Source organism: Kribbella sp. NPDC051770 (genome assembly GCF_040681455.1).
Lineage (GTDB): Bacteria > Actinomycetota > Actinomycetes > Propionibacteriales > Kribbellaceae > Kribbella.
In genome coordinates this window covers 54,670-166,970 of the sequence record NZ_JBFAYT010000015.1, presented here as the reverse complement: position 1 = coordinate 166,970, position 112,301 = coordinate 54,670, and the positions used below count along the sequence as shown (strand labels likewise).

Sequence of the window (112,301 nt, the reverse complement as noted above, 5' to 3'; positions counted from 1 at the left end):
GACGTCTCCTCGCCGCGGCGCTCGCCGTCGCGGCCGTCGCCACCGGTACGACGGCCGCGGTCGCGGCGCCCGCGCCGGTGACCACGACCAACGACATCTCCAAGCCGTTCGCCGACACCTTCGCCGACCCGTCGATCATCCAGGGCCGCGACGGCTACTGGTACGCCTACGCCACCTCCGACCCGCTGGTTTCCGGCGGCCCGTTCGGCCTGATGCACATGGCCCGGACCAAGGACTTCGGCTCCTGGGAGTACCTCGGGACCGTCTTCAGCGACCAGACCAAGCCGGCCTGGGCCGCGCCCGGCTCGTTCTTCTGGGCGCCGGACATCCGCTACTTCGGCGGCCGGTACGTCATGTACTTCACCGTGACCGACAGCGCCGCCAACCCCGGCGGTGACTACTCGATCGGTGTCGCCACCGCGCCGACCCCGAGCGGCCCGTGGACCTCCAGTGGTGGTCCGGTCGTGACGCCCAAGTCCGACGGCAACGGCGGCTGGTTCAACACCATCGACCCGGCGCTGCTCACCGCGGCCGACGGCAAGCGCTACCTGTACTACGGCGGTTTCTACGGCGGCATCTCGGTCACCGAGGTCACCGCCGACGGCCTGCACGCGGTCGGCGAACCCACCCAGGTCACCGTCGGCGACCGCTACGAGGGCTCGTACGTCGTCTACCGCGACGGCTGGTACTACCTGATGGCCTCGTCGATGAACTGCTGCGCGGGCCCGACCACCGGGTACTCCGTCTTCGCCGGCCGGTCCAAGTCGCCGAAGGGCCCGTTCCTCGACGCCGACGGCGCGAGCATGAACGAGTCCCGGGTCGGCGGCACCACCGTCCTCACCCAGAACGGCAACAAGTGGATCGGCCCCGGCCACCACGCGTTCTTCACCGACGCGGCCGGGCAGGACCACATCCTGTACCACGCGATCGACCGCGCGACGCCGTGGCTGACCGATCCGTTCGGCATCAACCGGCGGCCGATGCTGGTCGACCGGATCGACTGGATCGACGGCTGGCCGAGGACCCGCGCGGGTGCCGGTCCGTCGGACACGCCGCAGCCGGCACCGACGACGGGTTCGAGCGCGGGAATCACGGCTGCCGATCCGGCCTCCGGGTTGTGGCTGGCGACTCGTCGTACGGGTGACGCTCTGGGTGGGCCGACCGCGCAGATCCAGGGCGCGGCGACGACCAAGCAGTCCGCGCCGGGTGGTTCGGTGCGGGTCGACGCGGATGTCCGGCTCGGCAGCAGCTTCACGACGGTCGTCGGTGGCTCGGTCGTCGCGTCGGTGTCGGCGAGCAGGATCACCGTGGTCGCCGGCGGCAAGACCGCGAGCGCGGCGATCCCGGCCGACTTCGACCGGACGCAGTGGAACAAGCTGAGCGTGCAGGTCGCCGACGGTGTCGTGACCGTGCGGCTCAGCGACTCCGGCCTCGGTGACCTGTACGCCGAGGCGCGGCTCGCCGTACCGAAGCTGCAGGTCAAGGCCGCGCCGGTGAGCTGGCTGGGCTCGGCGGAGGTCGACAACCTGACCGTCAGGCCGGTCGCCAAGCCGGTGAAGGCGCTGGCGCCGCAGCCGAAGCCGGGCAAGCTGCTCGCCGGGGACGAGTTCACCGGCGCGCTCGGTTCGCAGTGGTCGTGGGTCCGCCCGGACAGCAACGCGGTGGTTGCTGATGGCAAGCTTTCCTGGCCGCTGCAGAACGCCGACCTGGTCGGCGGCGGCAACAACGCCGGACTGCTCTTCCATCAGACGCCGGCCACCGATCGGTGGATCGCCGAGACCAAGCTGCACCTCGACCTCGGCGAGGGCGACATCCGCAACTACCAGCAGGCCGGGATGATCGCCTACCGCAACGACGACGACTTCGCCCGGCTCGGCGACGTCTCGATCTGGCGCACCCGGCAGACGGAGTACGGGCGGGAGCTTGTCGCCCGGGCGTCCGACGGTGCGACCAGCTACGGCGGTGCGGCGATCGGACGGTCGGCGAAGGACCTGTGGATGCGGCTCGCGTTCCACCAGAACGCCGCGGGTGAGCACGTCTACCAGGCCGGGACGAGCGTCGACGGCAAGAAGTGGGTCTGGGGCGCGTCGTGGGTGCTCCCGGCCGGAGAGACGCCCAAGCTGGGACTGTTCGCGCACGGCGAGTTCACCGGGGCGAACCCGGCGCCGGTCGCGACGTTCGACTACCTGCGGTTCTTCGAGAGCAAGTGATGCTGCGCGGACCGGTCCTGTCGCTGCTGCTGCTTGTGGCGGCGGCGTGCGGCGGCTCCGGTCCGCCTTCGGAAGGAGCGAGTGTGGGTTTCAACAACCCCGTCTACGACAACAACTTCGCCGACCCGCAGGTGATCGCGGCCGGGGACACGTTCTACGCGTTCGCGACCAACGGGCCGCTGGGCAACATCCAGACGCTGAAGTCGGCGGACCTGGTCGAGTGGGAGCAGGTCGGCGACGCACTGCCCGAGCTGCCCGCCTGGACGTCGGCCGGGAAGGTGTGGGCGCCGGAAGTCGCCGTCCACGGACCCGATCGGTACGTCATGTACTACACGAGCTCGAACGACGCCGCCGGGCGGCAGTGCATCGGGGTGGCGGTCGCCTCTCGGCCCGAAGGTCCATATGTCGACAAATCGAGGAATCCCTTGGTTTGTCAGGCAGATGCTGGTGGCTCGATCGACGCCAGCCCGTTCACCGACGCGACCGGGCAGCGCTGGCTGTACTGGAAGAACGACGGCAACGCAGTCGGCGTCGACACCTGGATCTACGTCTCCAAGCTGTCGGCCGACGGCCTGGAGTTGGTCGGCGAGACGACCAAGCTGATCAAGCAGGACCTGCCCTGGGAGGGCAACCTGGTCGAGGCGCCGTACGTGGTCGAGCGGAACGGCAAGTTCCACCTGTTCTACTCCGCCAACGCGTACGACAAGGCCGAGTACGCCGTCGGCCACGCGGTCTGCACGACGCCCACCGGCCCGTGCGTGAAGTCCGGCGACCCGATCCTCACCACCTCGGACGCCGCCGCCGGCCCGGGCCACAACATGGTGCTGGAGAAGGACGGCCGCTACTGGTTCGTCTACCACGCGTGGGACCCGGCGCTGGTCGGCGTCGACCCGCCCGGGCGGACGATGTGGCTGTCGGAGCTGACCTGGGACGGCGACACCCCGAAGGTCCAGCCGCCGCTGAAGGACAACCCGTCACGGCCGTGAGGCAGCGAGCAGACCCGCGAGGAGCTTCAGGGCGGTGAGCAGGTCCTCGTCCGACGGGGTCGCGTAGCCGATCACGAGGCCTGGTGGGCCGGGGATGGTCCGTCGGTAGTCGCTGAGCGGTGCGACGGCGATGCCGGCGGCTCGGGCTTTCGCGGCGAGGGCGTCGTCGTCGACGTGGTCGGGCAGCAGCAGGGTGATGTGCAGCCCGGCGTCCTGCCCGACCACCCGCCCGTACGGCGCGAGCAGGCGGCAGGTGAGGTTGCGGCGGTCGGCGTACAGACGGCTGGAGCGGCGGACGAGGCGGTCGAGGTAGCCGTCGCGGAGCATCGCGAGCAGCGCGGCCTGCATCGGCCAGGCCGGCCAGTCGCTGGTGTGCTCGCGGTACGCCGTGATCCGGTCGGCCACGGCGGTGGAGGCGACCAGCCAGCCGAGGCGGAGCGACGGACTGAGCATCTTGGACAGCGTGCCGAGGTGCACGACCCGGTCGAGGTCGAGCTGGGCCAGCGCGGGCAGCGGCGCGACGTCGTACCGGAACTCGCTGTCGTAGTCGTCCTCGATCAGCGTGGCGCCGGTGCGGCGCGCCCAGCGGACCAGTTCGTTGCGTCGGGCAACGGGTAGCCGGCCGCCGAGCGGGTACTGGTGCGAGGGCGTGACGTACGCCGCGGCGACGTCGTCCGGAAGCTGCGCGACCTGCAGCCCGTCGGCGTCGACCGGGACGTCGACGATCTCGACGCGGTGCGCGTGCGCGGCGTTCGCGGCGCTGACGTAGCCGGGATCTTCCATCGCGATTCGGTCGCCGGCTGTGAGGGTGGTCGACAGCAGCAGGTGCAAGCCGTGCACGGTCCCGTTGGTGACCACGAGGTTCTCCGGCCCACAAGCGATTCCGCGGACCCGGCCGACGTGCTCGGCCAGTGCGGCACGCAGGTCGGGGAGTCCGGCAGCGTCTTCGTAGCCGCGCGGTGGTGACTGGCCCGAGACCTCCCGCCAGGCCCGTCGCCAGCCCGGGTCCGGCGTACGGGCGATGAACGGGATGCCGGGACGGAGAGTCAGTGGCTTCGGCCCAGCTGGGTCTCTGAGTCGTGATGGCTGGGCGCGGTGTGGTTCCGGCGGCAGCGGCGCCACGTCGGCGACGTACGTCCCCGAACCGGTGCGTCCCGCGATCCAGCCCTCCGCGTGCAACTGGTCGTACGCCGCCTGCGCGACCGCGCGCGAGACCTCGACCTCCCGCGCCAGGTCCCGCGTCGAGGGCAGTCGGTGCCCCGACTGCAACCGCCCGTCCCGGATCGCCGCGCGGATCTGCTCGGCGAGCTGCAGGTGCAGCGGGACGCCGGCGGCGCGATCGACGGTCAGCGGCAGCGAAGCCCTCACAATGGACTACTCGAATGACCGCGAAGTGGACCGGGCAGGCATGCCACTACTCTGCCACGCTCGAACCATGACCACGATTCCTTTGTCGCCGACCGACCGGACCCGGGTGCGCCGCTCGAAGGAACGCGCCGCCACCGACCGCCAGGCCCTGTACGACGTGCTCGCGGCGGGCATGTTCTGCCACCTCGGGGTCGTGCTCGACGGCGACCCGCTGGTGCTGCCGACGGCGTACGGGGTGGACCTCGACCGCGGACCCGACGGCACCCTGTACCTGCACGGCTCGGTCGCCGCCCGGAGCGTGGTCGCGGCGCCGGACCAGACCATCTGCGTGACGGTGACGCACGTCGACGGTCTCGTGCTCGCGCGCTCGGCGTTCCACCACTCGGTGAACTACCGGTCGGCCGTCGTGCTGGGGACTCCGCGGCTGGTCACCGACCCCGCCGAGAAGCTGCACGGGCTGACGGTGATCGTCGACCATCTCGTCCCCGGCCGCTCGCACGGCTCGCGGCTCCCGAACAAGAAGGAGCTGGCCAAGACGTCGGTGCTCGCGCTCGACCTGACCGAGGCCTCGGTGAAGACCCGGGCCGGTGGCGCGAACGACGAGCCCGAGGATCTCGACCTGCCGTACTGGACCGGCGTCGTCCCGCTGCGCGTGGTCGCCGACGAGCCGATCACCAACGACGACTGCGATCTGCTCGTCCCCGCGCACGTCCGGACCAGGGCCAGCCAGCTCGGCGCCCCCGCGGCGACCGGCTGGTGAGCCTCGGCGCCGCTACTGGTTGGTGAGCGCGTTCAGCTTCCGCTTCACCAGGCGGCTGGTGACCGGGCCGAGGCTGTCGAGCTCCGACAGCAGCGTCTCGGTCAGTACGGCGAGCTGCTCGAGCGACGCCAGCGCCCGGGTCGCGCCGTCGGGATCGACGCCGTCGAGCAGCTCGATCCCGACGAACCCGGCCGAGATCGACCGCGCCAGGCCGCCGAGATCGACGAGCGGGAGCAGCGGGCTGCCGGCCAGCACCCGGGCGAGCGTCTTCTCGACCTCGACCACCCACAGGTTCAGCGCGTCCGCGACCGCCGCACCGACCACCTCGTTGCCGCGCGCTCCGGCGAGCAGCTGCGCGAGCACGGCGACGTTGCCCTCGGAGTGCTCGGTCACGTGCACCTCGCGGCCGACGGCGAGCAGCTCCGCGAACGTCCCGGCCTGGTCGAACCGGTCCCGGTAGAGCGCGACCCGCTGCTCGGTGCTCTCCCGGCAGGCCGCCGCGATCAGGTCGTTGACGGTGCCGAAGTGGTAGAAGACCAGCGCCTGGTTCTGCCCGGCCTCGGTCGCGATCGTGCGCGCCGACGCTCCCGCGAACCCGCGCTCGCCGATCGTCCGCAGCGCGGCCGCGAGCAGGTCGGCTCGGGTGGTCTTCGCCATCGCAGTCCTCTCATGGCCTCGGCAGGTCCCGTTCTCCGCCGCCCATGCCGTCGAGCAGCAGCTGCAGCAGCGGCCGTACGACGGGCAGCCCGATCAGCCAGCCGGCGTACGCCCAGCCCGGCCCGCTGTGCTGGAAGGCCCGGGCGAGCGCACCCAGCCCGCTCGTGCGGGTGCCGTCCGGCCCGACGTACAGAGCGCGGCGGAGTGCAGCCACCGTATACGTCTCGGCGGGTTGGATGCTGAGGCCCTGTGGACAAGTCGACTCGATCAGGGTCCTGGCCTGGCTGCAGATCGTGCAGCTCTCGGCGAGGTAGAGCTCGCCCTGCGGCTGGTACGGCCTGCGCCTCGGGATCCACGGCCGCACTGCTCGGTCGTACGCCGCCCACCTGGGCTCGCGGGCGGCGAGCTGCGCGCGCTCGTGCGGGTCGGCGACGAACTGCGCGAAGCAGACCGCGCCGACGGTCGCCAGCGCGAGCGACCAGCTCTGCGTGCCGAGTGAGAGCAGCGCCAGCATGACGACGACCGAGGCCTGCATCGGGTTGGCCAGGTAGGCGTACGGCCCGGTGGTGACGAGCTTGCGCGGTGGATCCCACGGGTACGGCGTACCGCCGCTCGCGGCGAACTCGGTGACGGCGGCCAGCGCGGGGACTGCCGCGAGGGCCATCAGTTGGAGGACCAGCGAGGTGCGCCACAGCGGGCCGTCGACCAGGTGGTCCCACGAGCCGTCGCCTTCGCTCATCACCGCCGACGGAAGCAGCCAGAGCACCAGTCCGGTGAAGGCGAACAGCTGGAGGAGCAGGCGGCCAGTCAGGTGAGTGCGCTCGCTGGTCCACCGAGTCAGTAGCACCGCGGGAACCAGCACGGCGGCCAGCACCAGTGCTTCCCCGAGCAGCCAGTGCGGACCGAGCTGCACCAGCCCGTCGAGTCGCGGCATCACCAGCAGGTCGATCCACCCGCAGCCCAGCACCCACACCACCAGCCGCCCACCGACCAGAGCAGGCAGTGCACCCCAACACACCGCCCACCCGATCCACAGATCCAGCGGCATCCCCAGAAAGCTCCCCGCCACCTGCTCGAACGACCACCACCCGAGCCAAACAGCCAACCGGTTGGTTGCTCCCAGCGCGACGAAGGCGAACAGAAACCCGAGCAGAGCCGCTCCCGCGGCCGGCCCCGGCGCCCGCCTCGCGGCCTGCCCGGCCACCCGGCCCGCCGCTTGCCCGGCCTCCGCGCGCCGCCAGTCCCAGGTTTTCCACAGGGTGAGGACGAGCAGCGCGGGCACCCCGAGACAGAGCCAGCGAATGACCACCAGCTCAGTCATTGGCGGACTTAGCCAGCCCGAGGCTGTCCGCGAAGTGCGTGAGCCCCGCGCCCACCATCGCGTTCTCGATCGGCCCGAAGTACCAGCTCGGGTCCAGCCGCCGGGTGAACTCGACGGTCAGCCTGACCGTCGTCGTCCCGTCCGGTCGCGGCGACAGCTCGACCGTCGCGCCCTCCCAGTGCAACCACCGCTGCGTCTTCGACTGATCAGCCACCACCGCGAACTCCGTCCGGAAGCGATCGTGCGCGGTCACCCGGGTCGCGATCGGGTCGCCACCCAGCGAGAACGACCACTCGCTGCCGACCTGAAGACCCGACCCGGTCGCCACCTCCGGCGTCGGATAGCCGGTCAGCCTCAGCAAGAACGGCCGCGCCGCCGAGAAGTCCGGCCCTTTCGCCAGCCGGCTGTCGACCTGCCCCGGCGTCATCGCCACCACCCGCTCGACGCTCACCCGCTGCACCGGGTCCACCCGGTACGCCGTCCCCTCCAGCCCGGCGACCAGCAGCGGGAAGATCGCCAGCGCCGCCTGGTACCGGCGGCCGGCCTGCCGGATCCGCGCCTGCCGCACCACCTCGGCCACGAAGTGCGCCACGCCGTACACCAGCGGCGCCGCCATCAGCACGCACGCCGCTCCCTCGTGCAGGAACGCCGACGTGATCATCAGCGCGAACGTCACGACCCGGAAGGTCAGCCCGTGCAGGCTCTTCGCGGGCGGCAGCAGGGCGATCACGACGGCGATCGCGAGCGGTGCGCCGACGAACAGCGCGGCGGTGTCGAGGCGGCCGGTCCGGATCAGGGTCAGCGGGGCCAGGACGGCGGCCGCGCCGACGATCAGCAGGGCGGGGAGCCGCTTGGTCCAGGCGACCTGGGGCGGCGGTTGCTCGGGAGTGGTCATGAACGCAGCATAGACCAGGTTTTGAGCGAGTGCTCAAAACCTGGCCAAGCCGTCGGCACAGCGCGCAGGTCAGGCGGCTGTGCCCCGGTTGTAGAGACGCCGCGACCAGAGGTAGCCGCCGACCGTGATCGCGACGCACCAGACCCCGGCGAGCCAGCCGTCGGTCGCGCTGTACGGCGTACCGATCAGCAGGCCGCGCAGGGTCTCGATGATCGGCGTGTAGGGCTGGTACTCGGCGAACCAGCGCAGCCCGGCCGGCATCGAGTCGATCGGCACGAACGTGCTGCTCAGGAAGGGCAGGATCAGGCTGAACGGGAGGACGATGTTGCTGGCCGCCTCGGGCGTCTTCGAGGTCAGGCCGAGCGCGACCGACAGCCAGGTCAGGCCGATCGCCGTACCGGTGATCAGGGCGGTCGCGAGCAGCCACTCGCCGAACGTCGCCGTCGGGCGGAAGCCCATCAGCAGGCCGACGCCGATCAGCAGCGCGACGCTGACGAGCGTCTGCAGCAGGCTGCCGATCACGTGCCCGGTGAGCACGGCCGGGCGGAAGACCGCCATCGTCCGGAACCGGGCGACGATGCCCTCGGTCATGTCCGTACAGACCGCGACCGCGGTCGAGACGGTGCCGGAACCGATCGTGACCAGCAGCAGCCCGGGGACCAGGAAGTCGAGGTAGTCGAAGCCGTTGCCGCCGATCCCGGCCTGGAAGGTCTTGCCGAAGACCAGGCCGAACAGCAGCAGCATGATCACCGGGCTGACCAGCGTGCTCAGCGTCATCGAGGGGTAGCGCTGCTGGTGCCGCAGGTTGCGGCGCAGCATGGTGGCGGTGTCGGCCAGCGGGTGCAGGGTCGTGGCGCTCATCGGGTCGTCACTTTCTCGTCGGTGGGGTGGCCGGTGACGGCGAAGAAGACGTCGTCCAGGTCGGGGGTGTGCACGGTCAGTTCGTCGACCTCGAGCGAGGCGTCGCTGATCCGGTCGAGCAACGTGCGCAGGGACTGCACGCTGCCGTCGTTCGGGACCTGCAGGACCAGCGCGCTGTGGTCCGGTACGCCGGCCGGCAGCACGCGCGCGGCCAGGTCGAGCTCGTCGGGAGAGGTGAAGCGGAGCCGGACGTGGCCGCCGGGGACGAGCCGCTTCAGCTCCTCCGGCGTGCCCTGGGCGACCAGCTTGCCGTGGTCGAGCACGGCGATCCGGTCGGCCAGCTGGTCGGCCTCCTCCAGGTACTGCGTGGTGAGGAAGACCGTGACGCCGCCGGCGACCAGCTGCCGGATGATCTGCCACATGCTGTGCCGGCTGCGCGGGTCGAGCCCCGTGGTCGGCTCGTCCAGGAAGATGATCCGCGGGTCACCGACCAGCGTCATCGCCAGGTCGAGGCGGCGCTTCATGCCGCCGGAGTACGACATCGCGGTCTTCTGCCCGGCCTCGACCAGGTCGAACTGCTCGAGCAGCTCGGTCGCCCGGCGCCGCCCGGCGGCCTTGCCGAGGTGGTGCAGATCGGCCATCAGCCAGAGGTTCTCCTCGCCGGTGAGCAGCCCGTCGACCGCGGAGAACTGGCCGGTGACCCCGATCGCGGCCCGGACCGTGTCCGGCGCGCCGGCCAGCTCGACACCGCCGACCCGGACCTGGCCGGCGTCGGCGGTGATCAGCGTGGACAGGATGTTCACCACGGTGGTCTTGCCGGCGCCGTTCGGGCCGAGCAGCGAGAAAATGGTGCCTTCGGCAACGGTCAGGTCGATGCCGTCGAGCACGGTGTGGTCGCCGTAGGACTTGTGCAGCCCGCGGACCTCGATCGCTGGGTTCATGGTTCCTCGTTCGGTTTTTGGGCAGGCTCGCGCCGCCGAAGGGGTGGGGAGTCGGAAGGAGGGTGTGCGGATCAGACCGGACGGCCCGCGGCCGCCGGAGCAGGTGGTGCTGTGGAGTTGGTCAGTGCGGCGGGATCAGATGTCGAGGTCCTCGACGGCGGGCTGGTTCGCCGCCTCCTCGACCAGGACGTAGAGGTCCTCGGGGATCAGTTCGCGCAGCTCGGCGACGGTCTCCACGACGTACAGCGTCGCTTCGCCCTGCGCCATGCTCCAGGACGAGTCGAGCAGGCCGAGGGTCCCGATCCAGCTCCGCCAGCCGCCGTCCTCGGTGGCCGCGGGCTTGGTCGAGCCCTGCTTGTACTGGTCGCGCCGGTCGGCGTGCAGGACGAACTTGCCGGTCCGGCTGCGGTAGACCCGGAAGGCCTCGTAGCCGTCCTTGCTCGACCGGCCACCCTCGGCCAGCAGGACACCGGAGAACCGCTGCTTGCGGCCGGCGCCCCGGCCCACCCGCACGGTGATCTCGTCGTACCCCTTGAGCCGGCCCTCCTCCATCTCGACGTAGCGCCGCAGCGCGGTCGAGATCGCGGAGGACAGGTTCCCGGCGATCTCCTGGGCGCGCTTGTAGAGCGCGAGGTCGTCGTCGGACACGTAGATCGTCTTGTTCGGCATGTTGTCTCTCCTTCTACGTAGAACTATACATATGCCCTACGTAGGTGTCTACGTATATGTCTGCGTAGATTTCCGAGCACCCTGCGAGGATGCGTCCGTGGATGCTGCCGAGGACCGGTACGACGCCCTGACCGACGAGGTCGCCGCCCTGTACGACGCCGGCCGCGCCGCCGCCGCGCTCGCGCTGATGGACGCCGCCGAGGACCTGACGCCGTGGTCGGCCGAGCTCGCGCACCTGCGCGCCTGCCTGCTCGGCTCGCTCGATCGCCCGGACGAGGCGCTGGCCGTTCTCGAACGCGCTGTCGCGGACGGCGCTTGGTGGGAGGAGTCGATCCTCACCGAGGACGACGATCTCGCCGCACTCCAGCAGCGCCCGGAATTTCAGCAGCTCGTCACCACGAGCCGGCAGCGCCGTTCAGCAGATCCCACACCCCCACTGATCCAACTACCTGCTGGAGAATGTGTTCAGGTGGTCGTTGCCCTTCATGGGGCTGGCCAGCGGGCTGCTCATGCGGCGCGGGACTGGGCTCCGGTGCTCGACCTCGGGTGTGCGCTGGTCTGCGTCGAGTCGTCGCAGCTGATGTCCCCGATGTACCGCACCTGGCCCGACCCCGAGGCCGCCCGCGCCGACGTCGCTCGCGCGCTGACGCACCTGCCCGCCGAGCTCGAAGGCCTGCCGCTGATCGCCGCCGGGTTCTCCGCCGGCGGACGGGTCGCCGTCGACTGGGCGCTCACCGGCCTGCCCCAGCGCCCGGCCGGCGTCCTCGCGCTCGCTCCCGCGCTGCGCACCCTCCCGGCTGCCACCACCAACAAGTTGTCCCCGGCAATGATTTGGATCGGCGCCGACGACGACCTGCTCGACGTCGTCACCGACGCCCACCTCGACAGCTACGGCCTGACCGTCACCGTCCTGCCGAACCTCGCGCACACCTTCCCCGCCGACTTCGACCAGCAGTTGGCCGGCGTACTCAGCTGACCTTCGCCCGCCCGACCACCTGGTCGAAGCTGATGAAGCCGTACTGCCGGGAGTCGACGCTCGCCGCCGCGTTGTCACCGGCAACGGCCAGGTGCCCGGCCGGGACGATCGAACCCGCCGGATGCCCCGGTACGTCGAACGGCAGCCGTTCCCCCGGCACCGCGGCGACCCGCTTGATCATCCGCCGCCGGACCCGCTCCGGCGGCGCGGCCGCGAGCGGCCGGCGCTCGACGACCGCGTAGTCGCGGACGAACTGGTCGAGCAGCGTCGCCGCGTGCTCCTCGTCGGCGGCCGGCCCTTCGAAGACCACGACCTCCCCCGCCCGGATCCGGCCCGCCCGCACCTTGCGGGTCAGCACCTGGTCGTCCGGCCGGTACGTCGGCAGCATGCTCGGCCCGACCACCGTCACCCGCAGCCAGGTCCGGCGTACCCACACCAACGCAGCGGCCAGCAGCAGCACCAGCACCGCGGTCGCCGCGATCACGACGCCTCCTGCACGAGGTCCTGGTAGCCCTCCGCCTGCAGCGCGAACAGGTGTGCGTAGAGCCCCTGCCGGCGGATCAGCGTGGCATGGTCGCCCTGTTCGACGATCCGGCCGTCGTCCAGTACGACGAGGCGGTCCGCCGTACGGAGTGAACCGAGGCGGTGCGAGATCAGCAGGCTGGTCCGGTCGGCGCGGTGCTCGGCCAGTCCCTGGTGAACGGCCGCCTCGGCCTCGGCGTCGAGGCCCGAGCTCGGCTCGTCGAGGATCACCAGGTCGTGGTCGTCGCGGGCGTACGCGCGAGCGATCGCCAGTCGTTGCCACTGGCCACCGGACAGCGTCACTCCGGCGACCGGGTTGTCCGGATCGTCGCCCTGGAAGAAGACCCGGCTGAGCAACGTGCTGTAGCCGTCGGGCAGCGCGGCCACGAAGTCGTGCGCTCCGGCCCGGCGACCGGCTGCTTCGGCGGCGGCCGGGTCGGCGATCCGGTCCAGGTCGCCGATCCCGATGTTCTCGGCCGCGGTCAGGTCGTAGGTCATGTAGTCCTGGAACACCGCGCCGATCCGGCGGCGCAGCTCGACCGGGTCCAGCTGCCGCAGGTCGACGCCGTCCCACCGGACCGCGCCACGGACCGGGTCGTACATCCGGCAGAGCAGCTTGATCAGCGTGCTCTTGCCGGCTCCGTTGCGCCCGACCAGGCCGACGGTCTCGCCGACGGCGATCCGCAGGTCGACGCCGCTCAGCACCCACGGCTGGTCCGGGCCGTAGCGGAACCACACGTCGTCGAACTCGATCGTGCCGCGCAGCGCGGGCACCGGCAGCGGGTTCGCCGGGACCGGAAGGTCCGGCTCGCTGCCGACGACGTCCAGGTAGTTGCGGAACAGCAGCAGCTGGCGGTGTGCGTTGCCGACGTCGCGCAGCAGGCCGACCACGGCGGTCTGCACCCCGGCGATCGCGGCGATGAGCAGCGAGATGTCGCCGATCGAGATCCGGCCGGCGAGCACGGCCGACAGCGACCAGAGCAGCGCGGCGCCGGTGAAGAGCGTGGTCAGCAGGCCGGTACCGGTCTGGATCGCGGTGTCCCGCAGGTCCATCCTGGTCAGCCGCCGGTTGGCGTGCCGGCGCTCGGCCGACATCCGGTCGCGCAGGAAGGTCCCGATCCCGAACAGGCGGATCTCCTTGGCGGCCTGCACGTTGGTCAGCAGCTCACGGTAGAAGAACTCGCGCCGCTCGACCGGCCCGAGTCTCCCCTGCAGCGCGGCCCGGCGGCGGGCGACCGACAGCTCGGCCAGCAGCACCGGTACGGCGGACGCCAGCACCAGCACCGGCAGCCAGGGCGACAGGATGAGCAGCGAGCCGAGGAAGCCGATCGCGGTCAGCCCGGTCCGCGCCGTCGACAGGGTGGTGCCGACGACCACGCCCGGGGTCGCGCCGCCGTACTGCTGAGCGAGCCGGAGCTTGTCCAGGAAGGCCGGGTCCTCGAAGCGGACCATGCCGGTGAACCGCTCGGTGGCGCGGAAGAGCCGGTCCTGCGCGACCAGTCCGACCCGGCGTTCGGTCTCCTTCTGGACGAACATCGTCAGCACCGGCAGCAGCGCGACCAGGAGCCCGGAGCCGGCCAGCGCGAGACCGATCCGGACCACCTCGCCGGTCTGCGCGCCACCGGCGGTGAGCGTGTCGATCAGGTCCTTGGTCAGCCAGGCGGTGACCAGCGCGGGCAGCGCTCCGAGCAGCGCGACGACGACGTACCCGCAGGTCAGCAGGCGGCTGGTCTGCCAGGTCAGCCGCAGAGCCTGGCCGATCCCGCGCATCACAGCCCCACGAGGGCCGGGGTGAGGTCGAGGTCCTGCACCGAGGTGCCGGAGGTGAGCACCGTGCCGTCGGCGTCGAGGACCGCGAACGCCGGGTAGCCGGTGACCCCGAACGCGGCCGCCACCTCGGTGCCCGGGCGGTCCTGCAGGACGACGCGCGCGACCGGCGCGAGCATCCCGACCTCGGCCGACACGTCCTCGGTGTTGGTGACCACGGTGACCAGGACCCGGTCGCGGCCGCCCGCGAACCGCTGGGCGAACTGGATGAACTCCGGGCGCCGCTCCTCGCAGGACGAGCAACCGTTGGCCATGAAGCCGACCAGCGTCCGCCCACCGGTGAGCAGCGACTGGTCGACGCTCTCGCCGTCGGTGGTGACCGCGGTGAACGGCTGCGGGCGGTCGCCCGGCTGGGCCATCACCTTCACGGTGATCGGCTTCGGTGCGGAGGCCGGCTGAGCCGCCTGCTCGCGGAGGCGCCGGACGATCCCGACGGTCAGGGCCAGGTTCAGGGTGCTGAGCAGTCCGGCCAGGACGGCGACAGCGAGTGCGACGGACATCTGGGATACCTCCTGCGAGCTAGACGGTCGAGCGGAAGAGTTCTGCGATCTGGTCGGTCAGCACCACCACCGCGGCAGCGACCAGCCCGGTCAGGGCAGCGGCCGCGAGGATTCCCGGCACGACCGGGCCCGGGTCCGCGGCCAGACCGGTCAGCAGGCCGGCGATCGCGAAGAGCAGCAGGACGCCGTTGCGGATCAGGTGGGCGGGCCCGACCGGGGTCGTGGACTTGCCGAAGCACTGGCAGGTGACCGCGCGCTGACGGCGTACGGTGCCGGCGATCGCCACGGTGAAGGCAGCGAGCAGCGCGGTCGCCAGCGCGAACCCGGCCGGAGCCGACGCCGGTACGGCGACCAGGCCCACGATCGCGGCCTCGGCGAGCACGACGCCAGGGCCGGCCAGGCGGGCCGGAGCCCACGGCGCGAGCTGCGGGATCGCGGCGGCGAACTCGGCGTACGCACGGCGGTTGCGGACCTTGGACCAGAGCGAGACCGCGAACGCGGCCCCGAACAGGAACTGGCAGCAGAGCAGGACGTAGCGGGACACGGCAGCACCTTCCGGATGGCTACGATGCGGGCACCGGGTGCCGCGCCCTGTTCCGTAGGGCGCGGCACCCGGCCTTCACCGTGCGGTGATCAGCAGCCGCAGCCGCAGCACTCGAACTCGATGTGCTGGACGCCGTTGCACGAGATGATGTGCGCCCGGCGCCACCACCAGAACGAGCAGTCCGGGTCGCAGTAGCTGCGGACCTCGTAACAGGCCTGGGCCTGCGCCTCGGCGGTCACCTTCGGCACCACCAGTCCGACCAGCTTGTCGGTCAACACAGTCAGGTTTCGCATCTGCCGTCTCCTTCGGTCAGCGGTTCGTGGCGATCGCCACGGCGCCGAACCTAGGAGCCGGCCGCATCCGGCCGGCATGACTTCCGCATGGGGACCGGCCAAGGGTCACCTGGCGATCGTTGTCACCAGGGAGAAAAGGCTGGCGCTCGTCACCCTCCGTGGCGCAGAGTGGACACGTTGAGATCACCGGCGTCGGGGGACGTCTGCAACCGGTCGGATCCAAGGGGGGCACCTGGTGCGTTTCCGCATGCTCGGGCGAGTGGAAGTGGAAGCAGGAGGCCGCGTCGCGGAGGTCTCGTCGGCACCCGTCCGCGGCGTCCTGGCGGCGCTGATGCTGGCCGAGGGACGGGTCGTCCCGGTGCAGCAGCTGCTCGAGGCCTTGTGGGACCGGCCACCGCGCTCGGCGCAGAACAACCTCCGGCTGCACGTCACCCGCCTGCGGCGGCAGCTCGGCGCGATCTCCCCGAGCCTCCAGGACCGGCTCGTCACCGTACGGACCGACGGCGGCGCGGGCTACTGCCTGCGGGCCGAGCCGGAGGAGCTGGACCTGGCGGTCTTCCGCGGGCTCGCCGTACGAGGGGACGCGGAGCGGGCGGACGGCCGGTACGACGAAGCGGAGCGGACGTTGTCCACAGCGCTCGAGCTGTGGCGCGGGCCGGTCGGGCAGGACTGCACCGCCTCGGACCGGTTCCGGCGCCGGGTGGCGCCGCTGGACGAGCTGCGGCTGACGGTCTGTGAGCGGCGCGCCGAGGTGGGGTTGTTGCTCGGGCGGACCACCGAGGTGGTGCCGGACCTCAACGACGTGCTGCGGGCCGCGCCCTTCCGGGAGCGGGCGCACGCCAACCTGGTCCGGGCCCGCTACCTGGCCGGCGACGTCGCCGGGGCGCTGCGGACCTGGTCCCGGGCGGCGCGGGTGCTGCGTGAGGAGCTAGGCCTGGAGCCGTCCGACGAGCTCTTCGACCTGCAGCGCGCGATGCTCCGCCGGGACCGGGAAGCCGTCTTCCCCAGTTGTGGACAACATGGTGATCAAACCTCAACAATCCACAGATTTGGCTCTTTTTCGGCCTGAAACTGTGCACAACCCGGGGAAAACCTGGGGAGAAGTCCACCGAAAGCTGTGCACAGCTGGGGATACCGATGTGGATAACTTCGGGTCGGCCGGCTCAGATCCACTGTGTGGAGACGACGAACCCGACCGCGATCAGACCCATTCCGATCAGCAGGTTCCAGTTGCCCAGGTCGTTCATGAACGGGATGTCCTGACCCGCCACGTAGAAGACCACCAGCCAGATCAGCCCGAGCAGCCAGCAGCCGAGCATCAGCGGCGCGACCCACGGGCGGCTGGAGGTGCGGGGCTTCTTCGGAGTCTTCTGCGGCTTCTCCGCGGCCGACTTCTTCTTCTTTTCGCGACTGCTCGACTCGGGCACGACTTGGGCTCCTTGTAGCGGACACTAAGGTGAGTGGTGGTCCCTCGGTTCGCGAGGCTGCCACCAGCCACACCGACGGGTCTGGCCTCGGTTAGCGTAGTGCAGACGGGAGCATGGGGGTCACGTGAGCAGGTGGCGGCGTTTTTCGCTCTGGCGCGCGGGTGCGCCGGTGGCGCTGCTGTGCGCCGGGCTGCTGTTCGCGACCAGTGCCACCAACGCGCGGGGCACCGACCTCCGTCCCAGTCGCAACACTACGCTCGCGGGCCTCGTCGAGGAACAGAGCCGGCGCAGCGCCAGCCTGACCAAGCAGCACGCCGCGCTCAGCGGTGACATCGACAAGCTGCGCGCCCAGCAGGGCTCGTTCCCGCCCAAGCTGACCAAGCAGCTCGAGGAGCTGTCGGTCGCGGTCGGGACGACACCGGTGACCGGGCCCGGGCTGACCGTCACGCTGAAGGACGCGCCGCCCGAGGTGGTCAAGGACAACCCGGACGTCGACGCCGACTGGCTGGTGATCCACCAGCAGGACATCCAGGCCGTGGTGAACGCGCTCTGGGCCGGCGGCGCGGACGCGATCTCGATCCAGGACCACCGGGTGATCTCGACCACCGGGATCAAGTGCGTGGGGAACTCGGTCGTCCTGCACGGCGTGCCCTACCTGCCGCCGTACCGGATCACCGCGATCGGGGACCGGCGCGAGCTGCAGCAATCGCTGGACGACTCGAAGTACATCGAGAACCTGCAGGACTACGTGGTGAAGTTCCAGCTCGGGTACGAGGTGAAGAACCAGTCGAACGTCGCGATGCCGGCCTACGAGGGGACGCTGGACCTGCAGAGCGCGACGGTGCCCGGCTTCGCGAAGACGCCCACGGTCAGCCCGTCCAGCACCGGCCGCTGACTTCGCCCGTAAACTCTGGTCATGCCGCGCATCCTCGTCGTCGACAACTACGACTCCTTCGTCTACAACCTGGTGCAGTACCTGCAGCAGCTGCAGGCCGACACCACGGTCCTGCGCAACGACGAGGTGACCCCCGAGCAGGCCACGGCGTACGACGGTGTCCTGCTGTCGCCCGGCCCGGGCACGCCTGAGGAGGCCGGTGCCTGCGTCGACATCGTCAAGCAGGCCGGCGGCCAGGTCCCGATCTTCGGCGTCTGCCTCGGGCTGCAGGCGATCGGCGTCGCGTACGGCGGCGTCGTCGGCCGCGCCGACGAACTGCTGCACGGCAAGACCAGCCAGGTGTTCCACGAGGGCGCCGGCGTGCTGGCCGGGCTGCCGTCGCCGTTCACCGCGACCCGGTACCACTCGCTCGCGATCGCCCAGGACAGCGTCCCGGACGTCCTCCAGGTGACCGCCCGCACCGAGGCCGGCGTGATCATGGCCGCCCGGCACAAGGACCTCCCGGTCGAGGGCGTCCAGTTCCACCCCGAGTCCGTGCTCACCGAGGGCGGCCACCGGATGCTCGCCAACTGGCTGTCGATCTGCGGCGACCCGGACGCGGTCGCCCGCTCGGCAGGCATGGCACCGGTCGTCAGCTGACGAACAACAAAAGACCGCGGTACCCCGAACTCGGGGTACCGCGGTCTTTTCGTTCGTACTACGGAAGCCGGCCCGGGACCGCGCCTCCGCCACCGGGGAAGCCGATGGTCGGCGGCGGGGTGTCGGTCGGGTCCTCCGGGTCGGTCGGGTCACCGGTCGGGGTGTCCGTCGGGTCGCCGGTCGGCTGCTGCGGCCCGGCGATCCGGATGATCACCTTGGACCCCTTGTCGACCTTCGTGCCCGGCGCGACGCTCTGCGACACGACCGTGCCCTCCGGCTGGTTCGAGCCGGGCGGAGCGTTCTCGTAGCCGACCTGCAGGCCCGCGGCCTTCAGCGCGTTCGCCGCGTCGTCCTGGTTCTGCTTGGTGACGTCCGGGACGGTCACCTTCACCGAGCCGCTGGACACGGTCAGCGTGAAGGTCTGCCCGCTCGGGTACTTACCCTCCGCGTTCGGGTCGAGCCCCAGCACGGTGCCCTTCGCGGACTCGTCGTCGACGGTGTTGACCTTCTCGGCGACCTTGAAGTTGCCCGGCGAGTCCTGGAGCAGCTCGCGGGCCTCGCTCATGGTCTTGCCGATCACGTTCGGCACCGCGAACGACGTCGGTCCACTGGACACCACCACCGAAACCGTCGAGCCCTTGTCCGCCATCGTCGACGCGGTCGGGTTCTGGCTGATGATCTGGCCCTTCGGAACGGTCGGGTTCGCGGCACCGGTCGACGTCAGCTTCAGCTCCTGCGCCGCGAGGGTCGCCGTCGCCTGCTGCACGTTCTGCCCGACCACGTTGGCCACCGCGACCTGGGTGACGTCCGGCGTACCGCCGCCGTTGATGTCCTTGTTCCCGTTGTTGATCAGCACGTAGACCAGCACCGCGACCGCGACGATCGCGAGCCCGAGCAGGAAGTACGCGAGCCCGCGGTTGCGCCGGGCCCGCGCCGCCTCGGCCTCGTCCATCCCGTCGTCCGGCGGGAGCAGGTCGTCGGACTGGGTCTGCCGGTACGCCTGGGTGGCCGCAGCCGGCGCGACCGCCGTCGGGGCCATCGCGCGGGTCTCGGCGACCGCGGCCATCGGCGCGGTCACCTGCTGCCCGGCGAGCACCCGGTGAATGTCCTGCCGCATCTCGGCGGCGCTCTGGTAGCGCTCCTCGCGCGGCTTGGCCAGCGCCTTGAGCACGACCGCGTCGACCTCCGGCGGGATGTCGGGGTCGAACGACGACGGCGGGACCGGCTGCTCCCGGACGTGCTGGTAGGCCACCGAGACCGGGGACTCGCCGACGAACGGCGGCCGGCCGGTGAGCAGTTCGTAGAGCAGGCAGCCGGTGGAGTACAGGTCGGAGCGGGCGTCCACGGTCTCGCCGCGGGCCTGCTCGGGCGACAGGTACTGCGCCGTACCGATGACAGCCGCGGTCTGGGTCATGTCCGAGGTGGTGTCGGCGACCGCGCGGGCGATCCCGAAGTCCATCACCTTGACCTGGCCCTGCGGGGTCAGCATCACGTTGCCGGGCTTGATGTCGCGGTGCACGATGCCGGCCCGGTGGCTGTAGTCGAGCGCCTCGAGCACACCGGAGGTGATCTCCAGGGCCCGCTCCGGCATGATCTTGCGGCCCTCGCGGATCAGGTCGCGCAGCGTCTTGCCGGTGACCAGTTCCATCACGATGTACGGGATGGTGATCCCGGAGCCGTTCGGGTCCGGTTCCTCACCGGTGTCGTAGACCGACACGATGGTGGGGTGGTTCAGCGAGGCCGCCGACTGCGCCTCGCGCCGGAACCTGGCCTGGAAGGTGGAGTCACTGGCCAGGTCCACCCGGAGCCGCTTGATCGCGACAGCTCGGCCGAGCCGGTTGTCGACGCCCCTGCGGACGTCGGCCATGCCTCCCCGTCCCAGCGGTTCGCCTTCCTCGTAGCGCCCGCCGACGAGACGTGCCTGCGATGTCATCGCTCTGCCTTCCAACCTGCGCGGATCCTGCCTGGCCACAACACGTACATTTCGCCCACCGTAGCCAACGCCACGAGCGAGCCCCCGCTGGTTCGACTCACCGTCACGGAATCATTCCGCATCGTCGTCATCGGCCGAGCACCGCCTCCATCACGTCCTTGGCGATCGGGGCGGCGAGCTTGCCGCCGGCGATGTCGTCGCGCGGGACGTTGGCGTCCTCGATCATCACCGCGACCGCGACCTGCGGGTCGTTGGCCGGGGCGAAGGCGGTGAACCAGGCGAACGGCGGGCGGTCCTTGGCGGTCTGCGCCGTACCGGTCTTGCCGGCCACCTGGACGCCGCTGATCTGGCCCGGTTTGCCGGTGCCGTTCTGGACGACGTCGATCATCATCTGGGTCAGCTGGCCCGCGACCTCCGGCGTGACCGCCTGGTGCAGCGACTCCGGCTTGGTCTCCGAGACGGTCTTCAGGTCCGCGGTCCGGACGCTCTGCACCAGGTACGGCTTCATCACGTCGCCCTGGTTGGCGATCCCGGCGGCGACCATCGCCATCTGCAGCGGGGTGGCCTGGACGTCGAACTGGCCGATCGCGGACTGCGCGGTCTGCGGCGGGTTCGGGTCGGCCGGGAACTGGCTGGCGACCGCGCCCAGCTCGGGCAGCTGCCGCTCGCCGAAGCCGAACTTCTCGGCCTGCTCGCGGAGCGCGTCGGCGCCGAGGTCGAGACCGACCGAGCCGAACGCGGTGTTGCAGGACAGCCGCAGCGCCACCGTCAGCGTCGCGTTGTCGCTGCCGCCGCAGTTGCGCCGGTTCTCGTTCACCAGCGGCACCGTGGTCTGCGGGAGCTCCAGCTGGGCCGGCGAACGGACCTGCGACTGCGGGTTGTACTTGCCGCTGGACAGCGCCGCCGCGGCGGTCACCAGCTTGAACGTCGAGCCCGGCGGGTACAGCTCGCGGGCCGCCCGGTTCGACATCGGCTTGTTCTCGTCCTCGGTGAACTTCTTCCACGACGCCCCGACCTTGTCCAGGTCGTGCGCGGCCAGCTCGTTCGGGTCGTACGACGGCCGCGAGACCAGCGCCAGGATCTTGCCGGTCTTCGGCTCGATCGCGACCGCGGCGCCCTTCTTCCCGGCCAGTCCCTTGTACGCCGCCAGCTGCGCCTTGGCGTTCAGCGTCAGCGCCACCGCCGCGCCCTGCTGCTTGCGGTTGGTGATCACGTCGACCACCCGGCGGAAGGCCAGCGACGGGTCGGAGCCGTTCAACTGGGAGTTCTGGGTCAGCTCGATGGCGAGCCGGCCGTACAGGAACGAGTAGTAGCCGGTGACCGGCGCGTACTCCGGGCCGGCGGCGTACGTGCGCTGGAAGTCGAAGCGGTCGTTGGACGGCTTGGACTCCGCGATCGGGGTGTTGCCGATCAGGATCGGGCCGCGGTCGATCGAGAACTGCGCGTCCCGGACCCGCCGGTTGTCGTTGCGCCCGTTGATCTCGCTGGCCCGGAACGCCTGCAGGTACGTCGAGTTCGCCATCAGCGCGAGCATCAGGACGATCGCGGCCACGGCGAGCCGCCGGATTGCTGAGTTCACTGCTTCTGCACCGCCATCGCGATCGTCTCGTCGGACACCGGTGCCGCGGGGGTCTGCGGCCGGCGGGCCTGGTCGCTGATCCGCAGCAGCAGCGCGATGATCGCCCAGTTGGCGATCAGCGCGGTCCCACCGAGCGCCATGAACGGGGTCGCCAGACCGGTCAGCGGGATCAGCCCGGTGACCCCGCCGACGATCACGAACACCTGCAGCGCGAACGACATCGCCAGACCGGTGGCCAGCAGCTTGCCGAAGATGTCCCGGCAGCCGAGCGCGGTCCGCAGGCCGCGCTCGATGATCAGCGTGTAGACCAGGATGATCGCGATCAGCCCGGTCAGGCCGAGCTCCTCGCCGAACGAGGAGATGATGAAGTCGCTCTGGCCGTAGAAGCGCAGCGGCTGGATCTCCGGCCGGCCCTGGCCGAGGCCGCGGCCGAGCAGCCCGCCCCAGGCCTGGCCCATCAGCGCGGTCGAGACCTGGCCGCCGACCTCGTGGAACGGGTCGAGCCAGTCCGAGACCCGCTTCTGCACGTGGCCGAAGGTCTGCGAGGCGAAGAACGCGCCGGCGGCGAACAGCAGGCCACCGATGATCAGCCAGCCGGCCCGCTCGGTGGCGACGTACAGCAGGAACAGGAACAGGCCGAAGAACAGCAGCGAGGAGCCGAGGTCCTTCTCGAAGATCAGGACGCCGAGGCTGACGCCCCAGGCGATCAGGATCGGGCCGAGGTCGCGGGCCCGGGGCAGGTCGAGCCCGAGGAACCGGTGCCCGGCCAGGGTCAGCACGTCGCGTTTGACCACCAGGTACCCGGCGAAGAAGACGACCAGGCAGAGTTTCGCGAACTCACCGGGCTGGAACGACATCCCGGCCAGCCGGATCCAGATCTTCGCGCCGTTGATGTCGGCGCCCAGGCCGGGGATCAGCGGCAGCACCAGCAGCACCAGACCGACCAGGCCGGCGGTGTAGGTGAACGCCTGCAGGCGCCGGTGGTCGCGGACCAGCAGGATCACGACCAGGAACAGGATGATGCCGACCGCGGTCCAGGTGATCTGCTGCGGCGCGGCCGGGCCGCGCGGCTTGGTGCCGGCGGCTTCGGCGGCGGCCTGCAGGCCGAGGTCGACGCGGTGGATCATCGCGACGCCGAGCCCGTTCAGCAGCACGGCGCAGGGCAGGATCACCGGGTCGGCGTACGGCGCGCGGTAGCGCAGGGCCATGTGCGCGATCAGCGCAAGCAGACCGATCCCGGCGGCGTAGTACCCGGTGCTGGCCGGGACCTTGTTCTGCACGGTCAGGCCGATGTTCACGTACGCCGCGACCGACACCGCGATCGCGATGATCAGCAGCATCAGCTCCACCCCGCGGCGGGTCCGCGGGATGATCTGGATGACCGAGGTGGACGCGATACTCATCGGACCCCGTCGCAGTCGCCGGGGCCGGCCGTCCCGTCACCGGGTGTGGCCGGGGTCGTGGGCGGCGTGCTGGCGGGCGGCTTCGGCGGCGTCGTGACCGGCTTGCCGGTGGCCGGCGGGGTGCTCGGCTTGACCGGGGGCTTCTGCTGGGCCGCGCACTCGTCGGCGGCGCGCTGCAGCTCCTCGACGATCTTCTGCGCGGCGGTCAGGTCGTCGGCCTGGATGTTGCCCTCGACCTGCTCGCGGTTGTACGTCGGCAGCTTGTCGACCTGCAGCGTCTTCTGCTCGTAGACGCGGGTCAGCGTGAGCCCGGGGATCTGCTCGTCGACGCCCTTGAAGATCGCGACGTAGTCGCCGTCGGTGCCGACGTAGTACTGCTTCTGGGTCCAGCTGTAGGCGAACCAGCCGCCGCCGAGGATGATCGCGAGCACGACCACCGCGACGCCGAGGCGGCGCAGCCAGAGGAAGCGCTTCGGCGGGCGCGGCGCGTACCGGAGCTCCTCGGGGTCGACGTGACCGCCGGCTCCGCCTCCTCCTCCGCCGCTGCCCTCGCCACCGGCCGCCGTGGTGCGGACGACCATGGTCTGCTCGCCGGAGCCGCCCTGGGCCAGCTCGGCCGCGGCGCCGACCAGCTGCGCGCGGTCGCCGCTGGCCGGGTCGGTCTCCACCACGTCGGCGACGACGCAGGTGACGTTGTCGTTCGAGCCCGCCTCGAGCGCGTGCGTGATCAGGTCGACGACCACGGAGTCCGGCGTACCGTCGGCCATCGAGGCCGCGATCACGTCGTCGCTCACGTAGTCCGGCAGGCCGTCGCTGCACAGCAGCAGCCGGTCACCGGCCTGGACGTCGAGGATCTGCAGGTCCGGGTCGGAGTCGGGGCGGCCGTCCAGCACCCGGAGGATCAGGTTCCGGTGCGGGTGGGTGAAGGCCTCCTCCTGGGAGATCCGGCCCTCGTCGACCAGCGACTGGACGAACGTGTGGTCGTGGCTGAGCTGCTGCAGCCGGCCGTCGCGCATCCGGTAGGCGCGCGAGTCGCCGAGGTGGGCCAGGCCGAGCTGCCGCCCGTCGAACATCAGCGCGGTCACGGTGGAACCCATGCCCTCGCGCTCCGGGTCCTCCTCGACCAGCTCGGAGAGCCGCTCGTTGGCGCGGTGCACGGCACCGGCCAGCGCCTCGATCATGTCCTCGCCGGAGATCGTCGTGGTGTCCAGCCGGCGGATCACCTGGACGGCGGCCGCGCTGGCCACCTCACCGGCCGCGGCGCCACCCATCCCGTCCGCGAGCAGCAGCAAGTTCGGGCCGGCGTACGCGGAGTCCTCGTTGTTGCGGCGGACCCGTCCGACGTCGGACAGTGCGGCGTAGTCGAGCGACAAGGTCATGGAATCGGGCCTACTTCGCGATGTTCAACGTCGTCCGGCCGATCCGGATCGAACCGCCGATCTCGGCGGGGACCGGCCGAGTCACGCGCTGGCCGTCCAGGTAGGTGCCGTTGGTGGAGCCGAGGTCCTCGACCCACCACTGGCCCTCGGACAGGAACAGCCGCGAGTGCCGGGTCGAGGAGTAGTCGTCGTCCAGGCGGATCTGGCAGTCCGAGCCGCGGCCGATCACCACCTGGTCCTCGTGCAGGGTCGCACCGACCCCGGCCTGCGGCCCGTCGGCGATCGTCACCGAACCGGGCAGGCCCTTCTTCTTCTTGTTCGGCTTGGCCGGTTTCGGGGTCCGGCCGGGGGCCGGCGCGGCCGGGGCCAGCGCGCGGCTGTCCACCTTGGCGCCGAACAGGTCCGAGCGGATCACGGACAGCACCGCCAGGACGAACATCCAGAGCAGGGCCAGGAACCCCAGTTTGATCAGGGTCAGCGTCAGTTCCGACATGGAAGTCCGGTCACCACCCGCTGCTCGGCGGCTGGGCGATCGGCTCGTCCGCCAGGCGCAGCGTCATCGTCGTGTTCCCGATCCGTACCGTCGATCCGTCGACCAGCTCGGCCTCGGCCGCGCGGCGGCCGTTGACCAGCGTGCCGTTGGTGGAGCCCAGGTCGACCAGCACCACCCGGACCCCGCCCGGGCCTTCCGGCATCAGCCGGATCTCGGCGTGCCGGCGCGACACCCCGGGGTCGTTGATCTGGATGTCGGCGTCGGTGCCGCGGCCGAGCACGACGCCGGGCGGGTTCACCGGGCGGCGGCGGCCGTTCACCTCCAGCATCACCTGCGGGTGCCCGCGCCGGATCGGCGCCGGCTCCGGGGGCGGCGGGGGTGCGCTCTGCATCACGGTCTGTCCGGCGTACGGATCGTCGTACTCCTGCGGGGGCGGGGGCGGCTGGGGCCGGGAGCGCTGCTGCGTCCCGACCGTCTGGCTGACGACGCGGAACTTGCCGGTCGGCAGGTCGTCCTGCTGGGTCAACTCGATCTCGATCGGTCCGGAGAAGGTGTAGCGCTGGATGTCCGCGTGGTCGCGGAGCTCGTTGGCGAGCTCGTGGTTCAGGGTGCGGCCGTAGGCGTTCAGCCGCTCGAAGTCCTCCGGGCCGAGCTCGACGGTGAAGTGGTTCGGCACCAGCCGGCGGTCCCGGGACAGGATCCGGGCGGTGTTGTCGATCTCACGCTTGAGCGCGGCGGCCAGCTCGATCGGCTCCACGTCCCCCTTGAAAGCGCGCGCGAAGACACCGCTCACGATGCCCTCCAGGCGTCGTTCGAAGCGCTGCAGCGGTCGCACGCGTCCTCCTCCAAGTCGGTCCTCGACTGGTCCCTGCTTCGGCACCAACCATCGGGCTTGCCGTTCGGCGCCCTCGGCAGGCTCGCCGTACGCGGTGTTCCCCGGACGGCCGGGGAGCACACCTGGTACGACGATCGATCGTATCGGGAGGTTCGACCCAACCCGCAATGCAAGAGTCCGTCAGATTGCATGCTAGTGTTTTCCCTCGGTTGGGGATGGCGCTTCGAGAGGCCGGAAACAGCCAGCGCGCGGGTGGCGGAATAGGCAGACGCGCACGGTTCAGGTCCGTGTGCCCGAAAGGGCGTGGGGGTTCAACTCCCCCCTCGCGCACAAGCAGTATCGAAGTCCCGGTCTCACCCGACCGGGACTTTTTGTTTGCCCAGATTTACCGTTCCGGGCCGCGAGACCTGTGTCACAGGGCCCGGCGCCGGAGATACCTTCTGCCATGGACGCACTCGAGCTGACCGGGCTGACCAAGACCTTCGGGGACCAGCGGGCCGTCGACGAGCTGGCGCTGACCGTGCCGAGTGGGTCGTTCTTCGGGATGCTCGGGCCGAACGGCGCCGGCAAGACCACCTCGCTGTCGATGGCGGTCGGGCTGCTGCGGCCGGACAGCGGGACGGCGCGGATCTTCGGGGTCGACGTCTGGGCGGACCCGGTGCGGGCTAAAGCCCTGGTCGGCGTACTGCCGGACGGGCTCGGGATGCCGGAGCGGCTGACCGGGCGTGAGGTGCTGACGTACCTCGGGCTGCTGCGCGGGCTGGAGCGGGCCGAGGTGGAGGCCCGGACGCAGGAGCTGCTGGAGGTCCTCGAGCTCGACCAAGAGGACGACAAGCAGGTGATCGGCTACTCCACCGGCATGCGGAAGAAGCTCGGGCTGGCGGTCGCGCTGCTGCACGCGCCGCGGCTGCTGGTGCTCGACGAGCCGTTCGAGGCGGTCGACCCGGTCTCGGCCGCGACCATCCGGACGATCCTGAACAGGTTCATCGCCGGCGGCGGTTCGGTGGTGATGTCGAGCCACGTGATGGCGCTGGTCGAGCAGCTCTGCGACCGGGTGGCGGTGGTCGCCGCCGGGAAGGTCGTTGCCTCCGGCACCGTTTCTGAGGTGCGCGCGGGCGGGTCGCTGGAGGACGCGTTCGTTGCCCTGGTCGGCGCGTCCACGCGCGGCGCGGAGGGGCTGTCGTGGCTCTCGGCCTGACCGTCGCGACCGGCGGCACGCTGGTCCGGATGCGGCTGGCCGCGCTGCGGCACTCGCTGCGCGACCAGAGCAAGGCGGGCTGGTTCGCCAGTGGCGTCTTCGTCGGTGTGGTCCTGGCGGGCGGGACGGTGTGGCTCGCGTCGCGCGGTGACCACGACGTCGTCGCTGTGGCGATCGCGGTCTGGATGCTGGGCTGGGTGATCGGTCCGCTGTTCGCGGGTGGCGGCGACGAGACGCTGAAGCCGGAGTACTTCACGATGCTGCCGCTGCCGCCCCGGGCCTTGTCCGGTGGGCTCCTGGCGGCGGCGATGGCCGGAGCGGCTCCGGTGGTGAGCCTGCTGGCTCTGCTCAGCCTGGTGGTGGTCGGCGCCCAGCTGTCGCTGGTCGCCGTACTGGTGTCGGTGCCGGCGCTGCTCCTGCAGTTGCTCTGCTTCGTGCTGGCCTCCCGCCTCGCTGTCGCTGTGTACGGCGTACTGCTGCAAGTCAGGTCGGGCGCCGTGCTCGCTGCCCTGGTCAACGCGTTCATCCTCGCCTTCACCGCCCAGGGCTGGGCGCTGATCGCGGCGTACATCACCACGGACGTGCAGGGCGCGATGGCCCAGGCAGCCCGGATCGCACCGTCCGGCTGGAGCCTGGTCGCTGTCGAGGCCGCCGGTCGCGGCGACTGGCTGCAGATGCTGCTGGCCCTCGCCGGCTTGGTGGCGCTGGCCGGAGCGATGTTCGTCGCCTGGTCAGCCCTCCTCGTACGCCGGACGACCGCGACCCGCGCAGGTGTCCGACCGCGGCGGCTGCTGACCGGCTCGGACGCCCGCAGCGCGGCCAACGCGAAGGAGCTCCGCACCTGGAGCCGCGACCTGCTCTACGGCCACCAGGTCGTCTTCGCGTTCGGGTACGGGCTCTTCTTCTGCCTGATGCCGATCGCCGTCGCCTGGAAGGGCATGCTCCCGTACGCCGGCGCCGCGACCGTGGTGATGGGCGGCGCGATGTTCGCCAACCTGTACGGCGCCGACGGTACGGCGTGCTGGTCGACGCTGATGGTCCCCGGCTCGGCCCGGCCGGACATCCGCGCCCGCCAGCGCGCGTTCCTGCTCGTCTTCGGTCCGCCGGCGCTGGTGATCACCGTGCTGTTCACCTGGTGGTCCGGCACCGACGCCTGGCCGATCGTGGTCAGCCTGCTGCCCGCGCTGCTCGGCGGTGCGGCCGGGCTGATCGTGCTGGCCTCGGTCTACGCCACCGTGCCGACCACCGACGCCCACAAGCGCTCCGGCAACCCGCTGAACACCGGCGGCAACGAGGGCGAGGCGATGGGCCTCGTCTACGTGATGCTCCTGCTGATCTCGCTGGCCGCCGCGCCCGCTCTGGTCGTCGCGCTGCTCGCCGGCTGGTGGGGCCTGCCGGTGGGCCTGGCGACCGGCGTACTGGCGTGGTGGTGGTTCGGCGAGCTCGCCGCTGCCCGGTTGGACGCACGCGGGCCGGAGCTCCTCACGCTGCTCCGGCACGGCCGCACGACGAGCGACCAGGCGAGCCCCTCGGCGCTGTCCGCGAAGATGGAGCTGCTGCCGAAGTGGCAGCGCTACCTGACCTTCTTCTGCCTCGGCTTCGGCGCGATCCCCCTGTTCCCGCAGGCGGTCGTCCCAGCGATCTTCAAGCTCACCGACAACCCCGCCCGGGTGTGGTTCCTCGCCCTGTACGCCCCGGGTCCGTGGCAATGGCCGGTCATCGTCGCGATGGCCCTCCTCGGGCTGGGCATGTACAGCTACGGCGCGGCGACGTACTACCGCGCCAGCAAGCTCACGCTGCCGCAGTCACCGGAAGAGGCGGTGCAGCCGGCCTACTGAGGTCGCGCGGTGCCGGGCCGGGCGGGGTTCGGCGTTCGGGGCCGAGTGGCGGGGGTCGCCGCGGTGCGGGGTGGTGTTGGCGCCCAGGAGCATCCAGGCGGCGAGGACGGCGGCGGCAACCAGGCCGAGGATTCCGGCGAAGTCGGTGACAGTCATGGCGATCTCTCTTCACGGGCTCGGGCGGGGAGCGACTGGCGGTACACCGGTAGTGACGGCGCGCTGAGCGGAACGTGATGGCACTCTCGTGCCACGAGTGCCAGGGCGTTCGGATGGCGCAGCAGTGCCGGATGCGGAGCGGGGGCTGCTCGCCACTGCGCCGTTCCGCCTGCTTAGGTGGAGCTTCGAGCACTGGAGGTGGGGCGGCATGGACGGTGCGTTGCTGGACGCCCGGGAGGAGCAGGCGTACCGGTTGCTGGTCGGGCTGTCGGTCGCGCGGGCTGCCGAGCTGGCGGAGGTCGCCGAGCTGCCGCAGCAGGAGGTCGACGAGCTGCTGCAGCGGCTGCAGGCGAAGGGACTGGTCGCTGTGCTGCCCGGCGATGACCCGGTGTTCCGGCCGCTGCCGCCGGACGTAGCGCTCGGTACGACGCTGCTGCGCCGCCAGGAGTCGCTGGAGTCGGCCCGGCAGACCGTGGCGTCGCTCAGCGAGGAGTTCCGCGCCAGCGCGAGCCGCCGGGACGCCCACCACCTGGTCGAGGTGATCGTCGGCGCGGACGCGCTGCGCGACCGCCTGCGTGACCTGCAGGAGTCGGCGCGGGAGGAGATCCTCTGGTTCTGCCGGGCCAACCCGCTGGCGATGCAGGGCGCGGAGAACACCGAGGAGTACGGCGCGCTGAGCCGCGGCGTCCGCTACCGGGCCATCTACGAGCGGGCGCTGCTGGAGACACCCGGCGAGCTGGACACCATCGCCGAGGGCGTCGGCTGGGGGGAGGAGGCCCGGACGCTGCCGACGCTGCCGGTCCGCCTGGCGATCGTGGACCGGGCGACCGCGATCTGCCCGCTGGTCCGCGACGACGAGGCGGCGATCGGTGAGCCGACCGCGGCGATCATCGGCCGCGGTCAGCTGCTGGACGCGCTGCTGGCGCTGTTCGAGAGCCACTGGGAGGCGGCGACGCCGGTCAAGCTGCAGCCGGACGAGGCGGAGGAGGGCGGCGAGGGGCTGGACGGCTCCGAGCGGTTCCTGCTGTCGCTGATGGTGGCCGGCGTACCGGACAAGTCGATCGCGTCGCAGCTGGGCATCAGCCGTCGTACGGTGCAGCGCCGGCTCGACCGGATGATGGACCTGGCCGGCGTCGACACCCGCACTGGGCTCGCCTACCAGGCGGCCCGGCGCAAGTGGTTGTAGTGCGGCCCGGGCCTGTCGCCCGGGCCGCACCGTGTCCTACTTGAGCCCGTAGGCCCGGATCACCGTCTGGGTGACCTTGTTGCCGGCGTTGTCCGCCGCGGAGACCCGCAGCGAGACGGTGCCCTTGCCCGCCGGGACGACGGCGACGTAGTGGCCGAAGGCACCGACGGCGATGATCCGCCGCCAGCTCTTGCCCTCGTCGAACGACACCTCCGCCTGCAGCGACGTCGACCGCGCTGCCGGAGCCCCGGCCTGCTGCTGCACGGTGAAGCCGACGACGTGCGTCCGGCCCGGCACCCGCCCGGTGAGGTCAGCCGGTACGTCGTACCCGACCTGCAGCAGCGGCAGCGCCGACGCCTTGTCTTCACCGGCCTTCTTCGACCGGAAGTCCCACGCGGTCTGGGTCTTCGTCGCCCAGTTCCACTCGCCCTCCGGGTCCTGCCGCTCGGTGCTGAGCTCCAGCCGGTACGCCGCGTCGCCGCTGGTCGTGGTGACGTCCTGCCACGCGTCCGGCAGCTCGGCCACGACAGCACCGTTCCGCTTCAGCACTGCGGAGGAGGAGGTCGTCTCGCCGAGCGTGTAGTGCCCGGCCGCGTCCACGAACGACGGCACCCGCAGCGAGAACCGGTCAGCGGTCCGGGTCGACACCAGGCCCGGTGCGGCGGCCGGACGGACCACCGGCTTGAACCAGCTCTCGCTCGACGTACCGGTCTTGTACGAGCGCGGCACCGAGGTCATACCGCCCTGCAGCGGGTTCATCGTGTCCCACGTGTAGAGGTGGTGCACCCGGTGCTGCCAGAGCGTGTCCCCGGAGCTCACCCACTCCTCGCGGACCTTCGGCGTCTCGACGAAGCGCTGCGAGTCGTTCCACGAGTAGTCCTGCCACGGGCGCCAGCCGAACCGCTGCTCCTTGGCCCAGCCGAAGCCGCCGTTGTCGGCGTACGACGTGTTGACGCGGGCGCTGTTCGCCGCGGTCACGTGGTAGTCGATCTTGGCCGGGATGCTGCCCTTCGACACCTGGAACACGTCGTACAGGTACGGGCTGGAGGTGGTCAGGGTCAGGTCGATCGTCGCGCGACCGGCCTTGGCCCGCTGGACCAGCTTCGCGCCGTCGGCGGCGGTGGTGACCATCGCCGGGATCGGCTCGCGGTCGCCGACCGGGCGCCAGACCGTCCACGCCGACCAGTCCGCCGGGCGGTACAGGATGACGCCGGCCGCACCGGCCTTCGCCGCCGCCGCGATCTGGTCCTGCTCACTGCCGTTGCCCCAGCCGTCCTCGCTCGACGGGATGACGGCGACCGCGCCCTTGACGCCCTTCAGATCGGGGCCGGGGGCAACGAGGCTGAACCGCTTCCTGCCCTCGTACGACGGCGACTGGTGCAGCAGGTTGATGTCCATCGGCCCGGAGATCCCCGGCACCGACGCCTGCACCAGCGGCGCGACCAGCTGCCAGCGCGAGGCGAACTCGTAGCTGCCGCCCTGGACCGGCTTGGTCGGCGTCACCAGCACCTGGCTGACCGTGCTGAAGTGCATCACGCCGTGGGTGATCTTGCGGCCGTTCGGGTACTCGCGGTGGACGTAGTAGCTGAGCACCGCCTGCTGCTCGGACGGCTTCGGGGTGTGGATGGTGATCGGCGCGGCCTTGCGGGCGTCGATGACGAGCTCGCGGTCGCCGGTGACCACCACGTTCGGGTCGGTGATCAGCGTGGCCTTCTCGACCTGCGCGTCCCGGGACTCGACCAGGCCGTGCACCAGGTAGGTGCCCTCCTCGACCTCGGCGGTGGCGACCTCTCCGTTGTCGAGCCAGCCGAGCACGTCGGAGCGGGCGTTGTCGCCGTACAGGGCGACCACCGGGACCGCGGTCGGCTGACCGTCGAGACCGATCCCGCGGAAGGTGACCTTGTGCTTCGGGCCCGACTTGAGCGCGCCGACCGCGGTCCGGACGCTGACGCCGTTCGCGCCGGTGGCGACGATCCAGCCGCTGAACAGGCCGCGGTCCAGCTTCGCCGGGTCGAGCGCCAGCTGTATGTCGGCGCTGCCGCCGGCCGGGACGGTCACCGTCGCCGGTACGCCGAATGCGTCGGTCTCCGGCTGGTGGCTGTCCAGGTTGTCGATGTCCGTGGCGAGGTTCAGCGTGATCGCCGCGGCGGTGTCGTTGCGGTAGGTGATGGTCCGCGTGGCGGCGCTGCCGCCGACCAGGGTCAGCCCGAAGTCGGCGATACCGGTCGCGTCGACCTTCTGGGTGACCGCGCGGGCGACGTCGACCCGGCCGGTGCCCTGGGCGTAGACGCTCAGGTCGGGCGTCGTCTTCGCCGTACTGGTCAGCGCGTCCTTGAGGCGCCCGGCCTTCCAGTCCGGGTGCTGCTGCGCGAGCAGCGCCGCGGCACCGGCGACGTGCGGCGTGGCCATCGACGTACCGGAGGCTGCGGTGTACAGGTCGTCGAGCGGCTGGCCCATCGCCGTACCGGCCGCGCGGGCCGCGACGATGTCGACACCCGGCGCGGTGATCTCGGGCTTCAGGCCGGAGTCGCCGACGCGGGGGCCGCGACTGGAGAAGTCCGCGAGCGCGTCGTTGCGGTCCACCGCGCCGACCGTCAGCGCGGCCGCGGCCGCACCCGGCGAGCCGACCGACTCGTCCGCGCCGTCGTTGCCCGCAGCGACGACGAACAGGGTGCCGGAGGCCGCGGTGATGTCGTTGACCGCCTGGCTGAGCGGGTCGGTGCCGTCGGTCGGGCCACCTCCCAGGCTCATGTTGACCACCTTGGCGCCCTCGGCGGCCGCCCACTCCATCCCGGCGATGATCCAGGACTCGTACCCCGAACCGTCGTCGCCGAGCACCTTGCCGACCAGCAGGTCGGCCTTCGGCGCGACACCCTTCCGGGTCCCGCCCGCACCCGCGCCGGTCCCGGCGATCGTCGCCGCGACGTGCGTCCCGTGGCCGAAGTGGTCCTCGGTGCCGGTCGGGCTGCCGGAGAAGTCCTCCGCCTTCTGCACCTTGCCGGACAGGTCCGGGTGGTTCGCGTCGACGCCGGTGTCGAGCACGGCGACCTCGACGCCGCTGCCCTCGAACCCGGCCTGCCAGGCGGCGGGGGCGCCGATCTGGGGAACGCTCTTGTCGAGGACCGGCTTCACCTTGCCGTCGAGCCAGATCTTGGCGACGCCCTCGTCGAGGGTGCGCGCGGTCTTCGTCGCGGGCTTCAGGGAGTTCCAGAAGGCGGGGAGCTCGGCCTTGCTCGCGGTGACGGCCGCGCCGCCGATCGACGGGAGGGCGCGGGCGTTCGACGTACCGGGGAGGGACTGGACGCGCGCGGTTGCGCCGTCGTACCGGACGATCAGGGGGAGGGACTGCGTGGACGCGTCGCCGAACCCGTCGGCGATCAGCTCGTCGACGTCGAACAGGTCGGCGTCGACCATGCCGGTCGACACGTACGGGACGACGTCGCTCGGCAGCACCCGCAGCCCGCCGTCGACCTCGACGGTGTGGAACGCGACCTGCTCGCGGCCCGCTGCCGGCTGCACCGTCGCCGCCTTCTTCCCGGCACCGGCGTCGGTCACCTCGACGACGTCACCGGTGATCAGCGTGACCTTCTGCGACTTCCCGGCCTGGGGTGTGGCGGCCGGTTGAGCGCCGGGCGGGCCTGGTGGTGCCGCGGTAGCGGTCAGGCTCGACGTGGCGGCCAGGGCGAGTGCGGCCGCGAGGATGGCGGCACGACGCTTGCTTGAGGACATGAGCGGACTCCTTCGGAGGCTAGGGGCAGGCACCTCGTGCTGAGGAGTCTGCGGTCCCGCGCCGCCTTTGTGCCCTGTCCATCCCTGCCCTCCGTGTGACATGGCGCATGGACGCCACCAACGTTGTAACGCAGCGTTCACAAGACCTGTCCGGCGCATGTGCTGTGCGCGACGCCGGGTGAGGTGCAGGATCAGCGCATGACGGCACAGATGGTCGCGCGGCGGTGGGCGTGGGTCGGGACGTTCGTGATCGGAGCGGCGCTCTACCTGGCCGTGCTGGCGGTGCTCACCGACACCAACAACCCGAACCTCTTCCCGACGCTGATCCTGCTCGGCGCGCTCGTGGTCCCGCTCACCTTCGTCACCTTCGCCGCCGGCCGCTCCGGACGCTGGCTGATCGACGGCCCCACCCTCGGCGGCTGCCTGCTCTTCGGCGGCGTCGTCGGCGTCGCCGTCGCCGGACTGCTCGAGTACGACGCGATGCGGCGCCTCGGCACCCTCCCGATGGTCGGCGTCGGCCTGATCGAGGAAGCCGCCAAACTCGTCGTCCCGGTGATCCTGGTGATCTTCTTCGGCACCCGCTACCGGCACTCCATCGGCAGCGGCATCATCATCGGCGTCGCCGTCGGCACCGGCTTCGCCGTCCTCGAAACCATGGGCTACGCCTTCGTCGCCCTCCTCCAGTCCGGCGGCAACGTCGGCGCCGCCGAACAAACCCTCTTCATCCGAGGCCTCCTCTCCCCCGCCGGCCACGCCGCCTGGACCGGGCTGACCTGCTGGGGCCTGTGGCGCTTCGTCGTCACCCCCACCGGCAAGCATCTGCTCGGCTTCCTCGGCATGTACGCCCTAGCCGTAGCCCTCCACTCCACCTGGGACGGCCTCGGCGGCCGCATCACGTACGCCGTCGTCGGCGCAATCTCCATCGGCCTACTCCTCCTGGGCCTCCGCCACGCCCGCAAACAAGACGCGCCGGCTTAGGTTTTCCCCCACGCGGGCTCCTCCGTTCGCTAGCGCTCACTACGGTGCCTGCTCCCACCCGCCCTGGGTTCGGTGCGCGTGCTTCGCCCGCTTCCTTTGGCGGGCTGACGCCCGCGTGCGCGCTACCGCGCGAGCGACCACTGGCCAACACCCCGCGTCGCGTGCCGCGCGGGCATCGAGTGGCTGGGCGGTGTCGCCCCGAGCCCGCGTCCGCGTGGGTGCCGCCGGACGAGCGGCACGTGCTGTGTCCGCTTCGTGTGGCGGGCCAGCCCGTGCGTGCGCGCTGCTGCGCCAGCAACTACTGGCGGGCTTCTGGCCCGTTCCGCGCAGGGCATCAGGTGTTGGGGTGGTGCCGCGCTCTAGCCGCGTGCCGTGCCAGGGCGTGCGATCAGGCCGACCAGCGGGCCCGTAGTACCCCGTCAGGGTCGATCAGGACGCCCTTCAACAGCGGGTTGTACTCGGGTTCGGTGAGGGGAATCGCGGCGGCCGCGACAGCTTCGGGCGGGTAGTGCTTCAGGGACGGGTCGTGCATCAGGACGCTCTGGATGACGCCCGCCGGGTTCTCCCACACGTACTCGACCGAGTCGTCGACGCTCGCGCGGACGGCTTCGAGGTCGGTGGAGAGGTCGGGCCAGACGGTCAGCCGGGCGCGGGGTGCGAGGTGGAGGTCGGTGACCGAAAAGTCTGCGGTCAGCCGGTGCCAGCGGGAGTGGTTCGTGAACGGGGACTCGCAGAGCAGGGCTGTTCCGTGCACCGCGATGAGCTCGGCGACCTGGGTCCAGAACGCGGCGTCGGCGGGCGGACCTGGTTCGTCGTCGACGTCCCAGGGGGAACTGTCGAGGCGAACCGGGAACAGGCCGAGCTGTACGGCGCTCGCGACGGCCGCGTCGCACGGGAGGTGGCTGCCGATGTACATGTACTGGTCCCAGCCGATGTGGACCGCGAACCGGCCGTCGGCCTCGAGGCGGCACCAGGCGCCGCTGTCTCGCAGCATGTCCCGGACCAGCTCGACGGCGACCGCGAGCGGTACGACGACGCCGTCGTGGTACTCGCTGAGAGACAGACCGGCCAGCTTTTCCCCGGCGATCAACCCGAGCTTCACCGGGCCGAAGGCGGCCGGCTCCCGGATGCTGAGTTCGGTGACTCCGCTCTCCTGGGCGAAGGCCTCGACTGCCACGAGGTACGCCGCCTCGCGCGGCCCGTGGTCGCTGGATTCGTTCTCCGGCCCGACGTACCGACCGTCGGACTTCCAGTCGCTCGGGTCGTACTTCGTCACCTTGTGGACGTACGGCAGCGGCACGCGGCGATGGTCTCAGACTTGGAGAATCTGGACATCTCGTTTGATGTGGACGTATTGTCCAAGCATGTCCACTCCCGAGATTAAAGCCGAGGTAGATCGCCTCGCGCCCATCGGCGAAGCCATCGCTCGGCTGTTGTCGCCGCATGCCGAAGTAGTCCTGCATGACCCCGCGACCGACCGCGTCGTGGCGATCTGGAACCCGTTGTCCGAGCGCCAGGTCGGGGCTCCCTCGTTGCTCGGGGAGCTGGACGAGATCGTCGAGAGCGGGCGGGACGTCTACGGGCCCTATCCGAAGTCGCTCGCCGACGGGCGGCGGCTGTCGAGTGTGAGTGCCGTCTTGCGCGGCGCCGACGGGAAGGCTGGGTTGGTGCTCTGCATCAACGTGGATCGGACGGCGTTCGAGGAGGCCGGGCGGATCTTGGCGGCGTTCGCGGCGCCGGTGAGTGGGCAGCCTCGGGTGTTGTTCGAGCGGGACTGGATGGAGACGTTGAACGACGTCGTCGGGGAGTTCGTTCGGGAGCGTGGGGTGACCGTCGAGCGGTGGGGGCGGGACGAGCGGGTCGAGGTGCTTGGGCGGCTGGAGGTGGCGGGGGTTTTGAGTCAGCGGCGGTCGGTGCCGGCGGTGGCTCGGGCGTTGAAGGTGAGTCGGTCGGCGCTGTACCAGCTGCTGGGTGAGGCCCGGAAGGAAGCGGGCGAGTGATGCTTCCGGACTTTCGGTTGGAGACGTACTTCTCGAGGTGGGAGTTCAGCGCCCGGTTTCATCTGACCGCGTCCGACGCGCAGTCGTTGCCGATGGATGAGTTGCTGGCGATGGCTGATGACGACGGGCGGAGGCGCTGGGAGGAATTGCAGCTCGGGTACACCGAGACGCGGGGCCTGCCGGCGTTGCGGGAAGAGATCGCCAGCACGTACGACGGGGTGTCGGCGGATGACGTGATGTCCTTCGCGGGCGCGGAGGAGGGGATCTACCTCGCGATGCGGGTGCTGCTCGAGCCCGGGGATCACGTGGTGGTGCTGACGCCGAACTACCAGGCCGCGGAGACGATTCCCCTTGATATCTGTGAGGTTTCGGGCGTCGCGCTGCGGGCCGAGGACGGGTGGGCGCTGGACGTCGATGCGATCGAGAAAGCCCTGAAGCCGAACACGCGGATGGTGTCGGTCAACTTTCCGAACAACCCGACGGGCGCCGTACCGGATCCGGAGAGCTGGAGAAGGCTGGTCGAGCTGTGTGACGAGCGTGGGATTCGGCTGTTCAGCGACGAGGTCTATCGCGGGCTGGAGCTCGGTCGCGAATCGTTGTCTCAGGCAACTGATTTGTCGCCCAAAGCGCTGTCGCTGAACGTGATGTCGAAGGCGTACGGTCTGCCGGGGCTGCGGATCGGGTGGATCGCCTGCCGCGACCGCAGCGTTCTCGACAAGCTGGAGCGCGCGAAGCACTACACCTCGATCTGCAACTCCGCGCCGAGCGAGGTCCTCGCGCTGATCGGCCTGCGCGCTCGCGATCGGCTGCTGGAGCGCAACCGCGGCATCGTCGCGCGCAACCTCCCGGTCTTCGCGGAGTTCTTCGGCCGGCACCCGGAGCTCTTCGAGTTCGAGGCGCCGCAGGGTGGCTGCGTCTGCTTCCCGAGGTACGCCGGTCCGGATGGCGTCGAAGCGATGTGCGCCGACCTGGTCGAGCAGGCGGGAGTGCTGTTGCTCCCGGCGAGCATCTACGCGTCGGAGCTGACCGAGACGCCCACCGACCGGTTCCGGGTCGGGCTCGGGCGGCTCGACCCCGAACCGGCGATCGATGCCTGGAGCAACTGGTTGGAGAAGCGATGAGGCTGGTCGGAATCGGCGAGATCCGGTCGGTGGTGACGCCGGAGCTGGTGTTCGGTGCGGTCCGGGAGGCGCTGATCGCGCACGCCGAGGGGCGGACGCAGGTGCCGAACCCGATGGTGCTCGACTTCCCGGGCGCGTCGGGTGACTGTCACGTGAAGGCCGGGTACGTCGACGGGTCGGCGCACTTCACGGTGAAGATCGCGAGCACGTTCGCGTCGGTGAACAACGGGCTGATGCTGGTGGTCGACGCGACCACGGGCGAGCCGGCCGCCGTACTCGCGGACGAAGGGCGGCTGACGGCGTGGCGGACGGCCGCGGCGGGTGCGCTGATCACGGACGCGATGGCGCCGGCGGATGTCGACGAGGTGCTGATCCTCGGCACCGGGGATCAGGCACGGCTGCAGGCGATCTGGCTCAGTCAGCTCCGGCCGCAGGTGACCTTCCGGATCTGGGGTCGGCGCCCGCAAGCAACCGACCGGTTGGTTGCCAAACTGAGTGCGAAGGGACTCACAGTCCGTCCAGCAACTGACATCGACACCGGGGCTCGCTGCGTGATCAGCACTACTCCCGCCACCTCCCCGCTTCCCCGAGAGCTCTTCCTCGACGCCGAGCACCTCACCGGCGTCGGCACCGACATGCCGGGCAAGGGCGAACTGCCGGTCGAGCTCTTCGCGGGAGCGACCGTCGTCACCGACCACCGCGGGCAGTGTCTCGACCACGGCGACTACGGCAACGCCGTACGGGCCGGAGTGATCGCCGCCGGCCTCGATCTGTCGGTCGGCGAAGTGCTGCGGGATGGGTTCACCCGCACGACCAGCAGGTCGATCGCCGACCTGACCGGCCTCGGAGTCCAGGACGCCGCGACGGCCTCCGCCGTACTCACCGCGTTCGGCAGGTAACAGCAAGCGGTTGCCGAAAAATTCAACTGGTCCGGTAAATCCCTGACCAGCGGCCGAACTGGTCTGTTGCGCAGTGCGCAACGCAGACTGCAGATAACGCTGTCAATTGCGCACATCGGCACAAAACCAGCGTAGTACACGCTCTCACGACTTAGTAACGGAACCTACTGAACTATTGACGCTCCTGGCCGAGTCGGCAATTCTCACTGCCACTGAACGACAGGTTCATACCAGTCAGCCGGGCCCGGTCCGGCTACTCCGCCAGAGGTGATCCGATGAAGTTCCGTTCCCTAGCCGTTGCCGCGGTCGCGGCGCTCTCACTGACCACGCTGGCCGCCTGTGGTGGCGGCTCCGACAGTGACAACGCCGCCGCCGACGGCCCGACCACGATCGACGTCTGGCTGATGAAGGGCAGCGTCTCCGACGACTTCCTCAAGCGTTTCACCGACGACTTCGCCGCGAAGCACCCGGACGTCAAGGCGAACGTCCAGATCCAGGAGTGGAACGGGATCGGGCCGAAGATCATCGGCGCGCTGGCCAGCAAGGACGCGCCGGACGTGATCGAGGTCGGCAACACCCAGGTCGCGCAGTACTCGGCCTCGGGCGGCGTCAAGGACCTGTCCGACAAGAAGTCCGACCTCAAGGGCGACGACTGGATCGAGGGCCTGGCCGGGCCGGGCAACTACGAGGGCAAGCAGTACGGCATCCCGTACTACGCCGCCAACCGCGTGGTCGTCTACCGCAAGGACCTGTTCCAGGCGGCCGGTGTCACCCCGCCGAAGACCCGCGAGGAGTGGCTGACCACCACGGCGAAGCTGAACACCGGCGGCAACCAGGGCATCTACCTGCCGGGCCAGAACTTCTACGTGCTGTCCGGCTTCATCTGGGACGAGGGCGGCGACCTGGCGGTCAAGGACGGCGACCAGTGGAAGGGCGCGCTGTCCACGCCCGAGGCGCTGAAGGGGATGGACTTCTACAAGCAGATCCAGGCGCTCGGCAAGGGCCCGAAGGACTCCGACGAGGCCAAGCCGACCCAGACCGACGTCTTCGCGCAGGGCAAGATCGCGCAGATGATCGCGGTCCCGGGCGCGGCCGAGCTGATCGCCCAGGCCAACCCGGCGCTGAAGGACAAGCTGGGTTTCTTCCCGATCCCGGGCAAGACCGCCGACAAGCCGGGCGCGGTCTTCACCGGCGGCTCGGACCTGATCATCCCGGAGGCCTCCGACGGGCAGGACGCGGCGTACACGTTCATCAAGGAACTCGCCGGTGAGCAGTGGCAGACCGACCTGGCCAAGACGATGAAGTACGTGCCGAACCGGACCGGGCTGGCCGGCTCGGTCGGGGCCGACGAGGGCGTCGCGGCGATGGCCGCCGGGGCCGCCAACGGCAAGGCGACCCCGAACTCGCCGAACTGGGCCGCGGTCGAGGCCAAGAACCCGATCAAGGAGTACCAGACCAAGGTGCTGACCGGTGGTGACCCGGCGGCCGCCGCGAAGGCGGCCGACGAGATCATCACCCAGGCCCTGAACACCAAGTAGCCGTGGCTGTCACCCACGTCGATCGCACGGCGGAAGACGCCCCCGCCGCCCGGACCGGTTCGCCGGCCCCCGGGCGGCGGGGGCGTTCCCTGCCGGGGCGTCTGCTGCCGTACCTGCTGGTCGCGCCGACCGTGCTCGGTACGGCGTACCTGCTGGTCTACCCGCTGATCCGCAACCTGATCATCTCGTTCCAGAAGTTCGGTATCGCCCAGCTGATCCGCGGCGGGGCCGACTTCGTCGGGTTCGACAACTACCAGCAGATCCTGTCCGACGGGATGTTCTGGTCGGTCGTCCTGCGCACCTTCGTCTTCACCGCGATCAACGTCTCGCTGATCATGGTGCTGGCGACGCTGATCGCCCTGCTGATCGGTGCGTTGGGCAAGCGAATGCGGCTGGCCGTGATGGGCGGTCTCGTGGTCGCCTGGGCGATCCCGGTGATCGCGGCGACGACCGTGTTCCAGTGGCTGTTCCAGTCCCAGCTCGGCGTCGTGAACTGGGTTCTGGTCGCGCTCGGCTTCGAGCAGTTCGACGGCTACGCCTGGTTCGCGAACGGCACCTCGACGTTCGCGATCATCGTCGTGCTGATCGTCTGGCAGTCGGTACCGTTCGCCGCCCTCACCCTGTACGCCGCGATGACGACGGTTCCGAAGGAGCTGTCGGAGTCGGCCCAGATCGACGGCGCCGGCGGGGTGAAGACGTTCACGCTGATCACCTTCCCGATCCTGCGGCCGATGTTCGGGCTGATCCTGTGCCTGGAGATCATCTGGGTCTTCAAGTGCTTCGTGCAGATCTGGGCGATCAGCCAGGGCGGCCCCGGCAACGCGACGCTGACGCTGCCGGTCTGGGCCTTCCAGGTCGCCCAGTCGCTGAACCGGTACGACCTCGGCGCCGCGATCTCGATGGTGACCGTGCTGATCCTGGCGGTCGCGCTGCTGGCCTACTTCCGGCAGATGTTCAAGGAGGAGGGGCAACTGTGAGGCCGCGGATCGGGCGGAAGATCTCGCTCAACGTGCTGGCGCTGATCGTGTTCGCCTTCTCGGTGTTCCCGGTCTACTGGATGGTGCTCACGGCGTTCAAGCCGACCAAGGACATCCAGGCCGAGACGCCGTCGTTCTTCCCGACCAACATCACCTTCACGCACTTCAGTACGGCGGTGAACGCCGACGGCTTCTGGCTGTTCTGGCGCAACAGCGCGCTGGTCGCCGTGTCGGCGGTGCTGATGGCGCTGGTGGTCGCGTGCCTGGCGGCGTACGCCGTGGCGCGGATGAAGTGGCGCGGCCGGCAGGCGTTCATCCTGATGGTGTTCATCGCGCAGATGACGCCGTGGGAAGCGCTGCTGATCCCGATGTACGTGATCGCCCGCGACACCGACATGCTCGACAAGCTGACCATGCTGACCCTGATCTACTTCATGGTCACGCTGCCGTTCACGATCGTGACGCTGCGCGGGTTCCTGAACGCGATCCCGGTCGAGCTCGAGGAAGCCGCCCAGGTCGACGGCTGCAACCAGTTCCAGGCGTTCCGGCGGGTGGTCTTCCCGCTGCTCGCGCCCGGGTTGCTGTCGACGTCGCTGTTCGGGTTCATCACCGCGTGGAACGAGTTCGCGTTCGCGAACCTGCTGATCATCAAGAACCAGGACCAGCGGACGCTGCCGGTGTGGCTGTCGTCGTTCAGCAACACGTTCGGCACCGACTGGGGCGCGACGATGGCGGCGGCGACGCTGTTCATGCTGCCGGTGCTGCTGATCTTCCTGGTGCTGCAGGGGCGGGTCACCGCGGGGGTTGCGGCGGGGGCGGTCAAGGGCTGACCGTACGGCCGGTACGCCTGCTGGCGTGCCGGCCGTCGCATCATCGGTAAGCGCGCTCGGAGACGTCCAACCGGACCTTGTCGGCGCCGAGCCAGACGCCGCTCAGGACGAACCACTCGTTGGGCACGTCATCGCGAAGCTCGCTGGAGCCGAGGTCGGGAAACTCGGCCGAGTACTCGCTCACGTGCATGCCCCGCTGCCGCAGCATTTCCTTCGCCGCACCGACCCGGAGCACGCCGAACTTGGCGCCCTCGAGCGGTTCGCCGGGGTCGGTGAGCGTACCGGAGTAGAGGGGATCCTCCCCTGGCCGCAGCGGGCGGCCGATCTCGAGCACTCCCTCACCCTTGAACGCCGTGTTCACGGAGATGGTGATGTTGCACGGTGCCGCGCCACCGATCGTGCAGCCCACCGGAGTCTCGCCGACGGTCACGAGGCGCACGTTCGATCCGTCGCTGAACGCGGCCGCGGCCTCCTTGCCGACCACGGAAGGGGTCGCGGGCTGCAACTTCAGCTCGAAGTTGATCCCGTGGTCCTTGAGCTCGCGGTTGAAGCGCTCGGTGTCGGCGTACAGGTCGATGACGGTGATCTTCAGGGTGTCGTTCTCGGTGGCGAAGGAGAGCGCCGGGCTGAGGGCCTCTGTGCGGTTGTCGTCGGAGCGCTCGTACGCCGTGACGGCGATCCCGCCGATCAGGCTCGCGGCGACGAGCGCGGGGACCAGGCGGCGGACGACGGGTCGGCGAGGGCGGAGCTTGACCGGAGCATCAGCCTCCTCCTGAGTTGTCCGCGCGAGCAACCCCTGCCAGGCGCCCTCGCGGTTGCGGGTGGCCTGCTGAACCTCTTCGGCGGTGACCGGGTCGAGGGCCCGGATCTTGTCCATGGTGTTCATGCCGATCCTCCTTCGTGAGCGGCGCCCAGCGGGGTGGCGAGGGCTGGTTCCGACCGGAGCAGGCGCTCGAAGCGGCGGCGGGCTCGGTGCAGCCGGATGCGGACGGCGTTGCGGGAGCAGTTGAGCGCCACGGCGACCTGGTCGACGTCGAGGCCCTCCCAGGCGATCAGTGCCAGGACTTCGCGGTCGCGGTCGGGGAGCTCGTTCCAGGCCGCCGCGGTGAGGGCCGTCGCCTCCGGAGAGGTGGACGAGGGCTGGGAGCGCGGTACGGCGCGGAGTTGCTCGGTCAGCGCCGTACGGCGGTCCTCCCGGCGGCGGTGGTTGGCGAGCGTGTTGCGGGCCACCGCGTACAACCACGGCAGCGCCTCCGAGCCCGCCGGTACGTCGTCGAGGCGGCGCCAGGCGACCAGGAAGGTCTCGGCGACCAGGTCGTCGACGTCGCCGCGGTTGGCGACTCTTCTGAGGTGGTAGGCGACCAGGGGGTCGTAGCAGTCCGAGAAGATGCGCTCGAACCGCTGCAACCGGTCGTCGTCCGGTGGACTGTTCTGCGTCATGACCCTCTTATGTCGGCCGAGGGCCCAGGATTTCAGTCCGGGAAGGTCAATCTGGTGGTGATCCGGTACCGATCGCCGCGGTAGACGGCCTGGGTGTACTCGATCACGGTCCGCTCGGCCGACCGCGTGGTGCGTTCGATCAGCAACGCCGGCGAGTGCAGCGGGACGTCGAGCTGGGCCGACTCCCGGTGGTCGGTGACGGTCGGCTCGGTGACCTGGACCGCGTCCTTCGGCGGTACGCCGTACCGGTCGCGGAGCAGGGCGTAGAACGAACCGGTCTCGAAGTCGCGGCCGGTGATGCCGGGGACGAGCGCGGCCGGGAGGTGGATGCGCTCGACGCACATCGGGATCGCGTCGACCAGGCGGAGGCGGACCACCGAGAGCAGCTCGGCGCCGGGCGAGACCTCGAGCCGGCGGCCCATCCGCGCGCCGGCGGGCTCGACCGCGAAGCTGATCAGCCGGCTCTGCCACGGGCTGCCTTCGGCGGGCGGGAGCGCGAAGTCGCCGGTCTCGGTCGGTTCGAGCTCCTGGTGGATCTTGCGGGCGCTGACGAACGTCCCGCGGCCGTGCTCGCGGACGACCAGTCCCTCGCGGGCGAGGTCGTCGAGGGCGGCGCGCAGCGTCGGCCGGGAGACGCCGAGCGACTCGCTCAGGCTGCGCTCCGACGGCAGCACCTGACCCGGTCCGCTGGAGTCGATCAGGGCCAGCAGCTGGTCGCGCGCTTCGGTCCGTCGCATCTCGAAACCTTACCAGTGGTCCGACCAGTGAGAGCGATACCACGGTTTATCCAAACTCTTGACTTAACCAGTTGAACCCGTCAGATTGCCAGGAGTGACCCAGTGGTCACACCCTCTCCGCCCCGAGAAAGGTGTTCACCATGGCTCGATCCCGCCTCACCGCCGCCGTCGCCGTCCTGGCGACCGTCGCGGCCGGCACCGCCGCCGTACCGGCGTCAGCCCGGACCGCGCCCGAGAAGGCCGCCGCCTGCGGTGCTTTCTTCGACGACTTCAGCTACAGCTCCCGCACCGACCCCGCGTTCACCGCCCACGACTGGAGCATCCGTACGTCGGCCGGCGGCCCCGGCGTCGGCGGCGCGACCTGGGCGGCGAGCAACATCAGCTTCCCGACCGTCGACGGCCAGAAGTCCCTGCAGCTCCGAGCGACCACGAACGGCACCGCGGGCGGTACGACGCACGCCCAGGTCCAGCAGAACCGGCAGCGCTTCTTCGAGGGCACTTACGCGACCCGCTTCAAGTTCAGCGACACCCCGGTCAGCGGCAACGACGGCGACACGGTGAACCAGACCTTCTACACGATCTCGCCGCTGCGCTACGACTGGGACCCGATCTACTCCGAGCTGGACATCTCCGAGTACCTGCCGAACGGTGGCTGGGGTGAGACCAGCGCGACCAACTTCTTCACCAGCTGGAACACCTACCAGGCCGACCCCTTCGACGGCTGGCGGGCGACCACCGCGCGGCGGCAGAGCCACGCCGGCTGGCACACGCTGGTCGCGACCGTCTCCGGCGGGCACGTGAAGTACTACGTCGACGGCGCGCTGGTCGCCGACCACACGACCGACGACGCGGGCCGGACGGTCTACCCGCGGCAGGCGATGACGCTGAACTACAACCAGTGGTTCATCGACCTGAACGGCCACTCCGGCGGCACCAGCGTCTGGGCGCAGTCGGCGGACTGGGTGTACTACGCGAAGAACGAGGTCCTGACGCCGTCGGCGGCGGCCGCGCGGGTGGCGTCGTACCGGTCGGCCGGGACGGCGCACGCGGACACGATCAGCTGCTGAAACAGTTAATGGTCAGTACGGTGAGACGGCCCCCGGTGACCCATGGACTTTCCGTCCCCGACTGAGTACGGTCCGTTACGGCGTCCGCACCACGCCACCACCTGAGGGAGGGCTCCGAGCCCGACCTCCCACCGGTCGGTGAGGTGCTGCCCGCCAGTAGCGCCTCACTGGTGGCTGGGCGAGCAGACCCCGGTAGCAGCCGGGGTCTGATGGGGGCCCGGACACCTAGGTGGGGCGGGTGCAGCGCGGTCGTCCGACCATCGCGCTTCCCCGCCCCACCGACTCAAAAGTCACCCCCAACGGTCCGCACCCACCCGTCGTCTAGCTTGGCGACAGGGAAACCGAAGGACGGTGCCGGTGGCTGACTGGAAGAGCACGTTCGACGAGCTGGTCGCGGTCCGCGGCCCGGCGCTGCGCGGTCACGCCTACCTGCTGACCGGGGACGCGGCGACCGCCGCCGACCTGGTCCAGGAGGCGCTGCTGCGGGTGTTCGGCCGGCTCCGCGTCGGTCACGACGTCGAGCAGCTCGAGGCCTACGTGCGCCGCACGATCCTCAACCTGTACGTCGACGACCGGCGGCGGGCGAAGAAGTGGCGCGAGACCAGGCACCTGCTGGTCGAGCCCGACTCCAGCACCGAGGACCACGCGACCACGCACGCGGTCCGGCACGCACTGTCCGACCTGTCACCCAAGCAGCGCGCCTGTGTGGTGCTGCGGTACTACGAGGACCTCACGGTCCCGGAGATCGCGGACCAGCTCGGATGCGCCGAGGGCACGGTGAAACGCCATCTAGCCGATGCGAGATCGAGGTTGGCCGCGCAGCTCGGCGTGACAGAGGAGAGTGTGCAATGACGTCGAAGGACCTGAAGGACCTTCTCGGCGCGGTGGCGGACGAGGGCCGGGAGACCGTCACGCTGGACGAGCAGGCGGTGGCCGGCCGGATCAAGGGCCGGCGCCGGCGCAACGCGCTGGTCGCGGCTGCGGCGAGCCTCGGCACGGCAGCGGTGATCGCGGTCGCGGCGGTGGCCGTCGTACCGAATCTCGGGGGAACCGCGGACACGCCCGTCGCGGGACCGGGGCAGGCCGGCGGCCTGGCGATCGGTGCGTGTGGTGGTGCTGTCGGTGGTGAGCCGCGGGCGGACCAACCGCTGGAGCTCAGTGCCGCCACCACGCTGAAGCCGATCAGCGGGACGACCGACCTCGCGGCCGTCGACGTCGTGGTGATCAACCACACCGACAAGATCCTGGAGCTGACCACCGGGCGGAGCGCCGCCCTCACGGTGGTCCAGCAGGGTGCGGTGGTCGCGACCCCGGCGCCGGTGCGCGACGTCGCGGTGCCGCTGACGCTGCTGCCGGGTGAGCGGCACATCATCACCTCGACGATCAGCCTGCGCCGTTGCGGTGAGGCAACGACGCAGGCCGGGGAGAAACTCGCGCCGGGCAGCTACCAGTTCTACGCGACCCAGCTGTTCAGCCCGACCGGCGGCGGCCAGCCGATCGAGGCCCAGGGCGGACCCTGGACGGTCGAGCTGAAGTGATCACTTGATCGCGATGTTCGCCTTGAAGACGGACCGGATCGTGGTCCACCGCTCGGCGTACTGGTCGTCGCCCGCGTGGGCGATGTGCATGCCCCGAATCTGCACGGTGCCGTTCACGTACTGGAACAGCGGTGCGCCGGAGTCACCGCCCTGGCCGTCCGGACCGCGGTAGACGATCAGTTCGACCGTGCAGCCGGCCTCGTCGCAGAACTGCCCGTGCAGGCTGGTGACGACCTGCGAGCACTGCTCGTACGTCGTCTGCCCGCTGCGGCAGTAGGCGGCTCCGACCGCGGGGTCGGAGGCGCCGCTGACCAGGATCGTGGTCCCGGCCGCGCCGCCGCGGTAGATCACCGAGCCGTACGTCCCGCCGCCGACCGCTTCGAAGTCGTAGTACGGGAAGCTCGGCCGGCTCCGGACGGTGCCCCACAGCTGCTCGCCACCGGTCGAGAAGACCCGCTGGCCGAGTGCGAAGCAGTGCCCGGCGGTGACCATGTAGCGGGCCGTCGAGGTGATCGTGAACCCGCTGGTGCAGACCGACGAGCCGTTGGTGATCGACGCGCCACCGCGGTGCGGTGCCGGGTCGCTCTGCCGGGAGTCCCGGCTGACGTCGCCCTGCTTGGTCTGCAGCACCGACCCGTACTTCGCCAGCAGCGGCTGCATCGTCGCGGCCGGCGCGTCCGTCGTCACCGACATGGCGTCGCGCTGCGCGTCGTAGTGGAAGGCGTAGCTGTACTTCTTCGCGTCGGCCTTCCACTGCCGGCTCTCCAGCACGGTCCGGATCGAGGTCAGCTCCGCCTTCGTGGTGCGGCTCGGCTGGACCGTCGTGTCGGCCCCGGCGACCCGCACCGACCGGGCCGCCTGGGCCTTGGCCGTGCGCGGCGTCCGGACGACGTACTTGCCCGTCGCCTGGTCGTAGTACACGCCCAGGCCGCCGGTCCTCGTCGCGTAGTCGTCGACCTGGCTGAACTTCTTCTCCTGGGCCGTCTGCGGCCCCTCGGGTGCCTCGGCGGCTGCTGCCTCCTTCTGTGCCCGGGCGGCCGCCAGCGCGGCCCCCTCTGCCGAAGGTGCCGCGACGCCGGTGACGTCGAGTGGCTGGGCCACCGACGGCTGGACGGTGAGCGCGAGCCCACCGGCACCGACCGACACCGCGGCGATCGCCATCGACAGCGATCTCCTCTTCAAGCGCATGCGTTACTCCCCAGACTCGGGTGCTGAACCCCTGCAGTCTGCCGAACTCCGGGGCCGCTCGCCGCTCGAAGGCAACATCCTGCAATGTCGCGGTCACCCTACGGCCTCACAGGTTTCCGCGGCGCGACGTTCGGCGGCGGCTGTGACGGGGCAGACTGACCTGCGACGCCGTTCCACACCGCCCCGTGGGAGACCCGCCGTGACAGTGATCCGCAAAGCCCGTCCGGTCGTGCTGATCGGCGTACTGCTCGCCCTGATCGGCTTCGGGATCAGCCCGGCGCCGGCCGCGACCAGTGCCACGCTGACCGTCGCCGCCGCCATCCAGCAGCAGAACGGGGCCACCGGCACCGTCTCCGGGTACGTCGCCGGTCAGCCGACCGCCACGAACACGGTGGTGCGCAGCAACTTCCCGAACGACTACGCGCTCGCTCTGGCCGACGCGGCCGGGCAGACCGCGACGTCGTCGATGCTGTACGTGCAGATCCCGAGCGGCTTCCGTTCGGCGTACGGGCTGAAGACGAACCCGGGGCTGGTCGGGCAGAAGATCACCGTGACCGGCAAGCTGGCGGCGTACTTCTCGCACGCCGGCCTGACCGGGGCGACCGCGTTCAGCGGTGGCGGCGGCTCGGACCCGGGCGACCCGGGTGATCCGCCGGACCCGGGCGACTACTACGCCGCGGCCGCGGGCAAGACCGGGCCGGCGCTGAAGGCGGCGCTGCACACGATCATCAGCAACCAGACCAAGCTCAGCTACGACCAGGTCTGGAACGCGCTCAAGGACACCGACCAGGATCCGAACAACGCCAACAACGTGATCCTGCTGTACTCCGGCCGCTCGCAGTCGAAGAGCTCCAACGGCGGGAACCCGAACGACTGGAACCGCGAGCACGTCTGGGCCAAGTCGCACGGCGACTTCGGCACCGCGACCGGACCGGGGACCGACGTGCACCACCTGCGGCCCGAGGACGTCTCGGTGAACGGCGTCCGCGGCAACCTGGACTTCGACAACGGCGGCGGCACGGTCGCGGAGTGCTCCGGCTGCGCGGTCGACGGCGACTCGTTCTCGCCGCGGGCGGCGGTCCGCGGTGACGTCGCGCGGATGATCTTCTACATGGCGGTCCGCTACGAGGGCGGCGACGGCTTCCCGAACCTGGAGCCGAACAACTCGGTGAACAACGGCTCCGCGCCGTACATCGGGAAGCTGTCGGTGCTGAAGGCGTGGAGCCAGGCCGACCCGCCGGACGCGTTCGAGAAGCGCCGCAACCAGGTCATCTACGACAACTGGCAGCACAACCGGAACCCGTTCGTCGACCACCCGGAGTGGGTCGCGTCGATCTGGCCGTAGGTTGGCGGTATGACTTCTGTTCCGCGCTTCCACCTGGCCATGCCGGTCGACGACCTGGCCGCGGCCGCCGAGTTCTACGGAGCGGTGATCGGCTGCGACCGCGGCCGGTCGTCCGACACCTGGATCGACTGGAACCTGCACGGCCACCAGTTCGTCACGCACCTGGCGCCGGGCCGCTCGCAGGGCATCCACAACCCGGTCGACGGCCACGACGTACCGGTCCCGCATTTCGGGCTGATCCTGCCGATCCCGGAGTTCCACGCGCTGGCCGAGCGGTTCAAGGCGGCCGGCAAGACGTTCGTGATCGACCCCTACCTGCGCTTCGAGGGCCTGCCCGGCGAGCAGTGGACGATGTTCCTGCTCGACCCGGCCGGCAACGCCCTGGAGTTCAAGGCGTTCGCCGACGAGGCGCAGATCTTCGCGACCTAACGGTTCACGGTGAAGGTCGTGCCGCCGACCTGACGGCTGCGGGTGTTCGGGCCTTCCGCGTGCCGGCCGGCGCGCTGCTCGGGAGCGATCGACGGCGTGGCCGAGCCGGGCAGGGCGACGCCCGCGGTGGCCGCGGTCTTGCCGAGGCGCATCTCGACCCAGTCGCGCATCCCGGGGTCGGCGACGGTGATCCGGTCGCCGGTGGAGTTCTCGCGGACCAGGCCACGGGCGACCAGCATCTGCCGGGCGGTGTCGACGGCCGGCCAGTTGCCCGGGCCCGCGGCCTGGGTCTCGGCCGGCATCGACAGGCCGCGCGCGCCGCGGGCGGCCGTCTTCGCGAGCAGTTCCTTCTCGGCGTCCGAGCACGAGTTCCACTCGGCCTGGTAGACGACGCGGGAGTCCGCGTTGACCTGAGTAATCGCCGCCTTCGCGACGTCCGCGGTCAGCCCGGTCTGCGGGTCCCGGATCAGGCCGACCGCCTTCTCCGACAGGTCGCGCAGCCGACCGGGGTGGCCGCCGGAGGCGTGCAGCAGTTGGTCGATCGCCTCCCCGCCGTACGCGATGCCGGCCTGGCGGAGCGGCTCGGTCAGCGTCGGCCGCAGCTCATCGCCGGACAGCGGACCACACACCCGTACGTCGTACCGGCTGGCGGCCGCGGTCGCGACACCGGAGTGCCCGCCAGACGCCGCCATCAGCCGGGTCATCGCCATCTCGCTGCCCGCGCCGACCAGGTAGACCGGCCGCCCGGCGCGCTCGAGGTGCGTCGACAGCTCGGTCAGCGCGGCCAGGTCGCGGTCGGAGGCGACGTCGAGGTTGTCGACCAGCAGCACCACCGGCCGGCGCTTCTTCGCGGCCAGGTCACCGAGCTCGGTCGCGAGCTCGTTGAGTGTCGAGCCGAGCCCGGTCCCACCCGGTGCGTCCCACTGCCGCTTCGCGACCAGCTGTACCGGCGCGACGCCGACTCGGACCTCGGCGCCGTTCTGCTGGTTGCGGGAGCGCTGGGTCAGGTTCTTGATCGTCTTCTTCAGCTTCCGCAGCGCCAGGAACCCGTACTGCTTGCGCAGTCCGCCGAGCGACCGGTTCGCGGCCCGCACGAACCGGCTCTCCAGCGGCTCCCGCGGCGAGGCCTCCACCTTCAGGCACGGCCAGCCGTTCGCCCGCGCGAAGTCCTGCACCTTGTCCAGCTCGAAGCTCTTGCCCATCCCGGGCCCGCCGGTGAACAGCACCGTGTTCCGCTCCGGCGCCCGCAGCTCCAGCGACAGCGGCCGCCCGCTCGCGTCGATCCGGGTGACCGGCGCGGCCGGGCGCTGCGGCGTACCGAAGATCGGGTCCATCCCCGCAGGCTGGTCCCCGCAAGCGTGCCCTGGGCAACCACCAGGTGAACGGCGGGCCGCGGTCCGGTGGCGGGTTGCGCCGGTCCGCTATGGTCAGTTAGGTATACCTAAGTCCGCCCGAGAGGAACCCTGGTGAGCACCCCCGCACCCCGTAGTCGCCGTGCCAAGCTCGGTGTCGTCCGCCGGACCGAGCGGGTCACGCCGCACATGATCCGGGTCGTGCTGAGCTGTGACGAGTTCACCGGCAACGACATGACCGACATGTACGTGAAGCTGCTCTTCCTGCAGGACGGCGTGCAGTACCCGGAGCCGCTCGACATGGGCGTGGTCCGCGAGCAGCTGCCGTCGGAGCAGTGGCCGACGATGCGGACGTACACGGTCCGCGGCTGGGACGCGGCCGCGCAGGAGTTGACGATCGACTTCGTGCACCACGGTGACGAGGGGATCGCCGGGCCGTGGGCGGCGAACGCCCAGCCGGGCGACAAGCTCTGGTTCAACGGGCCGGGCGGTGCGTACACGCCGGACGAGGCGGCCGGGTGGCACCTGCTGGTCGGTGACGAGAGCGCGCTGCCGGCGATCGGTGCGGCGGTCGAGGCGCTGCCGGCCGGTGCGACGGCGAAGGTGTTCCTCGAGGTCGAGGACGCGACCGAGGAGCAGAAGTTCGGCGGCTCGGGTGACGTCGAGGTGGTCTGGTTCCACCGGGCCGGCGCCGTGGAGGGCCGCGGCGAGCGGCTGGTCGCGGCGGTCGCCGGGCTGGAGTTCCCGTCCGACGACGTGCACGCGTTCGTGCACGGTGAGGCCGGGTTCGTCTTCCAGATCCGGCGCAACCTGTTCGCCGAGCGCGGGCTGCCGCGCGACCGGGTGTCCCTGTCGGGGTACTGGCGGCTCGGCAAGAACGAGGACGGCTGGCAGGCCGAGAAGGCCGAGACCGCGCGCAAGGAGCGCGAAGCCGCAGGCAGCTGATCACTGTCCGTACCGGTTGCTACGCGATGCAACCAGTACGGCGGGAGCGCCGTCTGAGCCGTTGACACCGACGATCAGGGAGGGCCCGATGCGTACCGAGAACCCGCTGGACCTCACCCAGGCCGCCTACCTGTGCGGCGGCCGGCGCCGGGCGGCGCTGGTCGCGGTCCTCGCGCTGCGCGACGACCGCGTGATCGGCTTCACCGGCCGCCAGGTCCAGGCCCTCGGCCCGGACGGCAGCAACCAGCTGGAGCGCGCGGTCGTCGCCGCACTGCCCGCCGGTGGGCTGCCGCTCTCGACGCTGCTGACCACCGTCGCCGGCCTGCCCGCGATGGCCGAGCTGAAGGCGTCGCTGGTCGAGCGCGGCCTTCTTAGCCGATGGTTCCCGGGCCGGCTGACGGCGTTCGGACGGCAGGTCCGGCGGTCGCTGCGGGAGCACGCGATCGGCACCTACCGGGTCGCGGTCGCCGGTCCGCGCGCGATCGTCGTACCGGAGCTGCGGCGGCTGTTCGAAGGCCGCGACCGCCAGGACGCCGTACGCCGCGAGGCTCCCGTCTGATCCGAACGCGCCGGATGATCCGCGGCCTCTCCCGTGTTGTGGCGAAAGGAGAGGAGCAACTACCCATGAAGATCGGCATCATCGGAAGCGGCAACATCGGCGGCACCCTGACCCGGCGGCTGACCGCGCTCGGTCACGAGGTGCGCGTCGCCAACTCCCGCGGCCCCGAGTCCCTGCGTGACCTGGAGAAGGAGACCGGCGCAACCGCCGTCAAGGCGACGGAGGCGGCTCAGGACGCGGAGATCGTGGTGGTCACCATCCCGCAGGGCAAGGTCCCGGACCTGCCGGCCGGAGTGTTCGACGGCGCGGCGCCGGGGTTCGTGGTCGTGGACACCGGCAACTACTACCCGCAGCGCGACGGGCGGATCGCCGGGATCGAGGACGAGGGCAGGACGGAGAGCGCCTGGGTCTCCGGGCAGCTCGGGCAGCCGGTGGTGAAGGCGTTCAACAACATCTACGCCGATCACCTGCTGAACAAGGGACTTCCGGCCGGTACGCCGGGCCGGATCGCGCTCCCGGTCGCGGGGGACGACGCCGGCGCCAAGGCCAAGGTGCTGGCGCTGGTGGACGAGCTCGGGTTCGATCCGGTCGACGCCGGGTCGATCGCGGAGAGCTGGCGGCAGCAGCCGGCGACGCCGGTGTACACGACGGACTTCGACAGCGACGGCGTCCGGGCGGCGCTCGCGGAGGCGACCCCGGAGCGGACCGCTCAGTTCAAGGGCTGAAACTCAGCCGCGGCCCTCGCCCGGCTTCGCGTCCTCGACGCGGTGGTTCAGGAGCTGGGTGAGGGTCGGGGCGAGGTTGGTCGGGAGCACCCAGTCGTCGCCGGCGGCCTGCAGGATGACGGCCGGGCCCGGCGTCCGGACGACGGCGACGGGGATCGGGAAGCGCAGCCGCTCGGAGCCGGTGAGGTCGACCTCGTGCACGCCGGTCACCTTCGTGAACGGGTACGTGCGGCGCAGGTCCTCGGGGTTCGCGCCGCGCAGCTTGCGCGGGACGGTGTGGATCGACACCGTGTCGGTGCCGAGCACCAGCGTCGTGCCCCACAGGCCACGCAGCCGGAAGGCCAGCTCGTACGGCGTACCGGCGAGCTCCGGGTCGACCGGGACGAGCAGCGTGCGTTCGGCGTACGCCGCGAGCGCGACGCCGACACCGGCGCCGAGCCACCAGATCACCAGCACCGCGAGCAGAATGAACACCAGCCCGAAGTTGTCCGGGACGAGCGTCAGGTAGACCGCCGAGATCGCCCCGAAGAACGCGCCGGTCATCCGCCAGCGCTGCGGGCGGAAGCGCTGCCGGGGGAACAGCAGCCCGCCGAGCACCAGCAGCACGGCCGGCACCACCGCGCCGGCCAGGCCCGCCGTCGCCAGGCTGACGCCGAGCGTCAGCACCGGGAGGCCGAGGTAGATCACGCCCACGACCAGTTGGACCTTGCGATGCCGTCGCGCCAGTTCGCCGTTCACGGGAAAACCCAAGCACACAAACCCCCGGCGACCTACTGTGCTGTCCGATGGCCGACTTCACGATCCCGCGAACCCTGCACGACGCCCACACCGACGAGCCCGGCCTGCGCTGGCTGCAGGCACTTCCGTCGATCGCCGCCGGCTACCTCGACCGTTGGCAGCTCACCCTCGACGGCGCCCCGATGCACGGCGCCGCCTCGCTCGTCCTGCCGGTACGGCGTACCGACGGTGAGCCCGCGATCCTCAAGCTGCAGCCCCGCAACGACGAGAACGCCGGCGAGGCTCTCGCGCTCCGGACCTGGGACGCCGCCGACGTCGTCCGCGTCCTCGACCACGACGACAAGTCCGCGACGCTGCTGCTCGAACGCCTACGCCCCGCGACGCTCAGCAGCGTCCCGGACGACGTCGGGGCGACCAGGATCCTCGCCCGGCTTAGCAGCACGTCGGCGCCGAAGGGCCTCCGGAGGCTTGAGGACCTGGCGGCCGAGCTGGTCGAGGACGCTCCCGATCTGATCCCACAGCTCAGCGATCCCGTCGAGCAGCAACTCGCCCGTCGCTGCCTGGCGCAGGTCGACGAACTCCGCGCTGAGCCCGGCGACCGCTTGCTGCACTGGGACCTGCACTACGACAACGTGCTCGCCGCCGACCGCGCGCCCTGGCTGGTGATCGACCCGAAGCCGCTCGCGGGCGACCCGGGCTTCGAGCTGTTCCCGGCGCTGAACAACCGCTGGGACGCCCTGGTCGCGACCGGCGACCTGCCGCGGGCCATCCGGTACCGGTTCGACCTGCTGGTCGACGTACTCGCGACGGACCGGGAGCGTGCCGTCGGCTGGACGCTCGGGCGGGTGCTGCAGAACGTCCTCTGGGATCTCGAGGACGGCGAGACCGCGATCGAGCCGGTGCAGGTCGCGATCGTTAATGCCTTGTCGGAGCGGCGGGGATGATTACATGATTACCGGCATGACGACCCCGACGGTGTACGAGTGGGCCGGTGGCGCGAAGGCGCTGCGCCGGTTGACCGAGGTGTTCTACGACCGGGTGCTCGAGGACGAGCTGCTCGCGCCGGTGTTCGCGCACATGAGCCCGAAGCATCGCGAGCACGTCGCGCTCTGGCTGGGTGAGGTGTTCGGCGGGCCGAAGACGTACACCGACGAGCTCGGCGGGTACCCGTCGATGCTCGCGCACCACTTGAATCTCGGGCTCACCGAGGAGCAGCGCGCTCGCTGGGCGGCGCTGATCGCGGCGAGTGCCGACTCGGCGGGGCTGCCCAACGATCCGGAGTTCCGGTCGGCGTTCGTCGCGTACGTCGAGTGGGGGACGCGGATCGCGCTGGCCAACTCCCAGCCCGGCGCGACCCCGCCGCCGGAGGCGCCGGTGCCGCGCTGGGGCTGGGGCGAGGCCCCGCCGTACCAGCCGAGCTGACCGGCGGGCCTGCCGCCGGCCTGCCGAGGATCAGGCCTTCCGGCCCACCGAGCTGAACATCAAGTACGTGTAGATCAGCGTCTCCGGGTCGACCATCGCCTCCCGGACCAGATCCAGCTGCTTCATCGTCATCCCGCGACCGAGCAGCGCGTCCTGCAGCTGGTACGTGTTGTTGTGCTGCAGCAACGCCCCCGCCTCGTCCCCGGCGAACAGCTTGTTGAACACCGTCGTCTCGACCGCCAGCCCCGCCGCCCGCATCGCCACCGGCGCGCGGCGGGCCCAGGCCAGCTCGGTCCCGTTCGACTCCATCAGCCCGAGCAGCGTGTCCTGCAGCGTGACGAATGCCTCAGCCGCCTCCGGCGTCGCCGTGTGCGCGACCCAGTCGCGCCACGTGCAGTCCCAGTCCGACAGCACCAGTACGCCGCCCGGCCGCAGCGCGGCGGCCAGCCGGCGTACGACGTCGTCGCGGCCGGTCACGTGCATCAGCACCAGCCGCGCGTAGATCAGGTCGTACCGGCCCTCGGGCAGGTCCATCGTGCGGATGTCGTCGGTGCGGACGTCGATGTTCGGCCCGGGCTCGACGTACCGGGGGTCGAGGTCGACCGAGGTCACGTGCCCGTCCGGGCCGACCTGCTCGCTCAGCAGCTGCGTGATCGTGCCGGCACCGGGCCCGATCTCCAGGCACCGCCAGCCGGGCCGGACACCGACGCCGGACAGCACGTCGCGGGCGTGGCCGTCGAGGATCTCACCGAGCAGCCGGACCTGGCGGCGGGCGTGCTCCTGGGCGTTGTCGTAGGTGTATCTGCTGTCGGACACAGGTTTGATTGTCCGGCGCGTACCGCACAATCGTCATGTATCCGGCAACTACTCGACACCGAGAGACTGGGCATTCGATACAGTCGCCGTTCCGACGAACCGAGGGTGAACCGCCGTGACCGCTCAGCTCGAGTACCCCGAACCGCAGGAGTCCGAGGCGCTGCTGTCGGTCCAGGGGCTGTGGAAGGTGTTCGGCCCGAAGGCCGCCCGCGTCCCCCGCCGCCCCGAGCTCGCGGAGCTCAACCGGGCCACCCTCTACGACCGCACCGGCTGTACGGCGGCCGTCCGCGACCTGAGCTTCGACGTCGCCCCGGGCGAGGTCTTCGTGGTGATGGGCCTGTCCGGCTCTGGCAAGTCGACGCTGGTCCGCTGCCTGACCCGGCTGGTCGAGCCGACCGCGGGCCGGCTGATCTTCGAGGGCGAGGACCTGCGCGCCGCCGACGAGAAGCGGCTGCGGACGCTGCGGCGGAGCAAGTTCTCGATGGTCTTCCAGCACTTCGGCCTGCTCCCGCACCGCAAGGTGATCGACAACGTCTCGTACGGGCTGGAGGTGCGCGGCGAGAGCAAGCCGGACCGCAAGCGCCGGGCCCAGGAAGTGATCGACCTGGTCGGCCTGTCCGGGAACGAGAACATGTACCCCGAGCAGCTGTCCGGCGGCATGCAGCAGCGGGTCGGCCTGGCTCGCGCGCTGGCCAACGACCCCGACGTGCTGCTCTTCGACGAGCCGTTCTCCGCGCTCGACCCGCTGATCCGCCGCGAGATGCAGACCGAGGTGGTCCGGCTGCACCGCGAGGTCGGCAAGACGATGGTCTTCATCACCCACGACCTGTCCGAGGCGCTCAAGCTCGGTGACCGGATCCTGCTGATGCGCGACGGCGCCGCCGTCCAGCTCGGCACCGGCGACGAGCTGGTCGGCGCGCCCGCGGACGACTACGTGCGCGAGTTCGTCCGGGACATCCCGCGCGCCGACGTGCTGACGCTGCGCTGGATCGTCCGGCCGCCGCGCGACGGCGAGCAGCTGGACGGGCCGGAGCTCGGCCCCGACGTCCTGGTCCGCGAGGCGACCCGGCTGGTGCTCGAGTCCGACCGCCCGGTGAAGGTCGTCGCCGAGGGCCAGCTGCTCGGCGTGATCGGCGACGAGGAGATCCTCGCCGTCGTCGCGGACGCCTGACATGGCCTCGATCACGAGCTCGCTGGAACTCCACATCCGCAAACCCCGCAAGCTCGTCCTGGTCGGCGGGCTGCTGGTCGTCTGGCTCGCGCTCTGGTTCGTACTGCGCGGAGTGCACACGCTCGCCCTCGGCGGGCAGGACACGACGCCGTTCCACCGCTGGCTGACCGAGCAGGCCGGCGTCGTCGGCAGCGGCAACGCGGTCTCGGACGCGATCCGGGTCGTCGTCGACCAGCTCGTCGTGCTGCTGCAGAGCGTGATCGCCCAGCCGTCGTACGGGCGGCCGGTGCCGGTCGTCGGCTGGCTCGGGGTGGTCGCGGTGGCGGCGTTCCTGGCCTGGGCGTTCGGCAACTGGAAGGTCGCGGTGCTGACCGCGGCCGGGTTCACGTTCCTCGGGCTGCAGGGGCTGTGGCAGGAGAGCATGGACACGCTCTCGCTGACGATCGCTGCCGTCGTCCTGGCGTTGCTGGCCGGCATCCCGCTGGGGATCTGGGCCGGGCTGTCCGACCGCTTCTTCAAGGTCGCGACGCTGGTCCTCGACCTGATGCAGACGCTGCCGACCTTCGTGTACCTCGCGCCGCTGACCCTGTTCTTCGCGATCGGCCCGGCCGCGGCCACGATCGCGACGCTGATCTACGCCGCCCCGCCGGTGGTCCGGCTGACCGCGCACGCGATCCGCTCGGTCCCGGCCGAGAGCGTCGAAGCGGCCCGGTCGCTCGGCTCGACCCGCGGCCAGACGCTGGCCAAGGTGCTGCTGCCGATGTCGCGCAGCACGGTCGTGGTCGGCATCAACCAGACCATCATGGCCGCGCTCTCGATGGTCACCGTCGCCGCGCTGATCGACGCGCCCGGCCTCGGCCAGACCGTGCTGAAGGCGCTGCAGACGCTCGACGTCGGGGTCGCGTTCAACGCCGGCCTCGCGATCGTCGTCCTGGCCATCGTGCTCGACCGCGTGACCACCGCCGCCGGCGACCGGCCGTGGCGGATCGCGAGCCTGCGGCGCAAGATCCTGCTCGGCGTCGGCGCGCTCGGCGTCCTGGTCGCGATCTGGTTCTCCCGCACCTACGTCTGGGCCGCGGAGTTCCCGACCGGCGTGAACGTCGGCTCCCGGATCGCCGTCGCCGCGGCCGACGTGACGACCTGGGTGCAGGACGTCTTCGGCGGCTTCACGTACGGCGTCCGCGACGCGGTCACGCTCGGCGTGCTCAACCCGCTCCAGGACCTGCTCACCGACTCGCCGTGGTGGCTGGTGACCGGCGTCGTCGTCGCGCTCGCCCTGATCCTCGGCGGCTGGCGGGCCGCGCTCCCGGCGACGGTCTGCCTGCTGCTCCTGGTCGGGACCGGCGTCTGGCAGGACGCGATGGTGACGCTCGCGTCGACGCTGCTGGCCACCGTCGTGGTGGTTGCTGTCGGCATCGTTCTCGGCGTCTGGACCGGGCGCAACCAGCGCGTCGACAGCTGGGTCCGGCCGGTCCTCGACGCGGGGCAGACGATGCCCCCGTTCGTGTACCTGGTGCCGTTCCTGGCGCTGTTCGGGACCAGCCGGTTCACCGCGATCGCGGCGGCCGTCGTGTTCGCCGTACCGGTCACGACGAAGATCGTTGCCGACGGCATCCGTGCGGTGCCGGTCGCGACGGTCGAAGCGGCGAACTCGGTCGGCTCCAGCACCTGGCAGGTGATCAGCAAGGTCCAGCTGCCGGTGGCCCGGCGGGCGATCACGCTCGCGGTCAACCAGGGCCTGATCTACGTGCTGTCGATGGTCGTCGTCGGCGGTCTGGTCGGCGCCGGCGCGCTCGGGTACGACGTGGCCGCGGGCTTCGCGCAGAGCGAGCTGTACGGCAAGGGTTTGGCCGCCGGGCTGGCGATCGTGCTGCTGGGCGTGATGCTCGACCGGATCACGCAGGCGGCGGCTCGGCGTACCAGGAAGTTCAGAGGAACAGTCAGAGGAGACAACCTGTGGTGACCAACAAGCTCCGGACCGCTGGAGTGCTGACCGCCTTGGCCCTGGCCCTGACCGCGTGCGGGGGCGCGAAGGTCGGCGAGGCCGAGAAGCCGGCCGACGGCGGCAAGGAGTGCGGCACCTTCAACCTCGCCGTCAGCCCCTGGGTCGGCTACGAGGCGAACGCCGCCGTGGTCGCCTACGTGGCGACCAAGGACCTCGGCTGCAAGGTGACCAAGAAGAACCTCAAGGAGGAGATCTCCTGGCAGGGCTTCGGCACCGGCGAGGTCGACGCCGTGCTGGAGAACTGGGGTCACGAGGACCTGAAGAAGAAGTACGTCGAGGAGCAGAAGGTCGCCGTCGTGGTCGGCCCGTCCGGCAACAAGGGCGTGATCGGCTGGTACCTGCCGCCGTGGCTGGCCGCCGAGAAGCCCGAGCTCAAGGACTGGAAGAACCTGAACAAGAACGCCGCCCTGTTCAAGACGTCGGAATCCGGTGGGAAGGGCCAGCTGCTCGACGGCGACCCGTCGTTCGTCACCAACGACGAGGCGCTGGTGAAGAACCTGAAGCTCGACTACAAGGTCGTGTACGCCGGCAGCGAGACCGCGCTGATCCAAGCCTTCCGGGACGCCGAGAAGAACAAGAAGCCGGTGATCGGGTACTTCTACGAGCCGCAGTGGTTCTTCAACGAGCTGAAGCTGGTCAAGGTCGACCTGCCGGCCTACACGGCGGGCTGCGACGCCGACCCGGCCAAGGTGGCCTGCGACTACCCGGCGTACGACCTGGACAAGATCGTCTCGAAGAAGTTCGCCAACTCCGGCAGCCCGGCGTACGAGCTGGTGAAGAACTTCAGCTGGACCAACGACGACCAGAACGTGGTCGCCAAGTACATCGCCGAGGACAAGATGACGCCCGACGCGGCCGCCGAGAAGTGGGTCAACGACAACCGCGCCAAGGTCGACGGCTGGCTCGGCAAGTAACCCCCTGCGACGGCCTCGGTACCCACCCCGAGGCCGTCGGCAACTATCATGACGCGGGTTTGCAACGCCGATGACACGCCGGAAATCGGACAGAACCGGGTAGGTTCGGTTCATGATCATCGTGACAGCTGCACTGAAGGGCGGGGTCGGCAAGACAACCACGTCGGTGTACCTCGCCGCGCTGGCATCGTCGAACCGCCGGACCGCCACCCTCGTCGACGCCGATCCGCAGGGCTCCGCCGCGGACTGGATCGAGACGTCGGACGACGACCACCTGGCCCGGATCGAGATCGCCGAGGCGCCGACGGAGCGGTTGCTGACCAAGGCGCTGGACAAGGTGCCACCGGAGGGCATCGGCGTCGTCGACATGCCACCGTCGCACGAACGCCTGCTCAACAAGGCCCTCGAACGGGCCCGGATCGTGGTCATCCCGACCCGCGTCGGCGGCGTCGAGACTCCCCGCGTGAAGGCCGTGCTCGAGCTGGTCCCCGAGGGTACGCCGGTCGGCCTGGTGATCTGCTCGGCGCGCACCTACACCCGCGCCTACCAGGAGACCATGCAGCAGTACGCCGAGGAGAACATCCCGGTCTGGGGCTCGATCCCCGAGCGCGTCTCGATCACCGCCGGCCCGACCGGACCGCTGGCCGAGGACGGTCTGGAGTCCTACAAGAAGGTCTGGCGCAAGATCCTGGCCGCGGCCCGCAGCTAGCCGGTGGGGTGGACTGCCTCAGCGCTGCAGGGGCGGTTCACCCCGTACGTACGAACGAATGACCGTGGCTGCCGCACCCCGGGCCCAGTCGTCGAACGTGTGCGACCTCAGCATCAGGCGGCAGTCGCCTGCCGCCCCGAACGCGTGCGCCGCGAACGCCTCGCGCATCCGCTGCTCGTACAGGTCGTAGTCCGCGACGCCCTCGCCCGCGATCACCACCAGCTCCGGCCCGACCAGGTTCACCATCGCGGCCAGCGCCGACCCGATCACCTCGCCGGCCCGGTCGAACGCCTCGCGGGCGTCCTCGTTCCCGGCGTGCGCCAGCTCGATCGCCCCGGCCAGATCCAGGTCGGCCTGCCCGGTCGTCTCCCGCGCCCGGGCCAGGATCGCGTCCGACGACGCGACCGTCTCGACGCAGCCCCGCCGCCCGCAGGTGCAGACCAGCTCACCCGGTGCCAGCGGCAAGTGCCCGAGCTCACCCGAAACCCCATGCGCCCCCGACACCACCTCGCCGTTGATGTAGAGCCCGCACCCGACGCCGGACCCGATCGTCACCACCGCGAACGAGTCGGCGTTCACCCCGACCCCGAACCAGTGCTCGGCCACGGTCAGCGCCCGGACGTCGTTCGTCACCACCACCGGTACGTCGAGCTTCGCGGTCAGCGCGGCCGCCAGCGGCACGTCCCGCCAGCCCATGAACGGCGAGTCCCGCACCACCCCGTGCTCCGCGTCGACGTCCCCGGAGACGGCAACACCGATCCCGACCAGCGGCCCGGCGTCGCTCGCCTCGATCTCCGCGATCAGTTCGCGCGCCAGCTCGACCAGGTTCGCGGCGACGGTGTCCGCCGAGGTCTCCGGCAGCCGGCGGTGCCGTACGGCGCGGATCCCGGCCGTGAAGTCCGTGGTCACGCCGATCAGGTCGGTCGGCGTCACCTTGAGCCCGATCACCGAGACGCTGTTCGCGACCACGGTCAGCGGGCTGACCGGGCGCCCGATCCCGAGCTGGCTCTCGACGTGCTCGTCCGGGCTGACCGCGACCGGCTGGTCGGTGACGAACCCGGCGTCGATCAGCGGCGCGACCGCCTTGGTGACCGCCGCCTGGGACAGCCCGGTCCGGCGCGCGATCTCGACCCGCGGGATCGGACCCTGGGTGAGGATCTTGGTGAGGACCTCGATCCCGGCCGGCGTCGCCAGCGGCAGCGGTCGGTTCGGGCGTGGGGGCATGAGAGCAAACTACCGGCGCGGAGGCCGTTTCAGCGCGCTCGCCGGGTGGGTGCGCGCAAGAAAGCGCATTCACGCGGTAGATATGTCGACATTCCCCAGAATCGGCGAGGTCAGAGCCCAGCGGATCGTCCGCGTCAGCCCGTCCCCGGCGGCCCGGACGACGGTCTGCTCGGCCAGCGGCAGGTACGGCAGCCGCAGCGGCCAGCGCGACCAGAACGGCAGCAGCCCGACGGCGGCCGCCGTCAGTACGCCGTACGCCGGCCGCGCGGCGAGCGGCACCGGCGGGTGGATCAGGATGAAGCGCGCGGCCTGCCGCGCTTCCGTCGTACCGCGGAGCTCGGGGCGGTACGCGTCGAGCATCTGCCGCAGCTCGACCATCGTCGTCGGCGGCTCGATGACGCCCAGCGCCTGCGCCACCCGGGCAGTGTCGGCCACGTAGCCGTCCTGCTCGGCGGCGTCGAGCGGGTTGGCGCCGTAGCGCTGGTGGGCCGCCAGGAAGCTGTCGATCTCGGCCAGGTGCACCCACTTGAGCAGGTGCGGGTCACCGGCCCGGTACGGCGTACCGTCCGGGCTGGTTCCGCGGACGCGCTCGTGGACGGACTTGACCTTGGCGATCGCCGCCTCGGCGTCGGACTCCGCGCCGTACGTGGTGATGGCCAGGAAGAAGCTGGTCCGCTGCAGCCGCCCCCACGGGTCACCGCGGTAGCCGGAGTGGGCGGAGACGGCAGCCATCGCCAGCGGGTGCAGCGACTGCAGCAGCAGCGCCCGCAGCCCACCGGCGAACATCGACGCGTCGCCGTGCACCCGCCGGATCGGCCGGTCGGGCGCGAACCACCTAGGCCCAGGGGTGTTGTGCACCCGGTTCCGCTCGGCGCGCGGATCCGGGCCTGCCACCTTCGTCATGATCATCCGGGCCAGCCCGTCCCTCACCGGGTCGAGCAGGGTGGTCGGCAGCGTGGCGGTCATACGGCCAGTCTGCCCACCACTCCAAGCCCTCGATCATTTCCCGACGTCCACGAAGATCGGGTTCGTGTAGAGCCAGGTGTCCAGCCACGGGTCGCCGTCGTTCACCGGGTGCTGGATCGGGCCCGCCGGGTCGATCGCGCGACCCAGGTAGCCGGGGCCGTTGCGGCGGCCGTCGCTGCCGCGCAGCCGGAGGTAGTGGCTGCGCTCTGCGCGGCCGAGCGGGATGCGGAGGGTGTAGGTGCCCGACATACGGCGTACGTCGATCTGCTCGACTACCCGGGTGTCCGGAGCCTTCCAGCTGTCCCGGTCGCGCGCCGGGCCGGTCACGATGCCGCGGATGACGTCCAGGTGGGCCAGCCGCGGCAGGAGCTCGTGGAAGTTCGGCCTGGTCGCGCTGGTGACGGTGACGCGCAGCTCCAGCCGCTCGCCGCGTCCTACCTTCAGCCGCCCGCCCAGCGTGACGCCCCGCTGCTTGGAGCCGGCCGGAGCGAGCCGGACGTCCAGCCCGTCGACCAGCTGCCCGTGGTCGACCCAGACCCGGCCGGCGCGCAGCCCGGCCATCACGTCGAGGTAGGAGTAGCGGGTCACGCCGACGTGAGTGCGGCTGAACTGGCCGGGCCAGAAGTCACTGCCGGCCTGCGGCGTCCCGGCGTCGGTCGGAGCGGGCTTCCAGCCGAGGGAATCGAAGTTCTCGCCCGGCGGGAACTCCCCGTCCTTCCAGGTGTCCCAGATGGTCCGGTGGTTGTCGCTGTTCGAGGTGATCGAGAACAGCCGGCCCTCGGCGAGCAGCGAGTCCCAGAGCCCGCCGACGGTCGCGGTGGCCCAGTCGAAGCCACCGTACGTGCGGTACGCGTCGGCCGGGTAACCAGGGAAGCTGGCTGCGCTCGGGGCGTTCACGTACTCGCCGCGCTGCGCTGCGGTCATCCCGCGGTACGCGACCCACGCCGGGTCGGCGTCGCCCTGCGAACCGGGAGCGCCTTCCATGCCGATCAGCACACCCGTGTCGCGCCAGGCGCGGACCTCGTGCGGTGAGTCGATCCCGAGCCTGAGCGGGTGATTGGCCAGCACCAGCACGTCGTCGACGTACCCGCGCTGCTTCTGCTCGGCCAGCCAGCGCAGCGCCTTGACTGCGTGCTGCTCGTTCTCGGGTGTGTTGTCCGACCGGTTGGTCAGCTTCCCGTCGTACGTGCGCTCGAAGGTCTGCAGCAGCGGTACGACGTTCGGCCCCGGCGCGACCAGGACGGTCCCGTGCTCAGCCGCCGGGATGTACCACTCGAGCCCCTGGAAGATCAGCATCCGCGGATTCTCGGCGCGAGCCTTCAGCACCTCGTCCTGCTCGGCCGCGGCGCCCTTGTCCGCGTGCCCGAAGTTGCTGTGCTCGGTGAACGCCATCCAGTCCAGCCCGAACTGCGCCCCACGCTGCGCGAGCTGCCCGAACCCGTACTTCGCGTCATGGCTGTAGCGGCTGTGCACATGGTGATCCCCGACCAGCCACACCAGCTCCGGGTCACCCCCGGACGTAGCGGCAGCCTCCCCAGCACCAGCCACGCCTAGCAACCCGGCCCCACCCAGCAGCCCAGCACCCCGCAGCACACCCCGCCGCGAAACCCCCTGAGCATCCAGCCGCTCCTCGGGAACCTCCACGTCGGCCCACTCCGGCAACTGCATCCCGCCACCTCCCTGTGTCCACGACACTGTCGGGGCCGCCGGTGAAGCCGGTGTGTGCGGCAGGTGAACGCCGGGCTCAGGGCTGCTGAGCGGTCCACTCGTCGGCGAGGACGGAGTACAGGACGGAGTCGCGCCAGGCGTCGTTGGTGAAGACGTGGTCGCGCAGGAGGCCCTCGTAGCTGAAGCCGAGGCGCTGGACGACGGCGATCGAGGCCGCGTTCTCGGGGCCGATCGCGGCGGTCACCCGGTGCAGGGCGAGCGGGCCGAAGGCGAAGTCGAGGACCAGCCGGCAGGCGGTGGTGGCGTAGCCGTGTCCCCACTGGTCGGCGCCGATGCCGTAGCCGAGCTTGGCGCCTTTGTGGATGCCCGGCGCGAGCCGGATGAACCCGAGCACACGGTCGTCGTCAAGGCGGGTGACGGCGAGCATGTAGTCGGGCCGGCTCTCCTGGGCGGAGCGCTCGACGATCCCGTCGAGCATCTTGCGCGCCGACTCCGGCGTGTGGGTGGCGAAGGCCATCCAGGCGGTCACCCGCTCGTCACCGACGACGGCGAAGAAGTCGTCGAAGTCGTCGGGGCGGAACTCCCGCAGGCCTACGCCGTCGCCGGTGAGCGGATCCATCCCGCAGGCTACCGCGGGAAGCTCTGGATCGGCGTCCGGGTGAACATCTCGATCTCCTCCTGCAGCTCGCGGGCGTCGTCGGCGCGCCCGGACTGCCGCAGCGCCTGGTGGACCCGGCGGGCCGAGTGCACCACGCCGTTGATCCGGCGCTCGGCGGGCAGCCCCAGGACCGGCGCGATCGCGTCGGCGGCGCCGTCCAGCTCACCGCTCGCGATCCGGGTGATCGCCATCGCGGCGTGGCTGCCGGCCGCGTCGCCGAAGGCCCACTCGGGGTGCGACTGGTCGGTGTAGGCGTCGACGGCCTGGTTGGAGTACCGCTCGGCGGTCTCCATCTCACCGGGCAGCCAGGCCAGCGCGTCGGCCGCGTAGTACAGCTGGCGGTTGCGCCCGAAGGTGCACAGGCCACCCATCTCGTCGAGCTCGTCGTTGCGGACCGAGTTCCACGCGTTCTCCGCGCGCTCCAGGGCGGCGCGGGTGGCGTCGGGGTTGCCGAGCGCGGCCCAGGCGCGGGCCTCGCTGACCGGGAGCCAGACCGAGGTGGTGCTGTTCGCCTGCTCGGCGTACCCGGCGCCGAGCTGGGCGTACCGGACCGAGTCGTGCGGGTTGCCGGCCCAGTACGAGACCAGGGACTGCAGGCCGCGGACCCAGGCGCGCAGGCCGTGGTGGTCGGCGTTGTCGGCGCACAGGAACGCCGTCCGGGCCTGGGTCAGGGCGGCGTGCGGGTTGCCCAGGTCGTGCGACGCCTTGGCCAGCAGACCGCCGGTGACGCCACCGAGGAAGTACAGCTGCCGCAGGTGTTCCGGACGCTGCCGGCTCTCCAGCAACGCGAAGACCAGGTCCTGGGTCTCGACCAGTTGGCCGAGGATCTCCGGCAGCGGACGCTGCGGGTAGGCCTTCGCGACGTGTCTCACGTCGTCGTACACCTGTTCCATGGCCTCGCTCCCGAGACCGGTCTGGGCCGCGAGGGCGAACGCCCGCGCACGGCTGGCAGCCATGTCGAGTACCTCCATCTCATTCCCTGTCGTGATCCGTCCACTCGCGGCAGGTGCCGGCACCACCTGGGCTGCCTGCTCGGGGACGTACGGGGCGAGGAGTTCCTCGACCGGCTTGCCGAACATGCGTTGCAGGGTGCGCCGGGTCTGAGGAGTGGTCCCTGCACGCTCGCCCGATGCGAGGCGCCGCAGGTGCCGCTCGGTGATGGTTCCACCCAGCTCGACGAACTCGGCGACGATCTCGGAGTAGGTCTGGTTCCGGCGCTGGATCAGGTGCGCCAGGACCGTTCTTGGCGCATACCTACCCGCCATCGTTCCTCCCGTTCACGTCAGTTCAGACGTTGTCTCGACTCATGCCCCACGACAAGGTGCAGTCACCCAGATGTCCGCGAGAGGTCCTGGAGAGGTCCGGCAAAGGTCCGCCGCAGGTCCTAGAGCGGTCACGCTCGGGTTGTGCACCATTACTGCCATGACAACCAGTAAGTCCAACTGGTTGCAAGGCCTGAGAGTTACGGGGTGAGCGAGTAGTGACAGTCGCGGAGATGACGTCGAGGCAGCACCGCCGCCGGGTGCGGGTCTGGTTCGGCGAGCACGTGATCGCGCAGTACGTCGCCGAGGCGCCGCTGGCGGCGCGCTACGAGCAGGCGATGCGCCGCCGGTTCGCCGGCCTCCGGGTCACCAACGACCTCCTCGGGCCGCAGGACGGTTCGGACAGCTGAGACCTGCTCGGGTCCTCCTCAGACCCGAGCGGCTGCCCCCTGGAGTCTCCTCACGTTCAGGGAGCAGTGCACGGAAAGGTCCGGGACACTCCTCAGTCCCCGGACACCACCCAGGTGCGGTCCGGAGCACTCCTCAGCTCCGGACCGCACCGCCCAAGCCCGGCTGGGCAGGCGGTTGAGTTCCCTGTGTCGCCGCCGCCCAGCCGTTCCAAGCCACCTCTGACCGACACCTCGGGTCAGAGGCTGGGGTTGAGTGTGTTCCCACGCCGGAGATCGGGCGGATTTGTCAGAGATGACCTCCGGCGCGGGACACCGACGGCTCGTGCACCTCACCACGAGCCGTCCCCCCGGATGGCCCGCTCCGCTGTGTGACCGCCGCGCCTGGGCGGTCACACAGCGGAGCTGTTTGTGCGTCCCGTCAGGTTCAGCGCCATCCGGCGGAGGACGGCGACCGTCGCGGCGTACTCCCCGGGCTCGATCCCGTCGGCCACCTGTCGCCGGTACGCGCCGACCTTGCCGGTCAACCGCTCTCTGACCGCTCGGCCCTCGTCTGTGAGCTCTTCACCGGCCATCCATCCCCGAGCCTCCAGTGCTCGTACGGCGTCCGCACTCCCCTCGAACGGCGCCAGCGCGGCCGCGACCGGCTGATCGCCGCCGGCCGCGTTCAGCGCCTGCCACTGGCGCCGATCCAGCCCGTCCGCGGCGAGCACCTCGGCGAAACCCGCCTCGATCAGCCGGTCCAGCTCTTTCAGCCACCACCCGATAGGCTTGTTGTCCTCCGACATGTACATGTCAATAAGCATATATCTATCGAGGTGAAGATGCCCGACCCGGTCGCCGCCGTCGAGACCGCGATGATCACCGTCCGCCGCCGCCAGACCCGCCGCGTCTTCGCCGCCGAGGCGGGCGGCGACGCCAGTCAGCAGGTCCTCGACGCGCTCGAAGCCACCGGCCCGCTCGGCGTCAACGGGGTCGCCGAGGCGCTCGGCGTCGACCAGCCCCGCGCCAGCAAGCTCGTCGCCGCCGCGGTCACCGCCGGTCTCGTACGCCGTGAGGCCGACCAGCACGACGGCCGCCGTACAGTCCTCGTCCTCACCCCGGCGGGCCTCGAACGCCTCGCCGAGGTCCACACCCACCGCCGCCAACGCTTCGCCGCGGCGATGGAGACCTGGTCGTCCGAGGAACGGCAGACCTTCGCGGACCTCCTGACCCGCTTCGTGTCCGCCCTCTGACGCGGCAAACCCGCAGGTCACAGCGTTTCAGGTCCGCTTCTGGTCCGCCCGGTCCGCGCTCAGGTCCGGCTCCTGGTCACATCGGCAGGTCCGCCGCGCGGTCCGGCTCCCGGTCGCGCCGGTAGACCGCGAACGGCGCATCCTGCTGGACGCCTTCGACTCCTTCGACCAGCCCCTCGGCGCGGATCTCCCCGGCGTACGTCATCCCCAGCCGCTCCATCACCGCCCGCGACGCCCGGTTGTGCCGCTCGGTGTACGCGATCACCGTCCGAGCCCGCAGCGCCCCGAACGCGAACTCCAGCCCGGCTGCCCCGATCTCCGTCGCGTACCCCCGCCCGCGCGCCGACTCCACCAACGCCCACCCCACCTCGAGCCGGTCAGCCGCCCAGGCGTCCCCGACCAGCGCCGCGATCTGCCCGGTCACCGACGACCGAGCCCCCATCCGCGACAGCCCACCCCGCCCGACCAACCGCCCGCTCCCCGCGTCGCCGCTGGTTCCCGAGCCGTCGTCGCCAGCCCCACCATCCCGCTCGTACGCCATCCACTTGTTCACCCCGTCGCGCTCCCAAGCAGCCCGCACCTGCCGCGCCCGCTCGACCGCCCCCTCGGCCGTCAGCGTCTCGGCGTACCACTCAGCCACCACCGGATCCGCGTGCAGCCGCACCAGGTCCTCCGCATGCCCGCCCAGGACCTCCGCCGGCCCACCGACCGGCACCAGCCGCAGCCGCTCGCTCATTCGCATCCGTACGACGTGCGCCACGATGTCCCGCAGCCGCTCGTCACCGTCGGTCCGCCCGACCATCAGCAGCCCGACATCCTCCGCCCCCACCCACGCGCCCGCGTCGTGCTTGCCCTCCTCCAGCCGAGGCGCCGACAGGTCCCCGTCGACCTCGACGAGGTAGTCGAGCTCCCGCCGGACCCGCCCCTCGTACTCCCACTCCCAGTCGGCGACCACCGCGAGCACCGATCGCACCACCCACCCGGTCTCCTCGAGCACCTCCCGGGCCAGCGCCTCCTCCGGCGTCTCGCCGGCCTCGACGTGCCCGCCCACGATGTCCCAGATCCCCGGGAACAACCGCCGCTCCAGCGTCCGCCGCTGCACGTACACCCGCTGCTCGCCGTCGCGGATCAACGCCCCGACACAGTCCACCTCACGCATCCCCCCAACCTAGATCAGCCGGCACTGACCCGGCCGCCCTGACAAAGTCCCCCCATGCCGAGCACCACGGACCCCATGCCGACCGAGCCCCGGCCGCGCGCCCCTCGCCCGACCGCCCCGCCGTACGTCACCCGCGCTCTCGTCGCGGGCGCCATTGCCGCGGTCTCCACCGGCCTGGCCGGCGCCTACATCGGCGAGGACGTCGTCACCACGATCGGCAACGCGACCAACCACCACGAACCAACCCTCCGCCTCCTCGGCTGGTCCTGGATCGGTCTCCCGCTCCTGCTCGCCCTGTGGACAACCGCAGTCCACGAGCGGATCCGCCCGGCCGCCCGCCCGGTTGTCGCCCTCGCCCTCGCGATCTGGGCAGGCTCCAGCGCCCTCCTGATCCCCGGCCGCCGAAGCTCCCTCGAACAACGCTTCGGTACGGCGTACCCGGACGCCCGTGTCCTCGGCGTCGGCTGGGGCGCCGGCCTGCCCTCGATCTTCCTGATCGCAGCAGTCACCGTCGCCGCCATCCTGCTGCTCCGCCAGCGAGCAACCCCGCGCATCCTCACAGCCGCGGCCGCACTCCTTGGGCTAGCCGGCCTGATCACCGCCCTGCTCGCCCCGCTGCCCTAGCCGCGCGGCTGCTCCTGGACCCGGTTCGGCATGAACACCACCGCCACGATCAGCAGCACCGCGGCCAGCGCCGCGCCGTAGTACACGTCATGGATCGCCGGCGCGAGCACCTCACCCGGCAGATGCTCCAGATCCTCGTGGCTGTCACCGAGCCGCGACGCGACGACGCTGTTCGCCACCGCGCCGAAGATCGCAACCCCGACCGCACTCCCGACCGACCGAGCGAACATGTTCGCCCCGGTCACCACCCCGCGACTCCGCCAGTCGACCGACGACTGCGCCGCCACCACCGCAGGCGAGGCCGAGAAGCCCAGCCCGACCCCGATCACGAAACAGGCCAGCGCCAGGTAGAGCACCGAGCTCGACGCCGAAACCGTCAGCAGCAGCCCCGACCCGACGACCACGATCACCGACCCCATCAGCATCGTCGTCCGGAAGCCCACCCGCAGATAGATCCGCCCAGCCACCGAAGCGGCGATCGGCCACCCGAGCGTCATCGCTGCCAGCGCGAACCCGGCGACCAGCGCGCTCGTCCCCAGCACCCCCTGCGCGTACAGCGGCACGTACGTCGACAACCCCACCATCAGTACGCCGATCAGCAGCGCCGACGAGTTGGCCGAGTTCAGCACCCGGTGCCCGAGCACCCACAGCGGCAGCACCGGCTCCGGCGCCTTCCGCTCGACCAGCACGAACGCGACCAGCAGCACCACCGACACGGCCAGGATCACGATGCTCGCGACCGAGTCCCAGTCCCACATCACGCCGCCCTCGAGCAGCCCGAGCAGCAGCAGCGAGCCGCCGACGGCGAGCAGGATCGTGCCCCAGTAGTCGATCTTCGGCTTCGTCGTACCGCGGACGACGTTCTCCTGGAACCGCCGCACCAGCACCCAGGCGGCGGCCAGCCCGAGCGGGATGTTCACGAAGAAGATCCACCGCCAGGAGATGTAGTCGGCGAACACGCCACCGAGGGCCGGCCCGACGAACGACGAGATGCCCCAGACGCTGGCGATGTAGCCCTGCACGCGGGCCCGCTCGGCGACCGAGTAGATGTCGCCGATGATCGTCATCCCGATCGGCTGGATCGCACCCGCGCCGAGCCCCTGGATCAGCCGGAACGCGATCAGCGCCGGCATCGACCAGGCGAACCCGCACAGGATCGAGCCGAGCACGAACAGCCCGACGCCGAGCAGCATGATCGGTTTGCGCCCGCGCAGGTCGGCGAGCTTGCCGTAGATCGGCACCGAGATCGCCTGGGCCAGGAGGTAGATCGAGAACAGCCAGGGGAACTGCGTGAAGCCGCCCAGGTCCTCGACCACCGCCGGTACGGCGGTCGCGAGGATGGTCGCGTCGATGGCGACCAGCCCGACGCTGAGCATCACCGACAACAGGATGGGACCGCGTTCGGACCTCAGGCCGACGGCGGCCCGGTCGGTTTGCTCAGTAGTCATGTCAGACAAGAACTCTAACTGAGTGATCAACAATTCCGTCAGGAAACCGTCTGCCGATACGCTCCGTGGGTGAGGATGCGCGCTGTGCTGAGGGTTGCCCTCGTCGTGGTCACGCTGTCCCTCACCCTGGTGCTGCTGCCGATCGCGATCAACGTCGGCACCGGCGGCACCGCGCCCGCCTTCCTGGAGCCGTACGTCGACTGGACCTGGCCCGTGATCGGCGTGCTCTGGCTGGTCGCGATCGGCACCGGCGTCTGGGAGCTGCGCAGCCGGCGGACCGGCACGTTCTCGATCCGCTCGGCCGACCAGCCGCGGAACCGCCCGAACGCGCTGGCCCGCGTCGACCGCTACCTGGCCGAGCGCTTCGCCGGCTCGCTCGCGCAGTACACGCGGCTGGCGCTCGACCTCGACGAGAGCCCGGACGCCGTCGTCCGCCCGTACGACCTGCTGGTCCAGCCGCTCAACGCGACCACGCACGAGGTCCGCGAGAACGCCGACATCGCGAAGGCCTTCGACGACCTGCAGGACTCGGTTCTGATCCTCGGCGCTCCCGGCGCCGGCAAGACCACGCTGCTGCTCGACCTGGCCCGCACGCTCGCCGCCGAGGCCCACCAGGACCCGAGCCAGCCCATTCCGGTGCTGGTCGACCTGTCCGGCTGGACCGGCGCGATCACCACCCGGCGCGAGGACGACGACCCCGGCGACAGCCCGCTGCTGGCCGGCTTCGTCCGCTGGCTGCTCCGCGACCTCCACGCCCGGTACCAGATCCCCGCCGCCGTCGGCCGGGCCTGGCTCCGCAGGGGCGGGCTGGCCCTGTTGCTGGACGGTGTGGACGAGATCGCTCTGCAGCACCGGGTCAAGCTCGCTCCTGCGCTCGAGGAGCTCCAGCAGCGGTACCTGGTCGGCCAGCTCGCCGTCACTTGCCGCATCCACGACTACGCCAACCTGCCGCAGCCGCTGAAGCTGTACGGCGCCGTCCGCATCCGCCCGCTGACCCGCCACCAGGTGCTCGACTACTTCACCTCCGTCGGCGCGGAGCTGGCCGGCGCCCGGGCCGCGCTGGAACAGGACGACGACCTGTGGGACCTGATCACCTCACCGCTGATGCTCAACGTGATGGCCCTCGCCTACCAGGGCCGCGACGCCCAGGAGGTCGCCGGCGGCGCAGTGGCTGACCACCGCCGCGACCTGTTCGACACGTTCCTCTCCGAGGTGCTCTCGCGCCCCCGCCCGGCCAGCCGCCAGTACGACTCCCGTACGGCGCTCCGCTCGCTCTGGTGCCTGGCCTGGTGGACCCGCTCCCGAGCCGGCGACCGCACCGCCGTCCCGCGCTGGCTCACGCCCAACGGCTGGTACGGCCTGTCGCTGCCGTCAGTCAGCTACCTGGTACACCGGATCTGCCTGCCCGCCCTGTTCGCCGGCCTGGTCGGTGGAGCAGCGCTGGCGATCACCGCCCTGTACGGCGTACTGGCGGGCGTAGCCGTCGGAGCAACCAGCCTGCTGCTCGTCCACATCCGCCCCCGACCGTGGCAGCCCCTCCGCAAGAGCCCCGGCCAGCCCAGCCGCCTGGTCGCAGCAGCGATGACCGCCATCGGCGCCGTCGCCGGCTTCACCTCGTCCCTCGCCGGCGCCTCGCTCTTCGCCGCACTCCCACGCTGGCTCGCTGTCCTCCTGCTCGCCGCAGCCGTTGTCGCGTCGTACGCGGTCGAGCTGATCGTCTCCGAAGGCCCGAAACGCCGCCTGCTGCTCCTCGGCCGCCTCGCCATCGTCACCGCCGGCTCGACCCTGGCCCTAACGCAGCTCGACCACCCCGACGCCTTCCTGGCCTCCGCGGCCGCCGGCCTAATCGTTGCCCAAGGCATCCGACTGGTGAAGGCCCTCCCCATGGACCACCTCGTCCGCCAGTACGACGACGCCCGCGACCTGATGGACCTCTGGGTCGTAGCCGGCCTGGCCGCAGCCGTAGCCGCAGCCCTGGCCCTCGGCGCCGACCCCACCTGGACCCACCTGGAAGCCATCCTCGGCGTCATCGCCGGAGTGGTCGCCGCCAAAGCCTGGCGCCGCCGCCCACCCCTCTTCGCCGGCCCCACCTCCCGCCTCCTCCACGGCCTCCTCCTCCGCTGGACCGGCTACCTCCCCTGGCGCCGCCGAGCCTTCCTCCAGTACGCCGCCGACCGCTACATCCTCACCCGCACCGGCCGCGGCGAGTACGCCTTCATCCACCTCCTGGTCCGCGACCACCTAGCCGAATGCGACCCCGACCGCCTGGCCACCAAGGTCGACCAACGCGCCGCAAGCCGCCGCCAGCACGCAACAAACTAAAAGAGGAAAAGAGGAAGTTTAGCTTGGGTTGTTGGGGATCCGGGAAGGATGGAACCTCAGATCAGCCGGACGCCGTCGTGGCGTCAGATGTTCCCTTGAGAGGAACGCTGTCCGATGAGTTTGGCCAACAGATTGACCTCGACGAACCTCACGTATCGCCGACCGGATGTCTATGACCATCTCGCGGACGGCGGCGACGACTTGATCAATGTCGTCGGCGAGCTGACGAACAGCATGAGGCCGCGCTCGGTGCTCGACCTCGGATGCGGGACCGGCAGGCATCTCGCGGTGCTTCGGACTGCCTTCGGATGTGAAGGTGTAGGCATCGACGTTCAGCCCGGGTTGATCGAGTACGGACGCGCAGTCCATCGGCAGCTCGATCTTCGCCAAGGCGATATCAGATCGATTCGCCTCGGTCGCCGGTTCGACGTAGTGCTCTGCTTGGGCAACTCGCTGGCGTACAACCTCAGTGATGCGGACCTTCGCGCCACCATCGAGACATTCGGCTGCCATACACAACCAGGTGGTGTCCTGCTGATCGGGACCATGTTGAGACCACCCCTCGGCTCCAGCAGTGGGACAGTCGACAACGCGTTGATCACCGCCGACGTGGAGAGCGAGACTTCCTGGGACGCCGACTGCGGTATCGCGACCACCCGGCGCGTCTGGCGCCATCGCGATGGCCGAAGAGACCAAGACTTCATGCAGCGCCGTGTCACGCCGTTCGATGAACTGGCTCCTCTCCTCAAGGACTGCGGTTTCGTCGATGTTGCAGTCTTCAGAGACAACTACGTGGCAGGGCGGAAGGCCTGAGTTCGCGGTCTGACAGCAGCGCTCAACCAGCCAAGGCCTGGTCGAGGATCTTCGACCACTGGCGGACGATTCCCCGGCGGCGTCGGCCGTCGTCCGTCAGCAGGTCGGCCAGGCCCAGCCCGCGGGCCATGTCCAGCACGCCCTGCACGGTCTCTCGCACCCCCGGCGTCTTCTCGCTCACGTCGAGGACCTCCAGCAGCGCTCGATGCGCCTGCCGGCCGACATGCGCTTCCAGGCGGACGATCTGTCGCCGGAGCGGTTCCTCGGTCGATGCGGCGACCCACAGGTGTAATGCGGCGCGGAAGAGTGGGCCGGTGTAGACGTCCGCGAGCATGCCGACGATCGCCTCGGTGCGGCCGGCGCCTACCGGCAAAGCAGCCGCCTGGGAGCGGATCTCCGCGAGGCGGACCTCGGTCATGTACTCGACGGCCGCCTCGAACAGATCCGCCCGCGTCGGGAAGTGGTGCTGAGCCGCCCCCCGCGACACCCCGGCTCGCGCCGCGACGACGGCGACCGTCGTCGCGGCGTAGCCGACCTGGGCCAGCGACTCGACGGAAGCTTCCAGGAGCTTCTGTCGGGTCGCTCGGCTTCGGTCCTGCTGTGGTGCGCGGAGCGGGTCAGCCACCTGTTGCCTCCCGTGCTCTCAGTTTGCGGCGCAGGATCTTGCCGGAGGCCGCCTTGGGCACCGCCTCGATGAACTCGACCTGGCGCACCTTCTTGTACGGCGCCACCCGCTCGGCGACGTAGTCGATCACGTCCTGCTCGGTCAGCCCACTGCCCGGCATCGGGACGACGAACGCCTTCGGCACCTCGTTGCCATCGGCCACCACCCCGATCACCGCCGCGTCCGCGATCCGCGGGTCGGTCAGCAGCACGGCCTCCAGCTCCGCGGGCGGCACCTGGTATCCGTGGTACTTGATCAGCTCCTTCACCCGGTCGACGACGTACAGGTAGCCACGCTCGTCCACCCGCCCGATGTCGCCGGTGTGCAGCCACCCCTCGGGGTCGATCGTCGCGTCGGTCTCGGCCTGCCGGCCGAGGTACCCCTTCATCACCTGCGGCCCGCGGATCCAGATCTCGCCGGTCTCCTCGTCGCCGACATCGTTGCCGTCGGCACCGACCAGCCGCATCTCGGTCGACGGGAACAGCTTGCCCACAGCGCCGGCCGGCGGGTCGACAGCGTCCTGCGGTACGGCGTGCGTCCCGGGCGACAGCTCCGTCATCCCGTACGCCTGCAGTACGGCGTGCAGCCCGAGGCGCTTCGCGCACGCCTCGGCCAGGTCGCCGTCGAGCGGCGCCGCGGCCGACGTCACGTACCGCAGCGCCGACAGGTCGACACCGTCGACCGCCGGGTGCTTGGCCAGCGCGAGCACGATCGGCGGCGCCACGAACGCGCGGGTGATCTTCTGCTCGTCGAGCGTGGTCAGGAACTGCTGCAGGTCGAACTTCGGCAGCACCACCACGGTCGCGCCGGCCCGCAGCGGCAGGTTCATCAGCACGCTCAGCCCGTAGATGTGGAAGAACGGCAGGATCGCGATGATCCGCTCGTCCTCGCCCATCGTGAACGTCGCCTGCGCCTGGGAGATGTTGGTCGCGATGTTCCGGTGGGTCAGCATCACGCCCTTGGCCGCCCCCGTCGTACCGCTGGAGTAGGGCAGGACGGCGACGTCCTCGGCGGGGTCGAAATCAACGACCGGGACCGGGCCGGTCGAGTGCAGCAGCTCGGTCAGCGACCGGTAGCCCTCGGCCTGGTCGCAGACGATGACCTCCCGGACGTCGGTGCCCTCGACCGCGGCCGTGGCCAGCGGGAGGAACAGCGAGATCGTCACCAGCAGCTTGGCCTTCGAGTCGACCAGTTGCTTGTGCAGCTCGTCGGCGGTGTAGAGCGCGTTCACCGTGGTTACCGTCGCGCCCGCGCGGGTCGCGCCGTAGAAGGCGACCGGGTAGAGGATCGTGTTCGGGCTGTGCAGCGCGATCACGTCACCCTTCACGATGCCGAGCTCGGCGAGCCCGGCCGCGACCCGGCTGCTCATCGCGTCCAGCTGCGCGTAGCTGATCTCCTTCCCGGTGACACCGTCCACCAGCGCGGCGCGGGCGCCGTACTCCTGGGCGCGGCCGAGCACGGCCTCGTGGATCGGGACGTCGAGCACCTCGACCGGCGGGAACTCGCTGTTGATCACCATGGGCGGTCCTTTCCGAAGCTGTGGAGCACGACTGTGGCGGACTCAGTACGACTTGGGTAGGCCCAGCGAGTGCTGTGCGACGAAGTTCAGGATCATCTCCCGGCTGACCGGCGCGATCCGGGTCGCCCGGGCCGCCGCGACCAGCGACGCGACGCCGTACTCGACAGTCATGCCGTTGCCGCCAAGCGACTGGACGGCCTGGTCGGTGGAGCGCACGCAGGCCTCGCCGGCGGCGTACTTGGCCATGTTCGCGGCCTCGCCGGCGGCCAGGTCCTCGCCCGCGTCGTACAGGGCGGCGGCCTTCTGCATCATCAGCCGGGCCAGTTCGAGCTCGATCTTGATCTGGGCCAGCGGGTGCGAGATGCCCTGGTGGGCGCCGATCGGCGCCTTCCAGACCTGCCGGTCCTTGACGTAGGCAACGGCTTTGCCGAGCGCGTGCCGGCCGATGCCGATCGCGAACGCCGAGGCCATGATGCGCTCCGGGTTGAGCCCGGCAAACAGCTGCAGCAGCGCCGCGTCCTCGGAGCCGACCAGTGCCTCGGCGGGCAGCGTGACATCGTCCAGGAACAGGGAGAACTGCTTGTCCGGGCTGATCAGGTCCATCTCGATCTGCCGGAACTCGACCCCGGCGGCGTCGGTCGGGACGATGAACAGCGCGGGCTTGAGCCGTCCGGTCTTCGCGTCCTCGGTACGGCCGACGACCAGGACGGCCTGCGCGACGTCGAGGCCGGAGATGTACACCTTGCGGCCGGAGAGCGACCAGCCGTCGTCCGTACGCCGGGCCGTCGTCGTGATGTTGTGCGAGTTCGACCCGGCGTCCGGCTCGGTGATCGCGAACGCCATCGTCGTCGAGCCGTCGGCCAGCCCCGGCAGCCAGCGCTGCTTCTGCGCGGCGGTGCCGAACCGGCTGATCACCGTGCCGCAGATCGCGGGCGAGACGACCATCATCAGCAGCGGGCACCCGGCCGCGCCGAGCTCCTCCAGCACGATCGACAGGTCGGCCATCCCGCCGCCGCCCCCGCCGTACTCCTCGGGCAGGTTCACGCCCAGGTAGCCGAGCTTGCCGGCCTCCTGCCACAGCTCGGTGGTCTGCCCGCCCGACCGCGCCTTCTCGGTGAACCAGGCGTAGCCGTACTTGTGCCCGAGCTCGCTCACCGCCGCCCGCAGCGCCCGGCGCTCCTCGGTCTCGACGAAACTCATGCGTCCTCCCCAGCTCGTACGACGGCCAGAACGGCCCCGACCTCGACCTGCTCACCCTTGGCGACGTTCAGCTCGGCGACCACACCGTCGGCCGGCGCGGCGATGGTGTGCTCCATCTTCATCGCCTCCAGCCAGAGCAGCGGCTGCCCCTGCTTCACCTCGTCACCGACCTCCACCGCGACCCGGATCACCGAGCCCGGCATCGGCGCGACCAGCGACCCGACCGCCAACTGGTCCGCCGGATCCGCGAACCGCTCCACCGGCCTCAGCTGCACCGGCCCGACACACACCAGCCCCGGGTACGCCGCGACCTCGAACCGCCGCCGTACGCCGCCGACCTCCAGCACCACGAGCTCACTCGACGCCTCGACCAGCGTCACGTCCCCGTCGGTCACCAGCCCGTCGCGCGTCACCCGGTACGACACCTCGTACGTCGCCTCGCCCACCGCGTACGACTTCCGCTGCGGCTGCGACGCCAGGTTCCGCCACCCACTCGGCAACCGCCCCTGCACCTTCGCCGCCGCCCGGTTCCGCGCCGCATCAGCCAGCGCGGCCGCCAACGCAGCCAGCTCCACGTCCTGCTTCTCAGCGCCGACCCCGTGCTGGTCGAAGAACCCGGTATCGGTGTCCCCGGCAACGAACGCCGGGTGCCGCAAGACCCAGGTCAACAGCTCCCGGTTGGTCACCACCCCGTGGATCTCCGCCGAAGCCAACGCGGACGCCAACCGCCGAGCGGCAACCTCCCGGGTGGGCGCCCACACGATTACTTTGGCCAGCATCGAGTCGTAGAAGGGGGAGATGTCGGAGCCGTCCTCGACGCCGGAGTCGACTCGGACCCAGGGCAGTCCAGCGCGCGGGCCACCAGGCCCGAACTCGGCGGCGCGCGGAGCGCGCTCGCCCCCAGGCGACCCGGCCCCTCCCCCCACCCCTGATCTGAGCCGTTCCACCGCGAAGCGGTGTAGGCGACCCGTCTGCGGCTGCCAGTCCTGCGCGGGATCCTCGGCGTACAACCGCACCTCGATCGAGTGCCCCACCGGAGCAGGCGGTTCAGCAGGCAACGCCTCACCTGCGGCGATCGACAACTGCAACGCCACCAGATCCAACCCCGTGACCGATTCCGTGACCGGATGCTCGACCTGCAGCCGCGTGTTCATCTCCAGGAAGTAGAACTTCCCGCTCTCGTCCGCCAGGAACTCAACCGTCCCGGCCCCGACGTACCCGATCGCCTCAGCAGCCTTCCGCGCCGCCTCGAACAACGCCGCCCGCATCCCCGGCACCCGCTCCACCAACGGCGACGGCGACTCCTCCACCACCTTCTGGTGCCGCCGCTGGATCGAGCACTCCCGCTCACCCACCGCCCAGACGGTCCCGAACGAATCCGCCAGCACCTGCACCTCGATGTGCCGCCCGGTCGCGAGGTACCGCTCGCAAAAGACCGTCCCGTCCCCGAACGCCGACAACGCCTCCGCCGACGCTGCCTCGATCTCCCCGGCGAGATCCTCCAGCCGGTGCACGACCCGCATCCCGCGCCCACCACCACCGGCCGACGCCTTCACCAGCACCGGCAGATCCGACGCCTCCACCGCGGACAACTCAGCAAGCACCGGTACGCCGGCCGCCGCCATCAGCTTCTTCGCCTCGACCTTCGACCCCATCGCCGCGATCGCGTCCACCGGCGGCCCGATCCAGGTCAGCCCGGCCTCGACCACCGCCGCCGCGAACGCGGCGTTCTCCGACAGGAACCCGTACCCCGGATGCACCGCGTCCGCCCCAGCAGCCTTGGCCGCCGCGATCACCAGATCGCCCCGCAGATACGTCTCCGCGGCAGACGATCCCGGTAGCAGCACCGCAGCATCCGCCTCCGCCACGTAAGGCGCCGAAGCATCAACCGACGAGTGCACTGCGACAGTGGAGAGCCCCAAGGAGCGAGCCGTCCGAAAGACCCGCCGCGCGATCTCCCCGCGGTTGGCCACCAGTACCGAGCTGATCATCGTCATCACATCCTGAAGACGCCGAAGGAGGACGTGCCCTCCACCGGTGCCGAGTGAATGGCGGACAGGCACAGGCCGAGCACGGTCCGGGTGTCCCGCGGATCGATCACCCCGTCGTCGTACAGCCGCCCGGACAGGAACATCGGCAGTGACTCGGCCTCGATCTGCCCCTCGACGTACGCGCGCATCGCGGCGTCACCGTCCTCGTCGTACGGCTGCCCCTTCGCCTCGGAGGCGGCCCGGGCGACGATCGACAGCACGCCCGCGAGCTGCTGCGGTCCCATCACCGCCGACTTCGCCGACGGCCAGGCGAACAGGAAGCGTGGATCGAAGGCCCGCCCGCACATCCCGTAGTGCCCGGCGCCGTACGACGCGCCCATCAGCACCGAGATGTGCGGCACCGCGGAGTTGGAGACCGCGTTGATCATCTGCGCGCCGTGCTTGATGATGCCGCCCTGCTCGTACTCCTGCCCGACCATGTACCCGGTCGTGTTGTGCAGGAAGATCAGCGGCGTCGACGACTTGTTGGCCAGCTGGATGAACTGCGCCGCCTTCTGCGACTCCTCCGAGAACAGCACGCCGCGCGCGTTGGCCAGGATCCCGACCGGGTAGCCGTGCACCGACGCCCAGCCGGTCGCCAGCGACGACCCGTACAGCGGCTTGAACTCGTCGAAGACCGACCCGTCGACGACCCGCGCGATCACGTCCCGCGGATCGAACGGGACCTTCAGGTCCCCCGGCACGATGTCGAGCAACTCGTCCTCGTCGTACATCGGCGATGCGTACGACGGTGCAGGCGCCGGCCCGAGCTTCTTCCAGTTCAGCCGGGACACGATCTGCCGCCCGAGCCGGATCGCGTCCGGCTCGTCGACGGCGAAGTAGTCGGCCAGTCCCGAGGTCCGCGCGTGCATCGCCGCGCCACCGAGCGACTCGTCGTCGGCGTCCTCGCCGGTCGCCATCTTCACCAGCGGCGGCCCGGCCAGGAACACCTTGGCGCCGCCGTCGACCATCACCACGTAGTCGCTCATCCCGGGGATGTAGGCGCCGCCCGCGGTCGAGTTGCCGAAGACCAGCGCGATCGTCGGGATCCCCTCGGCCGACAGCCGGGTCAGGTTGCGGAACATCGCGCCGCCCGGGATGAAGATCTCCTTCTGGGTCGGCAGGTCCGCGCCGCCGGACTCGACCAGGCTGATCACCGGCAGCCGGTTGGCGCGCGCGATCTCGTCGGCGCGCAACGCCTTCTTCAGCGTCCACGGGTTGCTCGCGCCGCCCTTGACCGTCGGGTCGTTCGCGGTGATCAGGCACTCGACGCCCTCGACGACGCCGATCCCGGTGACCAGGCTCGCCCCGACGGTGAAGTCGGATCCCCAGCCGGCCAGCGGTGACAGCTCCAGGAACGCCGAGTCCGGGTCGAGCAGCAGCTCGATCCGCTCGCGGGCGAGCAGCTTGCCGCGCTGGTGGTGCCGCGCGACGTACTTCTCGCCCCCACCGGCCAGCGCCTTCTGATGCTCGACGTCCAGAGCGGCGAGCTTGTCCAGCATCGCCTCGCGGTTGCTCATGCGGTGAACCCCAGTCTCCTCGCGGCCAGGCCGGTCATGATCTCGGTCGTGCCGCCGCCGATGGCCAGGATCTTCTGGTCCCGGTACTGGCGTTCGACCTCGGACTCGCGCATGTAGCCGAGCCCGCCGTGCAGCTGCAGCGCCTGGTCGCAGACCCACTGCCCGGCCTCGACCGCGGTGTTCTTCGCGAAGCACACCTCGGCGATCACGTCCTCGCCCTGGGCAGCCCTGGAAGCGACGTGATGCACGTACACCCGCGCGACATCGACCCGCCGAGCCATCTCGGTCAGCGTGAACTGCACGGTCTGCCGCGAGATCAACGGCCGGTCGAACGTCTTCCGCGCCCGGCACCACTCGACGGTCAGGTCGAGCGCGCGCTGCGCGCCGGCGTACGCCTGCGCGGCGAGCGTCAGCCGCTCGGCGACGAAGTTCTGCGCCAGCTGGACGAATCCGCTGCCCTCCGCGCCGACCAGGTTCTCCACGGGAACCCGTACGTCGCTGAACGACAGCTCGGCCGTGTCCGAGCACAGCCAGCCCATCTTCTCCAGCTTGCGCGAGACCGTGTAACCACCGCGTTCCACCACCAGCAGGGAGATCCCGTGCGCTCCCGGCCCGCCGGTCCGCACCGCGACCGTGACGAAATCCGCCCGGCAGCCGGAGGTGATGTAGGTCTTCGACCCGTTCACCACGTAGTGGTCACCGTCGCGCCGAGCCGTCGTCCGCAACGACGCGACGTCCGACCCACCGTCGGGCTCGGTGATCGCCAGCGCGCCGATCAGCTCTCCGGCGAGCGTCGGCCGCACCCACCGGTCGATCTGCGCTTGATTGCCTGAAGCAACGATATGTGGGACGGCGATCCCGCAGGTCAGCAGCGACGCGACCAGTCCGCCGGACCCGCCGCTGTAGTGCATCTCCTCCACCACTTCGATCGCGTCCTGGAGAGATCCGCCGCCGCCACCGACCGACTCCGGGAAGCCGACCCCGAGCAGCCCGAGCGCACCGGCCTTCTTGTGCAGCTCCCGCGGCAACTCGCCCGCTCGCTCCCAGTCATCAAGCGACGGCAGGACTTCCGCGGCCATGAACCGCCGTACGCTCGAACGGAAGTCGTTCACAGCAAGACCTCCGGCACATCCACATAGCGCGACCGCAGCCACTCACCGACCGCCTTCGCCTGTGGATCGAACCGCGCCTGCGACGCCACCCCCTCGCCGAGCAGCCCCTCGACCACGAAGTTCAGCGCCCACAGATTCGGCAGCACGTACCGCCTGACCCGCAGGTCCTCGGTCTCCGGCAGCAGCTCCTTGAACAGCCCGATCGTCAGCGTGTGCGCGAGCCAGCGCCACGCCGTCTCGTTCCGCACCCACACGCCGACGTTCGCATCGCCGCCCTTGTCGCCGCTGCGCGCGCCGACCACCCGCCCGAGCGGCACCTCCCGCGTCAGCGACCGCGCCGGCCGACCCGCCGCCACAAGCTGCGGCAAAGGCATCGGGAGGTCCGCATCGTCGACCGGCTCCAGCACCTGCGTCTCCGCAGCGGCAGCGATCACCCGCGGCGTCCCGTCCGGCAGCACGGCGACGTGCTCGACCTCGCCGACGTCGACGTACCCCGCCGTGAACACCCCGTACGGCGAACTGTCCTCCGGTGGCCGCGTCACGTGGAAGCCCGGGTAGCTGGCCAGCGCCAGCTCGACCGCGGCGCTCGAGAACGCGCGGCCGACCACCTTCGGGTCCGGGTCCTTCACGACGCACTTGAGCAGCACGCTCGCGAGCTCCTCGCTCGTGGCGTTCGGCTGCTCGGTCCAGGTCAGCGACCACTTCAGCTCGGCCGGCTTCCGGGGCAGGCCGCGTTCGAGCTGCCGCTGCACCAGCTCCGACTTCGCCTCCAGATCCAGCCCGGTCAGCACGAAGTCGACCTCGTTGCGGAACCCACCGAGGCTGTTCAGCGACACCTTGTACGTCGGGGGCGGCGGCTCGCCCTGCACGCCGCTGATCCGGACCCGGTCGATGCCGTCGTCGGTCAGCTCGATCGTGTCGAGTCGCGTCGTCACGTCCGGCCCGGCGTACCGGGCGCCGGTGATCTCGTAGAGCAGTTGGGCCTTGACGGTGTCGATCGTGACCGCGCCGCCGGTGCCGTCGTGCTTGGTGATCACGCTCGACCCGTCGGCGTGGATCTCCGCGATCGGGAAGCCCGGCCGGTCGAGGTTGCGCAGCTCGTGGAAGAACGCGTAGTTGCCGCCGGTCGCCTGGCAGCCGCACTCGATCACGTGCCCGGCGACGACGGCGCCCGCGAGCTCGTCGTACTGGTCGGGCCGCCAGCCGTGGTGCGCGGACGCGGGCCCGACGATCACCGAGGCGTCGGTCACCCGCCCGGTGACCACGACATCGGCGCCTTCACGCAGCGCTTCGGCAATCCCCCAAGCTCCCAGATAGGCGTTGGCCGTCAACGGGGTCCCGAGCCCCAACTCACCGGCCCGAGCCAGCAAGTCGTCACCCTCCACGAACGCCACCTTCGCCGACAGCCCCAGCTTGTCGACAAGCCCGGCAACAGCCTCGGCCAGCCCCGCCGGGTTCAACCCACCCGCGTTGCTGACCACCTTCACCCCACGATCGAGCGCCTCACCCAGCCCGCTCTCCAGCTGCTTCAGGAACGTCCGCGCATACCCCAGCGACGGATCCTTCAGCCGGTCCCGCCCGAGGATCAGCATCGTCAGCTCGGCCAGGTAGTCCCCTGTCACGTAGTCCAGCGGCCCGCCGGTCACCATCTCGTGGAACGCGCTGAACCGGTCGCCGTAGAAGCCGGACGCGTTCCCGATCCGCACGGGTTCCGTCATCCGAACTGCCCCGCGACGCGTCCCTGACCCGGCAACCCGGCGAAGGCCTGGATGATCCCCAGCCATTCCTCGGCATCCGCACCGACCGCCTCGACAGCCAAGTCGTCCCGGTGCCGCCGCTGAGTAGCCAGCAGGCAGAAGTCGAGCGCCGGCCCAGTGACCCGCTGCTCAGCAGCAGCATCGCCGTACGTCCAGACCTGCCCGTCCGGCCCTGACAGTTCCACGTGGAACGGCTCGCTCGGCGGCTTGCGATCGTGCAACAGGTACGAGAAGTCCCGCGTCCGTACGGCGAGGTGCGCGACGTGCCGCAACCGGCTCGACGGCTGCCGGCTGATCCCGAGCCCGTCGTGCACGTCCTGCCCGTGCGCCCAGGTCTCCATCAGCCGCGCGGTCACCATCGAGGTCGCACTCATCGGCGGGCCGAACCAGGCGATCTTCTGCCCGCTCGGCACCGACTTCAGTGCCTCGGCCAGCTCGGCGCGGGTCTCCCGCCAGTACGGCAGCAGCTGGTCGGCCGGCAGCGCGGCGCCTTCGGCCGCGCCTTTGTCGACGTACCCCGCGGGGTCGGACGCGGCCTTCCGCAGCGTCGCCTGGAACGCGTCCTGGTCGGTGATCGCGCTCAGCGCCGCCTCGTCGGTCCAGGCCAGGTGCGCGATCTGGTGCGCCACCGACCAGCCCTCGGCCGGTGTCGGCGTCGCCCACCCGTCAGTGGCCAGCCCGGCCACCAGCATGTCCAGCTCGGCGTTCTCCGCCCACAGATCGGCCAGTACCTCGTCCAGGTCCATCGCCCGAGCGTCCCATCCGCACCAAAAAGAATCAAGGGTGCTTGTTTTGCCGGAATGGTCCATGGCGAGGGCTAGGCTCGCGAGGCCGGACGACGACCGACCTGGGACGGGCCGCCATGAAACTTCTGCTCACGGACTCGGGCATCATCAACCAGAGCATCACCGACGCGCTGGTCGAGCTGCTCGGCCGGCCGATCGCCGAGTCGACCGCGCTCTTCGTGCCGACCGCGATCTACCCCAAACCCATCGGCCCCGAGATGGCGTACAAGACGATCAGCGGCCGGGAGCCGCGGGCGCCGATGACCGAGCTGGGCTGGAAGTCCGTCGGCGTGCTGGAGCTCACCGCGCTGCCCAGCATCGACCGGGAGCTGTGGGTCCCGAAGGTGCAGGAGGCCGACGTGCTGCTGGTCGGCGGCGGCGACCCGCTGTTCCTGCACTACTGGATGCAGCAGTCCGGCCTGGCCGAACTGCTCCCCACGCTGAAGGCCGTGTACGTCGGCCTGAGCGCGGGCAGCATGGTGACGGCGCCCCGGATCGGCGCCGACTTCGTCGACTGGACACCGCCCGGCGGCGCCGACGACAGCACCCTCGGCCTGGTCGACTTCGCCATCTACCCGCATTTGGACTACCCGGGGATGGACAACACGATGGCCGGCGCGGAGGCCTGGGCGGCCACCCTGCCGATTCCCGCGTACGCGATCGACAACCAGACCGCGCTGAAGGTGGTCGACGGGAAGGTCGAGGTCGTCTCCGAGGGCCAGTGGCGGCTGTTCGAGGCTTAGGGCAGCTTCGGTGCCGCCCAGTCCGACCACTGCGCGGTCATCGCGCGCCACTTGGCCGGCGGGACCAGGCGCGCGGCCAGTGTCATCGCGAGGTGCGCCGCGCGACCGGTGTTCGAGTTGCGCCTGACCGACGCGCGCGCCGCCGTGGCCATCGGCTGCACTCGCGCCCGGCGTACTCGGTCGTACGCCGCGAGCCCGGAGTCGAGATCGCTGTCGGCCAGTGCCGCCGCCAGGACGACGGCGTCCTCGATCGCCTGGCAGGCGCCCTGGCCGAGGTCCGGCGTCATCGCGTGCGCGGCGTCGCCGAGCAGGACGACGCGGTCCTTCACGAACGTGTCCAGCGGGTCGATGTCGACGAGATCGTTGTGCAGCACCTGGTCGGGCGGCGTCGCGCGGATCAGCGCCGGGACCGGGTCGTGCCATCCGCCGACCCGGCGCAGCACCTCGGCCTGCTCGTCGGCGTACTCGCGATTCGCCTCGGCCGCGTTGGCGGTGACGAACCAGTAGACCCGCTCGTCCGGCAGCGGCAGCACACCCGCCTGGATGCCACGCCCGAGCGTCAGCGACTCCTCGACCGGCCACACCGATCCGCTCGGCGTCACCCCTCGCCAAGCAGTCCGGCCCTGGAAGACCGCTGAGCCCGACCAGACGGTACGGCGTACGAGGCTGTTGACCCCGTCGGCCGCGACCACGAGGTCGGCCGACAGTTCGTGCTCCTCACCCGCGCACCGGCACACCACCGTGCGCCCGTCCACGGACAGCACCTCGGCGTCGGTGTGCAGCGCCGACTCCGGCAGCATGCTCCGCAGTACGGCGTGCAGCTCGGCCCGGTGCACGGCGAGCACCCCGACATCTTCGGGACGGCTGCGCCGCACCCAGCGCCCCCGCGGCGTCCGAAGGTTGCCGCGCGACACCGTCCGGACGCCGCGCGCCTCGACCTTCTGATCGAGATCGAGCGCCGCCAGCGCGCTCAGCGCGTTCGGCCACAGCGTCAGTCCAGCGCCGACCTCGGCGATGATCGGCGCCCGCTCGAGCACGGTCACCGACCAGCCGATCTGCCGCAGCGCGATCGCCGCGGTCAGCCCGCCGATCCCGGCGCCGACGACGATGGCCGAGGAACTCTGCTGCCCGTTGCTCATTCTCGGCAGGTTACGTCGCGACGGGTCCGTTCCATTGCAGCTTCGTGCAATTGCTACCGAATCGCCGATCCGGCTGGTAGCCAGGACGAATGCACAGTTCGCTGCCGGGCAAGGCCGCCGAGATCCGGGCGCTGCTGCTCACGCTGATCGACTCGCTGCCGCAGGGCGCCGCGCTGCCGGCCGAGCGCGAGCTGGCGGTCCGCTGGAACGTCGCCCGGATGACGCTGCGGCGCGCGGTCGACGACCTGGTGATCGAGGACCTGCTGGTCCGCCGGCACGGCAGCGGCACCTACACGACCCGGCCGAAGGTCGCGAAGTGGCTCGGCATGACCGGCTTCTCCGCGGACCTGCGCCGGCGCGGGATGACACCGGGCAGCCGGACGCTGGAGTTCCGGTCCGAGCAGGCGTCCCGGACGGCCGCGCGCCGGCTCGGCATCCCGGTCGGCGACCCGGTGCTCTCCTTCACCCGGCTCCGGCTCGCCGACGACCAGCCGGTGGTGGTCGAGCAGACCACGGTCCCGGGCAGCTACGTCCCCGGCCTGGAGGCCGAGGACCTGGACGGCTCGCTGTACGAGCTGCTCACCTCCCGGTACGGGATCGAGCTGGTCAGCGGCACCTCGACGCTCGAGCCGGTGCTGCCCGACGTACGGACCGCCGGCTGGCTCGGCATCCCGCCGACCCAGCCGTGCCTGGCCGCGCGCAGCGTCGGGCTCGACCGCCACGAGCGGGTCTTCGGCTACACCTCGGCCGTCTACCGCGGCGACTGCTACGCGTTCACCGCCGAGCTCCGGATGACGCCGACCGTACGAGGTCTTTGAGTCGTCACGGAAAGTAGGCGATTGATCACAATAGTCACTACAGTCACAGAACTATGGACTTCGGCAGGCCGATCGGAACCGTCGTACCGTCGCTGGACGGTGCCGTGCTGCAGGTGCTTGCCGGGGCCGACCGCGGGCTGTCCGGGCGGCAGGTGCACGGGCTCGCGGGCGTCGGCAGCGTCGCCGGGGTCCGGCTGGTGCTGCAGCGGCTGACCTCGACCGGGCTGGTGCACGTCGCCGAGGCGGGCAACTCGTTGCTCTACACCCTCAACCGCAAGCACCTCGCCGCTCAGGCGGTCGAGCTGCTGTCGGGGCTGCGCACGACGTTCGTCACCAGCCTCCGCGCCGAGCTGGCCACGTGGACCCTGCCCCCGGTCCATGCCGGCCTGTACGGCGCGGCCGCGCGCGGCGACGGCGACCTGGACAGCGACGTCGACGTGCTACTGATCAGGCCCGACGACGTTGCCGCCGACAACGACCTGTGGGAGCAGCAGGCCGCGAGCCTGCTCCGCACCGTCGTCGACATGACCGGGAACGCGGCCCAGTTCTACGAGCTCGACCTGACCGAGCTGACGGTCCATGTCACCGGCAACGAACCGATCGTGGACCGCTGGTGCGACGAGTCGGTGACGGTGTTCGGGCCGGACCTGACCACGGTGCTGAGCCGCCTGCACACCACCCGCGAACTGCTCTACTCCACGTCCCGCTAGGAGCCTGACCCGGTGGACCGTCACAGTGGTTGCGACAAGCAATCACCGCGGGACGGGACCATGATCAACCTCGCGATCGACGGCGGCCAGTCGGCGTTGCGGCTCCGGGTCCTGCCCGACGGCCGGACCGGCGGCGGTCCCGGGTACCAGCACATCGCCGACAGCCGCCCGGCGACGCTCGCCGCGATCCACACCGCCCTCGAGGACGCCGGGGTCAGCAGCGAGGCCGAGGTCGGGACCGTTGCCCTCGGCCTGGCCGGCTTCCCACACCACCCCGAGTCCGCCCGGGCGCTCGCCGAGGCGATCTTCAAGTCCCTGCGGGCGCAGGAGGTCCGGCTCGCCCAGGACATGGTCACCGCGCACGCCGGGGCGCTGCCCGACGGGTACGGCGTAGTCGTTGCCGCAGGCACCGGTCTGGTCTGCCTCGCGGTCGACCACGAGGCGACCTGGCACAAGGTCGACGGCGGCGGGTACCTCTTCGGCGATGCCGGCAGCGCGTTCGCGATCGGCCGCGCGGGACTGGCCGCCATCGTCCGCGCTCGCGACGGCCGCGGTCCGGCCACCGCGCTGGCGGGTCTGGAGGTCGACCCGATCGACCTCTACCTGTCCACCACCCTGGCCGCCGACGTCGCCGCCTTCGCCCCCGAGGTCTTCCGGCTCGCCGACGACCCGGTGGCCCGCGCGATCATCGCGGCCGCGGTCGAGGACATCGCCGAGACCGTCACCACCGCGGTCGGCGCACTGACCGGCGCCGCCGCCGTACCGGTGGCACTGGTCGGCGGACTCTTCGAAGGCGCCGGCCACCAACTGCTCGAGCCGCTGCGCGCGCACCTCCCGCCGAGAGCCCGCCTGACCACGCCGGCCGGGAACTCCCTCGACGGCGCGACCCGGCTCGCGACCGGTGCACTGTCGCCGTACGGCGAACTGGTCGTGATCCACCGCTAGACCAATCCCACCGTTCAGCTGGCGCGAGCCCGGGAAAAATGGTCCAGTCCAAGGATGGACCACTCGCTGCTGCTGGCCGCCACCGCGCTCGACGTCACGCCGCCACCAGGTCACCGGATGGACGGGTACGCCGCCCGCTCCGGCCTCGCCACCGGGACGGCGGACCCGCTGCAGGCCACGATCATCTGGCTGTCCACCGAGGACTCACCCGGCGTCCTCTGGCTCAGCCTCGACGCGATCGCCGCCGGCACCGAACTGACCGCCGAGCTCGCCGCGGCCGCCGCCTCGGCCGCGGGCATCCCCGCGGCGAACGTCCTGGTCTGCGCCTCGCACACCCACTCCGGCCCGTCCGGCTGGACCGGCGAGATCCACCCGGTGATCCCCGCCGAGCGCGAGCGCACCCTGATCGACCAACTGGTCACCGCCATCGCCGACGTCTCCCTCGTGCGCCGCCCGGTCCGCGCGACCTGGCGCACCACGGAGGTCATCGGCCTAGGCACCAACCGCCACCGCCGCAACGGCCCGCACGACAACACGGCCGGCATCCTCGCCCTCTACGATCTCACTGGATCACTCCAGGCAATTCTTCTCGATTTCGCCTGCCACCCCACCGCACACGGCCCCGAGAACCTCCTCTGGTCCGCCGACTGGCCCGGCGCCACCCGCGCCGCCCTGGCCCCCACGGTTGTCGGCTACCTCCAAGGCGCCGCCGGCGACGTCAGCCCCCGCTTCACCCGCCAGTCCCGCGGCCCCGCCGAAGTCACCCGCCTCGGCCGGATCCTCGCCGAGGAAGTCACCGACGCCTTCAAATCCCCAGGCCTCGACCTCCCCGACGAAGCACCCACCATCCACCGCACCACCGCCCACCTCCCCGTCCGCACCCTCCCGACCACCACCTCGACCCCGGAACCAACCGCCCAAGGCGACTCCCCTTCCCAACGCATCGCCCAGACCCGAGCCGACGGCGTCCGCGGCCAGTCCCTCATGTCGACCACCACGCTCCCCCCGGCGTACGACCTCCCCCTCAGCCGCGTCACCCTCGGCCCGGTCACCTGGCTGCATCTCCCCGTCGAGCTCTTCGCCGCCCACGGCATCTACCTCCAGGCGACGAGCCCGCACCCGATCACCAGAGTGATCGGCTACACCGACGGCTACTTCGGCTACATCGTCGACCCCGACGCCGCCCACCACGAGACCTACGAAGCCCTGATCACCTACTTCGACCAGCCCGCCACGAACACCCTGCTCGGCACGGCCGCGGATCTCCTGGCCCGGTGACTTTTTCACCATCCAAACGCCGTCGCCGGAGTAGTTGTAGTTGGCAACTGACCACCGTTGTCGGCGTACGCGCGGTGGCCTCCGACCACGCTGTGTAGCTAGTTTGCCAGGATTTCACCCGAACCGGCCCAGAGGTCTTGCACAGAGCGTGGCCGAATGCCACAGTCGGCCGTGAGGATCCGGGGGGCGGATCTTTTGGGGTGGATTCTCGGTCACTGGGGGGTGACGAGCTTTGTCATGGTCGGCGACGTCGTTGACGATCAGCAGGGGGATTTCGGACAGGCCTCGACCTGTCGCGATCCGCTGCGCCCAGAAGTCCTGCACGCCTCACCTCCGCGGACTCCACAACCGCACCTCGGCCAGAGCCGAGGTGCGTCCGTTTCTCCGAGCACTGGTTGGTGAGTGACTGTGTCCCAGCTCTTCGATCGATCCGTCCGTGGCCGAAGGCGTTCCGGTAGCCGACCTCCGAGTCGCGCGCTCCGAACGCTGCTGGTGGTCCTGGTCGCTCTCGTGCCCGCGCTGGGCGCGACCGTCGTCCTCGCACCGTCGGCCTCCGCGGCTCCCGGCGAGATCTCCTACGTCGGCGGCGCCAGTACCAGCGGCGCCCGGACCAGTCACACCGTGCGCGTTCCCGCGACCGCTCAGGCCGGGGACGCGCTGGTCCTGTTCCTCACCGTCAACGCGACGGTCGGCACGCTGTCCGGCGCCCCGGCGGGCTGGACGCAGCTGCAGGCCCGCGACGGCAACGCCGTCCGCGGCCGGCTGTGGACGAAGATCGCGACCGCGGCCGACGTGAACGCCAACGTCACCGTCACCACCAGCGACACGCTGAAGTCGGTGATCGGGGTCGCGGCGTACCGCAGTACGGGCAACGCGATGGTCTCGGCCTCGACGGTCGCCGGCAGCGACGCGTCCGGCAGCAGCCACGCGGCGCCCGCCGTCGCGGTCGCCGACACCAACTCCTGGCTGGTCAACGTCTGGACCGAGAAGTCCTCGACCGACGTCACCTGGACGCTCCCGGCCGGTGCCACCCAGCGCACCACCGCGGCGGCCACCGGTACCGGCAAGGTCAGCGGCGTCCTCGCCGACTCGGCCGGCCCGGTGCCGACCGGTACGGCGGCCGCGAAGACCGCGACCACCAGCGCGGCGGTGTCGCGCTCGGTGATGTTCTCGCTGGTGATCAGCCCCGGTGAGGTCGCCGACCCGGTGAACCAGCCGCCGGTGGGCGCGTTCCTGTCCAGCTGCAACGGTCTCGTCTGCGGGTTCGACGCCTCGTCGTCGACCGACCCCGACGGCGACACCCTCACCTACGCGTGGAACTTCGGTGACGGCCAGACCGGCACCGGCGTCAACCCGAACCACACCTACGCGAGCGACGGCGCCCGCACGGTCACGCTGACCGTCAGCGACGGCTCCCTGACCGACACCGAGACCCACCAGGTCAACCCGGTCGCCACCGTCAGCCAGGGCCAGGTCTCGTACGTCGGCGGTGCCAGCACCCAGGGCAACCGCTCCTCGCACACGGTCCGGATCCCCAGCAACGTGCAGGTTCAGGACCGGCTGCTGATGTTCCTGGTCACGAACTCCACCACCGGCACGATCACCGACGCGGTTCCGGGCTGGACGCTGATCCAGACCCGCGACGGCAACGGCGTCCGGGGCCGTGCGTGGACCAAGGCCGCCACCGCCGGCGACGCCAACAGCGACGTCACGGTCACCGGCAGCGCGCTGGAGAAGTCCGTGCTCAGCGTCGCGGCGTACCGCAGTACCGGTGTCACGACGGTCTCGGCCTCCGCGGTCCGCGGGGTCGACGGGTCGTCGAGCAGCCACCTCACCCCGACCGTGACCGTTGCCAAGGGCAACTCGTGGCTGGTGAACGTCTGGGCCGAGAAGTCGTCGGTCGTGCAGACCTGGACCCTGCCCGGCAACGTGACGTCGCGGACCTCCGCGGCCAGCACCGGCACCGGCAAGGTCAGCGCGGTCGTCGCCGACTCCAACGAGGGCGTCGCGATCGGTACGGCGGCCGCCCGCACCGCGACCACCAGCTCGGCGGCGTCCCGCTCGGTGATGTTCTCGGTGGTCCTCGATCCGGGCGCGGACTCGACCGCGACCAACGAGGCGCCGATCCCGGACTTCACCACCGGCTGCGCGTCGATGACGTGCGAGTTCGACGCCAACCGGTCCTTCGACCCCGACGGTGACGCGCTCACCTACAGCTGGAACTTCGGCGACGGCCAGAACGGCACCGGCGACAACCCGGCGCACACCTACGCGTCGGTCGGCAGCCGGACGGTCACGCTGACCGTCAGCGACGGCGCGCACAGCGTCCAGAAGACCGGTGTCGCGGTGGCGGCCGCGCAGCCGCCGGGCCCGGGGCACGGCACCCGGATCGCCCCGGAGACGCCGCGGACGAACTTCCCGCTGATCAGTGCCGGTGAGATCTGGGACATCGAGGTCGTCGGCAACCGCGTGTACGTCGCGGGTGGCTTCACCTCGCTGCGCAACAACGCCAGCGGCAACACCACCACCGTCAACCAGGCCCAGATCGCGGCGTTCAGCCTGAGCACCGGCCTGATCGACACCACCTTCCGGCCGGTGATCGGCAACGGTGGCGTCGAGGCGGTCGAGGCGTCGCCGGACGGCACCAAGCTCTACATCGCCGGCAACTTCGGCACCGTCAACGGCCTGACCCGCAAGGGCATCGCGCGGATCGATCCCGCCACCGGCGCACCGGTGACCGGCTTCGTCGCCGACGCGAACGCCAAGCCGCAGGAGCTCGCGGTGACCAACTCCACCGTGTACGTCGGTGGCCGCTTCACCGCGATCAACGGCGCGCCGCGCGGCGCGCTGGCCGCGCTCGACGGCAACACCGGCGCGGTCCGGACGGACTTCGTCAACGACGTCAGCGGCGGGATCGGCGCCAACGGCGACTTCACCGTGCAGCGCCTGAAGCTCAGCCCGGACCTGGGCCGGCTGCTCGTCGTGCACACCGGCCGGCAGATCAACGGCCAGGACCGGTACGGCGTCGCGCTGATCAACACCCGGACCCAGAAGCTGCTGCCCTGGCGGACCCGGCTGTGGGACGACAACCTGCAGTTCGTCGGCGGCATCCAGCGCATCTACGGCGGCGACATCTCGCCGGACGGCACGTACTTCGCGGTGACCAGCGGTTCCGGTGGTGACCGGCCGCCGATCAACGACACCGTGGTCGCGTACCCGATGGAGGGTGGCGACAACGTCCAGCCGCTGTGGATCTCCCGGCACTTCGACAGCGTCTACTCGATCGCGATCGCCGAGAACGCGATCTACGTCGGCGGCCACTTCGCGTGGCAGGAGTCGCCGACCTCGCCGCAGCCGTGGCCGGGTCTGACCGACCAGGGGTACGGCACCGGGCAGGGGCTGTCGGGCTACGGCCTCGGCGACGCCGTCGTCCGGCGCGAGCACCTCGGCGTACTGAACCCTGCGGACGGTACGGCGCTCGAGGGCTTCAACCCCGGCTCGAACTCGTTCGAGGGCGACAAGCACATCGAGGTCACTCCCCGCGGCCTGTTCGTCGGTGGTGACGGCCAGACCAAGGGCGAGTACAACGTCGGCCGGGTGGCGTTCTTCGACTTCAACTCGGTCGCGGCGCCGAACGGCACCGAGACCACGATCACGACCCCGATCGAGGGCCGGATCGAGCCGGTCGACGAGGAGTACCAGGTCACCGGGACCGCCTCGGCGGCCAGCGGGGTCCAGCGGGTGCAGGTCGAGGTGATGGACCGGAACAGCCGCCGGTACCTGAACGACGACCTGACCACCTGGGGCTCGACGACGCCGAACACCATCAACGCCACGCTGGCGTCGCCGAACGCGACCTCGACCACCTGGTCGCTGCCGCTGACGATGACCCAGAACCGGGTGCTGACCGTGATGGCCAGAACGGTTGCCGTCAACAACAGTCAGGACCCGACCAAGGCGCAGAAGAAGTACGAGACGTTCGGCCTGGCCGACGAGACCCCGAGCACCAACGTGACCGGGCCGTCCCAGGGCGTCGTCAACTCCTTCACGTTCACCATCACCGGGTCCGCGAGCGACGACCTCGGCGTGAACTCGGTCGGCCTGACCCTGCGGGACATGAGCAACAACCGCTACCTGCAGAACGACGGCTCGGTCGCGGCGAACAGCAACACGTTCCGGATCACCCCGGACGTCGTCGGAGCGACCAGTACGACGTGGTCGTACGAGGTCACGGTCCCGTACGAGGGGGAGTGGCAGGCGCAGGCCAGAGCCACCGACACCTCGGGACAGTCCGACCTGGACACCGCCGACCGGACCTGGATCGTCACCGAGAACGGGGTGGCGCCGACGGTCACGATCAGCTCGCCGGTGTCGATGATCCCGCCGACGTCGGTGCAGACCGTGGTGGTCACGCCGGGACAGCCGCTCACCTTCGCGGGCTCCGCGAACGACGAGCAGTCCCTGCAGAACGTGGAGATCCAGCTCCGCAACAGCACCACCCGCGAGAACCTGGCCGCCGACGGCAGCTGGGGTGTGGACGCGATCGCCGGCTGGTACCGGGTCGCACCGCAGAACCTCAACCAGGCCAGCTACAACTGGTCGTACACGACACCGTTCAACCTCAGGCCGGGCTCGTACAGCTTCTCCGTCCGGGCCACCGACCAGCTGGGGCTGACCACGGCGAACAACAACCAGGGCCGGCTCAGTCTGAGTGCCCAGATCCCCGGTGACACCCCGCCGGACGGTCGCCTGAGCGTGACCGGAACGGTCACCGGTGGACAGAGCCTGCACCTGGACCTGGCAGGGACGGCGACCGACAACATCGGCGTCGCCGAGGTCCGGGTCGCGCTGGAGGACCAGGACACCAACCGGTACCTGCAGCCGAACGGATCGATGGCGGCGACCTTCGCGACCCGGTCGGCGATCCTGGCCACCCCGAACGGCACCAGTACGACCTGGACGTTGCCGGTCGACCTGCCGACGCAGGGGGACTGGGCGGTCACGGCGTACGCCTACGACACCGCGGGGCAGCAGGACACGTCGACCAGCGGCGCGACCGCGCGGTACCGGATCTACCCCGGTGACACCCCGCCGGCCCTGAACGACGCGTTGCTGACGCCGAGCGAGGGCACGGAGTTCACCGACGGCAAGATCTTCGTCACCGGCCGGGCCGAGGACGACCAGGCCATGCAGGAGGTGCAGATCGGGATCGTCAACGCGGCCGGCCAGTACATGAGCTCGTCCGGGACGTTCACCAGCACCAACGCCAGCTGGCGGACGGCGTTCCTGACCAGCCCGGGTACGCCGGGGTCGAACTTCTCGTTCACGACGCCGGTGATCCCGCCGGGCGCCTACACGGTGCGGGTGCGCGCGATCGACCAGCACGACCTGGTCACCGCCGTACCGTCCGAGCGGCACGTCACCGTGATCCACCCGCCGGGCAACCTCCCGCCGGTCGCCGCGTTCACCACCTCGTGCAACCAGAACGTCTGCACGTACGACGCGCGCACCTCGACCGACGAGAGCCCGACGACGCTGACGTACTCGTGGAACTTCGGCAACGGCAGCGGGTCCGGGCCGCTCCCGACCCGGACGTACACCAGCGCCAACACCTACACGGTCACGCTGACCGCGCGGGACGAGTGGGGGGCGACGGCGACCGCGACGCAGACGGTCACGATCACCGAGCCGACCAACAACGTGGCACCGGTCCCGGTGATCAACCCGCCGGCCTGCTCGGGGCTGTCCTGCAACATCTCCGGCGTCGGGTCGGCCGACCCGAACACCGGCGACACCTTCAGCTACCTGTGGAACTTCGGTGACGGTACGCCGAACAGCACCTCGTCCGGCCCGTCGCACACGTTCCCGGCAGCGGGCACCTACACGGTGACGCTGACCACGACCGACGGCTGGGGGAAGGCAGCCTCGATCACTCGTCAGATCACGGTCTGAGGTCCTGACCCAGACCAAGGGGGCGCCGCGGAGTCCGCGGCGCCCCCTTCCGCCTGTCTAGAGCGCGATCTCGGGCTGCAGCTTCTTCGCCACCCAGACCCGCTGCTTGCGGGCGGCCAGGCTGGAGGCGAGCAGGCCGGCGGCCAGCCAGGCGACCAGGACGATCAGGTCCTTGGCGAGGGAGGCGCCCGGTCCGCCGTACATGAGGTGCCGGACGCCGTCGATCGCGTAGCTCATCGGGAGGACGTGGTGGAAGAAGTAGAGCGGCGCCGGGATGGTCTGCCAGGGGAACGTGCCGCCGGCGCTGACCAGCTGGATCACCATCAGGACCAGGCCGAGGAACTTGCCGATGGCCCCGAACCAGGACGACAGCGCGTGCAGGATGGCCACGAAGGTGATCGAGGTGAGCATCAGGTAGCCGACGGTCAGCCAGGGGTGGGTGGCGTCGATGCCGAGGCCGATGATCACGATCGTGAAGACCAGCGCCGCCTGGATCGCGCCGAACAGCGCGGGCGGCAGCCAGCCGCCGAGGGCGACCCGGAACGGCGACTGCAGCGCCGCCAGACCGCGCGGGGACAGCGGACGGACGAGCAGGAACAGCACGTACGCGCCGATCCAGCAGGACAGGCTGAGGAAGAACGGCGCCAGGCCGGCGCCGTAGCTGTCGGCCGTGGCCTGCGAGGTGTTCTGCAGGCCGACCGGCGCACCGAGCGTCTCCGCGACCGCCTTGCGGGCCTCGGGCGACGGGTCCGGAATCTGCTTCGCGCCGTTGGTGAGCGCGGTGTTCAGCTGGGTCGCACCGGTCTTCAGCTTGCTGACGCCGGTGGCCAGGCTGTTCACGCCGGTCAGGAGCTGGCCCTGGCCGGTCACCGCCTGCTGCTCGCCGGTCGCCAGCTGGGAGGCGCCGGTCTGGAGCTGGCCGATGCCGGTTTTCAGCTGGGTCGCGCCGGTGTTGAGCTTCGTCGCGCCGGTCGCGGCGCTGCTGATGCCCGAGGTCAACGCTGGTGTTGCCTTTGAAAGTGCCGCAGCGCCGTTCGAGACCTTCCGGGCGCCGGTCGCGAGCTGGTTGAGCTGCTTCGAGGTCGACTGGATCTTGGTGTTCGCCGTGACGACCGGCGTCCGCAGCTTGGCGGTCTCGGCCAGCACCTGGTTGATCTGCGCCTGCGTGAAGCCCTGCTGCTTGAGGCGCTGCGCCAGCCCGGCGTCGATCGTGGTCAGGTCCTTGAGCAGCGTGCTCGACGCGGTCGCCACCTGGCGGCCGACGTCCGCGATCTTCTCGTTGCCATTGGCAACTTGATCGGCGCCGGTGGCCAGCTGCTTGGTCTGCGCGGGCAGGGTGGCCGTCTTCGTCTTGAGCGTGCCGAGCCCGCTGCTCAGCTGCCCGGCGCCGGTCGCCAGTTCGCCCGCGCCCTTGCCGGCCGAGGTCAGCCCGGTCGAGAGCTTGGTCGCTCCGGCGGACAGCTGCTTCTGCGCGCTGTTGAGCTGCGTGGCGCCGCTCTGCAGCTTGACGACGCCGGTGTTCGCCGAGGTCAGGCCGCTCTGCAGCTGCCCGGCCCCGGTCGCGGCCTGGCTGATCTGGCCGTGGATCGTGCTGAACCCGGCCAGCAGCTTGCTCGCCGCCGTCTCGCTCACCTGCGCGGCGACGGTCTTGGTCACCTGCGCGACGACCTGGTTCGCGATCGTGTGAGCGAGATAGTTGTTCGCATCGTTGGTGGTCAGCTCGAGCATCGCCTGCCGTGGGGTGAACTCCGCACTCGACGCGAGATCGGCCGAGAACGTCTTCGGCAGCACCAGCGCGAACTCGTACCGGCCGTCCGACACGCCCTCGGTCGCCTCGGCCCGGTCGACCCGGTGCCAGTCGAAGCTCTTCGAGCTCACCAGCTCGTCGGCGACCTGGCCGCCGACCGCCAGCTTCTCGCCGGTCGACAGGGTGGTGCCCTGGTCCTCGACGACGACAGCGGTCGGGACCTTGTCGAGCCGCCCGTACGGGTCGTGGTTCGCGTACAGGTAGAGGCCGCCGTACAGCATCGGGACGCAGAGCAGCGCCACCACCGCGAGCTTCGGCAACCGCCCCGCGGTCAACCGCCGCAGCTCGCTCAGTGCCATCCGTACCGCGGTCATGCCTCGTCCTCGTCTTCCTCGATCGTCTCTTCGTCCGGCGCGACCTTCAGCGGCTCGACCTTCACCGGGTCGGGCTGGTTCACCGCGCCCATCTGCGCCGCCGGTACGCCGAGCAGTCGCGCCGACGCGTCCGCGCAGGTCACCAGTACGGCGTACCCGCGCGACGCCAACTCCCGGCCCACGGCGTACCAGCTGTGCGGATCCCCGCCGAACCGGTCGGGCATCGTCATGATCACCACGGCGACGTCCGGCCGCGCCACGGTCAGCTCGGCCAGCAGCCGGGTCCGGACGTCGACCGGCAGGTGCTCGAACCGCTTGTCCGCGTGCTCGGCCGCGTCGTGCGACTCCAGCCAGGCCTGCACGGCCTTGCCGCCGGCCTTCCGGCCCGCGATCGCCAGCTCCTCGCCGACCACCGCCTTCACCGGCAGCGCGTCGTCCGGCTCGGTGATCCCCGGCGCGTCGACGATGGCGACCCGCCGGCGCAGTACGGCGAGATCGTCCTTGCCGTCGAGCTTCACCTGCCCGCCGTCCGGCACCAGCCGGCCGGACAGCGCGAGCGACGCGGCGACGTGGCCGGGCCCGGGGTAGCCGGTCAGCAGCACCAGCTCGTGACTGCTGACGTCGACCGACGTCGCGTCCAGCAGTGGCGCGTGCGGACCGCGGACGCTGATCGCGTAGGCCCTCAGCTGCATCGTCTACCCCGTTTCAATACGTTTGTGTATCCAATACAGAACTGTATCCTACTGCTCATGGAAACTCCCAAGCGCCGCCGCTCCGCCACCCGGGCCCGCCTGCTCGAAGGCGCGCTGGAGGTGTTCGCCGAGCGCGGGTTCCACGGCGCCTCGGTGGAGGACATCTGCGAGCGGGCCGGCTTCACCCGCGGCGCGTTCTACTCGAACTTCGGCTCCAAGGACGAGCTGGTGCTGGCGCTGTTCGAGGCCACGACCGACCGGCTGCTGGAGCAGATCGCGGCGCTGCTCCCGGAGCTGGCGAACCAGCCCGGCACCCTGCTGGACGCCGTACTGGGCCTGCTCGACGACGCCGCGCCCGATCAGCGGCAGTGGCACCTGATCTCCACGGAGTTCACTCTGCACGCGCTGCGCAGTCCGGAGGCCGCCGACGCGCTGATCCGGCAGCGCACGGTCTTCCGGCAACGGCTGACCGACCTGGTCGACGAGATCTGCCGGACCAGCGGGCTACGGCTGAACGTGCCCGTCGATCAGTTCGTCCGGGTGGTGATCGCGCTGCACGAGGGCGCGCGCACGCAGAGCCTGCTCGAACCGTCCGCCGTACCGGCCGGGTCGCTCGAGCACACCTTCCTGCCGATGGTGCTGGACGCGGTCAGCCGACCTTGACGTCCACGCTGTGCAGGCCGGTCGAGCCGTTCGGCGCGGGCGGCGCCTGGCTCTCGACCTGAGGGTTGCCCTTGGCATCGAACGCGCGGACCTGCAGGACGTGGTTGCCGCGCGGGGCGTCCCAGGTCCAGTGCCACTGCCGCCAGGTGTCAGTCGACGGGTCGGCGGCCAGCGTCGCCTGCTGCCACGGGCCGCCGTCGACCCGGACCTCGACCTTCGAGACACCGACGTGCTGGTCCCACGCGACCCCGGCGACGGTGACCTGACCGGTCGTCGCCTTCGAGCGCGGTACGTCGATCCGCGAGGACAGCTTGATCGGGCCGAGCTCGTCCCAGCCGCGCGGCGTCCAGTACGCCTCGAACTGGTCGAACCGGCTCACCTCGATGTCGGTCAGCCACTTCGTCGCCGACACGTACCCGTACAGGCCCGGTACGACGATCCGGACCGGGAAGCCGTGCTCCAGCGGCAGCGGCTGACCGTTCATCGCGAAGGCGAGCATCGACTGGCGGTCGTCGAGCAGCGTGCTGATCGGCGTACCGGCGGTGAAGCCGTCCTTCGACGTGGACAGGATCGCGTCGGCGTCCTTGGCCGGTCCGGCCTCTTCCAGCAGGTCCTTCAGCAGTACGCCGGACCACAGCGCGTTGCCGATCAGGTCGCCGCCGACCTCGTTGCTGACACAGGTCAGCGTCACCCACTTGTGCACGACCGGCCGCTTCAGCAGGTCGGCGAAGCTCAGCTCGATCTCGCGGCCGACCATGCCGTGGATCTTCAGCCGCCAGTCCGCGGGCATGATCAGCGGGACCGAGAGTGCGGTGTCGATCCGGTAGAACTCGTCGTTCGGCGTCGCCCACGGCACTGCGCCAGGAGCCTGGACGCCGGCCGGCGGTTCGGTGCTCGGCGGCAGCGGGAGGTCCAGCCCGTCGCGCGCTTCGGTGACCGCGGCGCGGTGACCGCCGGCAACCTTGCCCAGGGCCCCTATCGCGACGGTGCCGAGGGCGACGCCCGCGGACAGCTGCAGGAAGCCGCGGCGGCTGACGCCGTCGTCGGTGTGCAGCTCGGTCAGCCGGTTCGAGAACAGCCGGAGCAGCAGCAGCGCGGTGATCCCGGCGACCATCGACGGGACGAAACCGGTCTGGCCGGAGTCCGGGCGGGTGGCGGCGGCGATCACGGCGATGCCGGACAGCGCGATCACCACCGCGGCGCCGGCGGCGTACCGGCGTACGGCGAGAATGCCGCCGAGCGCGGCCAGCGCGAGCAGCACGATCAGGATGCCGGTCCGGAGCGCGTCCTTGTCGTGGGTGCCGAACAGGGAGATCGCCAGGTCCTTGAGCCACGGCGGTACCCGGTCGATGAAGGCCGAGCCGATCGCGACCACGGGCGTCTGGCGGGTGCCGAGCAGAGCGGCCGCGACAGTGCCGACGGCGAGACCTGCGAGAGCGGCAAGTACGCCGCCGACGGCGGCGCGGAGGTGGAGGCCCCGGCGGCTCGGCCTCGCGGGGGGACCGCCGGGGCGGTCGGACATCGCGAGCGGGCCGGTACTGGTGGGGACCTGGTTCACGGATCAACTGTCCCGCTCGGTGGCGCCCGGCACCAGCCGGGCGCCACATCCGTTAGGAGCGGGTAATGCGGGTCAGATGCGGTTGGTGGAAACCGGCGGCAGGCCGGGTCGGCCGTTCGGCCAGCGGCGAGCGTTGTCGCGCACCCGCCGGAGCCGGCCGAGGACGAGCTCGCGCTCGTCGGCCAGCTGCGACATCCACAGGCTGTCGATCTCCAGGAGGTGGTCGGGCAGCGCTTCGCGCAGCCGTCGCTTTCCTTCCTCCGTGAGAACCGCGAACGAACCGCGGGCGTCGTCGGGACAGGGCTCCCGACGGACCAGTCCGAGGTTCTCGGCGCGGTCGACCAGCCGGGTGATGCCGCCGGTGGTGACGGTCAACTCCCGGGCGAGTGAGGTGAGACGCTGCTTCTCCCCGTGACTACGGGCTAGCCGCAGCAACAGTTCGAACATTGCCATTTGCAGACCACTGCGCTTCAGGGAATGGCGCATCAGATGATCGAGTTCGGCTGCTGCTTCACGCAGCAGGCCGTACGCGGTGATCACGTCGCTTTCCCAGGGTTCGGCGACGGGAGTGGGTTCTGCATCGGCGAGCGCTAGGGGCGAGCTAAGCGTAGGCGCGATGGTCATGCGCGGACTCTATTAGCTGACTAGGTCACTTCGCTACACGGGGTGACCTATCGGCTACAGGTCGAGACACGAATGAAGGAATTCCGAGCGTGACCAACCCGCTCCCACGCCGTACCTTCCCCCGCCTGTGGATAACTCCCGAGGCTCCCGGCCGATCTTTGCCAGCCTAGATCTCGACACCCCACACCAAGCCACCGGGGGCCCGATGACCGACCAGGAAGACCCTTCGCCCTACACCCGAAGCTTCTTCGCCGCCGCGATAGTCCTCGGCGCGGTGCTCATCTGCGGCGCCCTGCTGCTGTTCGCAGGAACCCCGAGCACCGCCGCCCCGACACCCAGTGGCAACAACTCGCCAACTGCTGTGAACGTTGCTCCGGCAGTGCCTGTGGTGGTGAAGAGCTGTGGGTTTCCGGTGGGTGATCAATCGGTTCCGACTGCTGGGCCTGCTGTGGACAGTTGGGAGGTGAGCCGTCGCGTCGTCGTGCCGCGCTCGGCTACCTACGGCCCAGGAAAGACAGACCCTGACGGCTTCCGCAGGTGCTTCGCCCACAACCCGACCGGCGCCATCTACGCCGCCTACAACGCGATCGCCGCCCTCAACGACCAGCACCAAGCCGTCGCCACCACCCGAAAACTCATGCTTCCCGGCCCGGACACCAACGCCCTCCTCCGTGCGGTGGAAACCGAAGAGCCATCAGAAGCCGCGGTAGCCGCCCAACCAGCCGCCTTCCGCATCATCGACGCGACAACCGACCGCGTCACCCTCTCCCTCGCCCTCCCCGTCGAGGACCAGTACATGAGCCTCACCCTCACCCTCGTCTGGTACTCCGAGGACTGGCGCGTCATCTCACCCAAACCAGGCGACCAACTAGGCGCCCCCTTCTCCCAGCACCGCGACCTCGACGACTTCATCACCTGGAAGGGCCTCTGATGTGCAGCCCCGTCGACGTCGCCTGCGGCATCAAAGAAGGGTTCGCCACCCTCGTCACCAACCAGTTCGACATCCTCGCCACCAAACTCGGTGAGCTCGCCGAGTCCGGCCTGACCGCCGTCTCCACCTTCTGGATCACCAACGACGAAGTCCAGCCCGCCCCCATCGCCACCCACCAAGGCAACACCTGGACCGCCAGCGACCCAGTAGCCCTCCTCCACAACCACACGATGGCCCTCTCGATCACCGTCTTCGTGATCGCCGTGATCATCGCCGGCCTCCGCACCGCCTGGGAGCAACGCGCCGAACCCCTCCGCGACCTCCTCAAAGCCACGCTGACCCTGGTCGTGGTAGCCGGCGCAGGCACAGCCTTCATCCAGGTCCTGATCGAAATCTCCGACGGAATCGCCCTGGCCGTCATCAAGGAAGCCAAACTCGACGCAGCCTCGGACCAGGCCATCGGCAAGGCCCTCTTCCAAGGCATCAGCCTCTCCAAAGCCACCGCCGACCTCCCCCTGGTCGCCACGATGTTCTTCGCGGTAGCCGTCTTCATGGCCTCGGTAGTCCAAGTCATCCTGCTACTGATCCGCTCAGCCATGCTCGTCCTACTGGCCGGCACCTTCCCCCTAGCCGCAGCAGCGACCAACACCGAAGTAGGCAAAGCCTGGTTCCGCAAGTACTGCGGCTGGGTCCTGGCCTTCGTCGCTTACAAACCCGCGGCCGCCCTGGTCTACGCAGCAGCCTTCAAAATGACCCAGTCCGGCATCCAGCAGTCAGGCAACACCCTCGTCAACGCCCTCGGCGGCCTGATGATGATGCTCCTCGCAGTCTTCGCCCTCCCCGCCCTCCTCCGCCTCGTCGTCCCCGTCACCGCCGCAGTAGCCGGCGGCGCCGCCGGCAGCGGCTCGACCCTCGCCGACCCCGGCGGCCTGGCCACCGGCGCCATCAACGCCGGCCGAGGCGCCCTCGGCGCCCGCTCCACCGGAGGCGCCCACACCGGAGGCGCCGGTGGAGGTGGAGGCGGCGGGACCGGCGGCGGCGCCCTCGGTGCAACCCTCGGCGGCGCCCGCGGCGGCGGCGCCTTCAAGAGCGCAGCCTCCGGCGCCCTGGGCGCAGGCCTAACAGCCGGCGCCGCCGCCATGACCAGCACCAAGAAAGCCGGCGGCGCCCTATCCGGCGCAGCCGCCCACTCAGCAGGCGAACCAGCCGGAGGCACCCCCACCTCCGGCACGGGCGGCGCCCACGGCTGGAGCACCCGCCGCCCCAAACCCACCCCCTCCTCCAGCCCCGCCCCCACACCCACCCCCGCAGGCCCCACCGGCAGCGGCCACTGACCCATCCCCAAGGAAGACCTGCACCGGCCGCCGACCTCCACGACCCCGCGCACCACGGAAGATGAATCCATGCCCCTGGAACGCATCGCCCTGATCTCCGACGTCCACGGCAACCTCACCGCACTGGAGGCAGTGCTCGCCGACATCGAGTCCCGGGGGATCCGGCGGATCTTCAACCTCGGCGACTACGTCGGCAAAGGCCCCCGCGGCCGCGCGGTGATCGACCGCTGCCAGGAGGTCTGCGAGGTGAACATCCTCGGCAACTGGGACGACTTCCTCCCCGACCCGAACCGCACGTACGACAACGAAGCCATGCGCTGGTGGAAGAACGAGCTCCGCGAGGACCAGTGGACCTGGCTGCGCACCCTCCCGTTCTGCCACGACTTCGTCCTCAGCGGCCGCCAGATCCGCCTCTTCCACGCCTCGGCAGGAACCGTCCACCACCGCGTCCGCTTCGACCACGACGAAAGAGAGTTCCTCGGCATGTTCGAGAACACCGAGGCCACCGGCGACGGCCCCGTCCCGACCGTCGTCGGCTACGGCGACACCCACGACGCCTTCTACGAGGTCGACCTGGACCGCACCCTCTTCAACACCGGCAGCGTAGGCAACAGCCTCGGCGAAACCACCCCCGTCTACGTCATCCTCGAAGGCGTCCCAGACTCCCCAACCCCAGCCCCCTTCTCCATCCAGTTCGTCAGAGTCCCGTACGACGCCGCCGCCGAACTGGAAATCGCCCGCACCCTGGGCATGCCCGAACTAGCCGGCTACGAGTCCGAACTCATCCACAACACCTACCGAGGCGACCTGTACAACAACACCACCCCGACCTACCACCGCCCCTGACAACAACCCCAGCCACAACGCCCCACCACCGAAGCCAAAGGTGACAAGGGCAATGGCCCACCCCAAGGTGACGCCTGCTGACTTCTCGCCCAAACAGCAAGCCTGTACCTGGTAGTCGGCGGAAGCAGGCGAGAAGTCCACAGGTGGCACCTACCCGCACCCAACCGCCGACCCGCAGCCGGCGCCGCGAGGCTGGAACCACCCGCACCCGCCCTACGTACGCCAGCCCCAGCCGGTCAGCCGACAAGCAACCCCAGCCCCAGCCGCTCGCCGTACAGACAACCCCAGCCCCAGCCGGTCACCCGACAAGCAACCCCAGCCCCAGCCGCTCGCCGTACAGACAACGCCAACCCCCGCCGGTCACCGCACCAGCAAAGCCTCCGACCCCACCGGCACATACCCCGCCGCCAGAAACATCCGCAGCGACGCCGCGTTCCCCGGCGTCACCTGCGCCCACACATGCGCCCCCACCGGCACCAACGCCCGTGCAGCCCGCGCCAACCCCCGCCCCACCCCGCGACCACGCGCCGCCGCGTCCACCTCGAGCGCAACCTCCCGCCGCCCAGCCAACCCCAACCCCGTCAGCACAAGCCCACCGTCAGACGTCGTGAACGCCCGCACCTCATCCCGATACCGCCGCGCCCTCCGAATCCTCGGATGCGACTCGTCCCCGAACGGCGTCAACCCAGCCAGCAGCTCCGCCCGCTCAGCCTCATCAACCAATGCAGGCGCTAGCAACATCGCATCGATCCCATTGACCTCGCGCCCAGTGAACAGCTCGAGCGCATGCAGGAAAGGCGGGTTGAGCGGCGCAGCCAGATCGGTCAGATCCAGGTGCGAGGCAACCCACTCCACCGGTACGTCGGCCGCAACCACCAAATGCCCGGTCAACCCGATCACACACGTGTCCCGCGGCGAGGGCGCCGGGACCACGGACGTGGTCAGGTCAGGGTCGGGGAAGACGCCGTGCTCGATCCCGCGCAGAATGTCGGCCAGAGTTGTCATCACGAGCCATTCTGGAGCAGGACGGTCCAGAGCCCGGAGCAAGGATCAGGGACCCGCCCACCGGCGAAGTCCAGGACACAGGCCCGCAGCGGCAGGACGACAGTCCGACCGCCGCGAGCCGAGCTCCCGCCGCAACCGACGGAAGCCGAGCAAGCCTCCGCCCCACCCGGCGGAAGCCGAGCAAGCTCCCGCCGCAATCGGCGGAAGCCGAGCAAGCTCCCGCCTCACCCGGCGGAAGCCAAGCAAGCCTCCGCCCCCACCCGGCGGAAGCCGAGCAGCCTCCGCCGTACCGCGGAAGCAGGATGGAGACGACAGTGCGCAAGCCGCAGCGAGCGACCCTCGACGGGCTGCCCGAGCAGGTGACGATCTACGAGGTCGGGCCGCGGGACGGGCTGCAGAACGAGGACGCGATCGTCGACGTCGCGGTGAAGGCCGAGTTCATCCACCGGCTGGCCGCCGCGGGCCTGAACACGATCGAGACGACGAGTTTCGTGCACCCCAAGTGGGTCCCGCAGCTGGCCGACGCGGCCGACCTGCTGAAGCTGGTCGACCTGCCGGACGGCGTACGGGCTCCGGTGCTGGTCCCGAACGAACGCGGCCTGGACCGCGCGCTCGAGGCCGGCGTCCGCGAGATCGCGATCTTCGCCAGCGCCACCGAGACGTTCGCCCAGAAGAACCTGAACTCGACCCTCGCCGACCAGTTCGCGATGTTCACCCCGACCGTCGAGCGCGCGCTCGCGGCCGGTCTCCAGGTCCGCGGCTACGTCTCGATGTGCTACGGCGACCCCTGGGAGGGCGACGTCCCGACCGCGCAGGTCGTCGAGGTCACCAAGCGCCTCGCCGACCTCGGCTGCCACGAACTCTCCCTCGGCGACACGATCGGCGTCGCCACCCCCGGCCAGGTCATCGACCTGATCACCGGCCTGGAGCACGCGGGCGTCGGAGCCGATCAGCTCGCCGTCCACTTCCACGACACCTACGGCCAGGCCCTCGCCAACACCCTGACCGCGCTGCGCGCCGGCGTCACCACCGTCGACAGCTCAGCCGGCGGCCTCGGCGGCTGCCCGTACGCCGAGTCCGCCACCGGCAACCTCGCCACCGAAGACCTCGTCTGGCAACTCGACGGCCTCGGCATCCACACCGGCGTGGACCTCGAAGCCCTCGTCGCCACCAGCGTGTGGATGTCGAAGCAGCTCGGCAAGCCGGCCGCCAGCCGAGTGGTCCAGGCGCTCGCGGGCTGAAGTCACCCGGCAGCGTGCACCAGCCGAGTCATCGGTAGCTGCTGCCGGGTGCGTTCGTCGGCGGGCGTCTCCACGAACATCACCAGGTCCGGATGCGCCGGCACCGCCAGCTCGGTGACGGTGAAGTGCAGCTCACCCGCCAGTGGATGCACCACGTGCCGCGGCCGCGGTGCGCACTCGGCGACCTCGTGCCGTGACCACAGCTCGGCGAACTCCGGGCTCACCGCGCACAGCCGCGCCAGGTCCGTCTCCCACTCCGGGTCACCGACGTGTTCGCCGTACGACGAGCGCAAGCGGCCGACCAGGTACGGGACCTCGGTGTCGTAGTTCAGCAAGCGCTGTCGCGCGAGTGGCTCGGTGACGATGCACCAGAGCAGGTTTTTGTGGACGCACGGCAGCGTGTGCCAGTCGTGGAAGAGGTCGGCGAAGGCGTCGTTCGTGCGCAGGATGTCGAAGCGGCGGTTGGTGATGACGGCGGGCAGCGGGTCGAGGGCGGTGACGATCTCGGCCATCACCAGCTCGTTCGCGCAGGCCGTCGTGCGCGGGCGCGCGGGGGTGGCTTCGGCCAGCCGGTACAGGTGTTCGCGTTCGATGTCGCTCAGGCCGAGCGTTGTCGCGACCGCGTCGAGGACCTGGCCGCTGACGTTGATCGGGCGGCCCTGCTCGAGCCAGGTGTACCAAGTGACGCCGACGCCGGCCAGCTGGGCGAGCTCCTCGCGTCGCAGTCCCGGCGTACGGCGGCGGCCGCCCGCGGGCAGGCCGACGGCAGCGGGGCTCACCTGGGCGCGCCGCGCCTTCAGGAACTCCGCGAGCTCGGCCCGGCGATCGTTCACCACCAGATCGTCGCACCGACCGCCGACAGTTTCACCGGGATTCCGGCGGCCCCACCGGCGTCCCCCACGTACTCAGGCAGAACGGATGCCCGGCCGGGTCGAGGTACACCCGGAAAACCTCCGGCGACGGCTGCAGCACACTCTTCGTCGCACCAGCCGCCAGCACCTCGACCTCAGCCGCATCCAGATCTGCGGTCTTGAAGTCGAGATGCGCCTGCTGCGGCACCCGCGGCTCCGGCCACGTCGGCGCGCGGTAGTTGAGATCGCGCTGAAACCCCAGGCTGAACGCATCCAATCGCAGCTCGGCGAACGTCTCCGTCACCACCGCGAGCGATCCGCCACAGACCCGCTGGTAGAACGCCGCCAGCGCGACCGGATCCGGACAGTCCAGCATCGTCCCCCAGTACGGCGCGATCACGGTTCGATCGGGCGCGGGATCCGGCGGACCAGGCTCTTGTCGGCGTACTGACCGATCCGGTACGTCGACCAGCCGTCGACCCCGCCGCCGACGACGCCGCCGAGCAGCGGCACCCGCCGGGTCACCGTGATCGCCATCCGCTTGCCGCTGATCCGCGCGATCAGCTCGCCGACGACCTCGCCGGAGACCTGCCGGTCCAGCTCCGGGTCGAAGACCGGCGCGGTCGCGATGCCGAGCGGCGAGGTCGGCAGGTTCGCCTTCTTCAGCCGGTCGGTGACGCCGTCCTCGCCGAGCAGGCAGGTGATCACCGCCGTCCGCACCCGCGGGTCGCCGAGGTCGTACCCGCGCAGGTGTGCGATCGCCGCGACCATCCGCGCCTGCACGATCGCCAGGCCGGTCAGGTTCGCCGGCAGGGCGACCGGAAGCGTGACCAGCCCGCCGATGCTGGTCAGGAAACCCTGCACGCCGGCCAGCCGGATGTGCTGGTCGATCACAGCCTCGATCGCGACGGTGACGTCGTCACCCGAGCGGGCCAGCTTGGTCTCCGCGATCTTCTCCGCACCCGGGAACCGCTGGTACCCGTCGATCGCGATCTCCAGCACCTGCCGGAGGATCCCGGCCGCGGCCTGCGGCGCGAACCGCTGAGCGGCGGGCGCGAGACTGCTGGCGACGAACCTTGCTACTCCGGCCACGGTTCTCCTCGAGGCTTCGGTCGGAACCGCCCACCCGGCCTCCGCGGGCGACGCACCTTCAAGACTACGTGCCGCTCCGGCGCACGCCACTCGGGAACAACCCGGACCGCGCCCTGGCCTCCCGGCGTTCACCCAGCCACTGCTCGGCGTCCCAGGCGTGGAAACGTTCAACCTCCACGAAACCCAGCTTCGCCGCCAGCCGCATCGACCCCAGGTTGGCGGTCTGCGTGGCCAGCACCACAGGCTCACCGGGAAACGCAGCGTCGAACCAGCCGAGCGCCGCCGCGCAGGCCTCGAACGCGTAGCCCTGACCCCAAGCGGTCGGCAGGAACAGATACCCGAGGTCGGCCTTCCCTCGGGCCGCCGGGCGGTGGTCGTCCGCGGCCCGGCGCAGCTGCACCTGGCCGATCATCGCGCCGTCCCGCTCGACCACGAAGCCGCCCGGGTACTGCCCAGGGATCTCCGGCATCTCTCGCTCGACGTCGGCGCGCACACGGGCCCCACCGAGATACGTGTTCACCTCCGGCGAGACCAGCAGTTCGACGAACGCCGCCCGGTCGCGCGCCTCGGACGCGCGGAGCACAAGGCGTTCGGTGCTGATCGGTAGCGGAGGCCAAGCGACGGTTCCCAGGTCGATCACCGGCAGGAATCTACCCGCGCAGAGGCTCGCCACCGAGCGTGCGCGAGGATGGTGGGGTGCCTGTCGAACCGCCTGTCTCCGTCTGGGAGTTCCCGCCGGTCGCAGTGGCCGGGAGCGGGGACGTGGTCGCGGCCGGAGCGGATCTCGAGCCGGGGACCGTGCTGGCGGCGTACCGGCGGGGGTTGTTCCCGATGCCGGACAGCCACGGGCCGTTGCTGTGGTGGTCGCCGCTCGAGCGCGGCGTGATCGAGGTCGCCGGCTTCAGCCCGTCGCGCTCGCTCAGACGCGCGAGGCAGCGCTTCGAGATCAGGGTGAACACCGCGTTCGACCAGGTGATCCGCGCGTGTGCCGACCCGCGCCGCCCGGGGTCGTGGATCGACGCGGACATCATCGCGTCGTACACGCGGCTGCACCGGATGGGCTGGGTGCACTCGGTCGAGGCCTGGGACGGCGACGAGCTGGCCGGCGGCCTGTACGGCGTGGCGATCGGCGGCCTGTTCGCGGGCGAGTCGATGTTCCACCACAAGACCGACGGCTCGAAGGCCGCCGTCGCCGGGCTGGTCGAGCTGCTCGACGACAAGTACGCCGCCGACCGCGTGCTCGACATCCAGTGGGTCACCGACCACCTCGCGACGCTCGGCGCGACCGAGATCCCGCGCGAGCAGTACGTCCGCCGCGTCCAGCGCGCCCTCGACCTACCTCTCCCCGACGCCTTCGCCTAACCCAAGAAAGCGCGCGTGCTCCGCGATCGCGGCCTCGAACAGCGCGTCCGCGGGGTCGAACGAGCCGACGTACTGGCCGAACAGCTCGAAGCTGACCAGTCCGAAGATCTGCGCCCAGATCATCCCGGTCCGCAGCAGCACGGCCCGCGGTACGCCGGGCGCCGCCGCCTCCAGCACCCCGATCTGCTCAGCCAGTACGCCGGACGGCTCGGCGGCATCAGCAGGCACCACCAGTACGCCCCCGTCCGCCGCACGCTGCAGCACCCCGAGCAGCGCGTACGCGACCCGCGAAGCAGGCTGGACCGTCGTCTGCGGCGCGCTGTACCCCGGCACGGGTGAGCCGTAGATCAGCGCGTACTCGTGCGGATGCGCCCGCGCCCAGGCCCGCACCGCCCGGCAAGCCGCGAGCCATGCATCCAGCGGATCCTCCACAAGCGCGGCCTTCTCCACCGCCGCGCCGAGCGCGTCGTACGCGTCGATGATCAGCGCGGTCAGCAGGTCGTCGCGGCTCGGGAAGTACCGGTAGAGCGCGGACGAGACCATCCCCAGCTCGCGGGAGA

The 112,301-nt window shown here is 70.6% G+C and carries 104 protein-coding genes and 1 tRNA gene (2 of these 105 only partly in view); 49 read left to right on the top strand and 56 right to left on the bottom strand.

Annotated features, from left to right (window positions below; all coding sequences use genetic code 11):
* Together AB0M01_RS35180 and AB0M01_RS35175 are read left to right on the top strand one after the other, a co-directional pair.
* Positions 1–2,210, top strand: the 3' portion of a protein-coding gene (locus AB0M01_RS35180; RefSeq protein ID WP_363676823.1) for a family 43 glycosylhydrolase. Its footprint begins 10 nt before the window's first position; 2,210 of the gene's 2,220 nt are visible here — the last part of the coding sequence; the start codon falls outside the window, past its left edge; the stop codon is at positions 2,208–2,210.
* A gap of 83 nt (positions 2,211–2,293) precedes the next feature.
* Entirely contained in the window at positions 2,294–3,196 is a 903-nt protein-coding gene (locus AB0M01_RS35175; RefSeq protein ID WP_363676822.1) for a glycoside hydrolase family 43 protein, read from the top strand.
* Here AB0M01_RS35175 and AB0M01_RS35170 read toward each other — a convergent pair.
* Complete coding sequence (locus tag AB0M01_RS35170) at positions 3,185–4,564, bottom strand: PLP-dependent aminotransferase family protein (protein ID WP_363676821.1); 1,380 nt, start codon at positions 4,562–4,564, stop codon at positions 3,185–3,187. The two genes, AB0M01_RS35175 and AB0M01_RS35170, sit on opposite strands and share 12 nt — an antisense overlap.
* A 67-nt stretch (positions 4,565–4,631) precedes the next feature.
* On the opposite strand from AB0M01_RS35170, the gene AB0M01_RS35165 reads away from it, so the two are divergent.
* The gene (locus AB0M01_RS35165; protein WP_363676820.1) at positions 4,632–5,324 is read left to right on the top strand and encodes a pyridoxamine 5'-phosphate oxidase family protein; all 693 of its coding nucleotides are present in this window, start codon (positions 4,632–4,634) and stop codon (positions 5,322–5,324) included.
* Positions 5,325–5,336: 12 nt separating this feature from the next.
* Here the strand turns inward: AB0M01_RS35165 and AB0M01_RS35160 are convergent, their stop codons facing one another.
* From AB0M01_RS35160 to AB0M01_RS35135, 6 genes are all read right to left on the bottom strand, one after another.
* Positions 5,337–5,981: a TetR/AcrR family transcriptional regulator gene (locus tag AB0M01_RS35160; RefSeq protein WP_363676819.1), complete on the bottom strand. Its 645-nt coding sequence runs from the start codon at positions 5,979–5,981 to the stop codon at positions 5,337–5,339.
* Positions 5,982–5,991: 10 nt separating this feature from the next.
* Positions 5,992–7,302 carry a methyltransferase gene (locus AB0M01_RS35155; RefSeq protein ID WP_363676818.1) on the bottom strand — a complete coding sequence of 437 codons (1,311 nt, stop codon included), beginning with the start codon at positions 7,300–7,302 and terminating at the stop codon, positions 5,992–5,994.
* The gene (locus tag AB0M01_RS35150) at positions 7,295–8,197 is read right to left on the bottom strand and encodes a hypothetical protein (protein ID WP_363676817.1); all 903 of its coding nucleotides are present in this window, start codon (positions 8,195–8,197) and stop codon (positions 7,295–7,297) included. The genes AB0M01_RS35155 and AB0M01_RS35150 overlap by 8 nt, the downstream gene beginning before the upstream one ends.
* Positions 8,198–8,266: 69 nt before the next feature.
* Positions 8,267–9,058 carry an ABC transporter permease gene (locus tag AB0M01_RS35145; RefSeq protein WP_363676816.1) on the bottom strand — a complete coding sequence of 264 codons (792 nt, stop codon included), beginning with the start codon at positions 9,056–9,058 and terminating at the stop codon, positions 8,267–8,269.
* On the bottom strand, positions 9,055–9,999 hold the full coding sequence (locus tag AB0M01_RS35140; protein WP_363676815.1) for an ATP-binding cassette domain-containing protein: 945 nt from the start codon (positions 9,997–9,999) through the stop codon (positions 9,055–9,057). The genes AB0M01_RS35145 and AB0M01_RS35140 overlap by 4 nt, the downstream gene beginning before the upstream one ends.
* 135 nt (positions 10,000–10,134) lie before the next feature.
* Positions 10,135–10,668 (bottom strand): EXLDI protein, encoded by a 534-nt coding sequence (locus tag AB0M01_RS35135; RefSeq protein ID WP_363676814.1) that lies wholly within the window; start codon positions 10,666–10,668, stop codon positions 10,135–10,137.
* Positions 10,669–10,765: 97 nt separating this feature from the next.
* On the opposite strand from AB0M01_RS35135, the gene AB0M01_RS35130 reads away from it, so the two are divergent.
* Positions 10,766–11,644, top strand: a complete 879-nt coding sequence (locus tag AB0M01_RS35130) for a phospholipase (RefSeq protein ID WP_363676813.1) — start codon at positions 10,766–10,768, stop codon at positions 11,642–11,644.
* On the opposite strand, the gene AB0M01_RS35125 is transcribed toward AB0M01_RS35130, so the two are convergent.
* The 5 genes from AB0M01_RS35125 to AB0M01_RS35105 form a co-directional block, all read right to left on the bottom strand.
* Entirely contained in the window at positions 11,637–12,128 is a 492-nt protein-coding gene (locus AB0M01_RS35125; protein WP_363676812.1) for a S26 family signal peptidase, read from the bottom strand. The two genes, AB0M01_RS35130 and AB0M01_RS35125, sit on opposite strands and share 8 nt — an antisense overlap.
* A complete protein-coding gene (locus tag AB0M01_RS35120) occupies positions 12,125–13,936 on the bottom strand; it encodes an ABC transporter ATP-binding protein (RefSeq protein WP_363676811.1) in 1,812 nt (603 codons plus the stop codon). The genes AB0M01_RS35125 and AB0M01_RS35120 overlap by 4 nt, the downstream gene beginning before the upstream one ends.
* A complete protein-coding gene (locus AB0M01_RS35115; protein ID WP_363676810.1) occupies positions 13,936–14,493 on the bottom strand; it encodes a TlpA disulfide reductase family protein in 558 nt (185 codons plus the stop codon). Before AB0M01_RS35115 ends, AB0M01_RS35120 begins: the two co-directional genes overlap by 1 nt.
* Positions 14,494–14,512: 19 nt before the next feature.
* On the bottom strand, positions 14,513–15,037 hold the full coding sequence (locus tag AB0M01_RS35110; RefSeq protein WP_363676809.1) for a MauE/DoxX family redox-associated membrane protein: 525 nt from the start codon (positions 15,035–15,037) through the stop codon (positions 14,513–14,515).
* Positions 15,038–15,126: 89 nt separating this feature from the next.
* Positions 15,127–15,330: a hypothetical protein gene (locus AB0M01_RS35105; protein ID WP_363676808.1), complete on the bottom strand. Its 204-nt coding sequence runs from the start codon at positions 15,328–15,330 to the stop codon at positions 15,127–15,129.
* Positions 15,331–15,589: 259 nt separating this feature from the next.
* On the opposite strand from AB0M01_RS35105, the gene AB0M01_RS35100 reads away from it, so the two are divergent.
* Positions 15,590–16,399 (top strand): AfsR/SARP family transcriptional regulator, encoded by an 810-nt coding sequence (locus AB0M01_RS35100; protein ID WP_363676807.1) that lies wholly within the window; start codon positions 15,590–15,592, stop codon positions 16,397–16,399.
* A 94-nt stretch (positions 16,400–16,493) separates the two neighbouring features.
* Here AB0M01_RS35100 and AB0M01_RS35095 read toward each other — a convergent pair whose 3' ends face one another.
* Positions 16,494–16,757: a cell division protein CrgA gene (locus tag AB0M01_RS35095; protein ID WP_344177597.1), complete on the bottom strand. Its 264-nt coding sequence runs from the start codon at positions 16,755–16,757 to the stop codon at positions 16,494–16,496.
* Between the two features lie 169 nt (positions 16,758–16,926).
* On the opposite strand from AB0M01_RS35095, the gene AB0M01_RS35090 reads away from it, so the two are divergent.
* Together AB0M01_RS35090 and AB0M01_RS35085 are read left to right on the top strand one after the other, a co-directional pair.
* A complete protein-coding gene (locus AB0M01_RS35090; protein WP_363676806.1) occupies positions 16,927–17,652 on the top strand; it encodes a DUF881 domain-containing protein in 726 nt (241 codons plus the stop codon).
* Positions 17,653–17,673: 21 nt separating this feature from the next.
* A complete protein-coding gene (locus tag AB0M01_RS35085) occupies positions 17,674–18,291 on the top strand; it encodes an aminodeoxychorismate/anthranilate synthase component II (RefSeq protein WP_363676805.1) in 618 nt (205 codons plus the stop codon).
* 58 nt (positions 18,292–18,349) lie between these two features.
* On the opposite strand, the gene pknB is transcribed toward AB0M01_RS35085, so the two are convergent.
* The 6 genes from pknB to AB0M01_RS35055 form a co-directional block, all read right to left on the bottom strand.
* Positions 18,350–20,224: a Stk1 family PASTA domain-containing Ser/Thr kinase gene (gene pknB / locus AB0M01_RS35080; RefSeq protein WP_363676804.1), complete on the bottom strand. Its 1,875-nt coding sequence runs from the start codon at positions 20,222–20,224 to the stop codon at positions 18,350–18,352.
* 127 nt (positions 20,225–20,351) lie between these two features.
* Positions 20,352–21,803 carry a penicillin-binding protein 2 gene (locus AB0M01_RS35075; RefSeq protein ID WP_363676803.1) on the bottom strand — a complete coding sequence of 484 codons (1,452 nt, stop codon included), beginning with the start codon at positions 21,801–21,803 and terminating at the stop codon, positions 20,352–20,354.
* The gene (locus AB0M01_RS35070) at positions 21,800–23,206 is read right to left on the bottom strand and encodes an FtsW/RodA/SpoVE family cell cycle protein (protein WP_363676802.1); all 1,407 of its coding nucleotides are present in this window, start codon (positions 23,204–23,206) and stop codon (positions 21,800–21,802) included. Before AB0M01_RS35070 ends, AB0M01_RS35075 begins: the two co-directional genes overlap by 4 nt.
* The gene (locus AB0M01_RS35065) at positions 23,203–24,585 is read right to left on the bottom strand and encodes a protein phosphatase 2C domain-containing protein (protein ID WP_363676801.1); all 1,383 of its coding nucleotides are present in this window, start codon (positions 24,583–24,585) and stop codon (positions 23,203–23,205) included. The genes AB0M01_RS35070 and AB0M01_RS35065 overlap by 4 nt, the downstream gene beginning before the upstream one ends.
* Before the next feature lie 10 nt (positions 24,586–24,595).
* Positions 24,596–25,078, bottom strand: a complete 483-nt coding sequence (locus AB0M01_RS35060; RefSeq protein WP_363676800.1) for an FHA domain-containing protein — start codon at positions 25,076–25,078, stop codon at positions 24,596–24,598.
* A 10-nt stretch (positions 25,079–25,088) separates the two neighbouring features.
* Positions 25,089–25,913 (bottom strand): DUF3662 and FHA domain-containing protein, encoded by an 825-nt coding sequence (locus tag AB0M01_RS35055; RefSeq protein WP_363676799.1) that lies wholly within the window; start codon positions 25,911–25,913, stop codon positions 25,089–25,091.
* Between the two features lie 246 nt (positions 25,914–26,159).
* Between AB0M01_RS35055 and AB0M01_RS35050 the strand changes: the two genes are divergently transcribed.
* From AB0M01_RS35050 to AB0M01_RS35040, 3 genes are all read left to right on the top strand, one after another.
* A tRNA-Leu gene (locus tag AB0M01_RS35050) sits at positions 26,160–26,243 on the top strand.
* A 115-nt stretch (positions 26,244–26,358) separates the two neighbouring features.
* Positions 26,359–27,111 (top strand): ABC transporter ATP-binding protein, encoded by a 753-nt coding sequence (locus tag AB0M01_RS35045; RefSeq protein WP_363676798.1) that lies wholly within the window; start codon positions 26,359–26,361, stop codon positions 27,109–27,111.
* Positions 27,096–28,949, top strand: a complete 1,854-nt coding sequence (locus AB0M01_RS35040) for a hypothetical protein (RefSeq protein WP_363676797.1) — start codon at positions 27,096–27,098, stop codon at positions 28,947–28,949. Before AB0M01_RS35045 ends, AB0M01_RS35040 begins: the two co-directional genes overlap by 16 nt.
* Here AB0M01_RS35040 and AB0M01_RS35035 read toward each other — a convergent pair.
* Entirely contained in the window at positions 28,917–29,105 is a 189-nt protein-coding gene (locus AB0M01_RS35035) for a hypothetical protein (RefSeq protein ID WP_363676796.1), read from the bottom strand. The two genes, AB0M01_RS35040 and AB0M01_RS35035, sit on opposite strands and share 33 nt — an antisense overlap.
* Before the next feature lie 208 nt (positions 29,106–29,313).
* Here AB0M01_RS35035 and AB0M01_RS35030 point away from each other — a divergent pair, with 208 nt between their 5' ends.
* The gene (locus tag AB0M01_RS35030) at positions 29,314–30,291 is read left to right on the top strand and encodes a helix-turn-helix domain-containing protein (RefSeq protein ID WP_363676795.1); all 978 of its coding nucleotides are present in this window, start codon (positions 29,314–29,316) and stop codon (positions 30,289–30,291) included.
* A 36-nt stretch (positions 30,292–30,327) separates the two neighbouring features.
* Here AB0M01_RS35030 and AB0M01_RS35025 read toward each other — a convergent pair whose 3' ends face one another.
* Positions 30,328–34,020, bottom strand: coding sequence for a S8 family serine peptidase (locus AB0M01_RS35025; RefSeq protein WP_363676794.1), 3,693 nt, complete (start codon positions 34,018–34,020; stop codon positions 30,328–30,330).
* Positions 34,021–34,218: 198 nt separating this feature from the next.
* Between AB0M01_RS35025 and AB0M01_RS35020 the strand changes: the two genes are divergently transcribed.
* A complete protein-coding gene (locus AB0M01_RS35020) occupies positions 34,219–34,998 on the top strand; it encodes a PrsW family intramembrane metalloprotease (RefSeq protein WP_363676793.1) in 780 nt (259 codons plus the stop codon).
* 388 nt (positions 34,999–35,386) lie between these two features.
* Here the strand turns inward: AB0M01_RS35020 and AB0M01_RS35015 are convergent, their stop codons facing one another.
* A complete protein-coding gene (locus tag AB0M01_RS35015) occupies positions 35,387–36,298 on the bottom strand; it encodes a hypothetical protein (RefSeq protein WP_363676792.1) in 912 nt (303 codons plus the stop codon).
* A 64-nt stretch (positions 36,299–36,362) separates the two neighbouring features.
* Between AB0M01_RS35015 and AB0M01_RS35010 the strand changes: the two genes are divergently transcribed.
* The 6 genes from AB0M01_RS35010 to AB0M01_RS34985 all read left to right on the top strand — a co-directional run bounded on the left by AB0M01_RS35010 (position 36,363) and on the right by AB0M01_RS34985 (position 42,363).
* A complete protein-coding gene (locus tag AB0M01_RS35010) occupies positions 36,363–36,998 on the top strand; it encodes a PAS domain-containing protein (protein ID WP_363676791.1) in 636 nt (211 codons plus the stop codon).
* Positions 36,998–38,119, top strand: coding sequence for an aminotransferase class I/II-fold pyridoxal phosphate-dependent enzyme (locus AB0M01_RS35005; protein WP_363676790.1), 1,122 nt, complete (start codon positions 36,998–37,000; stop codon positions 38,117–38,119). The genes AB0M01_RS35010 and AB0M01_RS35005 overlap by 1 nt, the downstream gene beginning before the upstream one ends.
* A complete protein-coding gene (locus tag AB0M01_RS35000) occupies positions 38,116–39,018 on the top strand; it encodes a hypothetical protein (RefSeq protein ID WP_363676789.1) in 903 nt (300 codons plus the stop codon). Before AB0M01_RS35005 ends, AB0M01_RS35000 begins: the two co-directional genes overlap by 4 nt.
* 275 nt (positions 39,019–39,293) lie before the next feature.
* Entirely contained in the window at positions 39,294–40,556 is a 1,263-nt protein-coding gene (locus AB0M01_RS34995; RefSeq protein WP_363676788.1) for an extracellular solute-binding protein, read from the top strand.
* A gap of 2 nt (positions 40,557–40,558) precedes the next feature.
* The gene (locus AB0M01_RS34990; protein ID WP_363676787.1) at positions 40,559–41,533 is read left to right on the top strand and encodes a sugar ABC transporter permease; all 975 of its coding nucleotides are present in this window, start codon (positions 40,559–40,561) and stop codon (positions 41,531–41,533) included.
* On the top strand, positions 41,530–42,363 hold the full coding sequence (locus AB0M01_RS34985; protein WP_363676786.1) for a carbohydrate ABC transporter permease: 834 nt from the start codon (positions 41,530–41,532) through the stop codon (positions 42,361–42,363). The genes AB0M01_RS34990 and AB0M01_RS34985 overlap by 4 nt, the downstream gene beginning before the upstream one ends.
* Before the next feature lie 40 nt (positions 42,364–42,403).
* On the opposite strand, the gene AB0M01_RS34980 is transcribed toward AB0M01_RS34985, so the two are convergent.
* From AB0M01_RS34980 to AB0M01_RS34970, 3 genes are read right to left on the bottom strand one after another with little or no spacing between them, the layout of a single operon-like run.
* Positions 42,404–43,249 carry a hypothetical protein gene (locus AB0M01_RS34980; RefSeq protein ID WP_363676785.1) on the bottom strand — a complete coding sequence of 282 codons (846 nt, stop codon included), beginning with the start codon at positions 43,247–43,249 and terminating at the stop codon, positions 42,404–42,406.
* Positions 43,246–43,803 (bottom strand): sigma-70 family RNA polymerase sigma factor, encoded by a 558-nt coding sequence (locus tag AB0M01_RS34975; RefSeq protein ID WP_363676784.1) that lies wholly within the window; start codon positions 43,801–43,803, stop codon positions 43,246–43,248. The genes AB0M01_RS34980 and AB0M01_RS34975 overlap by 4 nt, the downstream gene beginning before the upstream one ends.
* 32 nt (positions 43,804–43,835) lie before the next feature.
* Positions 43,836–44,540: a GntR family transcriptional regulator gene (locus tag AB0M01_RS34970; protein ID WP_363676783.1), complete on the bottom strand. Its 705-nt coding sequence runs from the start codon at positions 44,538–44,540 to the stop codon at positions 43,836–43,838.
* Positions 44,541–44,680: 140 nt separating this feature from the next.
* On the opposite strand from AB0M01_RS34970, the gene AB0M01_RS34965 reads away from it, so the two are divergent.
* The 3 genes from AB0M01_RS34965 to AB0M01_RS34955 all read left to right on the top strand — a co-directional run bounded on the left by AB0M01_RS34965 (position 44,681) and on the right by AB0M01_RS34955 (position 47,145).
* Positions 44,681–45,607 carry a glycoside hydrolase family 16 protein gene (locus tag AB0M01_RS34965; RefSeq protein ID WP_363676782.1) on the top strand — a complete coding sequence of 309 codons (927 nt, stop codon included), beginning with the start codon at positions 44,681–44,683 and terminating at the stop codon, positions 45,605–45,607.
* Positions 45,608–45,964: 357 nt separating this feature from the next.
* Positions 45,965–46,459 carry a SigE family RNA polymerase sigma factor gene (locus AB0M01_RS34960; protein WP_363676781.1) on the top strand — a complete coding sequence of 165 codons (495 nt, stop codon included), beginning with the start codon at positions 45,965–45,967 and terminating at the stop codon, positions 46,457–46,459.
* Positions 46,456–47,145 carry a hypothetical protein gene (locus AB0M01_RS34955; RefSeq protein ID WP_363676780.1) on the top strand — a complete coding sequence of 230 codons (690 nt, stop codon included), beginning with the start codon at positions 46,456–46,458 and terminating at the stop codon, positions 47,143–47,145. The genes AB0M01_RS34960 and AB0M01_RS34955 overlap by 4 nt, the downstream gene beginning before the upstream one ends.
* Here AB0M01_RS34955 and AB0M01_RS34950 read toward each other — a convergent pair whose 3' ends face one another.
* On the bottom strand, positions 47,146–48,333 hold the full coding sequence (locus tag AB0M01_RS34950; RefSeq protein WP_363676779.1) for a hypothetical protein: 1,188 nt from the start codon (positions 48,331–48,333) through the stop codon (positions 47,146–47,148). It abuts the gene before it with no gap.
* Between the two features lie 199 nt (positions 48,334–48,532).
* On the opposite strand from AB0M01_RS34950, the gene AB0M01_RS34945 reads away from it, so the two are divergent.
* A complete protein-coding gene (locus AB0M01_RS34945) occupies positions 48,533–49,678 on the top strand; it encodes an endonuclease (protein ID WP_363676778.1) in 1,146 nt (381 codons plus the stop codon).
* Between the two features lie 9 nt (positions 49,679–49,687).
* Positions 49,688–50,107 carry a VOC family protein gene (locus tag AB0M01_RS34940; protein ID WP_363676777.1) on the top strand — a complete coding sequence of 140 codons (420 nt, stop codon included), beginning with the start codon at positions 49,688–49,690 and terminating at the stop codon, positions 50,105–50,107.
* Here AB0M01_RS34940 and AB0M01_RS34935 read toward each other — a convergent pair.
* Positions 50,104–51,441 (bottom strand): ATP-binding protein, encoded by a 1,338-nt coding sequence (locus tag AB0M01_RS34935; protein ID WP_363676776.1) that lies wholly within the window; start codon positions 51,439–51,441, stop codon positions 50,104–50,106. The two genes, AB0M01_RS34940 and AB0M01_RS34935, sit on opposite strands and share 4 nt — an antisense overlap.
* A gap of 132 nt (positions 51,442–51,573) precedes the next feature.
* Between AB0M01_RS34935 and AB0M01_RS34930 the strand changes: the two genes are divergently transcribed.
* The 3 genes from AB0M01_RS34930 to AB0M01_RS34920 all read left to right on the top strand — a co-directional run bounded on the left by AB0M01_RS34930 (position 51,574) and on the right by AB0M01_RS34920 (position 53,688).
* Positions 51,574–52,404: a siderophore-interacting protein gene (locus AB0M01_RS34930; protein ID WP_363676775.1), complete on the top strand. Its 831-nt coding sequence runs from the start codon at positions 51,574–51,576 to the stop codon at positions 52,402–52,404.
* A gap of 88 nt (positions 52,405–52,492) precedes the next feature.
* The gene (locus tag AB0M01_RS34925) at positions 52,493–52,963 is read left to right on the top strand and encodes a TIGR04222 domain-containing membrane protein (RefSeq protein ID WP_363676774.1); all 471 of its coding nucleotides are present in this window, start codon (positions 52,493–52,495) and stop codon (positions 52,961–52,963) included.
* Between the two features lie 14 nt (positions 52,964–52,977).
* Positions 52,978–53,688, top strand: coding sequence for an NAD(P)-binding domain-containing protein (locus AB0M01_RS34920; RefSeq protein ID WP_363676773.1), 711 nt, complete (start codon positions 52,978–52,980; stop codon positions 53,686–53,688).
* A gap of 3 nt (positions 53,689–53,691) precedes the next feature.
* On the opposite strand, the gene AB0M01_RS34915 is transcribed toward AB0M01_RS34920, so the two are convergent.
* Positions 53,692–54,426, bottom strand: a complete 735-nt coding sequence (locus tag AB0M01_RS34915) for a hypothetical protein (RefSeq protein WP_363676772.1) — start codon at positions 54,424–54,426, stop codon at positions 53,692–53,694.
* 47 nt (positions 54,427–54,473) lie between these two features.
* Between AB0M01_RS34915 and AB0M01_RS34910 the strand changes: the two genes are divergently transcribed.
* Positions 54,474–55,370 carry an aminoglycoside phosphotransferase family protein gene (locus AB0M01_RS34910; RefSeq protein ID WP_363676771.1) on the top strand — a complete coding sequence of 299 codons (897 nt, stop codon included), beginning with the start codon at positions 54,474–54,476 and terminating at the stop codon, positions 55,368–55,370.
* A 16-nt stretch (positions 55,371–55,386) separates the two neighbouring features.
* A complete protein-coding gene (locus tag AB0M01_RS34905) occupies positions 55,387–55,848 on the top strand; it encodes a group II truncated hemoglobin (protein WP_363676770.1) in 462 nt (153 codons plus the stop codon).
* A gap of 30 nt (positions 55,849–55,878) precedes the next feature.
* Here AB0M01_RS34905 and AB0M01_RS34900 read toward each other — a convergent pair whose 3' ends face one another.
* A complete protein-coding gene (locus tag AB0M01_RS34900) occupies positions 55,879–56,664 on the bottom strand; it encodes a class I SAM-dependent methyltransferase (protein ID WP_363676769.1) in 786 nt (261 codons plus the stop codon).
* Between the two features lie 115 nt (positions 56,665–56,779).
* On the opposite strand from AB0M01_RS34900, the gene AB0M01_RS34895 reads away from it, so the two are divergent.
* From AB0M01_RS34895 to AB0M01_RS34880, 4 genes are all read left to right on the top strand, one after another.
* Positions 56,780–57,835 carry a glycine betaine/L-proline ABC transporter ATP-binding protein gene (locus tag AB0M01_RS34895; RefSeq protein WP_363676768.1) on the top strand — a complete coding sequence of 352 codons (1,056 nt, stop codon included), beginning with the start codon at positions 56,780–56,782 and terminating at the stop codon, positions 57,833–57,835.
* A gap of 1 nt (position 57,836) precedes the next feature.
* Complete coding sequence (locus AB0M01_RS34890) at positions 57,837–59,798, top strand: ABC transporter permease subunit (protein ID WP_363676767.1); 1,962 nt, start codon at positions 57,837–57,839, stop codon at positions 59,796–59,798.
* Positions 59,795–60,754, top strand: a complete 960-nt coding sequence (locus AB0M01_RS34885; RefSeq protein WP_363676766.1) for an ABC transporter substrate-binding protein — start codon at positions 59,795–59,797, stop codon at positions 60,752–60,754. The genes AB0M01_RS34890 and AB0M01_RS34885 overlap by 4 nt, the downstream gene beginning before the upstream one ends.
* Before the next feature lie 112 nt (positions 60,755–60,866).
* Positions 60,867–61,463: a ParA family protein gene (locus AB0M01_RS34880; RefSeq protein WP_184800949.1), complete on the top strand. Its 597-nt coding sequence runs from the start codon at positions 60,867–60,869 to the stop codon at positions 61,461–61,463.
* An 18-nt stretch (positions 61,464–61,481) separates the two neighbouring features.
* Here AB0M01_RS34880 and AB0M01_RS34875 read toward each other — a convergent pair whose 3' ends face one another.
* The 5 genes from AB0M01_RS34875 to AB0M01_RS34855 all read right to left on the bottom strand — a co-directional run bounded on the left by AB0M01_RS34875 (position 61,482) and on the right by AB0M01_RS34855 (position 67,244).
* The gene (locus AB0M01_RS34875) at positions 61,482–62,687 is read right to left on the bottom strand and encodes an ROK family transcriptional regulator (protein ID WP_363676765.1); all 1,206 of its coding nucleotides are present in this window, start codon (positions 62,685–62,687) and stop codon (positions 61,482–61,484) included.
* 69 nt (positions 62,688–62,756) lie between these two features.
* Positions 62,757–63,653 carry an oxygenase MpaB family protein gene (locus tag AB0M01_RS34870; RefSeq protein WP_363676764.1) on the bottom strand — a complete coding sequence of 299 codons (897 nt, stop codon included), beginning with the start codon at positions 63,651–63,653 and terminating at the stop codon, positions 62,757–62,759.
* Between the two features lie 33 nt (positions 63,654–63,686).
* Positions 63,687–65,321, bottom strand: coding sequence for a PHP domain-containing protein (locus tag AB0M01_RS34865; protein WP_363676763.1), 1,635 nt, complete (start codon positions 65,319–65,321; stop codon positions 63,687–63,689).
* 76 nt (positions 65,322–65,397) lie between these two features.
* On the bottom strand, positions 65,398–65,940 hold the full coding sequence (locus tag AB0M01_RS34860; protein ID WP_363676762.1) for a GNAT family protein: 543 nt from the start codon (positions 65,938–65,940) through the stop codon (positions 65,398–65,400).
* An 8-nt stretch (positions 65,941–65,948) separates the two neighbouring features.
* Complete coding sequence (locus tag AB0M01_RS34855; protein WP_363676761.1) at positions 65,949–67,244, bottom strand: XRE family transcriptional regulator; 1,296 nt, start codon at positions 67,242–67,244, stop codon at positions 65,949–65,951.
* 230 nt (positions 67,245–67,474) lie between these two features.
* Between AB0M01_RS34855 and AB0M01_RS34850 the strand changes: the two genes are divergently transcribed.
* Positions 67,475–67,651 (top strand): hypothetical protein, encoded by a 177-nt coding sequence (locus AB0M01_RS34850; RefSeq protein ID WP_363676760.1) that lies wholly within the window; start codon positions 67,475–67,477, stop codon positions 67,649–67,651.
* 389 nt (positions 67,652–68,040) lie between these two features.
* Here AB0M01_RS34850 and AB0M01_RS34845 read toward each other — a convergent pair whose 3' ends face one another.
* A complete protein-coding gene (locus AB0M01_RS34845) occupies positions 68,041–68,442 on the bottom strand; it encodes a MarR family transcriptional regulator (protein ID WP_363676759.1) in 402 nt (133 codons plus the stop codon).
* Positions 68,443–68,472: 30 nt separating this feature from the next.
* Here AB0M01_RS34845 and AB0M01_RS34840 point away from each other — a divergent pair, with 30 nt between their 5' ends.
* The gene (locus tag AB0M01_RS34840) at positions 68,473–68,883 is read left to right on the top strand and encodes a MarR family winged helix-turn-helix transcriptional regulator (RefSeq protein ID WP_363676758.1); all 411 of its coding nucleotides are present in this window, start codon (positions 68,473–68,475) and stop codon (positions 68,881–68,883) included.
* Between the two features lie 76 nt (positions 68,884–68,959).
* Here AB0M01_RS34840 and AB0M01_RS34835 read toward each other — a convergent pair whose 3' ends face one another.
* Positions 68,960–70,042, bottom strand: a complete 1,083-nt coding sequence (locus AB0M01_RS34835; RefSeq protein ID WP_363676757.1) for a GNAT family N-acetyltransferase — start codon at positions 70,040–70,042, stop codon at positions 68,960–68,962.
* Positions 70,043–70,096: 54 nt separating this feature from the next.
* On the opposite strand from AB0M01_RS34835, the gene AB0M01_RS34830 reads away from it, so the two are divergent.
* A complete protein-coding gene (locus AB0M01_RS34830; RefSeq protein ID WP_363676756.1) occupies positions 70,097–70,666 on the top strand; it encodes a hypothetical protein in 570 nt (189 codons plus the stop codon).
* Here AB0M01_RS34830 and AB0M01_RS34825 read toward each other — a convergent pair.
* Positions 70,663–72,114: an MDR family MFS transporter gene (locus tag AB0M01_RS34825; RefSeq protein WP_363676755.1), complete on the bottom strand. Its 1,452-nt coding sequence runs from the start codon at positions 72,112–72,114 to the stop codon at positions 70,663–70,665. The two genes, AB0M01_RS34830 and AB0M01_RS34825, sit on opposite strands and share 4 nt — an antisense overlap.
* Before the next feature lie 75 nt (positions 72,115–72,189).
* Here AB0M01_RS34825 and AB0M01_RS34820 point away from each other — a divergent pair, with 75 nt between their 5' ends.
* Positions 72,190–74,436, top strand: coding sequence for a signal transduction protein (locus tag AB0M01_RS34820; protein ID WP_363676835.1), 2,247 nt, complete (start codon positions 72,190–72,192; stop codon positions 74,434–74,436).
* Between the two features lie 114 nt (positions 74,437–74,550).
* Entirely contained in the window at positions 74,551–75,249 is a 699-nt protein-coding gene (locus tag AB0M01_RS34815; RefSeq protein WP_363676754.1) for a class I SAM-dependent methyltransferase, read from the top strand.
* 22 nt (positions 75,250–75,271) lie between these two features.
* Here the strand turns inward: AB0M01_RS34815 and AB0M01_RS34810 are convergent, their stop codons facing one another.
* From AB0M01_RS34810 to AB0M01_RS34775, 8 genes are read right to left on the bottom strand one after another with little or no spacing between them, the layout of a single operon-like run.
* Entirely contained in the window at positions 75,272–75,874 is a 603-nt protein-coding gene (locus tag AB0M01_RS34810) for a TetR/AcrR family transcriptional regulator (RefSeq protein ID WP_363676753.1), read from the bottom strand.
* On the bottom strand, positions 75,867–77,432 hold the full coding sequence (locus AB0M01_RS34805) for an AMP-binding protein (RefSeq protein ID WP_363676752.1): 1,566 nt from the start codon (positions 77,430–77,432) through the stop codon (positions 75,867–75,869). The genes AB0M01_RS34810 and AB0M01_RS34805 overlap by 8 nt, the downstream gene beginning before the upstream one ends.
* 42 nt (positions 77,433–77,474) lie before the next feature.
* On the bottom strand, positions 77,475–78,632 hold the full coding sequence (locus AB0M01_RS34800) for an acyl-CoA dehydrogenase family protein (protein WP_363676751.1): 1,158 nt from the start codon (positions 78,630–78,632) through the stop codon (positions 77,475–77,477).
* Complete coding sequence (locus AB0M01_RS34795) at positions 78,629–80,623, bottom strand: biotin carboxylase N-terminal domain-containing protein (RefSeq protein ID WP_363676834.1); 1,995 nt, start codon at positions 80,621–80,623, stop codon at positions 78,629–78,631. Before AB0M01_RS34795 ends, AB0M01_RS34800 begins: the two co-directional genes overlap by 4 nt.
* 5 nt (positions 80,624–80,628) lie before the next feature.
* The gene (locus AB0M01_RS34790; RefSeq protein ID WP_363676750.1) at positions 80,629–82,182 is read right to left on the bottom strand and encodes a carboxyl transferase domain-containing protein; all 1,554 of its coding nucleotides are present in this window, start codon (positions 82,180–82,182) and stop codon (positions 80,629–80,631) included.
* A complete protein-coding gene (locus tag AB0M01_RS34785; protein ID WP_363676749.1) occupies positions 82,179–83,294 on the bottom strand; it encodes an acyl-CoA dehydrogenase family protein in 1,116 nt (371 codons plus the stop codon). The genes AB0M01_RS34790 and AB0M01_RS34785 overlap by 4 nt, the downstream gene beginning before the upstream one ends.
* Entirely contained in the window at positions 83,291–85,012 is a 1,722-nt protein-coding gene (locus AB0M01_RS34780) for an acyclic terpene utilization AtuA family protein (RefSeq protein WP_363676748.1), read from the bottom strand. Before AB0M01_RS34780 ends, AB0M01_RS34785 begins: the two co-directional genes overlap by 4 nt.
* Complete coding sequence (locus AB0M01_RS34775; RefSeq protein WP_363676747.1) at positions 85,009–85,797, bottom strand: TIGR03084 family metal-binding protein; 789 nt, start codon at positions 85,795–85,797, stop codon at positions 85,009–85,011. Before AB0M01_RS34775 ends, AB0M01_RS34780 begins: the two co-directional genes overlap by 4 nt.
* 116 nt (positions 85,798–85,913) lie before the next feature.
* Between AB0M01_RS34775 and AB0M01_RS34770 the strand changes: the two genes are divergently transcribed.
* Positions 85,914–86,579, top strand: coding sequence for a Type 1 glutamine amidotransferase-like domain-containing protein (locus AB0M01_RS34770; protein ID WP_363676746.1), 666 nt, complete (start codon positions 85,914–85,916; stop codon positions 86,577–86,579).
* On the opposite strand, the gene AB0M01_RS34765 is transcribed toward AB0M01_RS34770, so the two are convergent.
* Positions 86,576–87,718 carry an FAD-dependent monooxygenase gene (locus AB0M01_RS34765; RefSeq protein WP_363676745.1) on the bottom strand — a complete coding sequence of 381 codons (1,143 nt, stop codon included), beginning with the start codon at positions 87,716–87,718 and terminating at the stop codon, positions 86,576–86,578. The two genes, AB0M01_RS34770 and AB0M01_RS34765, sit on opposite strands and share 4 nt — an antisense overlap.
* Before the next feature lie 89 nt (positions 87,719–87,807).
* Here AB0M01_RS34765 and AB0M01_RS34760 point away from each other — a divergent pair, with 89 nt between their 5' ends.
* The 5 genes from AB0M01_RS34760 (at position 87,808) to AB0M01_RS34740 (ending at position 97,421) form a co-directional block, all read left to right on the top strand.
* Positions 87,808–88,536, top strand: coding sequence for a GntR family transcriptional regulator (locus AB0M01_RS34760; RefSeq protein ID WP_363676744.1), 729 nt, complete (start codon positions 87,808–87,810; stop codon positions 88,534–88,536).
* Positions 88,537–88,589: 53 nt separating this feature from the next.
* Positions 88,590–89,246 carry a nucleotidyltransferase domain-containing protein gene (locus AB0M01_RS34755; RefSeq protein WP_363676743.1) on the top strand — a complete coding sequence of 219 codons (657 nt, stop codon included), beginning with the start codon at positions 88,590–88,592 and terminating at the stop codon, positions 89,244–89,246.
* 60 nt (positions 89,247–89,306) lie between these two features.
* Positions 89,307–90,191: a BadF/BadG/BcrA/BcrD ATPase family protein gene (locus tag AB0M01_RS34750; RefSeq protein ID WP_363676742.1), complete on the top strand. Its 885-nt coding sequence runs from the start codon at positions 89,307–89,309 to the stop codon at positions 90,189–90,191.
* A gap of 54 nt (positions 90,192–90,245) precedes the next feature.
* Positions 90,246–91,469 (top strand): hypothetical protein, encoded by a 1,224-nt coding sequence (locus tag AB0M01_RS34745; protein WP_363676741.1) that lies wholly within the window; start codon positions 90,246–90,248, stop codon positions 91,467–91,469.
* 492 nt (positions 91,470–91,961) lie between these two features.
* The gene (locus AB0M01_RS34740; RefSeq protein WP_363676740.1) at positions 91,962–97,421 is read left to right on the top strand and encodes a PKD domain-containing protein; all 5,460 of its coding nucleotides are present in this window, start codon (positions 91,962–91,964) and stop codon (positions 97,419–97,421) included.
* Positions 97,422–97,478: 57 nt separating this feature from the next.
* Here AB0M01_RS34740 and AB0M01_RS34735 read toward each other — a convergent pair whose 3' ends face one another.
* Together AB0M01_RS34735 and AB0M01_RS34730 are read right to left on the bottom strand one after the other, a co-directional pair.
* Positions 97,479–99,542, bottom strand: a complete 2,064-nt coding sequence (locus tag AB0M01_RS34735) for a YhgE/Pip domain-containing protein (RefSeq protein WP_363676739.1) — start codon at positions 99,540–99,542, stop codon at positions 97,479–97,481.
* Positions 99,539–100,234, bottom strand: a complete 696-nt coding sequence (locus tag AB0M01_RS34730; RefSeq protein WP_363676738.1) for a hypothetical protein — start codon at positions 100,232–100,234, stop codon at positions 99,539–99,541. The genes AB0M01_RS34735 and AB0M01_RS34730 overlap by 4 nt, the downstream gene beginning before the upstream one ends.
* Before the next feature lie 57 nt (positions 100,235–100,291).
* On the opposite strand from AB0M01_RS34730, the gene AB0M01_RS34725 reads away from it, so the two are divergent.
* Positions 100,292–100,897, top strand: coding sequence for a TetR/AcrR family transcriptional regulator (locus tag AB0M01_RS34725; RefSeq protein ID WP_363676737.1), 606 nt, complete (start codon positions 100,292–100,294; stop codon positions 100,895–100,897).
* Here AB0M01_RS34725 and AB0M01_RS34720 read toward each other — a convergent pair.
* Together AB0M01_RS34720 and AB0M01_RS34715 are read right to left on the bottom strand one after the other, a co-directional pair.
* Positions 100,884–102,455 carry a molybdopterin-dependent oxidoreductase gene (locus AB0M01_RS34720; RefSeq protein ID WP_363676736.1) on the bottom strand — a complete coding sequence of 524 codons (1,572 nt, stop codon included), beginning with the start codon at positions 102,453–102,455 and terminating at the stop codon, positions 100,884–100,886. The genes AB0M01_RS34725 and AB0M01_RS34720 overlap by 14 nt on opposite strands.
* Positions 102,456–102,527: 72 nt before the next feature.
* On the bottom strand, positions 102,528–103,079 hold the full coding sequence (locus AB0M01_RS34715) for a MarR family transcriptional regulator (protein WP_363676735.1): 552 nt from the start codon (positions 103,077–103,079) through the stop codon (positions 102,528–102,530).
* Positions 103,080–103,542: 463 nt separating this feature from the next.
* Here AB0M01_RS34715 and AB0M01_RS34710 point away from each other — a divergent pair, with 463 nt between their 5' ends.
* The 3 genes from AB0M01_RS34710 (at position 103,543) to AB0M01_RS34700 (ending at position 106,190) form a co-directional block, all read left to right on the top strand.
* Positions 103,543–104,010: a hypothetical protein gene (locus tag AB0M01_RS34710; protein WP_363676734.1), complete on the top strand. Its 468-nt coding sequence runs from the start codon at positions 103,543–103,545 to the stop codon at positions 104,008–104,010.
* Positions 104,010–105,344, top strand: a complete 1,335-nt coding sequence (locus tag AB0M01_RS34705; protein WP_363676733.1) for a type IV secretion system protein — start codon at positions 104,010–104,012, stop codon at positions 105,342–105,344. Before AB0M01_RS34710 ends, AB0M01_RS34705 begins: the two co-directional genes overlap by 1 nt.
* Positions 105,345–105,413: 69 nt before the next feature.
* Entirely contained in the window at positions 105,414–106,190 is a 777-nt protein-coding gene (locus AB0M01_RS34700) for a metallophosphoesterase family protein (RefSeq protein ID WP_363676732.1), read from the top strand.
* A gap of 360 nt (positions 106,191–106,550) precedes the next feature.
* Here AB0M01_RS34700 and AB0M01_RS34695 read toward each other — a convergent pair whose 3' ends face one another.
* Positions 106,551–107,195, bottom strand: coding sequence for a GNAT family N-acetyltransferase (locus AB0M01_RS34695; protein WP_363676731.1), 645 nt, complete (start codon positions 107,193–107,195; stop codon positions 106,551–106,553).
* Positions 107,196–107,497: 302 nt separating this feature from the next.
* Between AB0M01_RS34695 and AB0M01_RS34690 the strand changes: the two genes are divergently transcribed.
* Entirely contained in the window at positions 107,498–108,436 is a 939-nt protein-coding gene (locus tag AB0M01_RS34690; protein WP_363676730.1) for a hydroxymethylglutaryl-CoA lyase, read from the top strand.
* 2 nt (positions 108,437–108,438) lie between these two features.
* Here the strand turns inward: AB0M01_RS34690 and AB0M01_RS34685 are convergent, their stop codons facing one another.
* The 4 genes from AB0M01_RS34685 to AB0M01_RS34670 form a co-directional block, all read right to left on the bottom strand.
* Positions 108,439–109,269, bottom strand: a complete 831-nt coding sequence (locus AB0M01_RS34685) for a helix-turn-helix transcriptional regulator (RefSeq protein ID WP_363676729.1) — start codon at positions 109,267–109,269, stop codon at positions 108,439–108,441.
* Between the two features lie 31 nt (positions 109,270–109,300).
* Positions 109,301–109,687, bottom strand: a complete 387-nt coding sequence (locus AB0M01_RS34680; RefSeq protein WP_363676728.1) for a VOC family protein — start codon at positions 109,685–109,687, stop codon at positions 109,301–109,303.
* Positions 109,684–110,379: an EcsC family protein gene (locus AB0M01_RS34675; protein ID WP_363676727.1), complete on the bottom strand. Its 696-nt coding sequence runs from the start codon at positions 110,377–110,379 to the stop codon at positions 109,684–109,686. The genes AB0M01_RS34680 and AB0M01_RS34675 overlap by 4 nt, the downstream gene beginning before the upstream one ends.
* Positions 110,380–110,443: 64 nt before the next feature.
* On the bottom strand, positions 110,444–111,019 hold the full coding sequence (locus AB0M01_RS34670; protein ID WP_363676726.1) for a GNAT family N-acetyltransferase: 576 nt from the start codon (positions 111,017–111,019) through the stop codon (positions 110,444–110,446).
* Between the two features lie 56 nt (positions 111,020–111,075).
* On the opposite strand from AB0M01_RS34670, the gene aat reads away from it, so the two are divergent.
* The gene (gene aat, locus AB0M01_RS34665) at positions 111,076–111,741 is read left to right on the top strand and encodes a leucyl/phenylalanyl-tRNA--protein transferase (protein WP_363676725.1); all 666 of its coding nucleotides are present in this window, start codon (positions 111,076–111,078) and stop codon (positions 111,739–111,741) included.
* Here aat and AB0M01_RS34660 read toward each other — a convergent pair.
* Positions 111,715–112,301, bottom strand: the 3' portion of a protein-coding gene (locus AB0M01_RS34660) for a TetR/AcrR family transcriptional regulator (RefSeq protein ID WP_363676724.1). 118 nt of this gene lie beyond the right edge of the window; the window shows 587 of its 705 coding nt (coding positions 119–705); its start codon lies off the right edge, out of view; its stop codon occupies positions 111,715–111,717. The genes aat and AB0M01_RS34660 overlap by 27 nt on opposite strands.

Bases quoted from the DNA above. Each gene is read 5' to 3' on its own strand.
- AB0M01_RS35165 (WP_363676820.1), top strand. From the start codon at position 4,632: ATGACCACGATTCCTTTGTCGCCGACCGACCGGACCCGGGTGCGCCGC.
- AB0M01_RS35160 (WP_363676819.1), bottom strand. From the start codon at position 5,981: ATGGCGAAGACCACCCGAGCCGACCTGCTCGCGGCCGCGCTGCGGACG.
- AB0M01_RS35155 (WP_363676818.1), bottom strand. From the start codon at position 7,302: ATGACTGAGCTGGTGGTCATTCGCTGGCTCTGTCTCGGGGTGCCCGCG.
- AB0M01_RS35150 (WP_363676817.1), bottom strand. From the start codon at position 8,197: ATGACCACTCCCGAGCAACCGCCGCCCCAGGTCGCCTGGACCAAGCGG.
- AB0M01_RS35145 (WP_363676816.1), bottom strand. From the start codon at position 9,058: ATGAGCGCCACGACCCTGCACCCGCTGGCCGACACCGCCACCATGCTG.
- AB0M01_RS35140 (WP_363676815.1), bottom strand. From the start codon at position 9,999: ATGAACCCAGCGATCGAGGTCCGCGGGCTGCACAAGTCCTACGGCGAC.
- AB0M01_RS35135 (WP_363676814.1), bottom strand. From the start codon at position 10,668: ATGCCGAACAAGACGATCTACGTGTCCGACGACGACCTCGCGCTCTAC.
- AB0M01_RS35120 (WP_363676811.1), bottom strand. From the start codon at position 13,936: ATGCGCGGGATCGGCCAGGCTCTGCGGCTGACCTGGCAGACCAGCCGC.
- AB0M01_RS35115 (WP_363676810.1), bottom strand. From the start codon at position 14,493: ATGTCCGTCGCACTCGCTGTCGCCGTCCTGGCCGGACTGCTCAGCACC.
- AB0M01_RS35105 (WP_363676808.1), bottom strand. From the start codon at position 15,330: ATGCGAAACCTGACTGTGTTGACCGACAAGCTGGTCGGACTGGTGGTG.
- AB0M01_RS35085 (WP_363676805.1), top strand. From the start codon at position 17,674: ATGCCGCGCATCCTCGTCGTCGACAACTACGACTCCTTCGTCTACAAC.
- pknB (WP_363676804.1), bottom strand. From the start codon at position 20,224: ATGACATCGCAGGCACGTCTCGTCGGCGGGCGCTACGAGGAAGGCGAA.
- AB0M01_RS35070 (WP_363676802.1), bottom strand. From the start codon at position 23,206: ATGAGTATCGCGTCCACCTCGGTCATCCAGATCATCCCGCGGACCCGC.
- AB0M01_RS35065 (WP_363676801.1), bottom strand. From the start codon at position 24,585: ATGACCTTGTCGCTCGACTACGCCGCACTGTCCGACGTCGGACGGGTC.
- AB0M01_RS35060 (WP_363676800.1), bottom strand. From the start codon at position 25,078: ATGTCGGAACTGACGCTGACCCTGATCAAACTGGGGTTCCTGGCCCTG.
- AB0M01_RS35045 (WP_363676798.1), top strand. From the start codon at position 26,359: ATGGACGCACTCGAGCTGACCGGGCTGACCAAGACCTTCGGGGACCAG.
- AB0M01_RS35035 (WP_363676796.1), bottom strand. From the start codon at position 29,105: ATGACTGTCACCGACTTCGCCGGAATCCTCGGCCTGGTTGCCGCCGCC.
- AB0M01_RS35030 (WP_363676795.1), top strand. From the start codon at position 29,314: ATGGACGGTGCGTTGCTGGACGCCCGGGAGGAGCAGGCGTACCGGTTG.
- AB0M01_RS35025 (WP_363676794.1), bottom strand. From the start codon at position 34,020: ATGTCCTCAAGCAAGCGTCGTGCCGCCATCCTCGCGGCCGCACTCGCC.
- AB0M01_RS35020 (WP_363676793.1), top strand. From the start codon at position 34,219: ATGACGGCACAGATGGTCGCGCGGCGGTGGGCGTGGGTCGGGACGTTC.
- AB0M01_RS35010 (WP_363676791.1), top strand. From the start codon at position 36,363: ATGTCCACTCCCGAGATTAAAGCCGAGGTAGATCGCCTCGCGCCCATC.
- AB0M01_RS35005 (WP_363676790.1), top strand. From the start codon at position 36,998: ATGCTTCCGGACTTTCGGTTGGAGACGTACTTCTCGAGGTGGGAGTTC.
- AB0M01_RS35000 (WP_363676789.1), top strand. From the start codon at position 38,116: ATGAGGCTGGTCGGAATCGGCGAGATCCGGTCGGTGGTGACGCCGGAG.
- AB0M01_RS34995 (WP_363676788.1), top strand. From the start codon at position 39,294: ATGAAGTTCCGTTCCCTAGCCGTTGCCGCGGTCGCGGCGCTCTCACTG.
- AB0M01_RS34980 (WP_363676785.1), bottom strand. From the start codon at position 43,249: ATGAACACCATGGACAAGATCCGGGCCCTCGACCCGGTCACCGCCGAA.
- AB0M01_RS34975 (WP_363676784.1), bottom strand. From the start codon at position 43,803: ATGACGCAGAACAGTCCACCGGACGACGACCGGTTGCAGCGGTTCGAG.
- AB0M01_RS34970 (WP_363676783.1), bottom strand. From the start codon at position 44,540: ATGCGACGGACCGAAGCGCGCGACCAGCTGCTGGCCCTGATCGACTCC.
- AB0M01_RS34965 (WP_363676782.1), top strand. From the start codon at position 44,681: ATGGCTCGATCCCGCCTCACCGCCGCCGTCGCCGTCCTGGCGACCGTC.
- AB0M01_RS34955 (WP_363676780.1), top strand. From the start codon at position 46,456: ATGACGTCGAAGGACCTGAAGGACCTTCTCGGCGCGGTGGCGGACGAG.
- AB0M01_RS34950 (WP_363676779.1), bottom strand. From the start codon at position 48,333: ATGCGCTTGAAGAGGAGATCGCTGTCGATGGCGATCGCCGCGGTGTCG.
- AB0M01_RS34940 (WP_363676777.1), top strand. From the start codon at position 49,688: ATGACTTCTGTTCCGCGCTTCCACCTGGCCATGCCGGTCGACGACCTG.
- AB0M01_RS34935 (WP_363676776.1), bottom strand. From the start codon at position 51,441: ATGGACCCGATCTTCGGTACGCCGCAGCGCCCGGCCGCGCCGGTCACC.
- AB0M01_RS34925 (WP_363676774.1), top strand. From the start codon at position 52,493: ATGCGTACCGAGAACCCGCTGGACCTCACCCAGGCCGCCTACCTGTGC.
- AB0M01_RS34920 (WP_363676773.1), top strand. From the start codon at position 52,978: ATGATCCGCGGCCTCTCCCGTGTTGTGGCGAAAGGAGAGGAGCAACTA.
- AB0M01_RS34910 (WP_363676771.1), top strand. From the start codon at position 54,474: ATGGCCGACTTCACGATCCCGCGAACCCTGCACGACGCCCACACCGAC.
- AB0M01_RS34905 (WP_363676770.1), top strand. From the start codon at position 55,387: ATGACGACCCCGACGGTGTACGAGTGGGCCGGTGGCGCGAAGGCGCTG.
- AB0M01_RS34890 (WP_363676767.1), top strand. From the start codon at position 57,837: ATGGCCTCGATCACGAGCTCGCTGGAACTCCACATCCGCAAACCCCGC.
- AB0M01_RS34880 (WP_184800949.1), top strand. From the start codon at position 60,867: ATGATCATCGTGACAGCTGCACTGAAGGGCGGGGTCGGCAAGACAACC.
- AB0M01_RS34875 (WP_363676765.1), bottom strand. From the start codon at position 62,687: ATGCCCCCACGCCCGAACCGACCGCTGCCGCTGGCGACGCCGGCCGGG.
- AB0M01_RS34870 (WP_363676764.1), bottom strand. From the start codon at position 63,653: ATGACCGCCACGCTGCCGACCACCCTGCTCGACCCGGTGAGGGACGGG.
- AB0M01_RS34865 (WP_363676763.1), bottom strand. From the start codon at position 65,321: ATGCAGTTGCCGGAGTGGGCCGACGTGGAGGTTCCCGAGGAGCGGCTG.
- AB0M01_RS34860 (WP_363676762.1), bottom strand. From the start codon at position 65,940: ATGGATCCGCTCACCGGCGACGGCGTAGGCCTGCGGGAGTTCCGCCCC.
- AB0M01_RS34855 (WP_363676761.1), bottom strand. From the start codon at position 67,244: ATGGCGGGTAGGTATGCGCCAAGAACGGTCCTGGCGCACCTGATCCAG.
- AB0M01_RS34850 (WP_363676760.1), top strand. From the start codon at position 67,475: ATGACGTCGAGGCAGCACCGCCGCCGGGTGCGGGTCTGGTTCGGCGAG.
- AB0M01_RS34845 (WP_363676759.1), bottom strand. From the start codon at position 68,442: ATGTACATGTCGGAGGACAACAAGCCTATCGGGTGGTGGCTGAAAGAG.
- AB0M01_RS34840 (WP_363676758.1), top strand. From the start codon at position 68,473: ATGCCCGACCCGGTCGCCGCCGTCGAGACCGCGATGATCACCGTCCGC.
- AB0M01_RS34835 (WP_363676757.1), bottom strand. From the start codon at position 70,042: ATGCGTGAGGTGGACTGTGTCGGGGCGTTGATCCGCGACGGCGAGCAG.
- AB0M01_RS34830 (WP_363676756.1), top strand. From the start codon at position 70,097: ATGCCGAGCACCACGGACCCCATGCCGACCGAGCCCCGGCCGCGCGCC.
- AB0M01_RS34825 (WP_363676755.1), bottom strand. From the start codon at position 72,114: ATGACTACTGAGCAAACCGACCGGGCCGCCGTCGGCCTGAGGTCCGAA.
- AB0M01_RS34820 (WP_363676835.1), top strand. From the start codon at position 72,190: ATGCGCGCTGTGCTGAGGGTTGCCCTCGTCGTGGTCACGCTGTCCCTC.
- AB0M01_RS34815 (WP_363676754.1), top strand. From the start codon at position 74,551: ATGAGTTTGGCCAACAGATTGACCTCGACGAACCTCACGTATCGCCGA.
- AB0M01_RS34805 (WP_363676752.1), bottom strand. From the start codon at position 77,432: ATGGTGATCAACAGCGAGTTCCCGCCGGTCGAGGTGCTCGACGTCCCG.
- AB0M01_RS34800 (WP_363676751.1), bottom strand. From the start codon at position 78,632: ATGAGTTTCGTCGAGACCGAGGAGCGCCGGGCGCTGCGGGCGGCGGTG.
- AB0M01_RS34795 (WP_363676834.1), bottom strand. From the start codon at position 80,623: ATGATCAGCTCGGTACTGGTGGCCAACCGCGGGGAGATCGCGCGGCGG.
- AB0M01_RS34790 (WP_363676750.1), bottom strand. From the start codon at position 82,182: ATGAGCAACCGCGAGGCGATGCTGGACAAGCTCGCCGCTCTGGACGTC.
- AB0M01_RS34780 (WP_363676748.1), bottom strand. From the start codon at position 85,012: ATGACGGAACCCGTGCGGATCGGGAACGCGTCCGGCTTCTACGGCGAC.
- AB0M01_RS34775 (WP_363676747.1), bottom strand. From the start codon at position 85,797: ATGGACCTGGACGAGGTACTGGCCGATCTGTGGGCGGAGAACGCCGAG.
- AB0M01_RS34770 (WP_363676746.1), top strand. From the start codon at position 85,914: ATGAAACTTCTGCTCACGGACTCGGGCATCATCAACCAGAGCATCACC.
- AB0M01_RS34765 (WP_363676745.1), bottom strand. From the start codon at position 87,718: ATGAGCAACGGGCAGCAGAGTTCCTCGGCCATCGTCGTCGGCGCCGGG.
- AB0M01_RS34760 (WP_363676744.1), top strand. From the start codon at position 87,808: ATGCACAGTTCGCTGCCGGGCAAGGCCGCCGAGATCCGGGCGCTGCTG.
- AB0M01_RS34755 (WP_363676743.1), top strand. From the start codon at position 88,590: ATGGACTTCGGCAGGCCGATCGGAACCGTCGTACCGTCGCTGGACGGT.
- AB0M01_RS34750 (WP_363676742.1), top strand. From the start codon at position 89,307: ATGATCAACCTCGCGATCGACGGCGGCCAGTCGGCGTTGCGGCTCCGG.
- AB0M01_RS34745 (WP_363676741.1), top strand. From the start codon at position 90,246: ATGGACCACTCGCTGCTGCTGGCCGCCACCGCGCTCGACGTCACGCCG.
- AB0M01_RS34735 (WP_363676739.1), bottom strand. From the start codon at position 99,542: ATGACCGCGGTACGGATGGCACTGAGCGAGCTGCGGCGGTTGACCGCG.
- AB0M01_RS34730 (WP_363676738.1), bottom strand. From the start codon at position 100,234: ATGCAGCTGAGGGCCTACGCGATCAGCGTCCGCGGTCCGCACGCGCCA.
- AB0M01_RS34725 (WP_363676737.1), top strand. From the start codon at position 100,292: ATGGAAACTCCCAAGCGCCGCCGCTCCGCCACCCGGGCCCGCCTGCTC.
- AB0M01_RS34715 (WP_363676735.1), bottom strand. From the start codon at position 103,079: ATGACCATCGCGCCTACGCTTAGCTCGCCCCTAGCGCTCGCCGATGCA.
- AB0M01_RS34705 (WP_363676733.1), top strand. From the start codon at position 104,010: ATGTGCAGCCCCGTCGACGTCGCCTGCGGCATCAAAGAAGGGTTCGCC.
- AB0M01_RS34700 (WP_363676732.1), top strand. From the start codon at position 105,414: ATGCCCCTGGAACGCATCGCCCTGATCTCCGACGTCCACGGCAACCTC.
- AB0M01_RS34695 (WP_363676731.1), bottom strand. From the start codon at position 107,195: ATGACAACTCTGGCCGACATTCTGCGCGGGATCGAGCACGGCGTCTTC.
- AB0M01_RS34690 (WP_363676730.1), top strand. From the start codon at position 107,498: ATGGAGACGACAGTGCGCAAGCCGCAGCGAGCGACCCTCGACGGGCTG.